Consider the following 114,436-nt stretch of genomic DNA (forward strand, 5'->3'; position numbering starts at 1 on the left):
CTATCACCGCCGTCTCGCCCACCACGATACCCATGCCGTGGTCGATAAAGACCCGCCGGCCTATGGTCGCGCCGGGGTGGATCTCGATCCCGGTGAGCCAGCGCGAGCAATGCGATACCCAGCGCCCCAGCCACTTGAAGCCGCTGCGCCATAGCCAATGGGCAATCTGGTGAAAAGTCAGGGCATGCAGGCCCGGGTAACAGGTGATGACTTCCCAGGTCGAGCGGGCGGCAGGGTCGCGGTCGAATACGACCGCTATGTTCTCACGAAGGCGCGCAAGCATGCTGGGTGGGCTCGGGGAAGCGAAAGCTGAGCATTTTACTCGACTATTGTGCGGCGCGGAAAGGCTTCTCGCCCCCATTCGACGCTTCGTGTACACCGAGGTCTGGATGCGGTGTGGCGTTTGCTTCCTCGCTTGCAAAACAACCATCCGCTGCCAATCTCGAAAGTCGCGTTGCGCCAATCTCTCACAGCCTCTCCATCGGCGTGCTTACTGCACACGGATCACACCAAGGAGACAGGAACCATGCTGCCCGCGCTTACTGCCGTACTCCCAGTATCGACCCCAGACTGGACTGGCCGATTGAAGGCGATTACCGATGCAGAGGTGCAAATGTCCATTCAGCGCTTGGCGGAGAATGATCCGACGCTGACACAGCTTAGTCTGTGGAACAAGCAGATCGACGCCAGCGGCGTGCAGGTGCTGGCCGGTGCATTGGCGCAGAACGACTACCTGAACACGCTCAAGCTGGAATGTATCCAGTTCGGCGACAGCGGGGCGCAAGCGCTGGCCAGTGCGCTGGCGCAGAATCACTGCCTGACCTTGCTCGGCGTGGGCATTGCCCCCCCTGCTTGACCACTGACCAATTGGCCGCACAGTTACTGCAACAACAAGCGATCCTATCGGCCAAGGAACAAGAGCTTGAGGATATGCGGCAATCGCTGACGCTACAACAGGCTGCCTTAAGGTCCGCCGAACAGAAATGTAACGAGCTGCAAGGACTCTCTCAAGGTGGAAAGAATAGAAAAAGATAGGGGCGTGACATGACACGCAGCCGGCAAAGCCGCGCCGAAGCCACGGGCGGAACGCATGAAGGTGCAGCCTATAACCAGTGGCTGTCTTGCGAGATTCAGGCAGCCATTAACGATCCCAGGCCCAGCGTCCCGCACGATGAAGTCATGACCGAAATGGACGCAGACATTGCCGCGTTGCCGAAGAAAAGACGCGCGTGACGTATTCGATATACCGCCATCAGCCATGAGGCTATGTATCCATAAATTCCATGGTTTTTACAGAAGTTTTTTAATCGTTTCAGGAAGAAAATTCAATTTTCAAAGAGGAAATTGCCATGAAAAAAATGCTGGCTTCGTTTGCCACCCTTGCGCTTTTATTAACAGGAGGGGTCCACGCCTCTCCGTTGAAATTCGCCAACTCGGCATGGATGTATGATGGCGACAATACCGATCCGGCAAATCCATTAAAACCCACCGTCGGCTTGATGGCCAACGATATTCTCCGCGCGGATGCCGCCATGGGGAATAAACTCGGCATGGTGTATATATACGGCTCGGATATGGAATTGGCAATCAGCGACAGCCAGCACCCCGCCGCCCATTGCGACGTCGCCACGCTGGATGAAAAATGCGGGCTGCAGGTGTATTACAACACGCCCGGCAAACGCGGTTACAACGGCATTGCAAATACGGCGAAATATAAAAATATACTCGAAAGCCGTGGCAAACATTATCTCTACAGTCCCATTATCGATGGCCGTATAGAAAAAGCGAATGCACCCGGCGAAGGCGAACCCTTGCTGGTCGAATTCCCCTACCTCAGCCAGGAAGTCGCCGAACTGTACGCCGACCGGGTCGCTTTCCAGGCTTGCAGCGACGAGAATCTCGACGGCATTCAATTCGATCTTGAACCGGCCTTCAAGGATTACGCCATTGCCAACCCCGATCCAAAACGACGCGGGGAGTATTATTTCTACAAGCGCATTGGGTGGAACTTTGCCGGCAAGAACAATGCCATCCGCACCTGCGTGGATAAGGCCCATCCGGAAGGGCGCTTTTTCTCGGTTTTCGCCTTTGCCAGGAATATCAACCAAGAGGTGAGCGACGCGCTGACCGCACACCAGAACGGTTACTTCATCGATTCACTTTACGATGTAGACCAAGCCGCACCGGGCGGCACGGTCACCACTCCCGACGCTTACAATCGCTTGGTGCAAGACGAAGTAGCACTTATGCTCGCCAAATCCCGGCAATACCATCTTCCCTTCCAATTTGGCGTACCCGCTGCAGCGTCCGTGCATGAATTCGAACGTAGCAAGTCAACCGCCACGAATGGGGAGGTCGTTACCACGTTCCGGCAAATCGACTACCTCACCCATGCCATGCGCGCCGTCAACACCGCGCTAAACGCCCCGGAAAACAAAAGCCTGCCCTTTTTGGGCGTAAGCCTCTGGTCCTTTGAAAAGGGTGGCTCGCCATGGGGTAATGAATTCTACTACCCGCCCACCCCTGGCGATGATGCGCTCGCCCACTTGAAGCAGACCTTGCCCCTGCCGCGTTGAATTTGATTGGGTGGGATCCCGCGCGACGCTAACCCGCGCGGGCCTAAGGCTTATTGGGCCGCAAATCGACCGCCAAGCCGGCCCCCAACACGCCCTCGCCGCGCAGACTCCAGCCACCCAGCTCATCATCGAGCACCAATAGCCAGCGCTGGGAAACCAGCGGCCTAGCCAGCTTGCCGTGCAGCATGCCGTCTTCGCCGGCCCGCAGAATCACAGCCTGATCCTGGCCGGGGCGGGTCGGGTGAGACAAACGCAGGCTGAGCGGGTTGGCTTTGACCGGCATCGGCACCAGCAGGATATGCGCGCCCACGCCGTCCTCGGATACGATCACCTTGGCCGTCACGCCCAGCTTGGCCGCCATACGGTCGCGGGCGATATCCTTGCCGATTTCATTGCCGCGCTTGTAGTAATCGTCGGCCACCAGGCCGTCGTTGCTCTTGACCGCCACGACGATCATCGCGATGCAGCCCACCACGGTGGTGCCAAGCAGACCAAGGAACAACCAGATTACCGGCTGCCGATACCATTTATTCGCGGATGTGTTCATCTGATTTCTATTTGCCTATGAAACTGGATTTCGCGCGCACCTTCAAGTTCAGATCGTCGACCGCCTGCACTTCGAAGTAGATCTTCCTGGAACCACGTGTCGCATATTGCGGTTCTACCTGTACCCGCACGCCGACACTGGCCGAACTGTTGGACGGCAATTCGATCAGCTCGCCCTGGTCGGTCAAGACTTTCATTTCCGGCAGTCCATCGGCACGGATAACGAAGCGGTGCGCTTTTTCATCGGTATTTTCCAGCTGAAGCTGATAGCTGTTCTCCAACAGGCCTTCGTCAGTCTCACGCATCAGCGCATTGCGGTCGCGCGACACGTTGACCGCCAAGGGCAGCTTGAACATCAGCGAGAGCGTGACCCCCACCGTCACCACCAGCAGCACCGCGCCATACATCACCACGCGCGGACGCAGGATATGGTTGACGATCTCGCGCTCAGGATACTTGTGCGCCAGGGCATTCTCGGTGGTGTAGCGCACCAGTCCCCGCGCATAACCCATCTTGTCCATCACGCTATCGCAAGCATCGATGCAGGCGCCGCAGGCGATGCACTCATACTGCAATCCATCGCGGATATCGATGCCGACCGGGCAGACCTGCACGCACAGCTTGCAGTCGATACAGTCGCCCTTGCCTTCGGCCTTGTAGTCTTCGCCCTTGCGACGGCTGCCGCGCGGTTCGCCGCGTTCGGCGTCATAGCTGATCAGCAAGGTATCGGGATCGAACATCGCCCCCTGGAAACGAGCGTAGGGGCACATATATTTGCAAACCTGCTCACGCATCCAGCCGGCATTGCCGTAGGTGGCAAAGCCGTAGAACAGGATCCAGAAGGCTTCCCACGGACCGGTCTGGAAGGCCAGCACCTTGCTGGCCAACTCCCGGATAGGGGTGAAATAGCCCACGAAGGTAAAGCCGGTCCACAGCGCAATCAGAATCCAGATCGCGTGCTTGGTGTACTTGAGGCGCAAACGGCGCCAGTTCATCGGGCCGTTATCCAGCTTGATACGGGCCAGCCTATCCCCTTCCACCCACTTTTCAACCCATAGGAATATCTCGGTGTAGACGGTTTGCGGACAGGAATAGCCGCACCATAGCCGGCCGCCTATCGAGGTCCAGACAAACAGGCCGAACGCGCTCATCGCCAGCAAGGCGGTCAGATAGATAAAGTCCTGCGGCAGGAAGATAAAGCCGAACACATAGAATTTGCGGCCCAGCAGGTCGAACAGCATCATCTGCCGGTCATGTATGTTCAACCACGGTACGCCATAGAAAAACAACTGGGTGGCGACCAGCCAGAACCAGCGCCACTGGGTAAAACGGCCGGTGATCCAGCGCGGGTAGACTTTCTTGTGCTTTTCGTACAGCACCACTTCTTCCAGCTCAACCGGTGTGTCCGCGGGTGTCGCGGGCAGGACCTTGATCGGGATGTTCTTGAAGGACTGTGACATGGCGGGCGCTCAAAGGATTTTCGATAGCCGCCGCAAGCGAGGCTATCGAAAGCCACCTGAAAGGGCGGCATGCTACCCGCCCCTTTATTGCCCTGCCTGCGACCCAAGGTCGCAGGCAGGGTGTCCGACAGTCTTATTTGGCCGCTTGTTCCTTGCTCGACAGGCCATAGACATAGGCAGCCAGCAAATGCACCTTGCCGTCGCCCAACGCCTCTTTCCAGGCCGGCATGCGGTTCTTGCGGCCATTGGTGATGGTTTCGATGAGGGTGTGCTCGCTACCGCCGTACAGCCAGATCTTGTCGGTCAGATTGGGCGCGCCGATCGCTTGGCTACCCTTGCCGTCGGCCTGGTGGCAGGCCACGCAAACCTGCTTGTAAGTCGACTCGCCGCGACCGGCACGTACCGCGTCGTACTGGCGGCTGGCCAGCTTGAGCACGTAATTGGCCACGTCCTTGACCTTTTCTTCGCCGAAAGCCGCACCGAAGGCCGGCATCTGGCCACCGCGACCGTGGTTGATGGTCTCCAGGATCTTGTCCGGCGTACCGCCGTACAGCCAATCCGCATCGGTCAGATTCGGAAAACCCTTGGCGCCGCGCGCGTCTGAACCGTGGCATTGCATGCAATAGGTCAGAAACAGGCTCTGGCCGGACTGGCGGGCTTCCTCGTTCTTGGACAGGGTAGCCACATCCACCTTGATGTACTTGTCGTACAACGGCTTGATGGCGGCCTCCTTGGCCGCCGACTCCGCCTGGTATTGGCCGCTGGACGTCCAGCCCGCCAGACCGGGGAAGGCGCCCAGGCCCGGGAACCAGACCAGGTAGGCCACCGCGATGGCGATGGTGATGTAGAACAAGCCCATCCACCAGCGCGGCAAGGGGTTGTTGTACTCCTCCAGATCCTCGTCCCACTTGTGGCCGGTCACCTGGGCTTTCTGACCCTTGGGCAGCTTGACCTTGCTCTGGGTCCACAGCACATAACCCAGCCAGATCAGGGAAAGCACGACGATGGCGGTAATGTAATAACCCCAAAAGTCGCTGACAAAATCACTCATTTTTCACTCCCGGCCTGCCCATGCGGCAGGTCGTCGTCATTGATAGGCTGCATGGCGGCTTCATCGAAGCCTTTTTGTGCCGGCTTGCCCCAAGCCCAGACAGCAATCGCGAAAAAGCTGAGCAGGCCTGCCACCGTTACGAGGATGCGGAACAGATTGATGTCCATTGGAACTCCTTTTCACAGCGCCAAGGCCGGTGCGCACCAGCGCGCCGGCACCTGTCGCCCTAACGAATACCCTTCAGCGCCAGCCCCAGGCCTTGCAGATAGGCAATGGTGGCGTCCATTTCGGTCTTGCCTTCCACCTGCTTGGGCGCGGCAGCGATTTCGGCATCGGTGTAGGGCACGCCCACCTTGCGCAGCGCGCGCATATTGGCCTGGACGGCGGCCGGATCAAGCTTGGCGCCGGCCAGCCACGGGAAGGCAGGCATGATGGATTCCGGCACGACATCGCGCGGATTGATCAGGTGAACCTCATGCCATTCGTCGGAATAGCGGCCACCGACCCGCGCCAGGTCCGGCCCGGTACGCTTGGAGCCCCACTGGAAGGGGTGGTCGTAGACCGACTCGCCAGCCACCGAATAGTGGCCATAGCGTTCGGTCTCGGCGCGGAAGGGACGGATCATCTGCGAATGGCAGTTGTAGCAGCCCTCGCGGATGTAGATATCGCGGCCCGCCACTTGCAGCGCGGTGTAAGGCTTGACGCCCGCAATCGGTTGCGTGGTCGAACGCGAGAACATCAACGGCAATATCTCGACCATCATGGCCACGCTGATGGTCAGGATCGTGAACACGATCAGATAACCGACGTGCTCCTCGATCATTCTCTGAATTTTTTCCATGTCGATTCCTAGTTACGGCTACGCATGAGCTGCTTGCTGGTGAGGTATGGGCGCATCCACCGCGCGGCCCTGCATGATGGTGCGGGCAACGTTGTAGGCCATCAGGAACATACCGCTCAGATACATGGCGCCGCCGATCATGCGCACCACGTAGTAAGGACCGGTGGCCTTGACCGAATCGATGAAGGCATAGGTCAGGGTGCCGTCTGGATTGGTGGCACGCCACATCACGCCCTGCGTCACACCGGCTACCCACATGGCGGCGATATACAGCACCACGCCCAGGGTGGCGATCCAGAAGTGCGCATCGATCAGGGCGATCGAGTACATCTTTTCGCGGCCGTACAGGCGCGGGATCATGTAATAGATGGAACCGATGGTGATCATGGCCACCCAGCCAAGCGCGCCGGAGTGCACGTGGCCAATGGTCCAGTCGGTGTAATGGCTCAGCGCATTCACCGTCTTCAGCGCCATCATCGGCCCTTCGAAGGTGGACATGCCGTAGAAGGACAAGGCGGTGATCATGAACTTCAGGATCGGGTCGGTACGCAGCTTGTCCCATGCCCCGGACAGTGTCATCACGCCATTGATCATGCCGCCCCAGCTAGGCGCCAGCAGGATGATGGAGAACACCATGCCCAAGGACTGGGTCCAGTCGGGCAAGGCGGTGTAATGCAGATGGTGGGGGCCGGCCCACATATACGTGAAGATCAGCGCCCAGAAGTGGACCACCGACAGGCGATACGAATAGACCGGACGGCCAGCTTGCTTGGGCACGAAGTAATACATCATGCCAAGGAAGGCGGCGGTCAGGAAAAAGCCCACCGCATTGTGGCCGTACCACCATTGCACCATGGCATCCACGGCACCGGAATAGATCGGGTAGGACTTCCACAGCGAAGCCGGCACGGACAGGTGGTTGACGATGTGCAGCAAGGCCACCGCCAGGATAAAGGCGCCGTAGAACCAGTTGGCGACGTAGATATGCTTGATCTTGCGCTTGGCCAGCGTGCCGAAGAACACCACGGCGTACGCTATCCACACCACCGCGATAAGGATGGCGATGGGCCACTCCATCTCGGCGTATTCCTTGCCGGCGGTGATACCCAGCGGGTAGGTGATCATCACCGACACGATGACCAGCTGCCAACCCCAGAAAGTGGCGGCAGCCAGCGTATCGGAAAACAGCCGCACACCGGAGGTGCGCTGCACGACGTAGTACGACGTGGCGAACAGGGCACAACCGCCAAAGGCGAAGATCACCAGGCTGGTGTGCAGTGGACGCAACCGCCCGAAGTGGAAATACGGACCGAGATTCAACTCGGGCCAGGCCAGCTGCGAGGCAATGATCACCCCCATCAGCATGCCGACTATCCCCCACACCACCGTCATGATGCTGAATTGCCGCACCACACGATAGTTGAAGGTCTCCGCCCCGTCATGGGGCTCAAGCGCACGAGTGGCTTGCATGGAACTCTCCGAAAACACAAAAAATCCGGTGTTAAATATAATCCCGGCCGAACACGAAATAGGCTGCGCACGGCGACAGCTGTCGTCGTGTTTTTCTCTCCGTGCCGGTCTTGGCTAATCGAGGAATGGTCCGGCGAACCGGCCTGTGCGGCGAAGCGTAAGCACTTCGACCGCATCCTCTCTTCTTGAATGTATTTGCTAGCGAACGAAAGCCCGAACAAGAGCCCGTGCGCTTGAAAGGGATGGTGTTGAGCTGATGCAATGCAGCAATTTTACAGCCATGCGGGCAGTAGGGGCAATTGAGCAATTGCTCTGAAAACCGCATGACAGCAGGACCTGGGCAAAAGGGAGGATATATTGCCTAGCCGCCGCGCCGCTATTGGCGTAAACGCTATTGCCAGCCAAGCCTGAATTTGCCCGGCCGCGCGGAGGACTTCCCTGACCATAGACGGCATAGTGCCGGTTGGAAAGCGCCGGTAACCGCCGGTAACAAGCTTCCGACGAATGCTTACGGCCCACGTTAGCAAAACACCCGGCATCGCCGGGTGTCGCACTCAAGCCAAACCGTCAGCAAGACAGCTTAGTGATGATGGCCATGCTCGCCATGCACGTGGCCGTGGTCCAGCTCTTCCTTGCTGGCCGCGCGGGCTTCCAGCACGGTGGCGACAAAGCGCAGGCGCTTGCCGGCCATCGGGTGATTGCCATCGACCACGACCTTGCCGTCGGCGATTTCGGTCACGGTGAACAGCATCACTTCGTCGCTATCGGGATCATCGGCTTCGAACATCATGCCTACTTCGAGTTCTTCCGGGAACGCATCCTGCGGCTCGATGCGTACCAGTTCGGCATCGTATTCGCCGAAGGCATCATCGGGTTCCATCGTGACATCGATCTTGTCGCCAACCTTCTTGCCATGCAGGGCTTCTTCCACGACCGGGAAGATACCGTCGTAGCCGCCGTGCAGGTAGACCATGGGCTCATCGGCCGAAGTCTGGTCGAGCAGGTTGTTTTCGGCATCGAACATTTCATAGCTCAGGGTAACAACGGTGTTCTTGGCGATTTCCATGAGGGAGCTTTCTTGGGAGACGCTAGGCGTCGAGTTGCTGGATGAGTTTGAGCACGTCTGCGGCATGACCGCGTGGTGTGACGTTGTAGAGCGCATGACGCAACGTGCCGCTGCGATCAACGATAAAGGTCGACCTGATAGTGCCGAATTTTACCACGCCATTGCGCTCGACTTGCCGCAGAGTGTGATACTGGCGCGATACTTCGGTTTCCGAATCCGACAACAATCTCACCATCAGGCCATGTTTATCGCGAAAAATTTCATGGCATAGCGGATCGTCCAGGCTGACACCCAGCACCACCGCGTTCAGCTTGCTGAAACGATCTGCCAGGTCGGAGAACTCAATGGCCTCCACCGTACAGCCGGGATCGTCGTCGCGATGATAGAAATAAAGTACGACCTGTTTGCTGCCACGATAGTCGGATAATTTGACGATATCCATGGCGGCATCGGGCAATTCGAAATCGGGTGCGGGCCAACCTGCTTCCAACATGTTACCTCCGAGAAGTGCCTCCTGCTGCGTGGCCGGGCAACGAATGCGATAATCCGGGCCATCTCACTTTTTCCCTGTATAGCTCACATGCCCATTTCGCCACTCGGGAATCTGACGGCCGAGCAGTTTCTTGCCGAATATTGGCAAAAAAAACCGCTGCTGATCCGCCAGGCCGTCACGCAATTCGACTGGTTGCCGGAACTGTCCGACCTGCTTGAACTGGCTAGCCAGGACGACGTCGAATCGCGCCTGATCGAACGAAAGAACAATCGCTGGTCCTGCGAGTCGGGTCCCTTTCGGCCCAGCCGCCTGAAGAAGCTGGCGAACAACGACTGGACCGTGCTGGTTCAGAACGTCAATCACCATGTGCCGTTTGCCGCCGAACTGCTGTACCGCTTCGATTTCATCCCGCATGTGCGGCTGGACGACCTGATGGTCAGCTACGCCCCGCCCGGCGGCGGCGTCGGCCCTCATTTCGACAGTTACGACGTATTTCTGTTGCAGGTCGCCGGCAAAAAGCGCTGGCGCATCTCGGCGCAATCGGACCTCAGCCTGGAGCCGGACTCGCCGCTAAAGATACTGCGGAATTTCCAGCCCGAACAGGAGTGGGTGCTGGAACACGGCGATATGCTCTATCTACCGCCGCACTACGCCCATGATGGTGTCGCCCTGGAGGCCGGGCAGACCTGGTCCATCGGTTTTCGCGCGCCCAGCGCGCAGGAAATGGGCGGCGCTTTCCTCGATTTCCTGCGCGACCATATCGAGCTGCCGGGCGCCTATGCCGACCCCGGCCTGCAACGCCCGCACGACCCGGCCAGCCTGCCGCCCGCCTTTGTCGAACAGGTGGCCACCATGCTGCAAGGCATTCGCTGGGATGAAGCCACCGTGCGCGAATTTATCGGCCGCTACTTCAGCGAACCGAAATCGCATGTGTTCTACGATGGTCCGGAAGATGACCTGGATGAGGAAGATTTCGACCAGGCCGTCGGTCGAAGAGGGCTTGTACTCGACCTGAAATCGGTCATGCTGTTCGACGAGAATCGTTTCTTTATCAACGGCGAACCGCTCGCCACCGACCCCGCCGCCGCGACCGCGCTGCGGCGCCTGGCCAATACCCGCCGCCTGCCCGCCGCGCGCTACGATGCCGCCGCGCTAGCCGCGCTTTACGATTGTTATCAGAACGGATACCTGCACCTTGGCTAAATACGCCTTCCCCACCGACTGCCCTTGCGGTAGCGGCAAACCCTACAAAGACTGCTGCTTCATGTACCACATGGAGAAGATCCACGCCCCCACGCCGGAAGCCCTGATGCGCTCGCGCTACGCGGCCTATGTGCTGAAAAAAGCCGACTATCTGCTGTACAGCTGGCATCCCGACACCCGCCCGGCCGAACTGGACCTGAAGGACGACAATGTGAAATGGGCCGGGCTGCAGATCATCAGCACCGAACTGGGGCCGGATGGCATCGAGGGCACGGTTGAATTCGTCGCCAAGTACAAGGTAGGCGGCCGCGCTGCCAAGATCGCCGAGAAAAGCCACTTTGTCCGCCAGGGCGCACGCTGGTACTACGTGGACGGAGAAGTGGAAGAATGAAGATCCGGCAAGCGGCGCCGGAGGATGCCGCCATGCTGGGCAGCCTGTATCGCGAACTGGTCGACAATCCGGCCGTCCAGGTGGTGCCCGCCCGGCTGGCCACACTGGCCGCCGATCCCGGCCACCAGCTGCTGGTGGTGGAAGACGGCGGCAAGCTGCTGGCAACGGCACACTTGATATTCTGCGCCGATGCGATGTTCGGTGAGCAGTTCTACGCCTTGCTGGAAAACGTCGTGGTCAGCCGGGACGCGCGCGGTCATGGCGTCGGCACCCGTTTGTTCCGGCATATCGAACTGCTTGCCCGGCAAGCCAATTGCTCCAAGGTCATGTTGCTGAGCGGGGCTGATCGCAGCGATGCGCACCGCTTCTTCGCCAGCCAGGGTTATTCCGGCGACCGCAAGCGCGGTTTCGTGAAATACCGCAGCCAATTCGCACCGGTTGCCTGAACCTCTTTTCCAGATCCGAATTTATCTCGACAATCCAGCCTTCGCCGCCGGGGATGATCCCGACCATGCCTACAGGAAGCCTTATGCCCCAGCTCACCATTTCTTCCGCCTTCGATTCCGGCGCCATCGATGTTGTCAGCCTTGCCGACCATCGCGATATCCAGCTCAAGATCAGGCCGGACAATGCCAGCGAATTCGCCCAGTGGTTCCATTTCCGCCTGCAGGGCGCCGCAGGCCTGCCGGTGAACATGCGCTTCCTGAACGCGGGCAGCAGCGCCTACCCGAAAGGCTGGGCCGGTTACCGCGTCGCCGCCAGCTATGACCGGCAACACTGGTTCCGCATCCCCACCGCCTTCGACGGCCAGGAAATGACGGCCCAGCTGACCCCGGCTGCGCAGAGCGTCTATTTTGCCTATTTCGAGCCCTACTCCTATGAACGCCACCTGGATCTGATCGGCTTCGCCACCGAGTCGGACAAAGTGGCGGTAGAACACCTGGGACTGACCCTCGACGGCCACGATATGACGCTGCTCCGTATCACCGACGAAGACAGCACCACCCCGCCCGCACAGAAAAAGCAGGTCTGGCTGACCGCACGCCAGCATCCGGGCGAAACCATGGCGGAATGGTTCGTGGAAGGCTTTCTGGAACGGTTGCTGGACAGCGACGATCCAGTCAGCCGCGTCCTGCTGAGCAAGTGCGTATTCAATGTGGTGCCGAATATGAACCCCGACGGCGCCATGCGCGGCAATCTGCGCACCAATGCAGCCGGCGCCAACCTCAATCGCGAATGGCAGGCACCCTCGCTGACGCGCTCGCCGGAAGTGTTCCTGGTCCGCCAGAAGATGCTGGAGATCGGCGTGGACCTATTCCTCGACGCCCATGGCGACGAAGCCCTGCCCTACAACTTCGTGGCCGGCTGCGAAGGCAATCCCATCTACGGCGCGCGCCTGGAAGGCTTGGAAAACGCTTTCAAGAGCGCGTGGATGGCCACCTGCCCCGACTTCCAGGACACTGAAGGCTACGATCGCGACCAGCCCGGCGAAGGCAACCTGACCATCGCGACCAACTGGGTGGGCCAGCAATTCGATTGCCTCTCCTACACCATCGAAATGCCGTTCAAGGACAACGCCCTATTGCCGGACGATGAATATGGCTGGAGCGGCGAGCGGTCGAAGAAGCTGGGTGCTTCCTTGCTGCTGCCGGTGCTGGCCGTGGCCGACAAGCTGCGCTGATTCAAAACGCCCAACCGGGTGGCGGTGCCGGCCGAGTCGATCGGCTAGCATCCCATTTGCGTCCGCAAGGCCGCACGGACCGCCGCCACCCGCGCCTCGCGCGCTCCACCCACCACGCAATAAGGAACGCCCGCGGTCTGCAGGGCTGTCTCGTAAAGCGCGAACAGGACGTCGCGGTCGTGGGGGTGTTCACGCAGCGGATCGGCTTGCCAGGCGATATCCGGCCTGGGCAGGATATGCAGCAGATAGGACATGGGTTGCCAGCACGCCGTAATGGCTGCCGGACAATAGCCATAGCGCACTTCGGCCCAGATCTTGCAGACCAGGGCATTGGTATCGCAGACCAGCCAATCGGCCCCGCCGGTGCGCTGCCAGCGCGCCGCTTCGGCCTCGCCGCTCAACTGTCCCTGGGCGATGGCAATCACGTCGGCCAGCGTATAAGCCACATCCCCCTTGGCCTGGAAGTATTCGCGCGCATATTCGGGCAGGTAACTGCCGCCCAGATCGGCTGCCAGATCTTTCGCAAGCGTGGTTTTGCCGGACGACTCCGCGCCGACGATGGCGATCTTAAGCATAAGCGCGCCTTATGCGGCATGACCAATCCCACCAGCCATAGCCGGCCAATCCCGCCAGCAGCACGTACAACAGCGCCGTCACCTGCAAGCCCTTTACCAGGTAAATGGCGGCCGACAAAAGATCGAGGATGATCCAAAGCGGCCAATTTTCCAGCTTGCGCCGCGCTTGCAGCCATTGACCCAGCACGCCGAACACGAACACGGTCGAATCCAGCCAAGGCAGGTCGGTGGGCAGAAAGTGGACCTGCATTTGGCCGACCAGCAAGGTCGCCGTCAATCCCACGCCCCACAAGACCGCATGATCGGCCGCCCCCATGCGGCTAATGGCCACCGTCGGCTTGTCGCCATGCGACGAACGCCAGTTCCAGGCACCATAGAGCGCGAGGGCAATATACAAGCCATTCAGTGCCGCTTCGCCGAATAGATTGACCTGGGCGAATAGCCAGACATACAGCAGGCCGGATAGCACTTGCAGCGGCCAGGTCAGCCAATGGTTGCGGGCGGCCAGCCAGATGGCCGCGATGGTCAGGGCAAAACCGGCGATCTCGACGCCGGTCATGGCCGATAGTTGGGACAGCAAGCTTTGCATGCGCGAGGCCTGGTAGACGGGCCGATAGTATAACCGCCGCCGCACGCCCTCTTGCTCGCCCCAATCGTTCGCCGCTTGGTAAAATCTACCGCCCAACCAGGAAACCACCATGTCCAACAGCTATTTCCGCCATACCGACGGCGGCCTCTATCGCTTTGTCGCGCACGCCCGCTCAGCCGATACCACTGGCGACGTAGTCGTCTACGAGCACCTATGGCCGTTCACACAGGGCCTGTGGGTACGCGACCGGCAGGAATTCGAATCGCGCTTTAGCCCTATCGACGCCGCTGAAGTGGAAAACGCCATGCAAGGCGACCGGCTTGCCGCCCAAGCCGCCGTCGATACGGCCAAGGCCACACGCCGCGCCAAAAAGGCAGGCTGACATCGGCATGGCCGCCCCGCTCTTCCCCGCTGTGCGTGAGGCGCTTTGCCTCACCGACCCGTACGCCAAGGCCGACGCGGCGCAAGCGATATGGGCGGCTTGGCAGGCAGGGCAGCTGGACCACACGGCGCCGCCCTGCCCACCGCCTGACCAGGCCGGCCGGCCGCCCCGGCCGCAACTGGTACCACCACAGGCGGTGCCGCGGCGCCGGCTAGGCACGCCGGCCGGCCGCGCGGCCCTGGTCCATGCCATTACCCATATCGAGTTCAACGCCATCAACCTGGCGCTGGATGCCGCCGGCCGCTTCCACGGCCTGCCGCGTGACTACTACGGTGACTGGCTGCGGGTCGCGGCCGAAGAGGCGCATCACTTCCGCCTCTTGTCCAACCATCTGAACAGCCTGGCTTATGCCTATGGCGACTTCCCTGCCCATGACGGCCTATGGGTCATGGCTGAGAAAACCGCCGGCGATGTCCTGACCCGCATGACCCTGGTGCCGCGCCTGCTGGAAGCGCGCGGCCTGGATGTCACCCCGGCCATGCAAGCACGCTTGCTGGCAGCAGGCGACCGTACCGCCGCCGGCCTGCTCGATATCATCTTTCGCGATGAAGTGGGCCATGTCGCGGTCGGCAACCGTTGGTTCCGCTGGCTTTGCGCCGAACGGGGCCTGGATCCGGCCGAGACCTTTCGCGACCATCTGGTCAAATTCGAGGTGTCGCGCAATATTGGCGAATTGAATATCGAAGCCCGCTTGCAAGCCGGATTCGAGCTGGACGAACTGGCCGTACTCCAGGCATACGCCCTATCCGCCGAGTAAACGGGTTTTCCGCTCTGCACGGCAGTCCAAGGCGGCACGCGGCCTCTGTACCGGCATCCGGTATAATCGCGGTTTCCCGACCGCAATCCCGGAGCACGACATGGCCGCCGCACGCCAAACTGAAATCCGCCAGCAGGATTTCATCGACAGCATCGCCGATGCTTTGCAATACATCTCCTACTACCATCCGAAGGACTATATCCAGAGCCTGGGCCGCGCCTATGAGCTGGAGCAGTCGCCCGCAGCCAAGGATGCCATCGCGCAGATCCTGACCAATAGCCGCATGTGCGCCGAGGGACATCGGCCGATCTGCCAAGACACCGGCATCGTCTGCGCCTTTGTCACGATCGGTATGGACGTGCGCTGGGCCGATGCCACCATGGCGGTGGAAGACATGGTCAACGAAGGTACCCGCCGCGCCTACCTGAATCCGGACAACAAGCTGCGCGCCTCGGTACTGGCCGATCCGGCCGGCGCCCGCCGCAATACCCGCGACAATACGCCGGCCATCACCCATATCGAGCTGGTACCGGGCAATACGGTGGAAGTGCATATCGCCGCCAAGGGCGGCGGTTCCGAGAACAAGTCCAAGTTCGTGATGCTCAACCCCTCCGACAGCATCGTCGATTGGGTATTGAAGACCGTGCCGCTGATGGGTGCCGGCTGGTGTCCGCCCGGCATGCTGGGCATCGGCATTGGCGGTACCGCCGAAAAGGCCATGCTGCTGGCCAAAAAGTCGCTGATGGACCCGATCGACATCCAGGAATTGATTGCCCGCGGCCCGCAAAACCGGGTTGAAGAATTGCGGCTGGAGCTATACGAGAAGGTCAATGCGCTGGGCATCGGCGCCCAGGGCCTGGGCGGCCTTGCCACCGTTCTCGACATCAAGATCCTCGACTACCCCACCCATGCCGCCAGCCTGCCGGTAGCCATGATCCCGAACTGCGCCGCCACCCGGCACGTCCATTTCGAACTGGACGGCTCCGGACCGGCCCAGCTGGAGGCCCCCAAGCTGGAAGATTGGCCGCAAGTGACCTGGACGCCGGCCGCCGATGCTACCCGCGTTGATCTGAACAGCGTGACCCGCGAGGATGTCGCCGGCTGGAAACCCGGCCAGACCTTGCTGCTGAACGGCAAGCTGCTGACCGGCCGCGATGCCGCCCACAAGCGCATGGTGGATATGCTCAATAAGGGAGAGAAGCTGCCGGTGGACTTCACCAACCGCTTTATCTACTACGTTGGCCCGGTGGACCCTGTGCGCAACGAAGTGGTCGGCCCCGCCGGCCCCACCACAGCCACGCGAATGGACAAGTTCACCGAACAGGTCTTGGCCGAAACCGGCCTGCTGGGCATGATAGGCAAGGCCGAGCGCGGCCCGGCCGGACTGGATGCCATCAAGAAGCACCAATCGGTCTACCTGATGGCCGTAGGCGGCGCTGCCTATCTGGTCTCCAAGGCGATCAAGAGTGCGCGGGTGCTGGCGTTCGAAGATATCGGCATGGAAGCCATCTACGAATTCGACGTAGTGGATATGCCCGTCACCGTGGCGGTCGATTCGCAAGGCAGTTCGGTGCACAAGACCGGCCCGGCGGAATGGCAAGCCAAGATCGGCAAGATTCCGGTCACGGCCCAGTAAGCATAGCGTTTCGGCTGCATGGTGGTCGGCGCGGTTGCCGACCACCACCCCGCACTACGCCTTGCGGATATTTTCGCCGGCAAGGCTAGGGCGCCCCCGGCTAGGCGCCCCCAGCTAGGCGCCCCCAGCTAGGCGCCCCCAGCGATAGCCACCCTTACCGGTCGCGGGTAGCCCGCTTGGATTTCGGACACGTTCCATCCGCCGAACAACCCGCCAGACGTTCCAGCAAACCTCGCTCGTCTTTATCGTCCTTCCGGTCCTGCTTTGAATCCGGCCGTTTTTCCACCACTGCCTTCTCGCGATGCTCGACGATGACCGATCGGCTGCCATCGCTAGGTGCGATGGTCTCCAAGGGCTTGGGCTTTGGCTTGGCGACTGGTTTTTTCTGCGTCGCCGTGGCGTCGCCCGCACCGGTAGGCGGGGGCACGACGGTGCCCGTCCCATCCGTGCCGACCACGGCAGGCGGCGTTTCAACCGGCAGCGGAGCTTCCTGCACGGGGGCTGGCGCTGCAACCACCTTGGGCAAGGAGCCTGGTGCGCCTGGAGGCTCCATCACCTCCGGCTGTAAAGCGACCGCCGCAGGTGGATTGGTAATCAACTTGACCTCGGGTTTGGAGCGGCTACCAACCCAGATCAGTGCCGCGATCCCGCCCAGCAAGGCCAGGCCGCCCGTCAGCAACCACGGGGCATAGCGTTGCAAGGTGGCAGCCATCTTACCGTCGGGCGCCACCGCTGTTCTTGCCTGCGCCTCAACCGGCTCGGCCGGTGCGGCCGCATGCCCGTGACCGTTGCTGCCGGTGGTCGCCTGTTCGCGCAAGGCACTGCGGGCTTCGCGAGCCGACTGGAAGCGCTTGGCGGGATCTTTCTCCAGGCAACGCATCACCAATTCGGCCAACCACTCCGGCACGTCGGGATTGAGGCTACGGATATCGCTCGGTGTCTCGTGCAGGATACGATAGGCGATGGTCGCGACGTGCTCGCCATCGAAGGGCCGGGTGCCGGTCAGCACTTCGTACAGCACGATGCCCGCCGCAAAGATATCGGCTCGGCCATCCAGCTTCTTTCCCTCGATCTGTTCCGGCGCCATATAGCGTGGCGAGCCCACCAGCGTGCCGGCGCGCGTCAGATCGCTGGCAGGCAATTGGGCGATTCCGAAATCGGTGATCTTGAGACGGCCGTCGGCAGTCAGCATCAGGTTGGCCGGCTTGATATCGCGATGCACCACCTCATGCTCGTGTGCATAAGCCAGGGCGCCGAACAACTGGCCGGCCAACTTGACCACCCGCCCGCAGGATATCTTGATGCCGCTTTCCATCAATGACTGCAGCGTCTTGCCCTCGACGAACTCGATGGCAAGGAAGGCGTGCCCGTCGATATCGCCACAATCGTAGACCGTGATGATATTGGGGTGGTTCAGCCTCGCCGCCGACTTCGCCTCTTGCTGCAAGCGCGGTGCGTACTCGGCGCGCTCCTCGGCACTGAGGTTGAGGCGCAGCACTTTGAGCGCAACGGTGCGTTCGAGCCGTTCATCGACAGCACGATACACGACGCCCATGGCGCCTTGGCCAAGCAAGGCGTGAATACGGTAATGACCGAGTATGTCCATTGTTCTATTTTAGCCCGGCTTCGATGAATCCCACGTTGCGGGAAATCGGCAACTTTTGGGCTGGCGCAAACACAAAAGAGGTAGTACGCATGCCGTGCCACTCACTGGATATTATTTTATGACATCAGCTTACTTGTCGTAACCATCTTTGAGCAAGCCGATTGCGTTATACGCAGCGCTTTATATTCGAAGCATCCTGAACGGCCGCTGTCCGAACCGGAGGCGAGCCGCCTGCAAAACAGTAATTACTTATATATATTCCATCAGTCCCGACCGAGCGACCGCTTGAAACCATCACACCGGCAGCGCTCGCATTGTCTTGCATGATGATAGCGTTACCCACGTGATTTATGCCAAGTCTCGTTGCGCCTCTTCAGTCGCCGGCGTGGCGAGCGAGATCTTCCTCCATATCGGCGAGCAGGATATTGAGCGCATCGCTGGACATGCGAATTTCGCTGATCGACAGCCCCAGCGAAACCAGCAGAAATAACAGGCTGACGCCAAATACCGCATGCGCCGCCGCGGTCAGCCCAAAATAAATCAAGAACATGCATAGCACGCACAGGAACAAGCTGCCGACCCCGACCGCCTGCATGCGCCGGATCAACACCACCCGCCGCCGCAAATTGGCGATCTGCCGGATGATCTTGGGATCGGGCGTGGTCTTGTAGTCCTCGTACAAGCTGCGGATCACGCCCGACAGGCCCAGGAAGCGATTGGTGTAAGCCAGCAACAAGAGGGAAATGGCCGGAAACAGCAAGGCCGGAACGCTGATCTCCACTTTTCAGCTTTTCCCGCTCAGCGCACGCAGATCAGCGATGATGGTCTTGGCATAGGTCTTGGTTTCCAGATCCGTGTAACGCTTCATCACCCTGCCCTGCGGATCGATCAGGAAGCTGTGCCGCCTGGAAAACTTCATCACGCCCAGATTGACCAGCGTACCGAATTTCTCCGATGTCTTGCCGTCCGGATCGGCCAACAAGGTAAAGGGCAGTTCGTGCTTGCGCCCGAACTCGCGAATGGTTGCGACGTCGTCGGTGCTGACGCCTACCACCTCGGCTCCAAGCGCGCGCAGGAGCAGGATGTCATCGCGGAAGCTGCATGCCTCCTCCGTACAACCCGGGGTCTCCGCCTTGGGATAGAAATACAGTACCAGCCATTTGCCACGGAAATCGTCGCTGGTACGGACCTTGCCTGCTTGGTCAGTCAGCGCGAACGCGGGGGCGCCTTGCCCTATCGTCACATCGGCATGGACCAATAGGCTGAACGCCATAAACAAACCGAGAAAAACAGATTTCATGCTAATTCCTGCCTGGCTTGATCGAGGTGGCGGATGGGCATCGGCAAGGATGCACGGCACGGACCACTTCGGTATTGGAATCGCGGGGCGCCTGCTTCTCCAAGCAGGGTATCCCGTGGGTACGGTTACTTCGAACACGAATAGCTTAGCAGGTTCACCACGCCGCGACCGCCACCGGCCGTCATGGACAAGCGGGCAGGTCGGACACCGGCAGCGCTGGCACGAGAAGAAAAGGTAGATTGCAGAAAAAAAAGAGGCCATCCCGAAGGACGGCCAGAGGAGGAGGAAGGTTGCATTATCATCCACATGGAGGATTTACATCCTGTGAATTTTGCCGTTCATATTATCTATAGCTTGCACTCAGCAACTTATAGACAGCATCCATAAATTGGAATTCGGATTATTTCGGGCGCGCGGCTATCACTATTGAAGGAACTAAGGCGGGCCAAATCCGTCAGTTACCGCCAATAACTGCCATCAGTCCAGTCCGCTTAATTGGCTGTGCTTATTGATGCTCTCGGCGCAATAGCCATACGCCGGGCGCGAATACGCAGCACAGTTCGACGACTGCGTAGCCGCACTGGTCTCACCCCCCGAAAGTTCTACGATGCAAATACATGCGCGCGACGGCAAGCTGGCCCGCACCTATATCAGGTATCAACAATCAAATGGCCAAGCCGTCAGAAAGCGCCGCAAGTGCATTCGCATTCACCGCCTGGCCATCCTGCTGTTCGTCGGCCTGATACTGACGAACATGGCTTTCTTTACCATCTGGCAAATCGACCGCCAACATGCGCGACTCGAAGTGGCGCAATTGCAACGCGACCATGCCGATGCCTTGCGCACGCTTACCGAGCAGAGCAACAACCAGTTGGCGATTGCTCGAGACCGAAACGACCAACTTCAAGCCAGCGCCTACGCCGAGATGGTTGCGCTGCATACCCGTTCCAATGTGCGCCTGCAAACCATCGAAAACCTGGAGCGAGAAAATGCCGCGCTTCGCCTCACCGGCGGCGTGCGTTTGACCCTGGAACATGCGCGACCGCGCCGCGCCCAAGATTCCGCCCTACCCGGCAATCGCTTGCTGACGCAAAACGAACCTGCCTTGCCAATCGCCGCCCAGACCGGCACGGAACGAACGGGAGGCGAGCCCTTACCTTGATTATTTGGGCTCCCCCCCATGGGGAGCGTTAACCGTCATACTTCGCTCCATGCACAAGCACATCACATTCCTTCACACCTCAGCCATACACATCGAAACCTTTGCGCGCCTGGTAAAGGCAATTGATCCCGATGTAAAGGTTGAGCACGTCGTGGAAGAAGCGCTTTTGACGGATGCCCAACGCGTGGGCGCGAATGATCCGGCCTTGGTCATGCGCGTACATGACGCCATGACAAAGGCAGCCTCAACCGGCGCGCCGATAGTCGTTTGCACCTGCTCGACCATTGGTGGCGCGGCGGAACGAACGCCGACAGATAGGCACTTCGTTCCCATACGGATTGACCGGGCCATGGCGGATCGGGCAGTTGCGCTCGGCCCAAGCATCCTGGTCGTCGCGGCATTGGAAAGCACACTTGGTCCGACCAGAGAACTTCTCGAAGAGTCTGCCAACTCAGCGGGAGTCGCGATCGAGATCGAATACCTCGTGGCTGAAGGCGCGTGGCCGCACTTTCTGCGTGGCGATTGGACGGCCTATTTCGAAGCCGTTGTCACGGCAGTAAACGCCATCGCTCCACATTCGGTAAGCGCTATCGTTTTGGCGCAGGCCTCCATGGCCCCTGCGGCAGAAGCCTTGAGCGGCATGGGTATTGAAGTGCTGTCCAGCCCAAGCCTGGGTGTGCAAAGTGTCGTCGAACAATTACACAATCGCAGGATAGGATTGGTACCGACTTGCTGAAGGGTGTTCACATAGGCGGGAACAAGCGGCCGGCGGAAGAAGATTGTCTTACTACTTACACCCGGTCGTGCACCATTTATTGGTTCCGTCCTTGGACGGGATAGGTATAATCCTGGCCACTTTCAGGGAGTGGTTCTCGTAGCACTTCCAGGTGTTACATAAGTGCTACTTCGTAGCCGAAAAACCCCTGAAATGCCTAGAAATACGACAGAGTCGTACAAAAGTTCAGTTTATGATGTGGCTGATTTTGTTGATTTTTATCGTAGATTTCAGTTTTGCGGCCTCTGTAGTTAAATGGATATAACGGCCCCCTCCTAAGGGGCAGTTACAGGTTCGATTCCTGTCGGAGGCGCCATTTCAAGCCGCTCCAAGCCGCCGCAAACCAAGCAAAAACAACCACTTAGCGAAAACTACAATCTAGCCCTCCGGCTTGAAATGGCTTCCGCATTCGCACGTTTGTCGCACGTGCGGCATTTTCGCCAAAACCTCTGTCGCAAGGGGGCGCCAGACTGCCCGCTCCACCGATTCGTCTCCAGCGTGACGAGTTTGAATGAGATAGATGGTTAGATAAACACCGTCTCCGCGAGTTTTGACGAAGCTGGGTACTTTTTATCTTCAACCGGGCCATTTCTGTCCCGTCTCACACTCCTTGTGTTTCGTCCATTTCAAGCCACGGCCTGGGCAAGCGCTCAATATCCCGGCTGGCATATGGTTTGCGTGGGCAATGGCATAGAACGCTTTGCCATACATATGGCTCGAGAAGGAATAAAGATGAGTCGGCGTCCAGCTTCATCCTCCAGCGGATCAACGACGAGCACTTCCTCCAGAGGTGGCGGTGGTGGTGGCGGCGGTAGAAAACCGCCGGTACTGGGCACGCCCCCTGGCTTCAGCGGTTCAGCACCGAAGAGCGGTGCGAAGCAGGCTGCATCCAGCTCCAGCGTCACGCCACCCATCAAGGGCGGCATGCCATCGATTGAAGGCCCAAAGCGCCCCAGTACGCCTACGTCCTTAACGATCCCCAGCAGCCGCTCTACGCCGTCGGTTTCTCCACCGATAACGCCGATACATGCCTCCAGCAGCAAAAGCCAAGCGTCGAGTAACGTCCCATCCACACACCCCTCACCAGGGAGGCTGGGACAAACGCCTCCCAGCGCTTTATCGAGCAGCATCGGCACCTTGACCAGCATACCGTCCTCGCAACCGCTTCCCTCGATTGGAACGCAAACGCAGGCGACTACAAGTCTTTCCCCCATGGCGCCTCTGCATGGGGGCAGCACGAGTTCCAGCAGTTCTTCATCGATCCCGGGGCTAGGTAGTACGGGCACGGACCGACCCAAACTGTCCGTTGCGTTCTCCACCCCTTTGTCCAGGAACGGTCAGAAAGCAGTGATGACGGACTTTCATGCTCGTGGCGACGACAAGCATCAGTACTATCATCCGATCAATCCCGACGGAGCAACTTATGCGGAATATCCACATTTTTCCAACAATAGCGGGGGACGGCATGTGACCGATGTAGTAGGAAAGATGATCGTCAGCGTTCCATTCAATGAAAGTACTGGCCTATTTGACGATAAACCAAGTAGACAGGACGCGCTCTCGTCGGCGACGAATCCGCCTTCGGACGCCAGCCATGGCCTGCGCTCGGATGAAGCAACCTTTCATGTGAGGGGACACGACAAGAAGAAAGATGAAAGTGGTAAGCTCAAGGGCAGGTTCTATGAACCGGTTTCCCCCCGGTCAATGAAGCGGGATTCACATAGCCTTGCGGGCCACGCGCTCCCCTCAATATTTGCTAGCTCCTCCTCCAGCCATCCTTCAGGAGTAGCCAGCTCTAGCTCTAGCTCTTCTCCTCCGTCCGGCACCAGCCGATCAACCGGCGACGGCACACATACGACTTCCACCAAGGAGTCAAAGGAGAAATAAGGCTCCCCAAAACCCGTTCCGGCGGCAGGCTATCGCTTTACGGCTCATCAGCACCCGGGTTTCCCCAAGTGCTGAATTGAACTTCCAGCCTTCACTTTTTTCAAGGCCGCTTAGCCATACGTGACACCGGCATGGCTCCCGAACCCTATTTCGCGGTCTTTAAATCCAGCGACTCCCAAACATTATTCCTATCCAATATCTGTTATATCCTCCCTGTGGTAGAGGACCTTCGCGTCATTTTCATAAAAAGTCCCTTGCACGAAGTCCTGGTCCAAAAGATGTTCTATTTCATCTTTAGGCATATCCAAAGGAGCGCTGATTTCGGTGATATTATCATCCAACCAAACCTTCGGTGTTTCGATGGGCAAAAGGTCAATCCCATCCTCCACCATTTCCAGTCCCACAGGGAAGTATTCCGTGAAGACGCCCTTCGGCTCGACCGCCTTTTGCCTTCCGGCACGGAATATTGTGTTGTGAGTCCTTTCAGTCCGGTCAGGTTTTACTTCTTTGCCGTCCTTGCCGCGAATAGCTATACGCGCCGACTCTTTCGGCTGTGAATCCAGCGGTTTAGCTTCCTTCGTTTGATTGATTTCCGGCCTGCCAATTTTTGCATCGGAACGAGAATGGAAGCAACCACATATAGCATCGGCAAAGCCCCTGTCATTCGGCTTCACATTTTTAATTATGTTTACTTGCTTTTTATCGCGTGATGGGAACTGGCCGTCAGCCTCAGTTCGACTGCAATTTACTGCGGACTTCACCGTCACAGGGTTGGAAAATTGTAGAGAACTCATTATCTAAAACCTTATAAAAAATAAATGGCAATTAATTTTCTCTCACACCAGAATATATGGCTTTCGGTTTTTACAAATTTTTTCACATTTTAAAACAAGAAGAAATACAAAAGTGTCGTGACAAAACCTAAAAACCGACAGGGTTAATTATGCCTAGCATAAATAATGAGAACTCTTGGAAAACCTTGAGGCTATTGTGCGATGTTGTCAGCCGTTGCTGCGTGTTGTAGTGCAATTTCTACTTTGTAACTGTGTTGCCCACGACCCACCGGGTCAATGTCGCGCCGAGACCCTATCGCAGGATCGCGTTTGCAATGAATGGGACGATTTTCATCCCATCCTCTTGAACCCCTTGGATTTCATGCTTACACTCGCCTGGTCAATCATCAATTATGTAGCTGACCATGACCACGCCTGCGCCTTGAGCCAATTACCGATAGCCATTTTGAAGGGCTGTCGCGCATGAATAGTGAGCCTGAAGTCATGCAATACATCACAGGCAAACCAGAAACACCGGAAGGCACCTTGGCAATGATAGCGCTTGTCAAGGCTCGCTGGATAGAATATGGGTTTTCCTGGTGGAGCTTCATGGATATCGACAACAATGAAGTCATTGGCGCTGGCTGCATACAATACCTGGGCCGAGACCCGGCCAATCCACTGGAGATAGGCTGGCGCCTGCGCAAGGATAAGTGGAATAAAGGCTATGCATCGGAAGCCGCACGCGTGATGGCTGAATTTGCTTTTGAACGCCTGAAGGCAGAATCCTTATACGCCGTTTGCCACCAGGATAATCATGCATCTGCCCATGTCATGAAAAAACTGGGCATGCAATATCGGGGAATCGAACACTGGTATGACATGGACACCGCCGTCTACAGCATGGACAGCGCAACCTGGCTGGCCGAAAAGCCGGCGACATGACGAGCTAGCCGCGAAACACCCTGAGCCCTTACTTACGCAGCACAAGCGCTTGAGCTTCGTCAGCCGCCGCAACACCGGATCCCAAACAGACGGCGTCCGGTTTTTGCGGCAGCAAATAGATTTACCAGATGCGAATGCGGTCCGCCTCAGGCTTGAACATGCCGTCGCCCGGTTTGGTATTGAACGCTTGATGAAATGCGTCACTGTTCATCGCCGCGCCAATGGCGCGAAAATCACCGGGCGAGTGCCAATCGGTGGTGAGGCGTTGTAGCAGTTCCTTATCGCGAATCTTGCCGCGGAAGACCTGGCCAAAGCCGATGAAGACGCGCTGCTCGCCGGTATAACCGTCGAGCGCTTCCGAAGGTTTGCCGTTCAAGCTCAGGCGGTAAGCCTCGAAGGCGATCTGCAAGCCCGACAGGTCGGCGATATTCTCGCCCACGGTCAACCTGCCATTGACGAATTGCTTCGGCAACGCTTCGTAGCTGTTGTACTGCGCCACTAGCCGGTCGGCCAGCTTCTCGAAGTTTTTGCGATCGGCCGGGCGCCACCAGTTACGCATATTGCCGCTCCCGTCGTACTGGCTGCCCAGGTCGTCGAAGCCGTGGCTGATTTCATGGCCGATAATGGTGCCGATAGCGCCGTAGTTCACGGCATCGTCGGCATCGGCCTGGAAGAACGGCGGTTGCAGCATGGCGGCCGGGAAGGTGATCTCGTTCAGCGGTGCGTCGTAAGAAGCATTGACCATTTGCGGTGTCATGCCCCACGCGTCGCGGTCGACCGGCTTGCCGAGGTAGGTCAGTTTGTAGCGATAATCGAATTGATTGATGCGCAGGGCGTTGCCGACCAGGTCGTCGGCGCGGATATCCAGGCCACTGTAATCGCGCCACTTATCGGGATAACCGACCTTTACCCGGTACCTGGACAGTTTGTCCTTGGCCTCGGCCTTGGTGGCCGGGCTCAACCAGTCGACCTTGTCCAGGCTCTGCATATAGGCTTTGAGCAGATTACCGGCCAGCGTTTCGATCCTTGCTTTGGATTCGGCCGGGAAGTACTTGGCGACGTAGCGCTTGCCCACGCTTTCGCCGAGCGAATCGTCCACCATTCTCACCGCGCGCTTCCAGCGCGGCGTCATTTGGCCCCTACCGCTCAAGGCCTTGCCGTGAAAGTTGAAGCGCGTCTCGGTAAACGGCTTGCTCAGGAGATGTGCGGTCCCGTCGAGTACCCGTATGCGTAGGTAATCGCGCCATGTGTCGAGCGGCCCGCTCGCCACCAGCTGACCCAAGGCCTTGGCATAGCTTGGCTCGCGAACATCGACAACCTGGACCTGCGCCATTTCGGCACCGTCGAGGAAAGCTGCCCAGTCGAACTTGGGCGCGGCCTTGGCAAGACCGGCGCGGTCGAATTTATTGTGGGACTTATGCGGATCACGCAAAGTCACATTGTCCCACTGGAACTTGGCAATCCGGGCTTCCAATGCCAAGACGGCCTTGGCGCGGCGCGCCGGCTCGGAGAGGCCGATCTGGCCCAGCAGGGTTTCCAGATAGCGCAGGTATTCTTCACTGGTGCTTTTGAAGCCGGGGTCGCGCTTGAGATAGTAGTCGCGGTCGGGCATACCGAGACCGTATTGGTCGACCATCACCACGTACTGGGAAGGGTCGTTGTCATCGACGTTGACGTATGGCCGTAGCGGCCCCTCGATGCCATGCACCGCCAAACGGCCGAATAAGCGAGTCAGCGATTTGCGGTCGGCGACGGCGTCGACCTCCGCCAGTAGCGGCTTGATCGGCTCGATGCCCAGCCGATCGGCCAGCGCTTCGTCCATATAGCTTTGATACAGCGCGGCCATTTGCATGGCCTCGGGTGTGTCGGGATGGGCGACGGCCGCTTCGACAATCTCGCGTACCCGCTGTTGCGACAAGTCGTTCACATCGTCGAAAGTGCCCCAGCTGCTTTTGTCGGCCGGGATCTCGCTGTTCTTGATCCAATTGCCGTTGACGGCCCGGTAAAGATTGTCCTGGATACGAATGCCGCGGTCGAAATGGTCGAGGTCGATGCCGGAGCGGCCAGCGGCGGCGGCAGGCAAGGCCAGCATCACGAGCAGGGCCAGGCGGCTGGGGTGAAAAATCATCCTTGTATCCTTGTAGTGGTCGGCGGAATTGCGGCTGGTCAAATACGCCGCAATTGAAGCGCGGATACGAAGGAGCCGGCCATCGCAATGCGACGGAGCATTGAGCGCTGCGACGAAAACGCTTCAAGCGGGGACGAATAGTCCGCTGGGGGCGCTAACCGGCCTGCCCTTTCGGGCAGGGATTGTTATTCATCCACAATCACCAATTGACTCGATTTTGCCTTTTCCCTCCCGAACCCTAGCGAGATGACACCGTTACTCGCCCTTACCGTAACCTGAGGGCACCATCCGCCGACTCTTACGCAAACTTCGTCCAGCGTAAACTCCGCAAAATCACTGCGCGATTTATCCATGGGTTCGAAGTGGTATATGTTTTCATACTCGTTCATGCCCATCTGTATGGATTCATCGCGTTTTTTATCGTGCCGGAAGACAATTCCACCCGCTTGAATCATTTCTATTTCGAACAAACCCTTCTTGCCGCATTCCTCGAACTGCGGGATAGCTTCACCGGCAAATTCAACCAATTTCGCCGGTATATTACGGGCCATGCCATGACTTTTTCCCACACACACCGCTACCCGCTCTGACGCGCGCTCCCGCACGTCGGCGGCAGTTGCAGTTTGCCGCGTGTTCAATGCCGACGCCCCAGCCGGGGCCTGCTCAGCTTGCCGACAGTGCGGCGTTGGCACATCCTTCATTGCAATAACCAGCTCGCCACTCCGGCTCAACTCGAACTGCATGTACGGCCCATTTTTCTCATACTTTGCCTGTATCGCCACTTGCGATGTGCTGCCCCATACCATGTGAATTTCGCCCAAGGAAAGTTGCTTCAGTGCACCTTCCGGTTGATTCAAAGGCTCAAAGTCACTGTGATTGTCATACTCGCCATGCCCTTGATATTTTGATCTTTCTGCAGTCATATCCCGCTTAAATACGACCCCACCGTATCCGATTCGCTCCACCCCGCCCAAACCCTTTTTAGCGCACTCCTTACACTGCTGCAAAGTTCGTAACAGAAAGACAGATACGTCCCTCGGAACGGAATGGTAAATCCCCCAGCTTTGGGTTTGCGGGACTTGTACGGTATCGGAATCGTTACGCCGGATAATAAGGTTACTGTCTGTCTGAGTACGATATGGTGAAGTTGCCGTTATATTCATTTCCGCCAGCAGGCGAGAAATCTCGTCGCCCTGGCTTGGACCGCTCTGGGTAGGAAAGGGAGATGGGTGTATTTCCGCTTTCCCCGCTGCTACTTTATACGCACCCAACTTGCCGGCTCCGTCAGGAGCGGTCGGATTGGCGTCTTTGCGATTGTTCGGCTTGATAGGATTGCCTGATCCGCCGGGATTTAGCAAACCGCTTGGTATGATGGGGTAATTTGATACCTTAACATTGCGTGACAAGTCCATTTAAAAATTCCTATTGAAAAATTATAAAAACAGCGCCAAAAACCATTAACAACCACTCAGACTGAATCGATCTGAGTGCGCCATAAACATTACTAATTTATATTTAAATTTTTGTATTTCGTATAACTGAGAAATTTATAGGAAATGACTGTCTTGACATATGCCTGTAAGAAGGACGCCTGAAGTTGGGGCATCGGGCCAAGAACCCACCGAGGTGGCTACACAGTCCAGCGTATAGCGATGTCGGAATCCCCCTCCTTTACGGCCTCAAAGCCAGCGAAAAGCGGGAGAGGCGGGGGAGATGTCAAGTTCCCGATTGACCCGCCCAAGGACAAGCTCTGGCCCTGGCGTTGCCTCATTTGCGGGCGCTGAGGTCAGCATCAGGCGTTCGATGCGAATTTCCTCGCATCTTCACCCATTTGGAGGATGCGCGGACCGAACCGGTACGTTAGATTTCACTAATCCAGATCAGGTTTGCCGTACGCAACAGCTCAAGGAGAAAGTGATGAGGATCTTCGGCCATTACGACCATATTGATGATGCGATTGCCGCACTCATTCACCACGGTGTCATTGCGGTTGCCGGCGCCCGATCGGAAGCGGTTCCGCAAATCGAACGGATCATGAAATGCCTTGCCGCCTATCCGAAAATCCTGCCTGTCTCCGGATATCAGATCGTTCCGAACCACGGTTACCTTTACTTTGTCCGGGATGCCAGTCGCTATCCAGTAGGGGACAGGTGGATAAAACGGCAATTGATGGATATCGATGCGAGCGATACACGCTTTCTTATGCGCGAGAAGGCTGCATAGCCTAAAAAAACGAGCGCCAATAGCCAACACTATTGGCGTTCGTTCCGCCCAGGCAACAGGAAACCAGGCAGTAAGAATAAATACTCATGCATTGAACATTATTAAGAACACGACGAATCGTGTTGGATCGCGCCAATCGCGCATGTTATCTCATTGCTGTGCAAGTAGACTGAGCATGACTGGTTGACCGCCAACTACGGCTTTCGCGTTTTTGAAAATACTATCTATTTCCTCCCAGCCCAACCCCTCACTTCCGCTCGCACTGATGCCAATCAATACCAGGGCTCCGAAGCACCCTCTGCGACGCCCGGCTAGGCGCCCCCCCCCACGTATGATGCGGGGGGCCGCGATTTCGCCAGATTTGTGTCTTTCCCGGAAATTCGCCAAGCGTTTATTTATTTGAATTGCTTGAGCTGGTTTTTATATTCAGCCGATTCCCGCACCGTTCCCACGGCATTCCAGATCTGCTGCGCAAATTCCGGATATTTGGCAACGAACTGCTTGGATAGCATCAGGAAATAAGGCTTCGACACCAGCGGCGGATCGATCCGTTCGATCTTGGCGGCGAATTCGGCTCTTTCGGCCAGATTGATATCGCCTTCAAGCGTCTGCAATGCCACACCGGAGAGACGTCCATTCACCAGCTTCTGGAGATTCTCGCCCGCGCCCCGCACACCGTCGTCCACTCTGACGCCAAGACCTTTCAACTGATCCACGATGGAGAAGCCGGATTGGGCACCGATGGCGCTCTGCGCATTCTTGATGGCCTTGCCATCCCATTCCACATTGCTGCCCTTGAGGCGATAGAGGCTATAGCTGTCGTCCAGCATCCGCTTGCTACCGTCCGGTTTATCTCCGCTCATGGGGAAATGGCCCATTTCCATCCGGTCAGGTTTGAAGCTGATCTTGAACAAGCCATCCATCTCCCCGGTACGCAGCGATTCCATGCACCGCTTCCAGGGCAGGGGTTTGATATCGATCTTGACCCCCAATTGCTTTTCCACCATGCGCATCATGATGGTGTTCAAGCCCGGCTTGTCCTTGAGTATCCAGGGATAGGACTCCTCGTTTTCCGAGCAGACGGTCAAGCTGGCGGGCTTGTCGGCAGCCAAGGCCATCAAGCTACCGCCAAGAATCGAAGCTGCAAACAAAAGGCGCAGTGGAGCGAGATGCATGACATATCTCCGTCGGGTTGCGGGTAGGTACTAACCAGCTTAGGTAGCCCACGGGCATGCGACAACCCGACAGTGCCATGCCGCGACTTCTAGTCCTCCTTGACGGCTTCCACCTGGATGCGCAGGTGGATCTTGCCGGCTTCCCCTTCGCTGTATTTGCTCATGCCGAAATCGGCGCGATTCAGGTCGCCTTCCACATCGGCCCCGCAAACTTCCTTCTTGAACATGGGATGCGGCATGCATTTGAATGAGTTGACCGTCAGTTTCACCGGCCGGGTGTTGCCCAGCAGCGTCAATTCGCCATCCACGCCGGCCAGCGCTTCACCCTGAAAGCGAAGTTTGCCGCGATAGCTCAGGGTGGGAAATTTGGCCACGTTGAGCCAATCCGCGGTCACCGCGAATTCGTTCATCTTGTCGAGGCCGAAATCAATGCTGCCAGCCTCGATCTGGATATCGACGGTACCGCTCTTGCCCGCCCGGTCCAAAAGTATCTTGCCGCTGGTCTTGTTGAACTTGCCTCGCCAGATGGAAAGGCCCATATGCGACATTTCCAGGCTGGGATAGGTATGGCTGGGATCGACGATATAGCGCTCCGGCGCCGCAACCGCACTCAGCGACGCGCAGCTGATCAGGCCGGCTAGCAGGCATTTGCCGACAGTACTCATGGTGTTGTCTCCTCTGGTGAAATCCGGCCCAGTTTAGCCCCGCATGAGGGAGGCCGGAAAGTTAAGCATTTCGCAAGCACTACGATAGCAGCCCCAGCCATTAAAAGGCACATGGCAAATTCGTCACGCCAGCTTGAAATGTTTAAAACAATCGCCCGCAACGGAAACTTCGCCAGTCACCTTTACTCAAATGCCCACTTTACGCATGCAGGTACCGCGCCTTCCAGGCATCGCGTAAGCGTCTGAACTGGCAGGCTTTTTATTATTTTATATTTATTAGAATTGATTGGCATAAATGAGACGATATGAATATACCGAAAATGATTCGGTCCACTTTTGGGAAATCGAGCAAGACGGCAGTAATTTGATAACGCGATGGGGAAAACTGGGTAGCGATGAATATAATCAGACTCAACAATTCAATCATGATAACCAGGCCCGGAAAGAACTTGATCGACTGATAGCCGAAAAGATCCGCCAGGGCTACCGCGCCAGCGGATGCATGCCGCCGTGGCTTGCCGACGGCGATCCGGTTGAATTGACCATTGCCATGCTGGCCAGCGTCTTGCCTAGCCGACGATTCCCGGCCCGTGCCAGCGAACATCCGGGCCGCGAGTATTGGGAGGGCGTGGTGTGCCATCTCACCAGCAAGGAATTCGTGCATGAGGTAAGCGAATCCGCCTACGACTGGCAGGCCCCCTATCAGGAAGCGCTGGCGCGACTGCGTGACAAGGACCAGCACGGCTCGCCGCAATCGGACGCCGTGCTGTTCGCGCTGTGCTGCTTTGCAAGCGAGCGAGGCTATATCGGCAACAACGACATGACGGACTTCCTGATCGAACAAAAAGGATTGCCTTACGCGGTAGATGTCATGCTGGCGGCGCAAGGCGTGACGGTGGAGGCATCGAGAAGCCGCAACCGCTGCAAGCTGCGCCTGAGCACCCATATTGGCGGCCAGCTATGTCCCACCTACTGGTGCGGCCCGTTTTGTCCCGCTGAATGGGCCTTTCGGCGGGCACTTTCATGGACGGACGAGGCCATCTGGAGTGAATGCGTCGGCAGAATACGCCGGGGATTACCCTTGGTGCCTCCTTGCCGCCAATCGCTACTTGCCTTGATCTTGCCGGAGTGCCCCGACATCGCCAACAAGTTGGCGCTGCAATTGGCTGGCCCGCAGGCGGACGAGTCCGTCAGCTGGCTGCAGATGGTGACCGACGACGCGGAAGCCCAGGTCGCGGCCGCCCGCGTGGCGGGCAACGCTCACTTCGGCCTGACACTCACCAGTTCACGGATGGCGGTGGCGACACTGTTGAAAGAGCGCGGCAGCGCTGCCGTGGAGGTGCTGGCCGGCGATGCCTTTCGGGAAATCAGTGCCGAAGCGCTGGCGCAAATCGGTATGCCGAAGTCGATCACGGTGCTGGCACGCTATGCCAGCCAGAGCAAGTCGGCGCTGGCCAATTTCACCCGTGCCAGCCAGCGCTGGCCGAATGCGTCCATCCCTGCCCTGGCCGAGCTGATCGTCAAAGGCGGGCGGGATACCGGGCTGCTGAGCATGTGTCTGGCCGAACTGCTGATGGAACACCGCGACAAACTTCCGACCTTGCAGTCATGGATAAGCCCGAATGGGCAAGGCTTGATCGATCGGTTGATAAAACAGCAGGAAACACCTGCCATCGTAGCCACGAGCGATGAATTGCCGCGCGTCCTGACCGATCCCCCTTGGCTTGCCCCCAAGCGCAAGATGCGAACGCCGCTAAACGTTCCGGTCTTGACGCTACCACCGCTGGAGAAATGGGACGACGGTGTTCGCGAACGTTACCTCGGCGTATCCGAATGGCAGCAAAAGCAATTACAGACGGCGCTGCAGGATTTGCGCACCATGGTGCGCATGCTGGGATTTGGACCATACCACTATTTTTTCGAGACGGAAGAGCGGGCCACCTTCCACGAAGACGCCGCCCAGGCGATCCGCGAGCGGGACGGCGCTGCCCTGGTGGCCATCTGGCGCGAATATCGCGAGGCCAATATCAGTTTTTGGTATTTTCTCGACGGCTACGTAATGGCCAATCTGCCCGACGATATGGGTTTGGTGGTATGGAATTCGTTGGCGGCCGAAAGCCATAGCAACACCGCCTATGTACTGGCCAAGTATGGCCTGCAGGCGCTACCCGGACTGTTGCTCACGGTGCTGCAGCGCCCCGGCAACGATTTGGTCCATGTGCTGAATTTCGGCACGATCGAGCTGGCGCCCATTGTCGCGCGCGCCCATCGCAAGCTCAAGATGGCGCGCGATATCGCCCGCAGCTGGCTGTTCAAGTTTCCGGAGCATGCCGCCGTGGGTCTGATTCCCGCCGCAATCGGTCCGGAAGACGAAATGCAGGTCTGCGCGGCGGTGGCCCTGCGGCTATTGGCCGAGCATGGCCACGAGGCGCTGATCATGCGGGTCGCCCAGCGATACAGCGACCCCACCGTCAGCGCCGCACTGCGCGCCGTGCTGGTGGAAGACCCGCTCGATCGCTTCCCCTGTCGCATCGGCAAGGCTCCCGAGTTCTGGCAACCCGGTCATTGGCGTCGGCCCCTACTGTCTACCGGCAATAAGGCTTTATCCGATACCGCCATGGAGCACCTGGGCACCATGCTGCGCTTTCCCTCCGAGGCAGCTATCTACCCAGGCATTCAGCACGTGAAAGACGTCTGCACGCCGGAATCCCTGGCCGACTTCGCCTGGGACTGTTTTTCCGCCTGGTTGTATGCGGCTGCGCCTCCCAAGGATGCCTGGGCGATGCGGGTACTGGGCTTGCTCGGAAACGACGAGACAGCGCGCCGTCTCACCCCCTATCTGCGCGCCTGGCCGGGCGAGTCGCAGCATGCCCGCGCGGTGGCCGGCCTTGATGTCTTGAGCATGATTGAAAGCGATACCGCTTTGATGCTGCTGAACGGCATTGCCCAAAAAGTGAAGTTCAAGGGTTTGCAGGACAAGGCACGCGAAAAGATCACCTTGATCGCGGAGGCACGCAATCTGACCACCGAAGAGTTGGAGGACCGGCTGGCACCCGACCTGGGTTTGGACGATGACGGAAACCTGTCGCTGGACTACGGGCCGCGCCGGTTTCGTATCGAATTCGACGAATCGCTTAAACCGCAGGTGCGCGATGGCGAAGGCAGAACCATGCCCGCGCTACCCCTCCCGGATCCTGATGACGACTTGGACAAGGTAGAAGCGGCCGCCGAAATCTTCGCGCAACTGAAGCAAGAAGCGGGCATCGTCGCCAGCCAGCAACTGATGCGCCTCGAAATGGCCATGTGCGTACGCCGCCGCTGGACGCCGAACCTGTTCATCCACCTGCTGGTCCAGCATCCCTTGGTACGCAATCTGGTACGGCGCTTGGTATGGGGGGTCTATATGCTGAGCGACGCAGGCAACTATGGCGGGCAACTGCGCGATTGCTTCCGGGTAACCGACAGCGGTAGCTATGTCACCGCCACCGAGGCGCCCTTCTATTTGCCGGTCGGGGAGCAAATTCGCGTGGGTCTCCCCCACACGCTCGACCTACCCCGCGATCAGGTAGCGCTATTTACCCAACGCTTCGCCGCGCTGGGAACGAAACAGCCATTTATACAACTGGGACGGGAGACTTACGCCTTGCAGACGGATGAGCGAGAGGCCGTCAAATTAACCCGTTGGGAGGGCTTGACCTTATCCAGTCCACGCGTGCTCGATCTGGTCAAATTAGGCTGGCATGCCGGCAGGGCCCTGGATGACGGATGTATTGGCTACTTCACTAAAAAGATCGCCAAGGGCCAAGTCATTCGCCTGCTACTCGATCCCGGCATCGTGATGAGCCTGATGGAACGAAATCCCGTACAAACCTTGCGGGAAATCGTCATCGGCGAAAGTGCGCACTGGCAGCAACCGGGCGCTTCCGTCAAGCTGGGTACCTTGGACGAAATCGCCAGCAGCGAGTTGATACGGGATATTGAAAGCTTGTATCGTTGACCGAGCGAGGCTGGGTATCTTTCAGGTCTCCGACCGCCATTTCGGCAAAACCGTCATGGCGGAATCGGCCACTAAGCACTGTCCCGGCTGAAAATCACCTATCATCCCCCACCGTGCCCAGCGCACGGCAAGGCCGCAAAGTAAAAATACGCCGGCCGTTTCCCACGCCTTTCTTGGATTGTCCGGTGTCGCAAGTCACCAAGCAAATACCCCTTTTGAAAATGCCTACCTACTTTCTGCGCTACCTTGCGCCGCTTTGCGCGGTCATCCTGTCCGCCTGTACCGACGATACGGCGCAAAAGCTCAATGACTTTGCCCACAGCAAGGGTGTCAAACAAATCGCCAGCCTGGGCGAACAGTTGCTGCAAGAGCAGCAGCAGACCTCTCGGCAGAAGCCGCAAGACCAAGCTGCCACGTCTAGGGAGCCGGACAGCCAGGCCGGCCGTGCCAATCTGGTCACGCGCCGAGGCCAGGTCGGCCATCGCGATTTCAATCACGCCAAGCAGGTGCTGCCGGATATCTTCAGGGGTAGCCTGAAGGACGAGTTCTATTGCGGCTGCCAATACAAGGATAAGACAGTCGATTTTGCCTCATGTGGATATACCCCGCGCAAGAATGCGGCACGCGCCAGCCGCATCGAATGGGAACATATCGTGCCGGCATGGAATCTGGGTCACCAACGCCAGTGTTGGCAAAATGGCGGCCGTAAGCAGTGCTCGGACAAAGACCCGGTATACCAGGTGGCGGAAGGCGATTTGAACAACCTGGTGCCGGCCGTCGGCGAGGTCAATGGCGATCGCAGTAATTTTCCCTACGGTGCCTGGACGCGCAATCCCACGCCGATTTACGGTCAATGCCAAACCGTGGTGGACTTCAAGCTGAAACGGGCACAACCACGTGCCGAAGTTCGTGGCCGTATCGCCCGTGTGTATTTCTATATGCATGAGCGCTACGCGCTGAACTTAAGCAAGCAGGACCGCCAGCTGATGTGCGCGTGGGCCAAGACCTATCCCATCGATGATTGGGAACGCGAGCGCAACGGCCGTATCAAGGCCGTGCAGGGCAAGGGCAACCCCTATGTGGAAAAACCGGAATCGCTGGCCAGCCAGTGCCCTAAACAGGGTTGAAGGCGGCACATCGAACTCGCCAGCGATGGAATAAGCATAAAAGCATTGGTTATAAGCCGGCTTTATGCCACAGCGCTATATGCGCCGCCCGAACCGGCCGGGATCTCAATAGCCGGACATCGAAACTATTACTGCTGCTAGGTGTGGAGCCACGCGGCAGCGTCTAAATTGGCCACGTTTTCAAGGCGGGCGCGTTGGCCGCCTTGCTGAAATACACGAGGCGATTTAGATAATTTCGATGAATACGATGAATCCGATTTGTTCCACATCCGTTAATAGCCGTACCGTAAAACCGTCGTTCTGGCAGCTCACCGTGCGCTCCAGCCGGCGTCTTCCCTGTCCTTCCGAAAATATCTCTGTTTGCTGGTTTTCCATCTCATGGTGATTAGCGATACGGTAGCGGTCCGCCCACGCATAAGCATCAGCCAATCGTGGGTGGACTCGAACTTTCGCCAGCATCTGGCCCGGTATTTTTCCAAAACCGCACTGCCGAAATTGCGCGAGCAGTTCGGCAGTGAACACTTCCTGCCCTTGCGGGGCTTTTGCCCGCCGATCCTATTTCAAGCGCTAAAGGCAGAGGCCTTGGGCTTGATCGAACGGTATGGCGTGGTGTGCGATACCGCTTTGGGGCACGGTGAGGGCGCACCAAGCCAAATAGCCACAGTGGACCAGCCTGTCATCGTGGAGCAGGGGCCGCTGATCCATGCCACCTATTTCTCGCCGGTACTCAAGGACACGCTGTCCGAAGTGGCGGGCGAGGCGCTATACACCTGTCCCCATGCCGGGGAACATTATCGGATCAGCCAGTTACGCAAATCTTGCGATACCCATGGCTGGCATTGGGACGATTACGCCTATGGCTTCGTTCTGATACTCGAAGCGCCGCATTACCGTGACGGTGGGTTGGTGCAGGGTGTCGCCCATACCAGCTGGGATAAGCGCAATCCCGATGTGCACGGCGCACTGCGTAAAAACCAGGTGTATGCCCATGCCTTGGAGCCGGGCGATGCCTATCTCGTCAAAACCGACACCACCATGCACCGCGTCTATTCCATTCGGGGCGATGCGCGGCGCACCCTCATCCATACCACCTGGGCCAACCGCCAGGATCTGCGCCTACCCAAATCCCACGAAACCAGGCACGCCGGGTTCCACGACGGGGCGGCCGGCTCGACCAGCGCTTGCGAGAGAGCTTAGGCAGAGATGCGAAAGCCGCACACCCCGCGCTACCCCATCCAATAGGAATACGACATGCAACTGTCTCGCTCAGCTGCCGCCGCCCAAATTCTGGTGGTGGACTGCACCGGTCGCGGCCATGCGATCTGTGATCTGCTTATCCGTACCGATCCCAACGCCATCGTCTTTTACGGGCCCGGCTGCGAACTGATAGACCACCCGCGTATCATCCCGGTGAGCAGCATCAGTCTGACCGACCCTCGTACCGCACTGGCCTTTCTCTCCCGGCATGCGGTGGACTTTGTCTTCGTCGCCAATATCGATGCACTCTCCAGCGGATATGTCGATACCCTGCGCCAGTACGGCTACCCGGTCATCGGCCCCAGCCGCGCCACCGCTCGGCTGGAGTCGAGCAAGGATTACGGCAAGCGCTTCTGCAATGCGCACGGACTGCCCACTGCGCCGTTCCGCACCTTTACCGATCCCTTTGAAGCCGGCGCTTATATCCGGGCATTGCCGTACCCCTGTGTGGTCAAGGCCGACGGCCTCCGTCCCGACGGCGACGGTACGGTTATCTGCGGCACGCCCGATGAAGCGCTGACGGCGGTCGCCGGCTTCGCCCGCCAGTCCGGCAGCCAGTTCCGGGTAGTGGTCGAGAAGCGTTTATATGGGGAGGAGATTTCCGTCTTTGCCCTACTCGACGGAGATAGCTACCTACTGTTCCCCACCGCCGCCGACTTCAAACGTTCCTTGGAGGAAGATGCCGGCAAGCACTGCGACGGGATGGGTTCGATCTCGCCCCACCCGCTCGAAAACGAAGCACTGCGCGAGGAAATCCACACCGCGCTGATGGAACCCTTGCTGGCAGGGCTACGCCACGACCGGCTTGATTTCAGCGGCTTCGTTTATATCAGCGCCATGCTGACCGAGGCGGGCCTACGGGTATTGGAGATCAATACCCGTTTCGGCGATTCGGAAGCCGAGGCCGTACTGCCCAGCGTGCAAAACAATTTCACCATGCTATGCCACGCCATCCTCACTCGCAGCCTGCATGGCCAACGCCTGCGTACCGATGGCCGCATACGCTGCTCGGTGGCGCTGACCCAAGGCTGCCTGGACCGCTACGACCCTGCCGCCCTGCCGGGCTGGCCTTTCGGCAACTTTGCCGTGGGCCAATTGGTACACGGGCTGGGCGCCGTGGATCACGAGGAAGCCACCCTGTTCTACGCCGGCCTGAAGAAAGATCACCTGGGCCGGCCGATCAGCAGCGGAGGCCGGGTACTGCATGTCGTGGGCTGCGGCGACACCCTGAGCGAAGCCATGCAACGGACCTACAGCCAGGTGGGACGCATTGCCTTCCGGGGCATGCGTTACCGCGTCGATATCGGCGCCCGCCTGCTGCAACTACGGCAGGCCCAGCCGGAGCTGGCCGGCGTGGCGGATTAACGTGACAGCGTTTCACATACTGAAAGCAAATATGAAAACGGCAATCATCATCTCGACGCGTGGCTATGGTGTATTTGACTTCACGCTGCTCAAGCAGCCGAACAGCGTACGTATTATCGGCATCTTCGCCGAACCGGACGCCAGCAACCTGCCCTACGAACAGTTGCCGCATTTCCATCGCATCCATGTGGTGCCCTGCGCCGTCAAAAATCCGTCCACGCTGCAAAGCGCCTTGGTGGACTTCGAGTCCGCCTACGACATCATCGCCACCACGCTGGAAACCACGGCGCTGGAAGACTTGACCATCCACTGCCACGACGAACAGAACATGCTGCTTGCCGCTAAACTGCGCAGTTCCTTCGGCATTGGCGGCCCCAACTACGAAGCCATCCTTCCCTACCGCGATAAATGCATGATGAAGGAAAAACTGCAGGCCAGGGATATTCGGGTACCCCGCTTTGGCCGCTTCCTGCCAGACCGCTTCCGGCGCGGCGCCGCCGCCTACTTCGACGTGATCGCCTCGGAAGTGGGGCTGCCTTTTATTCTCAAACCGGTCGATTCGGTTGGCGCCGAGGGCATCCACAAAATCGGCTCCTTGCGCGACTTCAAGAATCTACCGGGGGAATTGGGTCGACAGTATGCGTACGAGGAGTACATCGGCGGCACCATATTCAGCGTGAATATCGTGTCGCGAAAGGGGCATACCCTGTTCGGCGGCGTCAGCGAACACCTGGTCAACGCCTTCGATGCACAGGCGGGCAAGGTCAATGCCGATATCAATCTGCATGAAAAAGACCCCCGCGTACCGCGCATGCTGGCCTTCGCCGAACAGGCGCTGGATGCCCTGGGCCGCCTGGAGGGTGGCGCGCACCTGGAACTGTTCCTTACCGAGCGCGATGAGCTGGTCTTGCTGGAAGTGGCCGCCCATTTCAAGGGCATGGCGGGGCTGGCTGCCATGGAACGTAATTACGGCATCGCCTTGGTCAACCTGGTTTTCGAAATCGAGACCGGCATCGAAAGCCTCCCCTACCAACGCGAACAGACTTACTGTTTCGATGGCGTATTGCCCAAGAAAAGCGGCGAAATCGACGCCCTGAACACGCCGGCCCTGGAAAGCCAGGTAAAGATGAACTGGAAGGTCGCCAAGGGCGAACGACTGCGGCAATCCACCTCATTGATGGCCAATGCCGGCACCTTCCTGGTCTGGAACAAGGATTACGACGCGCTCTATCGGGATTTCAAGCGTTTGGGGAGCTATGAACCGATCAGCTACAAAGCGGAAGTCGCGCAGTCCTTGCTGTGATCGTATGCGAATCGGCCACCCTCGCCGGCCTGGCCGGCAAGGGTGGCATCTTCAGGCAGCCATCGTTACGGTTGCCGGCTCCAGGGTCAGCGTCAGCGTATCCACCTTGCCAGGGTCCAGACTGGCGAAAACCGCGGCAAAGCGGTCCGAATAGGCAAAATTATAGGCCTGCGACAGCGGCGCCAACGCGGCCGCCCACTGGTTGTAATACGTCGTGGGTTGCAGGCCGGCAAAGAAAAAGCTGCCGGGAATACCGAACCACGTTTGACTGGGGAGCGAGCCGACCATGGCTGGCGGAAACACCCCATGAACATTGCCGACCGTTGTCTGGCTACCGACCGCACCGATATTCAGGCCCGAGAAAAGATCGCCGCCCACCCAACCGTACACATCGTTTCCCGGATTCGTGCTGGAACCGGCATTGTTCAAGTAGAAAGGCGTATTACCGCCGTAGATGCCAGACGGATTACTCAGGTCAGCCCGCTTGTAGAGCATGGTCGTAGTGCCTGCGACGCCGCCGAGCGTGCCGCTCAGCGTGATATCAAGATTGCTGTCTATGCTCGCGGTCAATGCATAGGCTTGCGGGCTGAGCGGGCCGGTACTGGGCGGATTGGGGCCCACGCCGCCGAAGTTGCCGGCGATATTGGCGATCGTACCGTTGCCAAGCGTTGGGACATTCTTCCCCGCCGGGGTACCCGGACCAAACCACTCCAGCAGATTGCCCAGGTAAGCCGTCCAGATATCGTAAGGCATCACCGGCAAGGCGACCGTCGGCGCGATGGGCGGGTAGGACGAAGGACCGATGATGCGGGCAAACGCGCTTCCCGGGGCGGGGCCGCCCGGATATTGCTGGAACTGCCCCGGCACCAGGGCAGGGAGCGGTGCGCCATCGACCCCACCGGGCCCCACCACACCGGAAACCGGCGGGGTAGTAAGGGTATCGAGCGCATCGAACACATCCTGCGCCGTGGTATTGCCCAGCAGACCGGCAACGGTCTGCACCGCCTGGCCGCGCCAGGTGGTCGTCAGCGTGAGGGGAATGCTCCAATAGTCGATGCTGGTCAAGTTGGCGACGTCGGCGGCTTGTCCGGTAAAGGTCATCTCCATCTTGTCGTAGCGCAGGAAGAAATTGGGGTCGGTGACGGCCTGCGCCGGTTCGTAGGATTTGCGCTGCACCGCCCAGGCGCTGCCATAAGCCACGTAGACGCGCCCGCTGAAGGCACTGATGGTTACCCCTTCGACCAGATCGGCCAGCGAGTACCAATGGCCGGCGAATGGATAGTTCCCGTCGCCGGCAATATTCAGCGGTTTGAGTGCCGTCTGGTCCTGGTTGCTCTTGATGTCGAAGCCGTCGTTCGACGCGCCGGGCACGAACCCTATCGATACCTGCGATGGCGCGACGCCGCTTTGATTGCTGAATTGAAGCTTGAGTGATGCCATATTTCCTCCTCGACCTGCGGTGTGAAGGATGGCCGCCTCGGCCTTCGGCGTCCGCCCCATTTTCTGGGCCGATCTCCGGCTCCTGTTTCTGGCCGCTACGGTGGGCGGCATGGGCGTATCCGTTCCGGCCATGCAATGCCCTGTCGGAAGGATAGCCAAGGCGCATGCAAACTACTGCTTACTAATTCCCTATTCCTGCTTGTTCAATGTTTTAAGCCAAACAAGGCGCTGTGGGTCTGCTCACCCAGCTCGATGGTCAGTGCCACGGCATTTTCCACGCCGATGCGGATGGGCGGACCGAAACGGCTGATTTCGATGCCGGCTCGGCGCAGCATGCGTTCGATCGCGGTGGTGGTGACGGTGACATAGCGTTTGATGCCGCCTTCATCGGCAAACCTGACGATTTCGCGCATGGCATCCAGCGCCTGGTCGGCAAAGCCGAAGCTGGGCGAGCCATCGGTTTCGATGGCAAAGCGGCTCAGTTCCCATACACCCTCCTCTTCCGGTGCCGGACTGCCGTGGAGCAAGGCCGGGAATGTGTCCTTCAGCATATAAGGCCCCAGGGTGGGAAGCAGGCGCCAGCAGCCAAACACCTGCCGCTCCTGGTTGCGGATCACCATGTAGTGCGGCTCCAATGCGTCATAACCGTCTATCTCCATGCCGGCCAGGATCGGCACCTCCCACCCCATGCGATCTCGAAACACCCGGGCGCGCAGGCTGTGGATGGCATGGAGATCGCCACGGTTGAATTGCTGACGCTGTCCGATCTGGATCATTTGAATAGAGTTCTGCATTGCGTGCTCCTAAGGGCTTGCTACCCGAAACGCATAAATATATGCCGTTCAGCAATATGGGCTACTAGCTACCTTGCTAGCTGCCTCCCCGGACTAGCCATGACAGACTCGGTGGCTCATTCCTCTTAAAAGCCAGGGAAGACAGCATGTACATGCAAACAGAGAACGCGGTGGGCACCGCAGGGGCGTTGTCCACGGTGTTTTACTGCCAATATGCGCTGCGCCGAGTCCGCAAAGCGATGAAGGAAAGCCAAACGATTTTCTGGCGGCGCTTCGGCGTCAGCCAGTCGCGCGGCAGCCGTTTCGAGCAGGGACTACCCCTGCCCGCTCCGGTGCAGATCCTGTTGCATCTTTATCTCGCGGGCCGTATCAACGACCGCGACCTCAGCGAATCCTTGGCGCAAATCGACCCAAGCAACGATTGAACGCGGGCGCTACACCGACACCAAGCCGAATTGAATGGCCCGCACCACCACGTCGGTGCGCCGGCCTACATCGAATTTGCGCCGCAGGTTGGCGATATGGAAGCGCGCACCGGCAATCGACACATCCATGATCCGTGAGATCTCCCAGTCGGTCTTGCCGGCCGCCAGCCACTTCAGGTATTCCAGTTCGGTCTTGGTCAAATCCGGCGCCTGCCGCGCCGCCTCGGCCGGTTGCATGTAGCCGCGCAACACCTCGAAGGCGAGGTCCCGCAGAATGGCAAGGTGGCCGATATTGTCCTGCAGGTCGGCAACGAAGGCCTTGCCGGGCTGTTGATCCCGCACGACCGTCAACATGCCCACCTCGCCGGTCGGACCATGAAAAGGCAGCGTCACGCCCGCACGCAGGCCATAGGAACACGCTTCCTCATAAAGGGCTCGCTGTTCCTTGCCCCGGAAGCTGTCCGGCGCCCACACCAAGGGCATGGTGTGGCTGAAGCAATGTGCCACGGTGGGATCCAGCCGGCCCAAGCCGCGCCGATCGTAGATCTCGCGCCATCGCTCCGGATACGTGCTGCGCAGATAGGCTCCACCCAGCGGTGCACCGGGTTTGGGCACGGCAGCGAACATTACTTTGTCGTAGCCAAAGCGCTTGGCCACGGTCGATAGTTGAAACACGGCATCCATCTCGGTTTTCGCCTCGACGAAAGCTTGATACTTTTCCAGGTACGGCACTCTCAGGACTCCCTGATGCATTCGTACACCGTGTTTCGACGACGGCCGCCCGGCCAGGATGCCTTGCGCATCCGCCGGGACCAGCCTTCACGAAACACCCCCCCCTACAAGATTCGCATTGCCGCAGTGGTCCGGACCCATGGGTCTTCGGCCAATATTTTTTGAACAATGCAATCAGCGGCTTGTCGCAGATAAGTGTTTTTACCGTTCCCATCTTGCGCAAGCCCCGCGGCAAGAGTGTAACAAGCGCTTGCCCCAGTCGAATTCCTTAGTTGGGTTCGGCGTAAACTGAGTCATCCTGCCCACAGATTTTGTCGTATGCGACCGACACGGGCGCGGTAAACAAAGTAGGCGCGGAATTTGCCATTCATCAGATTTATGCCCTACCGCACTGCGTTGTCTGGATATTTTGCCGATATCAGGAGTAGTACTAGCACGGTGATGGAATAAATAGACCGTGCATTGCCAGGAGAGCCGCCATGAAACTTCCCAGTGTTGATGTCGCCCAGTCGGCGCCTCGCCCGATTGCGCACGTACCGACCGGCAAGATGACCGATGAGCAGAAGAAGGATCTGCAGGTGCAACAGATCCGCGCCAGTTACCGCTTTAGCGCATCGGTCAGCGAAGGCGATAATTACTACCGCTTGCTGGTGCAGGCCAACTTCGAGTCGGTCGGCAGCGCGCTGGGTATCGAGGCGCCTGAAACAGCCGTGGAGGCACTGCCGGTCGAGCAGGAAGAAGTCGACAATACCCCCCCCGCCACCGCCAAGCGCATTGTCGACCTGACCACCGGCTTTTTCGAACTGTTCCGCCAACAGTACCCCGACGAGGACCCTGACAAGGTGCTGAACCGCTTCATGGAAACCATCGGCAAGGGCATCGCCCAGGGCTTCCAGGAAGCGCGCGAGGTCCTCGACGGCCTTGGTGTACTGAAGGACGAGGTGGCCGATAATATCGACAAGACCTGGGAGTTGGTACAGCAAGGGCTCAAAGCCTTCGCGGAAGCGCATGCCAAGCCGTCGAAACCCGCCGAGGGCGAACCGCCGGCCCAGCCCATCGCGGCAAAGGCGCAGAGCAAAGCTGGTGCGAGCGCATAGAGATAGCGTATGTTGGCAATGAATCCGCCACACTTTTGCAATTGACGATCAACGGTCCCGCTTATCCGATGCCACGTAAACTCCTCCGCCGCTATCTACCCACCCGTGAATCGCTGGATCGCAACGCACTGCTGCGCCGTTGCAGCCCCTACCTGTCCCATCCCAACCTATGGCACCTCAATCGCCATTCCGTCGCCGGCGGACTCGCGGTGGGGCTGTTTTGCGGCCTGATCCCCGGCCCCTTGCAGATACTGGCCGCCACGCCCCTGGCCATCCTGTTCCGGGTCAATCTTCCGGTCGCCGTCTTCGGCACCTTCTTCAGCAATCCCTTCACCATCGTGCCGATCTATGTCGCGGCGTTTGGGCTGGGCAGGTTGCTTACCGGCGTAAGCAGCGGACCCGGCACCTTGCCTCCCCTGCCGGAGACCGACTGGGCGCACCTGGGCGATACCCTGTCGGCGTGGATAGCCTGGGGACTATCGATGGGCGCACCACTGGCCATCGGCCTGGTCGCCATGGCCGCGTTGCTGGCGGTGGCCGGCTACTTCCTGGTGCAGTGGGGGTGGCGTTTGCATGTTCTTTACGCTTTGCGGATCAGGCGGTTGCGGCGCGCGGCCTAGGTCCCCAGAGAGTTGGACCGGCAGCCTCCGGTGGGCGGGTAAGCCTATTGATATACCGCCCATCAAACCGTCCGCTGAATCGCGCGCGGCGAATAGCAAGTTCTTATCAGCTTTGTAGGGCAAGGGGTGCGCTACGAATTCGGCTTTCGCTGTAATCGCGAGCGCTTTACCGAAGCGTGATTGCTGACTTACCCGTCAGGCGGGCGTATTGTAGAGATCAATGCCGCACGGGGCCTTGCAAAATAAAATTACGACAGGCACGGGACAACTACGACAAACCATATCATTAAGTTATTCATAATGAGTAAGTCTTACATCACTTTTACAAATAGGTTAAATTACAATGTTGACGACTAAAATTTCCACAGGAAATAATATCAGCCGCAACGAAGCACATGACGCTTTGCGTAATGCGGAGGAATCAAATCCAGCGACCAATGAAAAAGCCGTACAGATTGGCGAAAAAAACTACCGCCTTAGCAACGTTAACGTCCACAGCGAACAGACCACTTCCGCTCGCCCAAGAAGTTTGTTTGAAAAAATTGGGTACTTATTTAAAAATCCTACCAGGCCCGGTATTAAAGACCGCCAGGGAATCCAGAGAGATAACCACCAATCAACCACTGGCGAACACTTGGTTTTCACCGACACCTCGGTGCACAAACCTCAGAATTGCATCGTATCCCTCGCCAGGCAGCCGGTTGAAATAGAAAACCTGGACCTCGACTGGGTAAATTCAGAATTCGAAAAATTGAAATCTTTTCAGGAAGAGCTTAAAAGCAGGTTTCCCGGCGAAGATTTAGATTTAACCGAATCCAACGCCCGGATTGCGGCTTTGGCGGAAACACCCGCCGAGAAGTTGGTCTGCCTGGCCGATCAATTGCATATTCAAACAAATGCAGCATACCAAAAGCGCAATCGTTCATATAACATCAAGCACGTTGATAATACTCGCCTCACCATAACAGCAGGAGATGATTTCCCCAAATATACCAGCCAGCTCATTGAAGACATTTCCGACGCAGTTCTTAATGTACGCCACAACAGAAAGGAGAAACTCTCCGCTGAAGATCTTGACAAAGTAAGGCTATCCTTAAGGCCAGACAGAGGCGATTACTCCCGACTTAAAACACCATACGACAGCCCCGTGACCCAGCTGGAAGTTAAATACCCACATGTGAAGGCCCATTTAGAGAGCATCGACGCTTATTATAGATCATATTGAAAACCTACACGCCCCACTAGCGCTTTCGCCGCCCTGCCCGCTGTCGTCAATCGCCCCCGTGCCAAGCCAGCTTATTCCATTTACAATGCGCTGGTTTGGCGTAGAAGCGAGGCAGTTCATATTATTCCGGCCAATACGTGCGTATAGGTGGCGCCATGAATACCGTTAAAGCTGTATCAAAACCGTTCTAGCCGCACGCAATACCTCCGCGCTAAGCGCTTCCAACTTGGGTGACTGCACCCGCCAGCAATGCCAATACAAGGCCACATCGCAGGGCTGCGAGGGCGCCAGATCGATCAATTCTCCACTTTGCAAGGCCGTGCCAAATTGCAGCTCCGGCACCATGCCATAGCCCAGGCCGAGGCGTATCGCCTGCAGGAAGGGCTCGCTGGCCGGAACGTAGTGGCAGGGATAGCTACCCGGCGGCAGGCCCAACTGGTTTTGCAGGAATTCGGCCTGCAGACCATCCTTGCGATCAAATACCATCAACGGCGCCTGCCGTGCCGCCTCACGGTCCAGGCCACGCGGCAGCCAACGGGCCACGAAAGCCGGCGTAGCCAATAAACGGTAGCGCATGATGCCCAGGGAATGTGCCAGGCAGCCTCGCATGGGTAAAGGCTCGCTGGACACACCCGCCACCGCATGTCCGCTCTGCAACCAAGTGTAAGTGTGGTCCTGGTCGTCCACGGTGATATCCACCAGCAATTGCTCCGCCACCAGGAACTCCGCCAGGGCCGGCAGGAGCCAGGTGGCAAGCGTGTCGTTGCTGACCGCCAGGGGCACACTCAAATGCCGGCCACTCGCTTCCTGCCATTGGCTGACGAACTCATCCTCCAGCAGACTGCTGCGCCGCAGGTACTGCACCAGCCGTTGACCGGCCGGGGTGGCACGGCAAGGACGGCCGCGCAGCACCAGCGGCATGCCCAGCTGCTCCTCCATGGCACGCACCCGCTGAGAAACCGCCGAGGGCGTCAGATGCAGATGGATTGCCGCCTGCTCGAAACTGCCGCTATCGATCACGGCCAGCAAGGCTTCACCCTTGCGCGCATCCAACAGCATGGTCCCTCCTTGATTAAGAATAATTCAGCTATCAGGAGAAATATTAAACCAGCTTCATTCCGGACGAGCGACTACGCACAATGCGCTATCCAACCACAGCAGGAAATTGCCATGTTTGCCTCCACCGTTTATCTCAAGGGTCTGGGCTTGGGCGCCAGCCTGATCATGGCGATAGGCGCACAGAATGCCCATGTGCTGCGCATGGGCCTGAAACGCCAGCATGTGGCGTTGAGCGTGGCAGCCTGTGTGGTGGTCGATGCCCTCTTGATCGGCCTGGGGGTAGCCGGCATGGGCGCGCTGGTGCAGGCCTCGCCGCTCTTGCTCGGATTGGCGCGCTGGGGCGGGGTGGCGTTTCTGGTGGGCTACGGTTTGCGCAGCTGGCGGGCGGTCTGGCGTAGCGAATCCTTGTCCGTCGCCGGCGAGCATGCGCCCATCAGTGCCGGCAAGGCGCTGGGGACCGTGCTGGCGCTCTCGCTGCTGAATCCGCATGTCTACCTCGACACCGTGGTATTGCTGGGCGCCGTCGGCGCCAACCAGACGCCGGCGGACCAACCCAGCTTTGCCGCCGGCGCCATGACCGCCTCGGTGCTTTGGTTCTGCCTGCTGGGGTTCGGCGCCCGCTTGCTGGCCCCCTTATTCAATCGGCCACGGGCGTGGCAGTGCATCGATGCCCTGACGGGTACCACCATGCTGGTGCTGGCGTGGCTGGTTGCCTGGGGGATGTAGGGCTGCTAGTCCAGCTTCGCCCGCACGTAGCTGCCCGGCGCATCCTCGATTGCCGCCAGGCCGCCGCCGCCCGGTTCGCGCGCCGCTATCGGTTTACCCACGAAGGGCTGCAGCCATGCTTGCCAATCGGTCCACCACGACCCTTCCTGCGCGCTGCTGCCGGCCAGCCATTCTGCCGGCGTGGCCGGCAAGGCCGGATTGATGGCGTAGCCGTATTTGTTGGCGCTGGGCGGGTTGACGATGCCGGCGATATGGCCCGATCCACCCAACACGAAGCGGACCGGCCCTTGCAGCAGCCTCGCGCCGGCATAGGTCGATTGCCAGGGCGCGATATGGTCCTCGCGCGCCGAGATAAAGTACGCGGGCGTCTTGATCCGGCGCATATCGATGGGCACCCCGCCCAGCACCACTCCGCCCGCATCCTTCAAAACGTTTTCCAGATACATCTTGCGCAGGTAGAAGCGATGCATGGCCGCCGGCATGCGGGTCGAATCGCAGTTCCAATACAGTAGGTCGAAGGGCATGGGTTCCCGGCCCAGCAGGTAGTTATTGACGACAAAACTCCAGATCAGGTCGTTTTCGCGCAGCAGATTGAATACCCCCGCCATCTGGTGCCCTTCCAGATAGCCTTTTTCCTCCATGTATCGGTCCAGGCCGCCCAATTGTTCCTCGTCGATAAACACGCCTAGTTCGCCCGGCTCGCTGAAGTCGATCATGGTGGTAAAAAACGCCGCCGACTTGATGCGGCTGGCCGGATAGCTTTTATCGTTGGCCGCCGCCATATAGGCCAGGCTGGCCGCCAGCAGGGTTCCGCCTATGCAGTAGGCAGCCGCGTTAACGCGCTGCTCGCCGGTGGCCGCGGCAATCGCATCCAGCGCCGCTAATACACCCCGCCGCATATAGTCTTCAAAACCCTGGTCCCGGTGGCGCGCATCCGGATTGACCCAGGAAATGACAAAGACGGTATGCCCCTGCTCCACCAGCCACTTGAGCAGCGAGTTCTTCGGCTTCAGGTCGAGGATATAGAACTTGTTGATCCACGGCGGCACCACCAGCAAGGGCGTGCGGTGGACCTTGCCGGTGGCGGGCGCATATTGGATCAATTGCATCAGCGCGTTCTGGAATACCACCTTGCCTGGCGTGGTGGCGATATGCTCGCCCAGGCGAAAGGCGCCCAAGTCGGTCATGCGCGGCATCAGCCGGCCATCGTTACGCTCCAGGTCTTCCAGCAGGTGGGTAAACCCTTTGAACAGGTTTTCGCCGCCGGACTCCAGCGTGGCTTTCAGCGCGGTCGGGTTGCCCGCCAGGAAGTTGGTGGGGGCCATGGCATCGACGAATTGGCGCGTGTAGAAGGCGGCCCGGCGGGACGTGCCGGGGTCCAGCCCCTCGGCGGCGTCCACGCTCGCTTGAATATGCCGGGCGGTCAATAGATAGGCCTGCTTGATAAAGCCGAACAAGGGATTGCTGTTCCACAGCTCGTCCTTGAAGCGCTTGTCGGCAGCGCCAGTCGGTACCGCTTCGCCTTGCCAGTATTGCCGCATGGCTTGTTCGGTCAGTGCCCCATAGTCGCGCCAGAAATCAGCCTGGGCTTGCAGCATGGGCGCCGGCTTTTCCAGCACAGCCCGCCAAAGTGCCTCGAAGGTATGCTGGATACTTTGCGGATCGGGCACCTGAGCACGTGGCTGGCCGCTGAGCTGCTGCTGCAATTGCGCCTGCCACAGTTTTTGCCAGCGCTGGGCCAGCTCGCCCATCTGGCTCAATCGGTCTTGCGCATCGCTCATCTCCACTCCCCGGAAAAGACAATCTACATAGCTATGCATAGCCGTGGATTGGCGCTTTGCCATGTTCAAATTAACAGAACATTGTATTGATTTATTTCCGCTATCAACGCAGATATACCAGAGCAATACTGGACATATTGCATTGAAGGAATCTGTTCATGTCACGCCTGCCCACGCTCTTTGTCTCGCACGGCTCACCCATGTTGGCCGTGAATCCCGGCCGTACCGGCGCGGCCTGGCACAGTATTGCCACCACCCTGCCCAAGCCCCGCGCCATCCTGGTCGTGTCCGCCCATTGGCTGAGCGCCGAACCTATCCTGGGCAGCGTGGGCCAGCCGGACACCATCCACGACTTTGGCGGTTTTCCGGCGGACTTGTTCCAGATCCAATATCGCCCGCCCGGCGAGCCCGATCTGGCGGCCCGGGCCGCCGCGATGCTGGCCGCTGCCGGCTTCCCGGTATCCCTGGATGCGGTGCGCGGCCTGGATCATGGCGCCTGGGTGCCACTGATGAATATGTACCCGGCGGCCGATATACCCGTGCTGCAATTATCCATCCAGCCACGGGCCAATCCCGGGCACCATTTCCGCTTGGGCAAAGCGTTGGCAGGACTGCGCGACGAAGGCGTACTGCTGCTGGCGTCGGGCAGCCTGACCCACAATCTGCGCGAGCTGAGTTTTGGCGCGCCGGAAGGCGTGGCCAATGCGCAATACGTATTGGATTTTCAGGAATGGGTGCACGAGCGATTGCAAGCCGACGACCTGGACGCGCTGCTGGACTATCGCCAACAGGCTCCCGCCGCCGCACGCGCCCATCCGAGCGACGAGCATCTGCTGCCGCTCTTTGTGGCCTTGGGCGCTGCCGGAGAGAAAAGACGGGCCAGCCGCCTGTACAGCGGCATCACCGAAGGCGGGCTGGCCATGGATACCTACGCTTTCGACCAGGATCAGGTTCGATAGCTACGCTGGTAGGCCGCCAGGGCCTCGGCCAGTTTGCCCGTGGGCTGGGCGGCATCGCCGCTACCGAATTCCGCTTGCAGCGAAGTGCGGTTATCGGCGATGTAGTGAATCGCTTTGTTCAGGTTGGCGAGTTGCTTGAGAATGAAATTGCCATCCGAATTAAGCAGCTCGGCCGAATGAACGAAATGGCCGCTGAAATCCTGCACGGTATCCACCACACCTTGCCGATTGCCCTTCAGTGCGGATGCCAGCTTGTCGGCATCCAGGCTGGCCAGCTTGGTGTCCGGGTCTATGGTCACCCCCAGATCGGCCATGCCATGCATACCGGATTTGGCGCCGTAGAAGATATTCTTGATATTTTGCTCCAACTCATAGCGCGACACTTGGGCCGCCTGCGTACCCGCCAGTACTCCGCCTGCCTGCATATCGCCGTCGAAGCGCTGGACCCAGCGGTTGTATTGCGTGGTGAATTCCTGCAGTTGCGCCTTGATGGCGTCGTCGCCGGTCGAGGTCTTGATATCGCCCAGATACTTGCCGGCCTGCTGCATACCGAGCAAATGCGTCTTCATCTCGCTCAATTCGGCGAACTGGGCTTGGTAGTTGACGTCCTTCTTATTGATCAGGCTCATCATGTCGTAGCCCGCCTGCGGGTCGAACAAGGCGGGATTCAGTCCGGTGGTGGCCGTACTGGCCCGGCTGCCGGTCAGCGCCGACAATGGATCGCTACCGCCCGCCGGCTTGCTGCCCCCCAGGGCATCGACGCTACTGGCTCCCTTATCGCTCATCAATGCGCCCATGGTCTGGGTCTTGAACTGGGCCAACTGCACGGCGAAGGAATCCGCGGCGTTCGGCAAGCTGGCGCCTCCGGCCGCGCCGGGGCGCTTGGCCTGATTGAGCTGTAAAAAGGCGGCCTCACTGATACCCTTGACTGACATATCTCCTCCTGCTGGCAATAGATGAGAGCGGCAACGCCGCACGCTCGACAGGTTTAAAGCAATATCCGGGCCGAAATGGCCATGCAAGCCGCAAGGCACGCCCCGCCTGGCTTGCGGGAGCAGCGGCAAACCGCGCGCGGGGTTTCGGCGGTGCCGCAGCCGGCAATATGATGGCCGAAATTGCCGGGGAAAACTAAGCCAGGGGTCTGCGGCGGCAATACCGGTAGGTCAATTCCCGCAAATCGGCGACGTTGGCGCCAGGGGCCGCCACCAACAATATCTCCGCGGCAAGGGCACCGAAATCGGCACGGAAATGGACCGAGCTTTTCAGCACCAACACGGACTGCTCGGAGGGCTCGATGCCGAGATGACGGAACATGGCCTGGTCGGCGGCCTGCTGTTTGCGGCTGGAAAGCAGCACGCTGACGCCGTCCCGCTCCAGCCTGGCCATGGGCCCCAATTGCATATGGCAACCGGCGTAGAAGGGTCCCGTACCGACCAGGCGGCCATCGCCCAGCGCGGCTACCCGCCAGGGCCCCGGGAGCGGCACGCCGACGCCGAAGCCGCCCGGTACGAACCCACCCGGACCAGCGGCATGCGCAGCCGCGGCGGCCTCGGCATCGCATAGCAGGCCGACACAGGCATGGGCGGATTGGCGCAGTAGTTCGTCGATCATCTCGGTACGATTGCTGTCGCCACCACCACCAGGATTGTCCTGGCTATCGGCAAGGACGATGGTCCTGCCAGGCTGGCCATGGCGAATGGCATGGGCAACGGCTGCCGCCGGCTGCCACAGTTTGCCGGCGAAGCGGTCGCGCACGGCCAGCACCGCCTCGAACAGCCGCGCAGCGATTGCATCGGTAGTCGCCGGATCGCGGCCATGGACCAGTACGGCCGGTCCGCTATCGACCGTGTCGGCCAAGGGGAATCCCGGCACGAAGGCGGCTGCCGCTATGCCCTCCCCTTCCAGGTCGGCACTGAGCGTCATCAGGCTTTGCATGGGTTCGACCAGCGTGCATTGCCAAGGCATGGGGATCAGGAAGGGCAAGGGACGCAGAACCTTGTGGAAACGTTCGCCGCCCAGCAGCGCCGGCAACAAAGCAGCAGCGCGGCCACCGGTAGCGGCCATATCAACGTGCGGGTAGGTGCGGTAGACCAGGAGCGCATCGCTCAAGGCCACCATCTCCTGGCTGATATTGGCGTGGAAATCCAGACTGGCCAGGATAGGCAGCGCCGAGCCCAGCAATTTCCGTAGCCGGGCCAGCAATTCCCCTTCGCCGTCGTGCAGGTGCTCGCACACCATGGCGCCATGCAGGTCGAGAAAGAGCGCATCGAGCGGACCGGCCTCCGCCAGCGCCCGCTGCAGCAGCCACCAGACCGCCTCGAAGGCGTCCTCGCTGACCGGGCCGGAGGGATTGGCCGAGGCCCACAGCAAGGGTACCGGCGTATGGCCCTGGGCACGGATGGCATCGACAAAGCCGGCCACCGGGATATTCACGCCGGCTACGCTGGCGAACAGTTCCTCACCCCATTGCAGGGCGGGCCAGGCGTCGGCTTCGGCAAATGTCGTGAAGCGCGCCAGGCTGGCGGCAAAGGTATTGGTCTCGTGCAGAAAGCCGGCAATGCCGATGCGTGCCATGGGAGAGGCTCCTTGCCGAGGGATGACGGCGTCTTGGGCGCACGGTGCGGTGCTGCTACAGCAAACCCACCACCGCGCGGCGTGCCAGCTCACTGTATTGCAGCGCCGTGAACGGGATGGGATTGGTGCCGGCGGAACCGTCCTGCACCGCCATCTCGCCGACCCGCTGCAATTGGCTTTCATCTATGCCTATCGCGGCCAGCGTGTGCGGGATGCCGACCGTTTCGCGCAGCCGGAGTACCCAGTCTAGAAAAGCGCCGAACGATGGGTTGGGTAGATCGAGATAGCGCGCCAGTGCGGTGATGCGCTCATCGATGACGGCTTGGTTGGCCTTCAGCACATAGGGCATCAGGATGGCGTTCAACATGCCGTGGTGGGCGTCGAACAGGGCACCCAGGGGATGGGCCAGCGCATGCATGGCGCCCAGCCCCCGCTGGAAGGCGGTCGCGCCCATGCTGCTGGCGACCAGCATCTGCATGCGCGCTTCCAGATCGTGTCCATCGCCGACCGCGCGCGGCAGGTAGTCCTTCACCAGCCGCATGCCTTCCAGGGCGATGCCGGCCGCCATCGGATGGTAGAACGGCGAACAATACGCCTCCAGGCTATGGCTCAGCGCATCCAGTCCCGTCGCGGCGGTCAGGCCGGCGGGCAGGCCGGTGCTCAATTCCGGATCGAGTATCACCACGGCCGGCAACATGCGGGCATGGAAGATGATGCGCTTGAGCTGGGCCGCTTCGTCCATGATCAGCGAGGCGCGCCCCACTTCCGAGCCGGTGCCGGCGGTAGTGGGTACCGCCACCACCGGGGCCATGCCGGCCACGTTGACCCGCAGGTAGTTGTCGCCGATATCCTCGAAATCCCATAGCGGGCGATCCTGCCCCACCATCAGCGCCACCGCCTTGGCAGCGTCCAACGCCGAACCGCCGCCGAAGGCGATCACGCCGTCATGGTCGCCCGCTCGATAGGCGGCTACCCCGTCCTCCACGTTCCGCCCGGTGGGATTGCCTTTGATTGCGCTGAAAAGACCGCAATCCAGGCCATCCTGACGGCAGCGCTCGACCGCGCTGGCGACCATGGCCAGCCCGGCCAGGCCAGGGTCGGTAATCAGCAGCGGTCGCCGCATATTCAGCGTGCGGCACCACTGCGGCAGTTCGGCGATGCGCCCGGCTCCCGCCTTGACGGCGGTTGGGTAATTCCAGTTGGCGCGCATGGCGCTGATATCGTTCATGGCATTTCTCCGTAGCAGCGTGGCCTCAGCATGATGAAAAACCACCCCAGCGGTATTAACCGGCACTCGGCAATTTCAGGTGAAAGGACTTGGGTCGGGTAAGGTGTTCGTAGCCTATGCTCGATAGCGTCGCGCCACGGCCGGTCTGCTTGACGCCGGTCCAGGCCAGGGCCGGATCGAGGTAGTCGCAGCGGTTCATGAACACCGTGCCGGTCTCCAGCCGCTCGCCCAGGGCCAGGGCGGCTTGCGCGTCCTCGGTGTAGATAGCCGCACTGAGCCCATAGGGGCTGTCGTTCATCAACCGCAAGGCCTCTTGGTCCCCGCTCACCGGCATGATGCCGACCAGCGGACCGAAACATTCTTCCTTCATCACCTGCATACCGTGATCGACATCGACCAGTATCTGCGGCGCCAGGTAGGCGCTTCCCGGTTGGTCCCATTCGAATTCGCGTGCATCGATCAAGGCTCGCGCACCCTTGGCCCGCGCCTCGGCGATCACCGCGCGCACCGCCTCGGCGGCGGCGGGACGAACCAGGGGCCCCAGTGTGACCGCCGCTTCGAGCGGGTTGCCCAGCACATATTGGCGGGTCAGCGCGACCGCCCGTTCGACGAATTCTGCGTGGCGCGACTGGTGCACATAGATCCGCTGAATGCCGCAACAGCTTTGGCCGGAATTAAAGAAAGCGCCATCCACCAAACCTTCCACCGCGGCATCCAGGCTGGCGTCGGCGCGTACATAGGCGGGGTCGTTGCCGCCCAGTTCCAGACCGACCCCGATAAATCGGCCAGCCGCCGCCTGTTCGACAGCCACCCCGCCGGCGACCGAGCCGGTGAAGCAGACGGCATCGACTTCCTCGGACCGGATCATCCGCCGGGTGCCGTCGTGATCGGTATGGATAAACTGCAATAGCCCTTCCGGCAGACCCAGGCCGGCAAAGGCCGCCACCATGCGCTCGGCCGCCAAGGGCGTTTGCGCCGAATGCTTCAGGATCACCGCGTTGCCGGCCATCAGCGCCGGCACCACCGCGTTGACGGCCGTCAACAAGGGGTAGTTCCAGGGCGCGATCACCAGCACCAGGCCGACCGGGTCACGCCGGATAAAGCGGGTGAAACCGGGCAGCGCGGTGGGTACCACCGGCTGCAAGGCTTGCTCGGCCAGCCCGATCATATGGCGGGCCCGGACTTCGAATCCGGCTACTTCGCCAGGCGTATAGCGGAGCGGGCGCCCCATCTGGCGCGTCAGTTCTTCGGCGATCTCGGCCTTTTGGGCGACAAAGGCCGCCACGCCCCGCTCCAGCAGGGCACCCCGCTCCGACAGCGCAAGCTCGCGCCAGGCCAATTGCGCGGCCTTGGCGCGGCGCAAGGCGGATTGGATCTGTTGCTCGTCGGCGTAGGGCCGGCGCACCAGCACACTGCCGTCTATGGGGCTGAGGGTAATCAGTTCTGCGGCCATGGCGTCCTCGGTTGGGGATTCAGATAATTTCGAAGTAGCGCTTCAATTCCCAATCGGTCACATGGCGGCGGAACTCGCGCTCCTCCCATTCGCGGGTGGCGGCGTAGTGTTGGACGAATTCCGCGCCGAACAGTGCGTGGGCGGCTTCGCTCTGCTTGAGCCGCTGGGCCGCCTCCCACAAGGTATTGGGTAATTTGAGGCGGTCGGGAAAGGTCTGGGTGTAGGCATTGCCCTCCACCATGGGCTCCGGCTCCATCTGCCATTCGATACCGTACAGGCCGGCGCCGAGGGCCGCCGCCAGGGCGATATAGGGATTCGCATCGGCCGAACCGATACGGACCTCGATACGCTGCGACTTGGCCGAGCCGGGGATCAACCGCAAGGCGGTGGTGCGGTTTTCCAGGCCCCAGGTGGCGTTCAGCGGGGCCCAATAACCCGGTACAAGGCGCGAATAGCTATTGACCGTCTGGCCGTACATGGCCATCAGCTCGGGCAGCAATTGCTGCACGCCCGCCATGAAGTGACGCTGCACCTTGCTCATATTGTGAGGCTGGTCAGGGTCATGGAATACCGGCAGGCGGGTCTGGCTATCCTTCAGCGAGAGATGGATATGGCCGCTCTGGCCAGGAAACTGATGCGACCACTTGGCCATGAAGGTGGCCATCAGCTGATTGCGCTGGGCCAGTACCTTGGCGAAGGTCTTGAACAGAAAGGCTTTATCGGCGGCCGCGCCGGCTTCGTCCACCGCCAAGGCAGCTTCCAGCACGCCCGGCCCGGTCTCGGTATGCAGGCCCTCGATGCTCATGTCCATGTCTTCACATAGTTTGAGCAGTTGATGGTAGTAGTCCGACTCCACCGAGCTGCGCAGCACCGAGTAGCCGAAATAGCCTGGTGTCCATGGCGTCAGGTTCTGGTAATGCTTGTCGCGTACCGACTGCGGCGTTTCGCGGAACATAAAGAATTCGTACTCCAACGCGGCAAGGGCGGAAAAGCCCATGTCGTCGGCTTTCTGCAGCACGCGCTGGAATAGGTTGCGCGGGCAGATCGCCGCCGCGCTTTCGACGAATTCGCACAGGAAGAACAGCATGCTCTGGCCGTTGACCTGTTCCATCGGCAGATCGCGGCAGGTATGCGGCAGGATGCGCACCATGGCATCCGGATAGGCGGTATGCCAGCCGGTGTACTGCACATTGTCGTACAGCTGGTCGTTCAGATCCCAGCCCAGCACCACATTGCAGAAACCGAAGCCGCCACGCAGCGCGCCGATGAATTTTTCCTTCGACAGGTATTTTCCCCGCATTACCCCGTCGATATCGGCGATACCTACCTTGACATGGCTCAAGCCGCGCAGCTCGACCAGCCGTATCGCGTCGTCGATATCCCTAACCTCGCGTGCCTCCATGTATTTCTCCCCGATCCCAGGTTTTGAGCGCCTCACGTCCGCGGCCCAGAATGTCGCGGATACCCCGCACCGCCGGCAATCAACATCGTCAACGCTAATGCTGCGTATTAGCGGATGTAATGGTTGTTGTAGCGGCCATGCGGCCAATCGCACACTCTGGCCGCTCCGCAAGGCGTCAAACGTCGTCATTGCTGCCGCCCGAAAACGGATGCCTTCCATCCACGCCGCATGCCAGGGGAAAAACAATGAATCCTGTTTTGCAAGCCGGTACCGACGACGCGCTGCACGACGACGTCAAGCTATTGAACAGCATGGGCTACGCGCAGGAGTTGTCGCGCACCATGAGCGGGTTTTCCAACTTCGCCATTTCGTTCTCCATCATCTGCATCCTGGCCGGCGGCATCACTGCCTTCCAGGGCGGCCTGGGCGCGGGCGGCGGCGCTTCCATCGGCATAGGCTGGCCACTGGGCGCACTGTTCGCGCTGATCGTCGCCGCCGCGATGGCGCAGATCTCTTCGTCCTACCCCACCTCCGGCGGGCTATACCACTGGGGCTCCATCCTGGGTGGCAAGGGCTATGGCTGGGCCACCGCCTGGTTCAATCTGCTGGGTCTGATCTTCGTGGTTGCCTCGGTCAATTTCGGCGTCTACGACCCCTTCTTCAAAACCTTGATCGCGCCCCTGCTGGGCATCACCCCGGAGATGATGGCGCCGACCCTGAAGCTGGGCGGGTGGGAGATCAATCTGTTCCAGACCGGCTTCATCGCCGCCGTTACCTGCAGCCAAGCCTATCTGAACCACCGCGGCATCAAGCTCACCAGCAAGCTCACCGATCTGTCGGGCTACCTGATCTTTATCATCGCGACAGCCTTGACCGTTTCGCTGCTGGTCTACTCGCCGGTGCCGCTGGATTTCTCCCGCCTCGTCACTTTCACCAACCTGTCCGGTAGCGAGGGTAGCTGGTGGCCGCAAAACGGCAATTCCGCCATGGTCTTCCTGTCCGGCCTGCTGCTGACCATCTATACGATTACCGGCTTCGATGCCTCTGCGCATACCGCCGAGGAAACCCACCAGGCCGCCGCCAACGTGCCCAAGGGCATTCTGCGGGCGGTGCTGTGGTCCGGCCTGTTCGGTTACATGATGATCTGCACCTTCGTGCTGGTGATGCCCGACCTGGCGGCCGGTGTCAAACAAGGCAGCGGCTTCTTCAATATACTGCTCGACTCGCTGCCGCCCGCGCTGAAGGTCACCTTGGGTATCGGCTTGTTCCTGGCCAACTACCTATGTGCCCTGGCCTGCCTGACTTCCACTTCGCGCATGATGTTCGCCTTTGCCCGCGACGGCGGCCTGCCCGCTTCCAGCCTGCTGCGGAAGGTCAATCAAACCCATCACACCCCGGGCGCGGCCATTTGGGTCAGCGCCTTTCTCGCCTTTGTCGCCACCTTGTATGGCGATGCCTTTGTGGTGCTGTCCACCGGTTGCGCGGTCTTTCTGTATATCTCCTACGTCATGCCGATTGCCGCAGGCATCTTTGCCGAAGGCCGCAGTTGGACGCGGAAAGGGCCTTTCGACCTGGGCGTCTGGTCCAAACCCATCGCGGTCCTGGCTACCCTGGGCGGTGCAACACTGGCTTTTGTCGGGATACAGCCGCCGAACGACAAGGTGCTGTACCTGATCCTTGGCTTGGGCGTGATGATGCTGGTGGGGTGGTGGGGATTGGGCGAGCGTAAGCGCTTCCAGGGCCCGCCCGCCATACAGCGGACCGACGCGGTTGTAGCGCCCACTGCGCGGCCGGTGACCGAGGGAGCCTGATCAGTCCGTCGCTTTGCCCATCCTTATCGCGTTCGCCAACCAGGGCGCGCGCTGCTGCAGGATGGGCAGATAGCGGCTGAGCAATACCTGCTTGATATCCTCCGACAATTGGTCCGGTAGGGTACCCAGTTCCTGACCATGGGCTACCAGGGTCAGATCCCGGTGGAATTCGCCCTCGGGTATCGGCAGAAAATCGACTTCATCGCTCAGCAAACCTGCCTGGAACAGGCAAAGCGGTGTGGTCAGCGTCCAACCCACGCCGGCCTTGACCATGGACAGGATGGCGTAGGAATTGTCCAGTTGCAGCCGCAGCGGCGGGGTGATGCCCCAATGCTGCAATTGCTGCTCGACCGAGCGTCCAATGACCGTGCCATGGCTATAGCGAATAAAGTCGCCGGCCCCGGCCAGGGTACGCAGGCTGCCGGTGGGCCCGGCAAAGCCCTTGGGTACCACCATCACGAAGGGTTCGCGGATGATCCGATGGCGGTAAAGCTCGGGGTGATTGGCGACCGCATCGTCGGAAATAATGATATCGACCTTGCGCGACAGCAGCGCCTCGGCATGCCGGTGCGATTGTCCGGTGACCAGCGACCAGTTTGCGCTGCGCTGCTTGACCACGTCCAACAGCTCACGTCCCACACTGGTGGCAAGCGAATCGACCAGGGCGATGCGCACTTGTTTGAGGGTCAATGCCTCCTGGCGGCGAAAGTCATGGCTGACCTGGCGGGCGGCATCCAGCAGCTTGGTGGCGCGCTGATAGAACTGCCGGCCCCAGGGCGTCAGCATCGGCGGGCGCTGCGAGCGATCGAGCAACTGGATATGCAAGGATTGCTCCAGGCCGGCCAGGCTCTGCGATACCGACGACTGGGTAATCCCCAGCCTTTGCCCGGCAGCGGTCATACCGCCGGCCTCGACGATGGCGGCGAAGATCTCCAGCGATTTCAGATCGAAACTGATTTGTGAAGCCATGGCGCCGTCTTATCCTTTCGCTTCTGCAAGCGGGACGAGGATACGACGGCGAAGCGGCCGGCCGCCCGGCTAAGTGCGAATGAGCGGCCGGAGTGTGCTTAATTTGCCGCGAAGCTCAAGGTTGCGGCAGATACTCGTGCGCACCGATGTCCCAAACCTGCCCCCACATTCTGCGGGCGCCAAAATAATCCATCGTTGGCCACAGCCGATTATCTTCGAAGGTGTAGGACGCCGCATCGCGCGCGCCGGACGCGGGCAGGATGCGGTAACTGTCCGCCTTGTCCAACCCTGGTGCGACGAACAGTGCGGCAGTCAGCGGGTAATTGATATCGCCCGGCGGCGTCTCCGCCGGTGTACCGGGATTGCCGCCGCGCCAGAGATTGGCGCGGAAAAGGAAGGCCTCTGCATCTCGCCCATCCAGGCTGCGCAAAAGGTAGCTGTCGGTCGGTTGGTAAAAAATATTGGCGTTGATATGGTTATCGGAATGGCCCGGCCCACCGCCGCTATTGCCTGGCGTACCGGGACCGCCATAGGGTGAGTGGCTGATGGCAAGAATGGCATTCTGCAAACTACCGTAGACGGTATTGTTGTAGATGCGGACATTCTGCAGGCCGCCGGGGAAGTAAAGCGGATGGGGATTCGGCGGTTGCGACATGGCGGCGGAATAGTAGTAGTTGATGCCGCCGCGGCCGCCACGGATGATATTGTTGTCCACATTCAGATTACGCAGTGGCCGGAAGTTATCGGCGTCATACGCCTGGGTGCTGACTTCGTTGGCCAGGGTGACCCCACCGGGCGGCGCGGCGCAACGATAATATGGCACCCCCTCGCTACCGTCGCTGTAGGACAGGTAATTGCGCCTCACCACACTATCGCTGCTGTTGTTCAGATAGACATTCACGCCATAGTTGTCGTACATCACGTTTTGTTCAATACGACCGCCGGTTGAACTATTGAAGGTCAGCCCTTCCCCCCAATTCCGAAACACCAGATTACCGCTCATTTGAAAACCATCGGTACGGCTGACGACAATGGCGCCGGGCCAACCGCTGCCATCGCATTGCGGCGGCTGATTGCTGTTGGCGGTGACGGTATTGCTGATGGTATTGCCCACGATGCGGATATTGCTGGACCGGTTCGGCAGCCAGCCGTCGGAAGCTTCATCCATCCGCCGGACCTGGATACCGGCGCCGGCACTGTCGCTGACGGTATTGCGCTCGATCACGACATCTTTGGAGGTGCGCAGCTTGATGCCGCTGGATTGGCGCTTCACCAAACCACGCACGGTGTTCTCCTTGATCGTCGCTCCCCTGGCCTGCACTGCAACGATACCGTCACCCTCGCGCACGCCGGTGACCTCATTGCCGTGGATGCTCAGTTGCGCTTGGAAGAGGACATAGATAGCGGTATTGCCGCCATTTCTCACCCGATTCTTCTGCACGACGATGCCCTGCCCCTCCGCGACATCCGCCGTTTTCCCCTCGAAGTGGACGCCATACCTCTGTGCATCGTCGATTTGGTTATTCAATATTCGGAGATACGAGTGACCGTTGCTGTAGATGGCGCTTTCCCTGCTTCCCACCAAACGCATATCGACGACCTGGACATTGGAGCGGCTGATCTTGATGCAGTGCGGCAAGTTCTCGCAGCGGACTTCGCTTGCTTCCGTTTTGCCTTGGGACATGAGCGGCCCGCCACGCAGGGTGATATAGGCGCTGCTTGCAGGCGCCGTCAGCGCGATTTCCTTGGCCAGTACGTATTTGCCCAGCAAATTGATGGCATCGCCCGGCTGGATGACTTTCAGGGCTTTGTCCATCGTGGCGAATGGCGTATCGGCCGACTCGCCATTATTCTTTGTGTCATTGCCGGTACGGGCAACGTAATACTCGGTCGCCTGCGCCAACGGCATGAAACACAGCGTCACCAAAAGCGCCAGGGTTGTTCGGGTCGGTTTACGTTTGTTTGCTGCGACATCACGATCACGCGAAATTTCGGGCAAATCCATAGCTAGACCTTTTGGGTGGGTGACGCTCGCCGGGAGCGAATCGACTACCCGCCTCTTATATCAAATAAAATTTCCATGTCATATGGCAAATAAGACCGCGGAGGACCGCCCAGGCACCAACGGGTCCATGCGTGTTGTGGATCTGGAGGCTAGCGCTTGGCCGGCTTACGACGTATATATAGGGTCTTGATCACCTGGGCCACCCGTTCGCCCTTTTCATTGAGCAATTCAACGGTGAATTTGGGCAGGTATTTTTCGCCGCCCTCGGTCTTGGCGCGGATATCCGCGATGATATTGTCGTCAAGGCGAAATCTGGCAGTGATCACACCACGGCTGGGAGCGATGAATTCGATCGCCGCAGCCTGGTCCCACACGTAGTAATCCTTCCCCAGCACTTCCATCAGCATCAGCATGTACCACGCGTCGGTCATGGCAAACAGGCTGCCGCCGAAGTGGGTGCCGACCGCATTGCGGTTGTACCAATGCATGGTCAGCGTGCAATCGACTTCCCGGTAGTCCGCACTGACATGGTTGGCATGGATACCTGTCAGCAGAAAAGGCGGCCAGAGATTGATCAGGCGTTTGAAGGTGCTGGCTTTCATGCCAATTTAACTCCCGTGGATGATGGCCACGAGAGTGTCAAGCAAACGCTTGTTTGTCAAATTGGCGGTACGTTGGCAGGCCAGGGACAACAGCCTGCCGCCATTTCATTCATGCGGTCCCGTACAACGACACCCACCGGTTGCAACTGGCGACGCGAAGCAGTCGATTCATCGCATTGCGCCTTACCGCCAGGCAGCCTCATCCACCATGCACGCCATCGCAACGCGTAATCAAACAGGAATGCATGATGTCCGACTTCTCCACTTCGCAGCCTTTGTCCGAATCCCGCAACACCCTTGACCTCGGCAAGCGCATCAAGCTGATCGATGAAGCCGCCCTACGGCGCGGCGCGGAACAGGTCGTCGGCGACAGGCTAGACCTCCATCTTCGTGCGATCGGTTTCCTGGCGACCAGCGCCTTGCTGTGCGCCATCAACTGGAAGACGCAGGGCCGCATCAGCTGGGCCGCCTGGCCGATGCTGGGAATGGGCTTCGTGCTGACGATGCAGACCGCCAGGTTTTACTTGAGTGGCGATGCTCAGTTCGAGAAACGGGTAGCGCAAGAGATGGCTGCTGTTCGGCACGGTAAGGACGGTAAATAAGGCGGCGCCCTCTCCCGGCAGTAAGCCGCTGCGGAATGCCGGCCTGCGCCGGTTTGCCGTATGCTGCGCGACCGGCTTTTCACACCGATCTTCCGGAGCAAGTCGAAATGAATCCAACGCCCGCCCCACCGACGATAGACCGCTGGCACCCGCTGGAACTCTTCCCCTGGTTCCGGCAATGGCCCAACAGCCCACTGCGTAACCTGCTCTATACCTTTATCTGGAATATGGGCTTGGGCTCGGTCATGGCCATGGTCAGCCTGCTTTCCGGCCGGGTGGATAAGCTGGCGGTCTTCCTATGGCAAAGCTTCGTCCTGACCAACACCATCGGCTACAGCATCCACCTGCTGTTCGATCTGGGCCGCTGGCTGGTGGGCGCTTGGCTGCAAAGCGCACCGCGCTGGGTCCGCAAGAGCTATCACATCGGCATCCCGATACTAGGCGTCTTCATCGGTTACGGTCTGGGCTTCTCCATACTGGATCTGCAAGGGGCATTGCGCTGGCTGTTCAGTGCGACAGGGGCGCTATCGGTAGCGGTGCTATCCGTTTTGACGGCAGGTGTGCTGCTTGGCGTATTTATCCTGCACGAAAGGCAGAGTCGCGCGGACGCGGCCCTGGCGGCCGCCCGGCAACAGGCATCGGATGCCGACCGGCGTGCCCTGGAAGCGCAACTGCGGATGCTGCAGGCGCAGATAGAACCCCATTTTCTCTATAACACGCTGGCCAATGCGGTCGGACTGATCGGACCTTCGCCGGACAAGGCCCGTCTGCTGCTGGAACATCTGATCGCCTATCTGCGCACCTCCCTCGATAGCAGCCGCGCTGCCCGAACCGAACTGGGCATCGAACTGGAGAGCCTGCGCGCCTATCTCGGCCTGATGGCAATACGCATGGGGCCACGCCTGACCTACCGGATCGAGTGCGACCCGGCCCTGCAACAAGTACCGCTGCCGCCCATGCTGTTGCAACCCTTGGTGGAAAACGCCATCCAGCATGGACTGGAACCGTGTGTCGAAGGGGGTGAAATTCGCATCGAAGCGCGTCGCGAGGGACCCACGCTGCATATCGTCGTGTACGATACCGGCCGCGGCTTCGACCCACTTGCCAAGCCACGCGCCGGCGGCGGCGTGGGCCTCGCCAATCTACGCGACCGCTTGAACAGCCTATATGGCGGCGCAGCGCTGTTGACGATTGCCGACCATCCGCCACGCGGCGTAAAGGTCAGTTTGCGATTGCCCCTTGAGACGGATAACTAGACCATGCCGACCGCCTTGATCGCCGACGATGAAGTCGCCCTGGCCGAATATCTGCGCACCCAGCTCGCCGAGCTGTGGCCCGAGCTGACCATTCTTCCGCTGGTCCACAATGGCTTGGACGCATTGCGCCTGATCGACGAACTGGCACCCGATATCGCCTTTCTGGATATCCGCATGCCGGGGCTGACCGGCTTGGAAGTGGCCGCCAAGCTGCGCGATACGGCGGTGGCGCCGCATATCGTGTTTGTTACCGCTTACGATCAATACGCGGTCGATGCCTTTGAAGGCGAAGCCGTGGATTACCTTCTCAAGCCACCCGGACTGGAACGCTTGCAACGCACGGTCGCCAAGCTGCAGCGCCATCTGAATACGCGGCACAGCCAGCCCGCCACGCCATCGACCGATCTTTTGGCGAAATTGGCAGGCTTGTTGCAAGTCGCCCCGGCAGCACCGCGCCTGGAATGGATCCGCGCCGCACACGGCAATGAAACACGCCTGATCGCGGTGGATGAAGTGATCTACTTCGAAGCCCGCGACAAATACGTCAGTGTCTTTACCAACGATGGCGAGTCGCTGATACGCACGCCATTGAAAGAATTGCTGGATAGCCTGGATCCCGCCCGCTTCTGGCAGGTGCATCGCGGCACCATCGTGGCGGTACGCCATATCGCCGGCACTTTGCGCGATTTTCGTGGCCGGACCCTGCTCAAGCTGAAAACACACCCACAACAATTGGTGGTAAGCCGCGCGTATTTGCACTTGTTCAAGCAGATGTAGCCGTTCTCCCCCTGCCGCTCGACGCCTTATACAGGCATCATTGCGGCCCATGCTCAGCTTTCTCCGCCCCTCATTCCGCCAGCTTCTGTTGCTGGGCTTCCTGCTGATAGCCGGACTGCTGGGCGCGGCTTCCCTGCGCGCCTTGCTGACGCTGGAAAAACTGTTGGCGCAAAGCCGCAGCAGTGCCACCCATGCGGTGGAACTCAGCGCGGCCACGCAACTGCTGGCCGAGCGCAGCGTGACCATGGAGCGGGCCGCCAGGCAATTCCTCATCCTGGACGACCCCAGCCTGCACGAACGCTTCGACGAGGCGCGGCGCGACACCGATACCGCCCTGCGGCAACTGGAAGCCGCCCTGCCGCGCAGCAATGCGGTACGCAGCTGGCGCGCGCAGCAAACCATGATCGCCGACCATCTGGCCGCCACCCATATTTCCGCGCGCAAGCGCGAGGCTGCCCTGGCGGCCAATTTCCGCGCGCTGTCGGCCATCAACGCCAAGCTGGCGGACCAGGTACGCAGCCGGATCGAACAGAGCAATACCGAGCTGCGCGATGGATTGGAAGACGGTCGCCTGCAATTGAGCGGCCAGCTACTGGTGGCACTGCTGCTGGCGGTCGGGCTAGCCTTGATCTTCGGCCTGTGGCTGGCGCGCCCGCTCAAGCGCCTGGAAGCCGCCATCATTGCCCTGGGCGAAAACCATCTGGATACCCCCATCGATATCCGCGGTCCGGCCGACCTGCGCCTGCTGGGCCAACGACTGGACTGGCTGCGGCAGCGCCTTGCCGAGCTGGATGACGACAAGACCCGTTTTCTGCGCCATATCTCGCACGAACTGAAGACCCCCCTGGCTTCGCTGCGTGAGGGTGTCGCCCTGCTGGAAGACGGTGTCGCCGGCACATTGACCGAGCAGCAGCGGGAAATCGCTGCCATCCTGGCGCAGAATGTCGTCGCGCTGCAAAGCCAGATCGAGGATCTGCTGCGCTTTCATGCCGCCGCCTTCGAGGCACGCCAGCTGCACCGCCAGCGCGTCGCCTTCCGGCCCTTGCTGGACCGGGTAATCGATTTGCAGCGCCTGCAGTGGCAAGCCAAGGATCTGCACATGGCCATCGAGGGCGAGCCATTATTCGCCCAGGCCGATCCGGACAAACTGGCCGTTGTCCTGGGCAATTTATTGTCCAATGCCATCCGCTTCAGTCCCGTCGGCGGCACCATCGTTTTCACCCTTGCCAATCCGCCCGGCTTGGCGCGCATAGATATCCGCGACCAGGGACCGGGCATCGCGCCCGAGGACCGCAATCGGGTCTTCGAACCTTTCTATCAAGGCCAGCGCCAGGCTCCCGGTGCCCGCCGCGGCAGCGGTATCGGTCTTTCCATCGTGCAGGAATACGTGGCCGCCCACGGCGGCCGGGTAAGCCTGCTGGACGACGAACCCGGCAGTCGTTTTCGTATCGAAATTCCCCATGAAAATTAAAAAATCATTTTATTGCCTACTGTGCGCTGCCCTCATGGCCGGCTGCGCCCTGCCCGTCCGCGAGGTACGTATTCCGGTACGCGAGATCGACCCGCTTGGCCCAGCCTTACGGGCCGCCATGCAATACCAGGAGCAGTTACGCCAGCTCAGCCCGGCCGAACTGGGACGGGAAGCGAGTCGCCTGGCGGAGACGCCGGCCAACCCGAAGACCATGTTGGAAATGGCCTTCGTGCATCTACAGAATCGCGCGCCCGGCGATTTGGCCCGTGCGGCTGCCCAATTGGAAAACCTGGGTCGCGACAGCAGCACCGAAGCACAGCTTTATCAGCCGCTGGCACGGCTGCTGCTTGGCATGCTGAATGAACAACGCAAGCTGGAGGACCAGATCGAACACTTGGCACAGCAACAACGGGATCAGCAGCGCGAGCAGCAAAAAGAGCAGCAGAAGAAGCTCGATCAGCTGACCGAGAAACTTGAAGCGCTCAAAGCCATCGAGCGCAGCCTTACCAGCCGGCCGGTCGCGCCGACGGCCGGGAGTAAGCCATGAGTGCGCATATCCTGCTGGTGGACGACGACCCGGACCTGCTCAAGCTCCTCGCCATGCGCCTGACCGCAGCCGGCTATCGCGTCAGCAGCGTGTCCAGCGCCGAAGCGGCGCTGACCCGGCTGGCCATCGAACTGCCGCAGCTGGTATTGAGCGACGTCCGCCTGCCCGACCATGACGGCCTGTGGCTGTTTGGCGAGATCCACGCCCACCACCCCACCCTGCCGGTCATCCTGCTCACGGCCCACGGCACCATCCCCGACGCCGTGGCGGCCACGGCAAAAGGCGTGTTCGGCTATCTGACCAAACCATTCGACGGCAAGGTACTGCTGGAAAAGATCGCCCAGGCGCTGGCGATTGGTGCGCCGGCCAGTACCGGCAAGAACGACGATGACAGCTGGCGTGCCCAGATCGTCAGCCGTTCCAGCCATATGGCCGAACTGCTGGCGGAAGCCAGGCTGGTGGCCGGCTCGGACGCCAGCGTACTGATCCGCGGCGATAGCGGCAGCGGCAAGGAATTGCTGGCACAGGCGATCCACAAGGCCAGCCCACGGGCAACCAAGCCCTTTGTGGCGGTCAATTGCGGGGCCATTCCCGAGCAGTTGCTGGAATCCGAATTGTTCGGCCATGTAAAGGGATCGTTTACCGGGGCGGTGGCCAACCATCGCGGGCTATTCCAGACCGCCGACGGCGGCAGCCTGTTCCTCGACGAAATCGGCGATATGCCGCTGGCCCTGCAAGTGAAGCTATTGCGGGTGCTGCAAGAGCGTTCGGTGCGCCCGGTCGGCGCCAGCCAGCCCATTCCCATCGATGTACGCCTGCTGTCGGCCACCCATCGTGACCTCGAAGCGGCCATGTCGGAGGGCCAGTTCCGCGAAGATCTCTACTATCGCCTGAACGTCGTCACGCTCTACCTGCCGCCGCTATCCGAGCGGCGCGAGGATGTGCCGCTACTCGCCCACCACTTCCTGGCCAAGCTGGCCGCCAAATACCAGAAGCAGCTGAACGGCTTTGCCCCCGATGCGCTGGAAGCACTGGCGACCGCGCCCTGGCCCGGCAATATCCGGCAGTTGTATAACGTCGTGGAACAGGTCAGTGCGCTGGCCACCGCCCCCTTGATCCCGCTCTCCCTGGTTCAACGGGCCCTGCGCGCCGCGGCGGTGGAGGTGCTCAGCTATACCGAGGCGAAACAGCGTTTCGAGCTGGACTACCTGGTGCGTTTGCTCAAGCTCACCGACGGTAATGTAGCCGATGCCGCGCGCCTGGCCGAACGCAATCGGACCGAGTTCTATCGATTGCTGCAAAAACATGACCTTAGCCCCGGATTATTCCGCAGCGAGCCACCAGTCGCGGATTAGCGACAGCATATTTCCGTTTAATATCAGATACTTAACAAACACACTCCACAATGCGTCGCTACCAGGCGACAAGAACCATGAGAAAGCCGCCTCATCAGCGCGGCAACCTTCCCCCCTCCTCTACCGACACGCTCCATCTCGTTGAATCCATTGGGAAAAAAATACCTGGCACGGCTATTGCTCAACTAGCTTTGTAACGCAGTTTCCGCGTTGCCTTTCCGAACTACATTGAAAGGATTCCACCATGCAAAACCGTCATCTGATTCCAGGTCTGCTCGCCGCCCTGTTCATCGCCGCTCCAGCCATGGCCGCCGAAGCCGGCGCCACCGGTGCCGGCCCAGCCGCGAGCGCCGGACAAGCACTGGATGACACCGCCATCACCGCCAAGGTGAAGGCTGCCTTGATGGCCGACAAGCAAGTCTCCGCCCTGGATGTGAAGGTGAAGACCGAACAAGGTGTGGTGACTCTGACCGGCACCGTGGACAAGGCAGAAGCCAACGACCGCGCCCAACAATTGGCCGCAGCGGTATCTGGCGTGAAGAGCGTGAACAGCCAGCTGCAACTGAAGACCGCGGTCAACTAAACGACTGCTGCAGCATGCATTACCCCGGGCGTTGGTTCCCCTTCCCGCCCGGGATCTCTCCCTGGAGGTTGTAAGCGCCCGTTTACAGCCTACTTCGATGGATCGGCCGAGGCCGGTCCATTTTTTTTATGCAAACGATTCATGCCTGGGCAGTCTTTTGCACCAGCACCGCGGCCAGGCCCAGGGCACGCCAATATTCTTGGCATACTTGCAGCCCCGCCTGGCGCAACAGGGCATCCCGGCGCGCAGGCGCCAGGGGATGGACATTGCGGGCCAGGTGGCTGAAATCCAATTCGACCTGCTCCGGCCTATCCCGGCTGCTATCCTGCTGCCGGCGCCAGCAACGGAACAGTTGCTCATAACCCGGCTCATTGCGCTGCCCACCCAGGTCCGCCAGCAGCAGCCAGCCGCCAGGTTTCAGCACCGCCGCCAATGCCCGCAGAAAAGCTGCCTTGGCGCTATCGTCGGGCAGGAAATGCATGACCAGCAGGGCGGTAACGGCATCGAAGGCAGCGTGCCCGGCAGGCGGTTCGATCACCACGTCCCCCGGCCGCCCTTCAATCAGCTGGATGCGTCCGCCCAGACCGGCGGCGACATACTTGTCGGCAGCCAATCGGTTCATCTCGGCGGAGGGTTCGATACCACTCAATTGCCAATTCGGCATGGCGGTGGCGAACCGCAGCAGTTCCTCACCGGTACCGCTGCCCGCCACCAGTACGGCGGCCTCGTTTGGCAGCAGCTCAGCCAGCAGGCTGGTGCTCAGTTCATGCAAGGTGTCGTAGCCCGGTATCAGCTGGCGAATCTTGCGATCGTAGGCGGCGGCGTGCTTGGCGTCGTAACGAACGCCCTGGTCTAGGGTATCTGTGCTCATGCGCCCTAGTCTAGCGCAGGCGGCCCGCTTTCCTAACCGAGTTCAAACAGATTGCCTGTATCGGCGAAAGGCGCCTTTGCGCCATTGTCCAATTGCTGCCGGGCCAGTTCACCCAAACGCTTGAGTTTGGCTTCGGTCGCCTCGCACCAAGGCTCGCCGACGCATAGACGCAAATAGTTGCGGTAGGCATTGCGGGCCGAGAATAGCGGCCCCGGGGCGAAGCTGATGCCCTCCTCGACCGATGTTTCCAACAGGCGCGTGCTATCTACGCCAGCCGGCAACTTGACCCAGCACATATATCCGCCTTTGGGCCGGGTCCAGCGGGTGCCTTCCGGAAAGTACCGCGCCAAACCGTCGTTGAGCCTTGCCATCTGGTCGGTGCAAAGCCGCCGCATGCGGCGCATATGATGATCGTGCCCGCCGCTTTCCAGAAAGCGCGCCAGCGTCAGCTGCATCACGGCAGGGGTGGAGAAGGTATTGATGTATTTGAGGATCTCGACTTGCGAGCGATAGCGGCCGGGAATGATGTGGCCCACCCGCATACCGGGGGCAACCAGCTTGGTATAACTGGCCACATACAGCACATTGCCCGTCTCATCGAACGCCTTGGCTGGACGAGGCCGTTCGCGTCCCTGGTAGAACTCGCCGTAGATATCGTCCTCGATCAGCGGCACGGAATGTTCGTCCAGCAGCTTGACCAAGCGCTGTTTCGCCTCGTCGCTCATCAGGCTGCCGGTGGGATTGCTGAAATTCGGCATCAGCACGCAGGCCGCCACGGCGCCGTCGCGAACAGCCAGGTCCAGCGCGGTCAGGGAAACACCCTGCTCCGGGTCCGTCGGTATTTCCAGTGCCTTCAGGCCCATCGACTCGAACAGCTGCAACAAGCCGAAATAGGTCGGCGACTCCACCGCCACCACATCGCCCGGCTGAGTCACCGCCCGCAGGGCCAGGTTGAGCGCTTCGATGCCACCGGCGGTGATCTGCACATCGTCGGCGTTGAAGCGTCCGCCCCACTCCATCGCATGGCGCGCGATCTGCCGCCTCAGTACTTCCAAGCCTCGGGTGCCGCCATATTTCGACAAAAGCGTGGGCGAGTCGCGCAAGGCCTCATTCATCAGCTTCTGCAGCTGCACATTGGGAAAACATTGCGGCGCCATGACCGCGTAGCAGAAGCCCTGTTGCCGGCCACGGGTCAGTTGCAGGTAGTCCCACAAGCGCCGGTTTACCGTTACCGCCGCGGGCGTGGTGGAGGGGCGCGAACGTGGCGGCGGTTCCGACAGTTTCTGCCTGACAAAAAAGCCCGATTGCGGGCGGGCTTCGATCAGACCGCGATCCTCCAGCATGCGAAAGGCCTCGGTCACGGTGGAAAGGCTGACGCCACGCCGGTCGCGCAACTCGCGCAAGCTCGGCAGTTTGTCGCCCGATCGCAAGGTCCCGGCACTGATCATGCCGGCGATCTCATCGGCTAGCGCGGCATAGAGCGTAGAACGGCGATCACTTTTCATGGGTTTTGACCGGCAAGGGAGGCGGGCCGTTATCTTGCGCCGGCTTCGGACCATGGCAAAGAAACAGTTGGTATTGAAATGGACCATGACAGTTGCCGGAAACCGCCAGCTGTTACGCCTGCAAAGGTAACAGTCTGGGTCTGAAAATCGATCTGTCCTTCGCGTAGCCTTAGGGTCAGTCACCACCCTGGAGAGCAGCCATGAAAAGCCCGTATCAACTGCACAAGAACGCCCTGCTGAACTTACCTGCCGAAATGGGCGCCACCATCGAGGTGGAAAGCGGCGTCATCTGGCTGACCGCAGCGGGAAACGACGTGATACTGGGCCGTGGCCACCAATTCTGCCTGCCCGTTAGCGAAGTGCTCCTGGTTCAGGCGCTGGCCGATAGCCGCTTCAAGCTTCGCCGGCCCGTCGGCAAACCCGACTGGGCCAGCCGGCTTAGCCAATGGCTACCTCGCAGCATGCAGACCGGTAGCTGAATCCGCAAGAAAAAAACGGCCACCCCGAAGGGTGGCCAGAGGAGGAGGAATGGTTCATTCTCTCCTCAAATCTACATTAGCGCAAGCTAATTTACATTGAAAGCCATAGATACAGCATCTCCACCCGCGAGGTAGACCGCCTCTATACTGGTCCTACCCATCCTTCAAAGCCATTGCCCACTATGAAAACAGCGCTGATCATCATCGACGTCCAGCAAGGCCTGTTCGACCCCTCCCCCCGTCCGTACGAAGCCGATGCGGTGATCCAACGCATCAACGCACTGAGCGAACAAGCGCGCGCAGCGCATATCGCGGTCGCATTTGTTCAGCATCAGCGCCCGAATGGACCCTTGGCCTTTCAGTCGCCGGGCTGGGAATTGGCAAAGCAGCTGGTGGTACAGGACGGCGACAAGATCATTGCCAAGACGACCCCGGACTCCTTCCTGAATACCGAGCTGTCGGCCTGGCTGACCGAGCAGGCCGTCGGCCGCCTGGTCATCTGCGGCTACGCCACCGAGTTCTGCGTCGACACCAGCACTAGGCGCGCGGCGGCGTTGGGTTACGAGATCGTGCTGGCGGCCGATGCCCATACGACTCACGATAAGCAGCACGCCGATGCCCAGCTGATTCGGGCGCACCACAATGCCACCCTGCCGAATATGACCAGCTTCGGCGTCAAGATTACGGCACTGGCTAGCGAAAAGATCGACTTCCGGGTGTTCGCCTAACACCTGGCCGCATTTCCCCTGCATACATGGCGAAAACGTCACCCTTTTTCGGTTTTCACACACTGGATGCCTAAGACTCCGCCTTGGCGGATTATCCTAGAGACCGTCGCCATGTACGGGGAAATGCATGTTTAAAATATATTTGCGCGATGAAAATCAGCTGATCACCGAGAAGACCACCACCTTCGATCCACAAACCGCCTTTGCCGCGTTCGAGGCCCTGGTCAATCGAACCGATCTCGATGAGCAGCAAGTCAGGGCAATCCTGTTGAAAGAAGGTGTGCCCCTCGCGCACCATAAGTTCGACGCGCCCCCCTCCGATCCGATCTTCTTCTGGCGGGGACGTATCGACAAGCTGAGACGCGGGGGAAGCGTGCATGGGCTGGGTACGGTCGTGTTGGATACCTAGCGTAGCGGTACCAAAGTTTGTCATACGCACTCGCTTGCCTTAGAACCGTCATCGACGCCATTTAGCGTTTTAGTATTAACTCGGCAAATAACAGGGGCATTATAATATAATGCCCGCATGGCCTAGACTCACGAAAACTCAGCCCCGACGCCCAGCAGGAAAAGCGGCGTAACGCCTTGCGAATGTGGGAGCAGGGTTACACACAGCAAGCGATCGCGGACGCGGTAGGTGTGCATACCCGCAGCGTCGCCGAAAAGACCAAGATCGCACAAGCCAAAGGCATTGATGCCGCTATCGAGGGCGGACGCCGAACGGGCGCAAGCCGTAGTCTGAAGGCAGAGCAGGCGGTTTTGATTTAACGATTGATCGTCGACAAGATACCCGATCAATTGAAGCTCATATTTGCGCTATGGACCCGCGATGCCATTCGGGAACTGATCCGAGTGAAATGCGGTTTCGAGATGCCGAACCGCACGGTCGGCGAATACCTGACCGGTGGGGCTACACCCCACAGCGCCCCTTGAAGCGGGCCTACCAGCAATACCCGGAGCGGGTCGAACGCTGGCTCCAGGAGGAGTATCCCGAAATTGCACGCCGTGCCAAAGCAGAAAGGGCGGAAATTCAATGGGGAGACGAGACTGGCTTGCGTAGCGACAGCCACGCTGGCCGTAGTTTCAGTCCAGCAGGACAAACACCAATCAAGACCATATCGGGCAGCCGCTTTTCGATCAACATGATTTCCAGCGTCACCAACCGCGGCAAACTGCGCTTCATGCTGTACGAAGAGACGCTGACGGCCAAGGTGTTGCTGACCTTTCTCAAGCGACTAGTGCGGGAGACCGGCAGCAAGGTGTTTCTGATCCTGGGCAATCTGCGGGTGCACCATGCCAAGCTGGTTCGAGCGTGGCTGAAGGAGAATAAAGAAGCCATTGAAGTGTTCTACCTGCCAGCCTACGCCCCCGAGTTGAACCCCGACGAATATCTGAACGGCGATTTGAAGCAGCAAGTCCGTAGCGGCCGTGCAGCTCGCAGACTTGCGGAACTGAAGACGCGAGTCCGCTCGGTGATGAAGCGGCTGCAACTACGGCCAAAGTGCATTCAGTCGTATTCCCGACATCCCCAAATCGCCTATGCCGCCAATTTGGGGTATTAAATTGCCGGGTTAATATTTCAAACAGTGCAGCCAAGTAATTTATTCGCCTTGCTAATGGAAGGGAAGTAGGTTCCTTAACTTTATCTTGGGGTGCAAAACACTCCAGGAATCCTGAGCTATCGATCTAATCTGAAGTTCAAATCCAACATCTTTGCATGACTGATATTCGAATAAATCACTTCGGCGATCGTTTAGCTTTAAATCCAGATGAATCCCTTTGTACTCCAATACATCGCCATTTTCAGGGGCTGCATCTTCAACTTGCCTGGCTTTATCAAAATGCTCCTGCACAAGAGCAGATATTTTTTCGACATCCTCGTCATCAAGACAAACTATCCGAAGCCCGACCAAGTCTGTAATGTGATCACGTATTTCATAGTCTATGTTATTCCTCTCAAGATCAGGCAGGTATTTTTCTGAGAATTTGGCAATACACTCACCCTCTTCTTTTATTCTGCCCTCTACCTTTGAAATGCGAATATCTGGTTTTTGACGCAGAAGCGCCGTAATAAGCGCAATAAATGAGTTCCTCGCCTCTTTTAAAATGCCCAGATTTTTCTCGTAATATGAATTGAAATTTATCTTTTCCTGTGAAAAATCAGATGATGGCACACTATCCTCCGTTGCATTTATAAGTTTCGATTTAACAACAATAGATTGTGATCGCCCGATATCCAAGCTGGGACCGCCAATATCTTCGGAACAGGAGGCATTGTTTCCGATGCTGGCACAACTTCGGATCAATGTCCGCACGCGCGCGGCAAGATGGTTCATCCCCTTCCTTGCCCACGCCATGAGCCAATCGAATCTACAAGGGCAAGTCATCCTCTCCGCCGTCGAGCGGGTCACGGCACCGCTGCGCCGCGTCCGCACCAAAAGCAGCGCCACCACTGCCCAAGTCAAAGCCCTGCGCGAGCGCGTCAGACCTTTTAAAACAAGCTCGCCTGGTGGACCGGATCACCGGCATTGCGGATCGTAGTTTCGGAGATTGGTGCACCAACTATCGTGAAATTATCGGCGAAAGACTATTGGCGCCGAAAACCCTTGCCTTGCGTGAAGTGGTGCTACGTATAGGATTAGCACTGTGGGAATCATGGCCAATTGGCAACATACAAGTAAAAGACGTAGCGGATTTACTAAAAGCAAAATCCAAGGAAGGGAAACTTCGTATGGCAAACTTGACTAGCAGCATTTTAACCGACGTATTCCGTGAAGCCATGTCTGCCGGATGGATTAATGAAAATTTCAAAGCAGAGACGATTTTGCAGCAAACTCGGCATAACGGTCCGTCGTTGCCGGGAGACTCTTTACACCCCGATTCGATCTCCCGAGGCTTCGCAGATCAACGAGACGAGCTTGGTCTAGGTGTAAACCCGCCAACGCTGCACGAAATTCGTAGCTTGGCGGCCAGGCTGTACGCGAAGGCATACAGCCCGGCATTTGCTCAACTGGTTCTAGGCCACAAAAGTGCGGACATGACCGCCGTGTATCTAGACAACAGAGGGTCGGAATGGACGGTTGCAGAGGCCCCGTTTCGGAAAAGTTTCGAATGAATATTGAGTAAAGTTAAAAAGCTTTTGTTTTTATTGACTATTTTACCCGTGCCGCTTCTCCATTTTGCAGTCATAAGTCAATATCACCCGCCCTTCCCCATCGCAGCTTTCCAGCTTGACCGAGAATCCCCACAGCCGTGAGATATGCTTCAACACCTCATGCACGGTATTGGCCAGCGGCCGCCGATTGTGCTGGATATGGCGCAGGGTCAGCGAGCGGTCGCCGCGGGTATTGACCTCCCAGACCTGGATATTGGGTTCGCGGTTGCCCAGATTGTATTGATCGGCCAATTTGCGCCGAATCTCGCGATAGCCGTCTTCGTTGTGGATGACGCTGACCTCCAGCTTGGCTTCGTGGTCGTCATCGCGCACCGCGAACAAGCGGAAATCGCGGATCAGCTTGGGCGACAGGTACTGGGCGATAAAGCTCTCGTCCTTGAAGTTCTTCATGGCGAACTCCAGGGCAGGCCGCCATTCGGTGCCGGCCAGGTCGGGGAACCAGCGGCGGTCCTCCTCGGTGGGATGTTCACAGATTCGGCGGATATCCGAATACATGGCAAAGCCAAGCGCATAGGGATTGATACCGGAATACCAGCGGCTACTGACCGGGGGCTGGTAGACGACATTGGTATGCGAGTGGAGAAACTCCATGATCGCGCCATCGGTGATCAGCCCCTCGTCATACAGGCGATTCATGATGGTGTAGTGCCAAAAGGTGGCCCAGCCTTCGTTCATCACCTGGGTTTGGCGTTGCGGATAGAAATACTGCGCTACCTTGCGCACGATGCGCACGAGCTCACGCTGCCAGGGCTCCAGCAAGGGCGCGTATTTCTCGATGAAGTAGAGCAAGTTCTCCTGCGGCTCGGGTGGAAAGCGGGCTGCCTCGGTCTTTTCCGCTTCTTCTGCCCGGCGCGGCAGGGTGCGCCACAGGTCATTGACCTGGCTTTGCAGATAAGCCTCCCTATCCGCCTGCTTGGCTTGTTCCTCGGCCACCGAGAGCTTGGGCGGACGCTTATAACGGTCGACGCCATAGTTCATCAGCGCATGGCAGGAATCGAGCAACTCCTCGACCGTGTCCACCCCATGGCGCTCCTCGCACTGACGGATGTACTGCCGGGCGAACACCAGGTAATCGATGATGGCGCTGGCATCGGTCCAGGAACGGAACAGGTAGTTACCCTTGAAGAAACTATTGTGGCCAAAAGCGGCATGCGCGATGACCAGGGCCTGCATGGTGATGGAGTTTTCTTCCATCAGATACGAGATACAAGGATTGGAGTTGATCACGATTTCGTAGGCCAGCCCCATCTGGCCCCGCTTGTAGCCTCTCTCGGTGCTGAGGAAATGTTTACCGTAGCTCCAATGGTGGTACATGACCGGCATACCAACCGAGGCATAAGCGTCCATCATCTGCTCGGCAGTGATGATTTCCAGCTGATTGGGATAGGTATCCAGCTGGAACTCGCCTGCTACCCGGCTGATTTCCTTGTAGTAGCGGTCGATCAGTTCGAAGGTCCATTCCGAACCGATCGAAAGCGGCCCAGTGGTCTTCTTGGCCCGTTTACGCTTGGCACTGCTGGGAGAAATGATCAGATCGCTCATACGTTCGCCGTATTCTTTTTGAACAGGTCGCGGAAGACAGGGTAGATATCCGCGGGAGACTGGATCTTGCGCATGGCGAACTGCTTGCAGGCATCCCGCACTTTTTCATACTCCATCCACAGGTTTTGCGGCTCGCCATCGGTGATTTCGATATAGGCGTAGTACTGCACCATGGGCAGGATGTTCTTGAGCAATAGATCCTTGCAAACCAGCGAATCGCTATCCCAGTTGTCGCCGTCGGATGCCTGGGCAATGTAGATGTTCCAGTCGCTGGTGGGAAAGCGCTCGCCGATGACCTGGTCTACCAGCTTGAGCGCCGAACTCACCACCGTCCCGCCGGTATCGCGTGCATGGAAGAAGTCGTGTTCATTCACTTCCTGCGCCTGCGTGTGATGGCGGATGAATACCACCTCGATCTTTTCATAGGCCCTGGTAAGGAACAGGTAGAGCAAGATAAAGAAGCGCTTGGCGGTATCCTTCTTTTGTTCGTCCATCGAGCCCGACACATCCATCACGCAGAACATCACCGCCTGGGTATGAGGCCGTGGTTGCCGTACGCGGTTGCTGTAGCGAAGGTCGAACGGGTCGATAAACGGGATGCCGATAATGCGCGTCTTGAGCGAATGGATTTCCGCACGCAAGGCATTCAAGCGAGGATCGTCCTCCTCGCATTTTTCCAGCAGCTCGTCGAGCTCCTCGCGCGCCTCGTTCAGGCGCGCCATTGGCCCGGCGGTCAAGGCGATACGGCGGCCCAGCGCGCCTTTGAGCGAACGCATCACATCGATATTCGATGGCGTGCCGTCGGTGCTGTAACCGGCCCGGACCTGCTTGAAGGCCTGGGTAGCGGTGAGCTGGGTCTTCACCAGGTTGGGAAGCTCCAGATCCTCGAAGAAGAAATTGAGAAATTCCTCGCGACTCAGCTGAAATACGAAATCGTCCTCGCCCTCACCATCCTGCGAGGCCTTGCCCGAGCCGCTACCGCCACCGCCTTCCTCGGGCCGGTCGATCTGATCGCCTTTCTGGTATTCCTTGTTGCCGGGATGGACGGTTTCCCAAACACCGCCGCGAGCGTGCCCAAACACCGGTTCGGAAACATCCTTCACCGGAATGGAGACATTCTCGCCGCTATCGATGTCGGTGATGGAGCGCCCTTTTACCGCCCGCGTCACCGCCTCTTTGATCTGTCCCTTGAAACGACGCAAAAACCGTTCGCGATTGATGGCGGACTTGTTCTTGCCGTTCAACCGTCGGTCAATTAAGTGAGCCATCTTGTACTCCGCCGCAGGCCCCAAGGATGCATGGGCCTGTCCAGCATGGATGCTTCATGCACGCAGGTGCCGAATTAGGAAGACTTCCGCACGCGTAGATACCAGTCGCATAGCAGCCTGACCTGCTTGGCGGTGTAGCCCTTGGCAACCATGCGATTGACGAAATCCTCGTGCTTGCGGGCGTCCTCATTGCTTGCCTTGGCATTGAAGGAAATAACCGGCAGCAGCTCCTCGGTATTGGAGAACATCTTTTTCTCGATCACCGCGCGCAGCTTCTCGTAACTGGTCCAGGTCGGGTTTTTGCCACCATTGTTGGCCCGTGCCCGCAGGACAAAGTTCACGATCTCATTGCGAAAGTCCTTCGGATTGCTGATACCGGCCGGCTTTTCGATCTTTTCCAGTTCATTGTTGAGCGCGTTGCGGTCGAAGCTTTCACCGGTGTCCTGGTCGCGGTATTCCTGATCCTGTATCCAGAAATCGGCAAAGGTGACATAGCGATCGAATATGTTCTGGCCATATTCGGAATAGCTTTCGAGGTAAGCGGTCTGGATCTCCTTGCCGATAAATTCAACGTAGCGGCTGGCCAGGTATTCCTTGATATAGGCGAGGTATTTCTGTTCGGTCTCGGGCGCGAACTGCTCGCGCTCCACCTGCTGTTCCAGCACATAGAGCAAGTGGACCGGGTTGGCGGCCACTTCCGAATGGTCGAAGTTGAATACCTTGGAAAGTATCTTGAAGGCCCACCGGGTGGAGAGACCATCCATCCCCTCATCAACACCGGCAAAATCGCGATACTCCTGGATGGACTTCGCCTTGGGATCGGTATCCTTCAGGTTTTCGCCATCGTAGACCAGCATCTTGGAATAGACGCTGGAGTTCTCGGGGTCCTTCAGGCGCGACAGGATGGAAAACTGCGACATCATCTTCAATGTGCCCGGCGCGCAGGGTGTGTTGTTGAGCGACGAGTTGCGCACCAGCTTCTCGTAGATCTTTACTTCCTCGCCGACCCGCAGGCAGTAAGGCACCTTCACGATATAGATACGGTCGAGGAAGGCTTCGTTGTTCTTGTTGCCCTTGAATTGCTTCCACTCCGACTCGTTGGAGTGGGCCAGGACGATACCGTCGAAGGGAATGGCCCCGAAGCCTTCGGTCCCCTTGAAGTTGCCCTCCTGGGTGGCCGTCAGCAGTGGATGCAGCACCTTGATGGGCGCCTTGAACATTTCCACGAATTCCAGCAGGCCCTGGTTGGCCAGGCACAAGCCACCCGAATAGCTGTAGGCATCGGGATCGTCCTGGGCGTATTTCTCCAGCTTGCGGATATCGACCTTGCCGGTCAGCGAGGAAATATCCTGGTTGTTCTCGTCGCCAGGCTCCGTCTTGGCCACCGCCACCTGCTTCAACACCGACGGATAACGACGCACCACCCGGAACTGATCGATATCCCCATTGAACTCCTGCAGACGCTTGACCGCCCAAGGGCTGGGAATGCACTTCAGATAGCGTCGAGGGATGCCGTACTGCTCTTCCAGGATGGGACCATCCTCGCCATCGTTGAAAAGGCCCAGCGGTGATTCATTTACCGGACTGCCCTTGATGCAATAGAAGGGGACGTGCTCCATCAGCTCCTTGAGCTTTTCCGCGATGGACGATTTACCGCCGCCTACCGGTCCCAGCAGGTAAAGAATCTGCTTGCGCTCTTCCAGGCCCTGCGCCGCATGCCGAAAGTAGGCCACTACCTGCTCGATGACCTCCTCCATGCCGTAGAACTCGCGGAAAGCGGGATAGACGCGAATCATCTTGTTGGCAAAAACCCGCGAAAGCCGCGAATCGTTGCGCGTATCGACGATTTCCGGATCTCCGATTGCCATCAGCATGCGCTCGGCTGCGGTGGCATACGCCAGCGGCTCGCGTTTGCATAGATCCAGGTACTCGCGCAGACTGATTTCCTCTTCGCGAGTGCGGTCATAGCGGCTGCTGAAGTTGGCAAAAATATCCATGGCGATCCCTCTCGTTCAGGCTTGTCGAACACCGACAAATTGGTTGGAGCGCTGCGCGGGCAAAAGTTCGCGCGAGCAGTCGGCGCCGGTTCGATTTCGGTATAGCACATGCCGGCGAGGTATTCGCGAGGCAGCCCGGGGCATTTCCGCAACGTCCAGCATCCAACTTACGTAGGACTTGCCAAGAGAACGATCGTTCACTAGAGTGTGCCATCGGAACTCTATCCATACACACCATGAGCGAATTTGAGCGAGACCTCGACTATCTGGGTCGATTGCAGGATTACTACGCCGATGAGCGCTGCCTGCCGTCCTATGCCCGCCTGATGAGCCTGTTCGGCTTCGCCAGCAAATCGGCTGTTTCCAAACTGCTGGCCCGCTTGCAGCTGCAAGGCTTTCTGTCCCGTAGCAGCGACGGCGACTGGGCACCAACCGATCGTTTCTTCGAACGCATCATGGCCAGCGAGCCGGTACCCGCCGGCATGCCGGTGGCGGCACGGGATGTGGCCAATGACACTTTTGCCATCGACCAGTACCTGGTCAATCGTCCCTCGCACACCATCATGATCCCGGTGAAAGGCGATTCGATGATCGATGCCGGTATACATTCCGGCGATTTGGCCGTGGTCGAGCGGCGCGCCATCGCCAATGTGGGCGATATTGTCGTCGCCATCGTCGATGATGAATTCACCCTCAAGACGCTAGGCAAGGAAGCAGGCAAATTTGTCCTACTCCCTGCCAATCCGGCCTACCCGGTGATACGTCCCAAAGGGGCGCTGGAGATTTTTGGGGTGATGGTGGGCTTGGTACGTAAGTATCGCTAGACCAGCGAGAAAGACCGTCGCCACAGCGCCTGCCCCGACTGTGGCGATTCCACCATGCATGCAGGCAATTCAGGCAATGGCATTGACCACTGCATCCCCTGCCGCAAAGGCACGGATATTCTCCAGCGTGGTTTCTGCAATATTGTCCAAGGCTTCCTCGGTCAAAAAACCTTGGTGTGAAGTGATCAGCACATTCGGGAATGTCATCAGCCGGGCCAAGTGGTCATCGGCTATGCCGGATTCGGAGAGATTCTCGAAAAACACGCCTTCTTCCAATTCGTAGACGTCGAGTGCGACACCACCCAAGCGCTTGGACTTAAGTGCATCAATCAATGCGCTGGTATGTATCAATCCCCCTCGGCTGGTATTAACCAGCAACGCGTTCGATTTGCATTGGGAAAATGCTTGGCTATCAAATAGATGCTGGGTGTCTGATGTTAATGGCAAATGCAATGAAATGATGTCGGCCCTGCTCAATAGGTTGGAAAAATCAACTTTTTCGCTGCACAAAATTCGCGCGTCTTCCGCCGATAGTTGTGGATCACAGATCAGCACGCGGCAACCGAATCCCACAGCGATCTTCGCCGCAACCCTGCCTATTCGCCCCGCACCGACAAGGCCAAATGTCTTGCCATGCAGATCGAATCCCACTAGACCATCCAGCGAGAAATTTGCATCGCGGACACGGTTATAGGCTCGGTGGGTCTTGCGTACCAAACTGAGCAGCAATGCGAAGGCATGCTCCGCCACCGCGTGCGGCGAATAGGCTGGTACCCTAGCCACCACCATGCCAAGTTGGCGGGCGGCGGGGAGATCGATACCGTTGAAACCGGCCGCACGCAATGCCACCATGCGCGTGCCACCCTTGTTCAACACGCCGAGCGTCGCCGCATCCAGCCGACAGTTGACGAATGGGCAAACCACTTCGAATCCATGTGCCAAAGGCGCCGTACTGAGATTCAAGCGGGGCTCGAAGAATTGCAAGCAATGATCGAAGCGTCGATTGGCCCGCGTCAGCGCGGCTTGGTCATAGCGGTGACTATCGAAGACGGCGACTTGCATAAGCGGCTCCCTGCGGATGGTCGATCAATCCTACAGTAAAGCATTCGTACACTGTACTTATCGGATGGACCGCTTATCGTTCAACTGCATTGTCTTCAGGTCGATTAACGCGCTGACGATGCAAAAGCAAAAACCCCGAACTCATCGAGTTCGGGGTTTTCTATGGGGAGCCTGGCGGTGACCTACTTTCACACGGGTAGTCCGCACTATCATCGGCGCAACGTCGTTTCACGGTCCTGTTCGAGATGGGAAGGCGTGGGTCCAACGCGCTATTGCCGCCAAGCAAAACTGGGGCGAACAATGTGTTTGCACATCGTTCTAGCATTTCTGTGGCTCGCTTCGCACTTAAGCGTCGCAAACCATTCGATAGAAGAAGTAATCTTTTGGGTTGGTTGTACCCGCAAACCCGATGCTCAGGCATCTTGGGTTATAGGATCAAGCCTCACGGGCAATTAGTATCAGTTAGCTTAACGCATTACTGCGCTTCCACACCTGACCTATCAACGTCCTGGTCTTGAACGACCCTTCAGAGGAATCAAGTTCCTAGGGAAGTCTCATCTTAAGGCAAGTTTCCCGCTTAGATGCTTTCAGCGGTTATCTCTTCCGAACTTAGCTACCCGGCGATACGACTGGCGTCATAACCGGTACACCAGAGGTTCGTCCACTCCGGTCCTCTCGTACTAGGAGCAGCCCCCTTCAAACTTCCAACGCCCACTGCAGATAGGGACCAAACTGTCTCACGACGTTTTAAACCCAGCTCACGTACCACTTTAAATGGCGAACAGCCATACCCTTGGGACCGGCTACAGCCCCAGGATGTGATGAGCCGACATCGAGGTGCCAAACTCCCCCGTCGATGTGAACTCTTGGGAGGAATCAGCCTGTTATCCCCGGCGTACCTTTTATCCGTTGAGCGATGGCCCTTCCATACAGAACCACCGGATCACTATGTCCTGCTTTCGCACCTGCTCGACTTGTCAGTCTCGCAGTCAAGCATCCTTATGCCATTGCACTATCAGTACGATTTCCGACCGTACCTAGGATACCTTCGAGCTCCTCCGTTACACTTTGGGAGGAGACCGCCCCAGTCAAACTGCCTACCATGCACGGTCCCCGATCCCGATTAGGGACCTAGGTTAGAACCTCAAACACACCAGGCTGGTATTTCAACGTCGGCTCCACGAGAACTAGCGTCCCCGCTTCAAAGCCTCCCAGCTATCCTACACAAGTCTGTTCAAAGTCCAATGCAAAGCTACAGTAAAGGTGCACGGGGTCTTTCCGTCTAGCAGCGGGGAGATTGCATCTTCACAAACATTTCAACTTCGCTGAGTCTCGGGTGGAGACAGTGTGGCCATCGTTACGCCATTCGTGCGGGTCGGAACTTACCCGACAAGGAATTTCGCTACCTTAGGACCGTTATAGTTACGGCCGCCGTTTACCGGGGCTTCGATCAAGAGCTTGCACCCCATCAATTAACCTTCCGGCACCGGGCAGGCGTCACACCGTATACGTCCACTTTCGTGTTGGCACAGTGCTGTGTTTTTAATAAACAGTCGCAGCCACCTTTTCACTGCAACCCCATCGTGCTTCGCGAGCAAGTCGCTACACACTACCGGGGCACACCTTCTCCCGAAGTTACGGTGTCAATTTGCCGAGTTCCTTCACCCGAGTTCTCTCAAGCACCTTAGAATTCTCATCCTACCCACCTGTGTCGGTTTGCGGTACGGTCTTATTGCAACTGAAGCTTAGCGGCTTTTCCTGGAAGCAGAGCATCAACCACTTCGCGAATAAATTCGCTCGTCATCACGCCTCAGCTAATCTCTCCGGATTTGCCTAGAGAGTACGCCTACACGCTTAAACCGGGACATCCAACACCCGGCTGGCCTAGCTTTCTCCGTCCCCGCATCGCATTGCAATAAGGTACGGTAATATTAAACCGTTTCCCATCGACTACGCATTTCTGCCTCGCCTTAGGGGCCGACTCACCCTGCGCCGATGAACGTTGCGCAGGAAACCTTGGGTTTTCGGTGACAAGGAATTTCACCCTGTTTATCGCTACTCATGTCAGCATTCGCACTTCCGATATCTCCAGCAGCCTTCACAAGCCACCTTCACAGACCTACGGAACGCTCCTCTACCATATGTACAAAGTACATATCCCTAGCTTCGGTTATCAGTTTGAGCCCCGTTACATCTTCCGCGCAGGACGACTCGACCAGTGAGCTATTACGCTTTCTTTAAATGATGGCTGCTTCTAAGCCAACATCCTGGCTGTCTATGCCTTCCCACTTCGTTTTCCACTTAACTGATCATTTGGGACCTTAGCTGAGGGTCTGGGTTGTTTCCCTTTCGACACCGGACGTTAGCACCCGATGTCTGTCTCCCATGCTCGCACTTGACGGTATTCGGAGTTTGCCATGGTTTGGTAAGTCTCGATGACCCCCTAGCCATAACAGTGCTCTACCCCCGTCAGTGATACATGAGGCACTACCTAAATAGTTTTCGAGGAGAACCAGCTATTTCCAAGTTTGTTTAGCCTTTCACCCCTATCCACAGCTCATCCCCTAGTTTTGCAACACTAGTGGGTTCGGTCCTCCAGTGCGTGTTACCGCACCTTCAACCTGGCCATGGATAGATCACTTGGTTTCGGGTCTACACCCAGCAACTGAACGCCCTATTCGGACTCGCTTTCGCTACGCCTCCCCTACTCGGTTAAGCTCGCTACTGAATGTAAGTCGCTGACCCATTATACAAAAGGTACGCAGTCACGGAACAAGTCCGCTCCCACTGTTTGTATGCATCCGGTTTCAGGATCTATTTCACTCCCCTCCCGGGGTTCTTTTCGCCTTTCCCTCACGGTACTGGTTCACTATCGGTCGATGATGAGTATTTAGCCTTGGAGGATGGTCCCCCCATCTTCAGACAGGATTTCTCGTGTCCCGCCCTACTTGTCGTACGCTTAGTACCACCCAGTGCTTTTCGTATACGGGGCTATCACCCACTATGGCCGGACTTTCCATTCCGTTCTACTAAGCATTGAATTATCACGTACAGGCTCTTCCGCGTTCGCTCGCCACTACTTACGGAATCTCGGTTGATTTCTTTTCCTTCGGCTACTTAGATGTTTCAGTTCGCCGAGTTCGCCTCCACAGCCCTATGTATTCAGGCTGGGATACCCTTGCGGGTGGGTTTCCCCATTCGGACATCTCCGGATCAAAGCTCAATTGCCAGCTCCCCGAAGCTTTTCGCAGGCTTACACGTCCTTCATCGCCTATCATCGCCAAGGCATCCACCAGATGCACTTATTCGCTTGATCCTATAACCAAAAATGCCTGGTTATCGGTCTTTTGCGTTTGCCCGGATCCATGCGACTAGTCATGAATCCAGTTTCGATACAATCAACCCATTGCAGTTCTTTACTAGAACTACATTGATTACTTCTTCTATCTTGTTAAAGAGCAAAGTACAGATTGGCTAAAGAAGCCAAGCAACAAGAAACTCAAACCCTCCTCTACCTACCCAGGATGCTCGAATTCGCTGTTGTTTGTTTCCTTACCTTCAAAAAGAATGGTGGAGGTTGACGGGATCGAACCGACGACCCCCTGCTTGCAAAGCAGGTGCTCTCCCAGCTGAGCTAAACCCCCTATAACGACTGGTGGGTCAGATAGGAATCGAACCTATGACCCCCGCCTTATCAAGACGGTGCTCTAACCGACTGAGCTACTGACCCAGCTTTCTCTTTGAAGTCTCTGTCCGGTTCCCCGAACAGCACTCCGTACTTCTCAACACACAACCGATAAGTGTAGACACTTGGCCTGTCGGCCTTTCTCTAGAAAGGAGGTGATCCAGCCGCAGGTTCCCCTACGGCTACCTTGTTACGACTTCACCCCAGTCATGAACCCTACCGTGGTAACCGGCCTCCCGAAGGTTAGCCTAGCAACTTCTGGTAGAACCCACTCCCATGGTGTGACGGGCGGTGTGTACAAGGCCCGGGAACGTATTCACCGCGACATGCTGATCCGCGATTACTAGCGATTCCGACTTCATGTAGTCGAGTTGCAGACTACAATCCGGACTACGATCGGCTTTCTGAGATTGGCACCCCCTCGCGGGTTAGCGACCCTCTGTACCGACCATTGTATGACGTGTGAAGCCCTACCCATAAGGGCCATGAGGACTTGACGTCATCCCCACCTTCCTCCGGTTTGTCACCGGCAGTCTCCTTAAAGTGCTCAACTGAATGGTAGCAACTAAGGACAAGGGTTGCGCTCGTTGCGGGACTTAACCCAACATCTCACGACACGAGCTGACGACAGCCATGCAGCACCTGTGTTAACGCTCCCTTTCGGGCACCCTCACGTCTCTGCGAGGTTCGTTACATGTCAAGGGTAGGTAAGGTTTTTCGCGTTGCATCGAATTAATCCACATCATCCACCGCTTGTGCGGGCCCCGTCAATTCCTTTGAGTTTTAATCTTGCGATCGTACTCCCCAGGCGGTCTACTTCACGCGTTAGCTGCGTTACTAAAGCATTGCTGCTCCAACAACTAGTAGACATCGTTTAGGGCGTGGACTACCAGGGTATCTAATCCTGTTTGCTCCCCACGCTTTCGTGCATGAGTGTCAGTGTTAACCCAGGGGGTTGCCTTCGCCATTGGTGTTCCTCCGCATCTCTACGCATTTCACTGCTACACGCGGAATTCCACCCCCCTCTGCCACACTCTAGCCGTGCAGTCCCAAATGCAGTTCCCAGGTTAAGCCCGGGGATTTCACATCTGGCTTGCACAACCACCTGCGCACCCTTTACGCCCAGTAATTCCGATTAACGCTTGGACCCTACGTATTACCGCGGCTGCTGGCACGTAGTTAGCCGGTCCTTATTCTTCCGGTACTCTCATCCCCACCTAGTATTAGCAGGCAGGATTTGCTCCCGGACAAAAGAGCTTTACAACCCGAAGGCCTTCTTCACTCACGCGGCATGGCTGGATCAGACTTTCGTCCATTGTCCAAAATTCCCCACTGCTGCCTCCCGTAGGAGTCTGGGCCGTGTCTCAGTCCCAGTGTGGCGGATCATCCTCTCAGACCCGCTACGGATCGTTGCCTTGGTGAGCCTTTACCCCACCAACTAGCTAATCCGACATCGGCCGCTCGTATAGCGCGAGGTCTTGCGAGCCCCCGCTTTCATCCGTAGATCGTATGCGGTATTAGCTATCCTTTCGGATAGTTATCCCCCACTACACGGTACGTTCCGATGCATTACTCACCCGTTCGCCACTAACTTGAGGAGCAAGCCCCTCAAATCCGTTCGACTTGCATGTGTAAAGCATGCCGCCAGCGTTCAATCTGAGCCAGGATCAAACTCTTGAGTTCAATCTCTGTTTTTGAAACAAAACTGGCATTGCTTGATTCAACAGCCTAAGCCGTCAAATCTCGTAAGCCTTTAGCCTAAAGCCAAGTGCCTACGCTTATCGGTTGTATCTTGTTAAAGAGCGTTTGCTTGTTCAGACTAACTCGGCTAACATCGTGTGTTTCGCTTCGTTTTTGTCTGCGTCAGCAGCAGAGAAGCGAACTATACGCACCACCCCGCCGGCCGTCAACACCCTTCTGTAAAACTTACCGGGGAACGGCGCGAGAATTCAATAAGTCATTGATCCGTAATATACCCGTCATGAATACTTTTTTCATGGCGGCCGGTGACTACGCAGAACGGCAGGTTCAGGCCCCACTGCAAATCCCGCACCAAACAAGCAAAGCGCCCCGTAAAACGGGGCGCTTTGCTTGATGCGAAGAAAATTTGCTATATAGGTTTAGTGTGCTCACGCAAGGCTTGTCGCGCCTGCCATTGCGCCAGCAAGAGACGGTGCTGCTGCACCTCCTCGCTGTAGAAATCGAAAATACAGGGGTCACAACCGCTCCCGCAGCATGCTTCGGGTGGCGGCGCGATAGGTGGCTCGGGCGGCGGATCATCTGCCGGCCAGGCACTTGGCGAATCGGACATCACGGTATCTACTCTCCTTTGTACTGCATATTGGCAATCAGCCAATTCGTTCTACTGTGGTGGCGCTCGGCACAATGTCCGCGAGTGCTTCTGCTAGAATCGCCGACATGACCTATCAAGTACTGGCCCGTAAGTGGCGACCGAGATCCTTTGCAACCCTGGTAGGGCAGGAGCATGTAGTCAAGGCCTTGAGCAACGCACTGGAAAACCAGCGCTTGCACCATGCCTACCTGCTTACCGGCACCAGAGGGGTGGGCAAGACCACTATTGCCCGCATTCTGGCGAAATCGCTCAACTGCGAAACAGGCCTGACCGCCACGCCTTGTGGCGTATGCGATGCATGCAAGCAGATCGATGCGGGTCGCTTCGTCGATCTGCTGGAGATCGACGCTGCCTCCAACACCGGTATCGACAATATCCGCGAGGTGCTGGATAACGCCCAGTACTCGCCCACGCAAGGCCGCTTCAAGGTTTACATCATCGACGAAGTGCACATGCTGTCCAAGAGTGCCTTCAACGCCATGCTGAAAACGCTGGAAGAGCCGCCCAGCCATGTGAAGTTTATCCTGGCCACCACCGATCCGCAGAAGGTGCCGGTCACCGTATTGTCGCGCTGCCTGCAGTTCTCGTTAAGGCAAATGCTGCCAGCCCAGATCAGCGGTCACCTGCGGCACGTGCTGGAAGCCGAGTCGGTGGGCTACGAAGCCGGCGCCCTGACCTTGCTGGGTCACGCTGCAGCCGGAAGTATGCGGGATGCCTTATCCCTGCTGGACCAGGCCATCGCATATGGCGCGGGCACGGTAGAGGAAGCCGGCGTAAGAGCCATGCTGGGCGCGGTGGATCAATCCTATCTGTTTGAGTTGCTGACCAGGCTGGCGGCTCAAGATGGCGCAGGCTTGATGGCGGCGGCGGAAGATTTGGTGACGCGCGGGGTCGGCAGCGACGCAGCCCTGCAGGAACTGGCTTCCCTGCTGCATCAATTGGCGCTGCTGCAAGCCGTGCCCAGCACCATCTCGACCGACCACCCACAGTATGGTGAGCTGAATCGGCTAGTTCCGCTGTTCAGCGCCGAAGATCTACAGCTCTATTATCAGATCGCCCTGCAGGGCCGGCGCGATCTTTCCTTGGCGCCCGACGAGTTCGCCGGAATGAGTATGACGCTGCTGCGCATGCTGGCTTTCGCCCCTGCACGCAAACAGTACGTGGCCACAGGGCCGGATTCCTCTCCCCCCCCTGCCCGCGAAGCGCTTCCCCTCCCCTCCCCGGGCGATACCGGGGTGAAGACTGCGCAAACCTCCTCCGCAGGGAGTGATGCGATGGCGGCTGCGCCTTTGGCAATACCCTCCCCGGAACCGGAACCGGAACCGGTACCGGCGCCCGCGCCGATCGCCGAGACCAGGCCTACCCCACCCTGGGAAGAACTGCCGGACGCGCTAGAAACCCCTCCCGTGCCATTTGTCGCGCCGGTAGCCGAAGTGGCGCAGGAGATGCCGGAAGAGGCGCCTCCCGAAGCACCGGCCGAGTTCACCGGAGACTGGGCTGCCTTGGTGGGTCGCCTGAAGCTGGGTGGCCTGGCGGTCATGCTGGCACAGCATGCCGAATTGCAAAGCCACGAGGGCCTCAGCTTCCAGTTGGCCGTGCCCGATGCGCACAAAGTGGTCGCGGGGCCGGATTATCGTGAAAAGCTGGAACAGGCCTTGAGCCAGCATTTTGGCCAACGGGCCCATGTCACGATCTCGGTCGGCGGTGTCAGCCACGCCACGCCGGCCGCACAGCAACAGCGCGAGCGGCAAGCGCGCCTGGCCGATGCGGCCGATGCGCTCAATAGCGATCCCTTCGTGCAGTCGCTGATCGCCGATTTTGGCGCCACAGTGCTGCCCGACACGATACAAACGCGCACAGACCCTGTTTGAGCGCGATTTTCTTCCATCCCTTCCCATTCAAGTTTCAAGGAGCAAGCATGTTTAACAAGGGCGGACTGGGCAATCTGATGAAGCAAGCCCAGCAGATGCAGGAAAATATGAAGAAGGCCCAGGAGCAACTGGCCGAGGTCGACGTGGAGGGCCAGTCCGGCGGCGGTATGGTCAAGATCGTCATGAATTGCCACCACCTGGTGCGCCGCATTCAGATCGACCCCAGCGTGATGGACGACAAGGAAATGCTGGAGGACCTGATTGCCGCGGCCTTCAACGACGCCTTGCGTAAAGCCGAGCAGACTTCGCAGGACAAGATGGCCGGCTTCAGCGCCGGCCTGAACCTGCCGCCAGGCATGAAGCTGCCTTTTTGATTGATTTCACGCTAGGCGCCACCCCCGGCCTCTCCTGACGAGGGCCGAGCCCGTCACGCGGTGTAAACCGATTTGACGGGCTTGCGGGGCGTCCATCGATGGACCTGACCCCATTCCCAAAGCACCGCCTGGCATCCCATGAAAATCCCCTCTTCGCTTGACCAGCTGATCGATGCGCTGCGCATTCTTCCCGGCGTGGGTCCGAAATCGGCGCAACGCATGGCTTATCACCTGCTGCAGCGCAATCAGTCGGGCGCGGCCGCCTTGGCCCACGCCCTGGCCGATGCCTTGACCAAGCTGCGCCATTGCCAGCGCTGCAATACCTTTACCGAATTCGATCTTTGCGAGCTATGCGCCGATCCGGCCCGCGACAAACGCCAGCTTTGCGTGGTGGAGATGCCTACCGATTTGCTGCGTATTGAACAGACCTTGGCATTCAAGGGCTGCTATTTCGTGCTGATGGGCAAACTTTCACCGTTGGATGGGGTAGGCCCCGACGATATTCATTTCGACAAGTTGCTTGCGCGCGCCCAGGATGGTGAAGTGGAGGAGGTGATTCTTTCCACCAACTTCACAGTGGAGGGTGAAGCAACTGCCCATTATCTGGCCGAATTACTACGCGCACAGGGCTTGCGGGTCAGCCGGATTGCCCGTGGCCTGCCCTCGGGCGGTGAACTCGAGCATGTGGATAGCAGTACACTGGCGCAAGCTTTATTGGAGCGGCGCAGTTTGTGATCGGTACATACAGAAGTACTTATCCACTTTTCCCCCACCTGCCGGCACTGTATTGCCTCAGCAACACGCTGGCCTGCAAGGATCTGCTTTGCAAGTTCAATTCCTTGATTTATATGAAAATATTAAAATCCTTGCTTTACTTCACCCCAAGCAGTATGGGGCATTCAAGTAATCACTCTGATTTTGCCGCGAGTCTGTCCACAAAGTTACCCACAGCACCTTCTGTTGAAGCTTGCGCCGTGAACCTAGTAAACTCGGCAACAATTTTGTCAACCGCCGCCGAGCGCATTCGATGACTGCTTCCATCAAGCCGGCCCCCGCCCGTAGTACCGCCTTGTTTGAAATCAAGAGCGCTGCGCTCAATCTGATCGCCTTTGCTCCCAAGACTGCCGATCTTGCCGGCCTCGAAGCGGCACTCAGCCAGAAACTGGGTGGCAGGGCCGATTTTTTCGGCGGAGATGCCGTGGTCCTGGAGCTGGCTGATTGGCCACCCCATGCCACCGCGCTTGATTTGAGCGGCTTGATCAGCATTCTGCGTAAATCCGGCTTGCAAGCAGTAGCAGCGCGCGGGGTCGGCGCGGCGGCTCGCGAGGCGGTGATCAGGGCCGGCCTGGCGCTATTGCCCGACACGCCCCTGCGCGACACGGCCGTGGATAGCCGAACCTGCGAGGCGAAACCCGCACCGGTGGCCGCGGTCAATCAGACGCTGATCATCGATAAACCCGTGCGCAGCGGCCAACAGGTCTACGCGCGCGGCGGCGACCTGATCGTGCTGGCCCTGGTGAGCCATGGCGCCGAGGTCATCGCCGACGGCAATATCCATGTCTACGCACCCTTGCGCGGTCGCGCCCTGGCCGGTGCGCGCGGCGATACCGGCGTCCGTATCTTTACCCATTGCATGCAAGCCGAACTGCTCTCCATCGCCGGCATCTATCGCTCCCTGGATGAGCCGTTGCCGCAGAGCATTAAGGCCCAAGCCGCCCAGGTAAGGCTGGACGGCAACAAACTCGTGATCGAAGCGCTGGCGCTCGATTGATTCGTTGAATATTTCAGGGAAAAAACGTGGCAAAAATCATCGTCGTGACCTCCGGCAAGGGTGGCGTAGGCAAGACCACCACCAGTGCCAGCTTCGCATCCGGCCTCGCGCTACGCGGCAATAAAGTCGCCGTCATCGACTTCGATGTGGGTCTGCGCAATCTCGACCTCATCATGGGCTGCGAGCGCCGCGTGGTATATGACTTCGTCAATGTGATCCAGGGTGAAGCCAAGCTGAGCCAGGCGCTGATCAAGGATAAGCATTGCGACAATTTGTTCGTCCTGCCCGCTTCGCAAACGCGGGATAAGGAAGCACTGACCCGCGAAGGCGTGGAAAAAGTGTTGAACGAGCTGGCGGCGGACGGCTTCGACTACATTATCTGCGACTCTCCGGCCGGCATCGAAACCGGCGCCCTGCTGGCGCTCTATTTCGCCGACGAAGCCCTGGTGGTGACCAATCCGGAAGTCTCTTCGGTACGCGATTCGGACCGTATCCTGGGTATTCTGGATGCGAAATCGCGCAAGGCCGAGCAGGGGCAATCCCTCAAGGCCCACCTGCTGATTACCCGCTATGCTCCCAAGCGGGTAGATGCCGGCGAAATGCTGTCGCTGGACGATATCAAGCATCTGCTGCGCATTCCACTGATCGGCGTCATTCCGGAATCGGAATCCGTCCTGCAGGCTTCCAATAGCGGCACACCGGCCGTTCACCTGGAAGGCTCGGAAGTATCCGAAGCCTACAAGGATGTGGTGGCACGTTTCCTGGGCGAAGATCGCCCATTGCGCTTTATCGAGACGCCCAAGCAAGGCTGGCTCAAGCGCCTGTTCGGAGGGTAAGCCATGTCTTTTCTCGATTATTTGCTTGGCAGCAAGAAGAAGTCGGCGTCGGTGGCGCGCGAAAGGCTGCAGATCATCCTGGCGCATGAACGGGCCGGGCGTGGCGGACCCGATTACCTGCCTGCCTTGCAGCAGGAGTTGATCGCCGTCATCTCCAAATATGTCTCGGTGGGCCAGGACGACATCAAGGTGTCGCTGGAACGCCAGGATGACTACGATGTGCTGGAGGTCAATATCGTCCTGCCGGAAACGGTAAAACGGTAGGTTGAAATCCAAAGGTAGCGTCGAGTTGCATTTCCGGCGGACATAGGCACCCCCTCGTGAAGGCGGGGGGATGGGCGCCAAACGTCGCGTAAATGCAAATAGCGAGGGTCCGTCTTATCAAGCCGGGCATCACCCGGCTTTTTTGCTGCCATACTCGCCGCCAAAGCCAGCCAGAGAGCGGGATATCACACTGAACACCATGACCGACGAAGCAGAAGTCAATACACACCCCGAGCGCCCGATCCAGCTCGAAAAATTCCTCAGTCAGCGCGCCACCGAACGCTGGTGCAAACGCCTGTCCGCCGACTATCCAGCCGCCGAATATTGGCTTTGCCATGAGGCTCGGATTCTGCAGGGTTTCCAACGTGATCCGCGTTACGCGGCCCGCTTTATCGGGGTGGACCTGGACCGCAATGTATTGATTTCGGAAGCGGCCGGCCATCCGCTCACGCATTGGCTGGCTACGCCGGTGGGTCAGTTGGAACACCCCTTCCAGCGTTCCAGTGATCTGGTCCGGCTGATCTTGGCGGCCCTGCGCGCTTTAGCGCATCTCAGCCGGGCCGGCCTGGTACACGGCGGCTTGCGTCCCGACCTGATCGTGCTGCGGCAAAACGATAAATACCAGATCGACTTCGATAGCCTCGCGCTAATCGATTTCGGGGTAGCCCGCAACAGCCAGCAGCGGATCGAGAAACCCCTGTTCATCGATCTTGCCAGCCCGGACGCCGCCTACCTGGCGCCCAGCATGCGCGAGGCCATCCAGCGCGACTGGCAGACCTACGCCAAGCTGGTGGGTGAATCGGGCAAGTCCAGCTGGTATGAACTCTCCGAAACGGCCCGCCAGCAATACGGCAGCGTGCTGTTGCCCGACCTGGCCATCAATAACCTCGATTGGCGAGTGGACCTGTATGCGCTTGGGCATTGGTTCAAGCAGATTTCCCTGCATCGCATCGATTATTTCAAGGATGCCCATCAGGAGATCCTGCCGGCCCTGGTCAAGAAGATGCAAAAACCGGTGCTGCAAGGCGGCTTTACCAGCCTGGATGCCTGTATCAAGGCATTCGAGGTATTGGAAGTCGATGATCGCCTGCTCACCATCACCGAAGCTCCGCAGACCAGCGGGGTGTTCACCATGCAACCGACTCCGGTGCTACACCCTACTTTGGGACTGCGGCCGACGGCCACGGCGCGCGGCGAAGAGGAATTCGCGCCCAGCTCCCTGGGTATGACCCGGCGGGAAGCCAAGCAGGAAGCACCCAGCGGTCGCGGCCGCTTGCTGGGCATGGGCATAGGCTTGATCGTCGTCGCGGCGGTAGGCGCGGCGCTGCTCAGCTCCAAGGAGCAGCATGCCAGCCCGGACCAGCCGGCGAGCACAGCGGCCTTGCCTATCGATCCCACCTCGACGGCGCTGGCCGGCTCGACGGCAAGCAATGAACAGAACAGCGGCGAGCCCCCCGCCATCGCGCCGGAAAGCAGCGCCATGGCCGGCTTGCAACTGGCCGATCTACGCAAGGCCGCCGAAGGCGGAGACCCCGCCGCGCAAACCCAACTGGGCTTGCGCTATCGCAAGGGCCAAGGCGTGACGGCGGATAATGTGCAGGCCGTCGCCTGGTATCGGCAGGCGGCCGAGCAAAACCATGCGGAAGCCCAGGCCTATCTGGGATTTATGTATATGACCGGCCGCGGCGTGAAAAAGGACTTCGCCGAGGCGGTACGCTATTCGCGGCTGTCCGCCGAACAGGGCAATGGCACCGGCCAGTACAACCTGGCCCTGCTCTACCTGGCTGGGCGCGGCGTCGCCTTGGACAAGCTCGAAGCCTACCGTTGGATGAAGAAAGCGGCGGAGCAGGACAACAGCGCCCGCGCGCGCTTGGCGGAGCTGAGGCAGATGCTGAGTCCGACGCAGTTGGCGGCGGTGGATAAATCCTAGCGGGCGTAAACTGCAAGTACGCACACCGATGGAGTAGGAGCGAAGCGGTTATGGGTTTTGACATGGCGTAGCGGCCGCCCCCAGGAGCAAACCCTGCCTGATGCGTTGGGTCCAGCCAGCGGCCCAGGCAGGCAATTCACTTGCCGGCATCGGCGGCGAGATGAAGTAGCCTTGCGCCAGATCGCATCCGGTCTGCCTGAGAAAATCCCAATCATCCCGGCTCTCCACTCCCTCGGCTACCACCTCCATGCGCAGCTGCTTTGCCAGGCTTACGCTGGCGAGATAAATCGCGCGAATCGTCTCATTGGCATGCACGCCATTCACAAAACTCTTGTCGATCTTGAGCTCGTCGAATGGGATGTCGCGCAGCTGCGCCAAGGAGGAATGGCCGGTCCCGAAGTCATCGATCGAGAGCCGGAAGCGCTTCAGGCGCAGCCGGGTCAGGATTTCGAGCGAGGCCCGCTGATCTTTCATCAACTTGCTTTCCGTCACCTCCAGCACCACGTCTTGTGGCCTGACGATGGCCAGCATCGCTTGCTCCGACACGAAAGACGGGAAGTCGAGCGAGGTCAGATTATCCATCGAGACATTGATGGCGATTTTCAGCCGCAGTCCTATCTCCTGCCACCGTTTGGCTTGTGTCAGCGCAGCCTGGAGCACCACTCGCGTCAGCTCGTCTATCAAGCCGTGCTCCTCGGCAACGCCGACAAACTGATCGGGGAATACCATGCCGTCGACGGGGTGGCGCCAGCGCACCAAGGTCTCTACGCCAACCAGTTCACCGATCGAAAGGCTCACCTTGGGCTGGTAGTAGTTGATCAATTCATCCTTCGATAGGGCAACACGCAACTCGTCCGCACTATAAATCTTGGCGGCCGGCACGTGCTGAGTGCCGACGCGGTGGAGTTGCTTATCCAGCAACATGGCCAGCGCTTGAGGAAAAACCGGCTTGTGCAAGCAGCCCAACACCGAAATACCGTGTGAGTGCACCAGCATCTCGACCGATTGCAGTACTCGCTCATCCTCCTTGCTGACCAGGACCAGGCTGCCGGCATAGCCGTGCTCGACCAGTTTGCGCACAAACTCGATCCCATCCATGTGCGGCATATTCAGGTCGCACAGGATCACATCGGGCCGACCTTTATCGCTGTCCACCCAAGCCAGGGCCGACTCCCCATCGCCACAAGTGACGACCTGCGTAAAACCCTGGTTGGTCAGTACGCGCGCCAGCAATTTAAGGGTAAATGGCTCGTCGTCGAGCACAAGTACTTTGATGTCTGATTTCTGCTTCATGCTTTCAACGCTCCAACGGTCGGCTAGCCTGGTCCGGTAGCCAACAAAGACGGATGATTGCCGACATGAACTCAGTAGCCGGATAGCTACACCGGTTGCGACGGCGGTATTGCTCGTGCGGCTGCATTGCCGTCAGTAGAGGTGCTGCACCGGATGCAAAGCAGGACCGGCGTCCAGGTAGGCATATACCTTTTCGAGCTCAAGCTCGAACAGCGGCAATAACACCGCCACCGCTTCGGTACTGCCGGCATCGCAGGCTACCTCGATCTGTACGCATAGCTCTCCGAGCACCACCGCACCGACACTTCGGGCGGCAGCCTTCAATTTGTGGGCTTGCTCACTGGCCTGTGCCAAGTGTTGCTTGGCACAGGCTATCTTTAATGCCTGCGCAATGACAATGGCAGCGGCCCTGAAATCCGTCAGGAATTCCAGGAGCACGGCCGGATCGTCGCCGACCAGGCTGGCCAGTACCCGCACATCCGCCGCCGGGGCTTCGGCGGCAATGGGGGGGGGCTGTAGCAAGGGGACAACCGGGACAGCGGGTAGCCACGTGGCAAGGATTGCCTGCAAATCCGTCAACCGCACCGGCTTGCTCAGATAATCGTCCATACCGGCAGCCCGGCAGCGATCGGCTTCATCCTTAAGCGCATTGGCGGTGAGTGCCACAATGGGGCGGCGACAGGTGTCATCGTCCAGCGCCCGAATCTTGGTAGCGAGTTCGTAGCCATCCATTTCAGGCATATGCAAGTCGGTCAGCAAAAGCGCGTAATTCCTGCTTTGCCAACATTCGAGCGCGATGCGTCCCGTAGCGGCAACATCCGCAGCAAAGCCGAGCAAGGCCAACTGGCGCAAGATCACCTTCTGATTGGTCTCATTGTCCTCAGCCACCAGGATAAGCCGGCCCTGGCGAAGCGCGTCGCCATGCGCAGGGGGGCTGAATGCCTCCTCCTTCTGGCAGGGCGGCTTCGCCTGCTGCGACACTGCCTTTTCGGCAACCCTGCCCGCCACCGATGCCACGGCATGCAGCAATCGGCGGTAGGTAAGGACATTGCCGTCCAACCGTACCTGGTCCGGGAACTGGTCCGGCAGGGCATGATGTGCGCCACGCGCAATGGTGATCCTACGAATGTCCTGCGCCGGATTCTGCAAGCGCATGGCGGCATGATCGTGTTGCGACGAAGGGATATCCGCATCATCGACGACCCATATCCAGCACCCGGCCGGCAGCCGTGCCTGCAAGCGCTGTGCCTCGACCAGCGTGGCGGACCGTTCTACGCGCGCGCCGCCATGGGATAGATAGGTAGCGATATGCGCGGCTTGGCTGCTCGCACCGCCCACCACCAGGCAGGCCAGCCCTGCCACTTCAGAGACCGGGTTGCTTGCATTCGCCTCGTCGGCCGGTATCTCGAACCGCAGGTTCACCGTGAAGGCGGCACCCTGCCCCGCCCTGCTATGCAGGGTTAAGTCGCCCTTCATCAGCTCCACCAAGCGGCGTGAAATCACCAGTCCCAGTCCGGTCCCGCCAAGACGCCGGGTCGTCGAGGTATCGGCCTGGCTGAATGCGGAGACCAGGCGTGCCTGCGTCTCCTCATCCATCCCTATCCCGTTGTCGCGCACCTGCACGGTGAGCGCCAGGTGTGTCGCGCTCCGCTCGGTGGGCACCATGCTGACTTCCACCTGTCCGCATTGTTCGCGGCCGCTGGAGAATTTGATGGCATTCCCGACCAGGTTCAACAACACCTGGCGCAAGCGCAAGCCATCGCCCAGGACGGTGGCGGGCAGCGTGGGATCGACAAACAATGCCAATTCCACGCTCTTTCTGGCTGCCAAGGGCGCCAGCATGGCGCAGGCCTTCTCAACCACCTCGGTCACCGAGATGGGGCTGGACTCAATTTCCAGGCGGCCGGCTTCTATCTTGGAAAAATCGAGAATGTCGTCGATGATCGTTAGCAGGGAATAGGCCGAATCGCGGATCAGATCGACCATCTCCGTTTGGTAGTCTTGCAGGCAGGTCTGCTGCAAGATATCCACCATGCCGATCACCCCATTCATCGGCGTGCGAATCTCATGGCTCATGGTGGCCAGAAAGCTGGACTTGGCCTGGCTGGCCAAATTTGCCTCATTGCGGGCCTGTTCCAGATCAGCGGTACGATCGAGGACCCGTTGCTCCAATTTGACGGTGAGATCCAGAATTTCCAGTTCGGCCCGCTTTTGCTCGGTGATGTCCTCACCGATGCTGGCCGTACCGATCACGTCGCCCACGCCTGAGCGGAGTACCGAACTGTTCCAGCGTATCAGACGCCGCTCCCCGGCCCGGGTGAGTATCTCGTTCTCGTGATGCGATGCCTCAGGCAGATTGGCGAGCAGCGTCATGAAGACCTGCCTCATGTCGCCAAGCGCCGATGGCGCGAACAGCTCGAACCAGTCGGCGCCGATCACCTCCTCCCGCTGCCAGCCCGTTACGCGTAGCAAGTAGTCGTTGCAATAGGTAATCCGGGACTCGAGATCCAGCATCACGGAAACGAGTTGCACACTACCGAGCAGGTCGCGGAAGCGGCGCTCGCTCTCACGCAGCGCCTGCGAGGCCAACATCTGTTCGGTAACATCTTCGGCCACGCCGCAGATGCGTATCATCTTGCCGGCATCGTCGCGAACCGGATAACCCTTGGTTTTTACCCAGCGAATGGAGCCGTCCGGCCTTACTACCCTGTATTCGAATTCATAGGATCCGGCCGCCATGCCTTGCTTATACTTCTCGTAGGTCGCTGCCCGGTCATCGGGATGGAGTGCTTCGATCCACGACCCAGGGCAGGCGTACAGGCTTTCGCAGCTGCGGCCCCAGATATCCTGGTAGGCGGGGCTGACATACAGCACGCTGTTGCTGTCCGCTTCAATCAGATAAAACACATCGCGGATGTTTTCGGCCATTTGGCGGAAGCGCAATTCGCTGGCTTCCAGACTTTCCTTGGCCTGCCGCTCTGCCGTCACATCCAGGTACATGACCACCGCGCCATTCGAACCATCGTCCGCCAGCGGGGATACCATCAACAGGAACCAACGCCGTTCGCTGGGTAAGTGACTAGGATATTCAATGGCGAAGTGCTTGACCTCTCCCGCCAGCACCGAACGAATACCGGCCGCCACCTTTTGCGCCACAGCGGCTTCATTGCCTTTTGCGCTGTCGCAACTAGCCAGGTAGTTCAGCCCGATCCCGTAGGTCTGGCCTTGCAGCAGGTTTGTGCTGGCAACCCGGCGCCATGCCTCGTTCACCGAGACGATGGTCCCTTGCGTATCGAGCAAGGCAATATTGGCGGGTAGCGCATTGAGAATGGCGACCTGGGTGGCTGCCTCGCTCAGGCGCAGTTGGGTCAGGCGATAGAGTTGCTGTTCAGCGGCTTTGCGCTCGGTGATATCGCGCAATACGCCGACGATGATCAATTGCGTGCCAAAGCGTTGCGCCTGGCACCGCAACTCCACTTCCAGGCGGGAACCATCCTTGCGCCGTATTTCGATTTCGGTCAGATCGTTGCCAAGGTTATCCGCGATGATCGAGTCATACACACGCTCCAGCTCTTCCAGCGTGGCAAAACCTATTTGTTCCGGGCCTTGCCTGAGCAATTCTTCGCGCGTATAGCCGAGCATATTGCAGGCGGTGGCGTTGGCCTCGATAAAGCGCATGGTGCCGCGATCGATCAGAAAGATGGCATCCGCCGTGGTATCCAGCGCGGAACGGAAGCGCTGCAAATCGGCGGTACGCGCCAGTACCTGCTGCTCCAGGATGACGTTATGGTTCTGCAAGAAATCGTTGTATGACTTCAATCGCAGTAGATTGCGGACCCTGAGCCGCAACTCGGCCCGGTCGATGGGCTTGGTCAAGAATTCTTCCGCACCGGCATCCAGACCCGCCATGTGGGCGCGGCGATCGATTTGCGCGGTCACCATGATGATGGGGATGCTGGCGGTGGCCGGATTGGCCTTGAGCAGGCCGGCCAACTGGTAACCATCCATGCCTGGCATCACGATGTCGAGCAGGATCAAATCCGGTGGGCACTGCTTGATTTCCGCCAATGCGGCTTCACCGCTGGTGGCGCAGCTGGTCACATAGCCTTCCGATCGCAGCATCGCTTCAACCAACCTGCAATTGCGGACTTCATCGTCAACGACCAGGATGATGGCTGGGCTAGTCATGGTGGCGGGATGTCCGTTTTAAGGAGGAGGGCATCGATCACCGCGTACAGATCGGCGTACCGCAGTGGTTTGGCCAGGTAGGCATCACAGCCAGCCAACCTGGTTTTCTCCCTATCTTCCTTCATCGCCATGGCAGTCAGTGCCACGACGGGTATACCGGCCGTGACCGGATCGTGTTTCAACTCGGCGGTTGCGGCCAGCCCATCCATACCGGGCAATTGGATGTCCAGCAGGATCAGGTCGGGCAGTTCCCTGCGCGCTTGGACCAAACCTTCTTCGGCATCCGTCGCGCATAGCACCGTATGGCCGGCGGTTTTCAATAGCAGACAGGCCAGCTTCATATTCGCCGGGTTGTCTTCAATCACTAATACTTTGGTCATATGTGGTTCTTTCGGCATGAGGCAGCAATGCGCGCCTCACTTCCCTGATAAAGCGGGCATGACTGAACCCGGCCTTTTCGACGATTTGAATGGCTTTGCCCGGATGGCAATTGAGCGCGATGCGGTCTGCCTCGGTAATCTGCTTGGCGGTGATCACCAGGATAGGAATACCCATCGTATTGGGACTGCTCTGGAGCGCGTCGACTACCTCAAAGCCGCTTACATCCGGCATGACCAGATCCAGCAGAATCAAGTCAGGTCTCAATCGCTGCGCCAGCGTGATCGCTTCGTCGCCGCCGTAGGCGCGTACGACCGCATAGGCCGGTCCGGGCAGGAAAGCAGCAATCAGTTCGACTTCCTTGGGATCGTCGTCGACCACCAGCACCGTGTGGGTGCGCGCCGGGATGGGGTGCAGGCCCAGATCGGCCAGGGCCGCTTTCAATTGGGCTCGGCTGATCGGCTTTTGCAGTACTGCCGCGGCACCGCCGGCGAGGGCCATATTGCTATCGGACGAACCGGTCATGATCACCACCGGTACATGCGCCAGCACACTGCTCTCCCGGATTTGGCGGAGAAACTCCCAGCCATTGATGCCGGGCAATTGAAGGTCCAGCGTGATCAGGCTGAGGGCTTGTTGCGGCACCAAACGCAGGGCCGCCTCGGCGCTCGATGCCCGTAGCACGGTAAAGTCTTCGGCTTCGAGCAGGAGCCGCACCAGATCGGCCGTCTGATCGTGGTCCTCGATGACCAGGGCGAAGCGCTCCGTGGCATGGACGGTCGCTATGACCGCGGCTTCGGCAGAGGAAGCCGCGGTATGCGCCAGCGTGCGCAAAGGCAACCAGACGGCAAAGCGGGCGCCCTCGCCTTGCGCGCTGGTCACCGCGACCGTACCGCCGTGTAGTTCGGCCAGTTGCTTGACCATCGCCAAACCCAGTCCGGTACCTTCGAATCGACGCGACAAGCCGCTGTCGATCTGGCTGAAAGCCTGGAACAGTTTCGCCATGTCTTCCGACGAGATGCCGATACCGTTATCGCTGACGCATATTTCCAGGAAATCCTGGTAAGTATTTTCGGCTAAGGGAAAGTTATGCACCGGCCAAACACCGGTCAGCGTACCGACCGCGCTTCGCGCAACACGGCGCGCATACAAGGTCACTCGCCCCCCGCGCGCGCTGAATTTGACGGCATTGGACAGCAGGTTGTAGACAATCTGCTTGGTCTTGCGCATATCCATCTGGGGCATGCCCAGATCTTCGCCCGCTTCCAGCTCGAGATGGATACGTTGGCCCGCCGCCCTTTCCCGGACGATGGACAAGCTGTTCAGCAACAGGCTATTCAAGTCGACTGCCTCGAGATCCAGCGTCATCATGCCCGCCTCGACCTTGGATAAGTCCAGGATGTCATTGATCAGCGAGAGCAAATGCTGGCCGCTGCTGAATATGTCGCCTATGTATTCCTGCTGGACGTCGCTCATCTGACCGATCAAGCCGTCCTTGAGCACCTCCGAAAAGCCGATGATGGCATTCAGGGGCGTCCGCAGTTCGTGCGACATGGTGGCCAGGAACTCCGATTTCATGCGGCTGGCGTGTTCCCAGCCATTCTTCTCTTGCAGCGCCAGCTCAAAGCGCTTGCGCTCGGTCACATCGCGCGCGGCCGCGAAGACGCCTTGCAGCTTGCGGTTGCGGTCGTAGAAAGTCGCGGCGTTATAGGACACCGCCGTTTCCGCACCATCCAGGGCCTGGACGGTCAGTTCATAGTTGCTTACCTTGTTCTCGGTCAGGACGCGTTTGATGGCGGCGTCGGCGCGGATCGGATCGGTAAAGAAATTACTGCAGGGCGCGCCGATCAGCTCGTCGCGGGTCCGCCCGGTCAGCGTCATCATTTGCTGGTTTACATCGCTGATGATGCCTTGCGGATCGGTCGTCATCAGCGCGTCGATATTCGATTCGATCAGCGAGCGCGTATAGAACTGTTGGTCGCGCAGCCGCTGGTCAAGCAGCGTGCGGTCCAATTCGACTTGTTTGCGAGCCGTATTGTCGGTACCGATCAAAAGGTAGCCGATGATGTTGTCGGCCACGTCCCGCAGCGCCGTCACTGAAATCATGGCGGAGAAACGGCTGCCATCCCGACGAACCTTCGTCAGCTCGTAAATGTCCTCAATCCCACGCGCGGCCTTGTACACCAGCGCCTCGAAACCGGGCGTGATCAGCCGGTCGAATTCCACGCTGAGCGCCGCGGCGCGCGTGACCAATTCTTGTGGGTCGGAGAATTCCGCAGGGGTAATGAGGTTGATGACATCGGCGGCCGCGTACCCCAGCATGCGCTCGGCACCGATATTGAAAATCTGGATGACGCCTTTTTCATCCGTCGCGATACAGGAGAAGTAAGCACTGTTGAAGATGGCGTCCTGCAAGGCACCGGTCTTGACTAGCGTGGCTTGGCGCTGGAAATCGGCTACACCTTCCTTGCCGGCCGGCTTTTCGCCCAGGTCGGTAACACCATCAGCCACATCGGCAGCGATTGTCAGCATGGACCCATCCGTAGTAAGAGCCACGCGTTCGTTCAATAGCGCGGATGGCCGGGGCCTGGAACAGAATTTTCGTCCCTATGCTCTTATCGCCTGATTGGGCGTGACTGTATGTGCGACAGCGAACATTGCCCGGGGTAATTTCTTCGATCTGCCGTGTAGGCTCTTGCGGTCATGTGCCTTGGGCGGGTACGGTATCGCCACACTAAAACCAAGCATTTATTAGCACTGTTAACAGGTAACCAATAGGGTTTAATCAACCTGACTCAGTCAGCATCCTCCATTACACGATAACTTTTGTTGTTTTTCGAAAGCATGTAAAGATTTTCACAATTTAAATAAAACTCTTCAGAGAACCTAAATATCCACAACGACTTCTGGCCGGGATATACCGCATACAAGGACAAGGGCATCAAGTTAATACGTACTATCAAGAAGAGCCCTGCGGCAGGGCAGCTGTTTTCCAAAATATTTATGGGTATTTGTGGGATCTCTTGCAACCAGAGGCGATTCATGGCCCAATCCAGTCGGTCCAAAAAGTGCTCACGTAGTTGCCTTTAAGTGCAGACAGGGTTAAAATTTGAATAAGGGCTGAGTGAGTCCACTGGAGATACCGGATGGTTAGGTGAATATCTAGCTGTCCTAAGCGCGGTGTAAACGCGCGGCCTACTTGGCGTAGCCCCCCTCAAATTCTGTGAAATGGCCTCTTGGGAGGCCATTTTCATGAGTAAAAAGACTGCTTTTGCCTATCTCGATGAAAGCGGAGACTTAGGCTGGAAGCTCAAGGCACCATATGGAAATGGCGGATCGAGCCGTCATTTCGCTATAGCGATCGCCATTGGTCAACAGAACGCGTTTCGTAGATTTGGTAAAATAATTACTCAACTACATAAAGTGCAAAATTGGTCGTCTCCAAAAGAGAAAAAATGGGGGGCCGTTGGCTCGCAAGCTAGAACTACATTCTGCCAGCTAGCTGCAGTGGAGCTGGCACGAAACGCGGAACTTAAGGTTCTTGTCGGTGTTTACCATAAGAAAATGGCGCCTGATTTTGTAAGGATACGCGATGTACGGGCAGAATATCCAGACCTCGCTGAAACCGACCTTCTCAAGCTGGAAGCGAAATACAAAGGTCGCACCCACCTCGTGTACGCCATGATGGTTGCGGAGTTGCTCGCCACTTATCTTCCAAGGGAATTGAACTATTTGAGTTACTGCCCCGATGATTTGAACGAGGGACAGCGTACACTCGAACAAATTCTCATCTACCGGTTACTCGCATTGGACCGTCGTTCGTTGGAATTAAGCCATGTGAATCGTGAATCAGCCATGCAGGGAGGGCTTGACTTCGCAGACATGGTTGCCGGTGCGGTATGGGAAAGCTTCGAGAGAAAGGACCGGACCTATATTGATATCCTGGAGCAGCAAATTGTTGTGCATGAATTCAATGCACCCCCCGCTGATCTTGCTGCCATCAAGTACACCGAACCTTTCAACCAATCCACGGTGCGAATTCCTGCTGTCCATGTCCCCTGAGCAGGTACGGCATTACTACGCCGAGACCAAGCGGTCTTTAGCCCTGATAATAGGGCCGCAACATGGTCAGTGAAGCTCGCTGACCTATATGCTGGGAGTAGAACAGCTAATCCCCCTGCACCATCCACCGCGCCTGCAACAGCACCAAGCGGGTCTGGCCATCGCGCCGTTGCCGCTCATAAGACTCTCGCTCGCGGCGTAGCTTCTTGCGGTTATCGTCGTTGGTTTCCTTGCCCATCAGTTCGCTGAGCCGGTCGATCTCGCGTCCCCAGCGGACCATTTCGTTTTCCAGGTTGTTGATCTCGCGCTTGAGCTCGTAGCGCGCCCTGCCGCGTTCATATTCGCGGAGAAACGCGCCCTGCAACTCGGGGGCACAGACATTCCCATAGCTTTGCCCCTCACGGCCGGCGCGATAGCCGCTCTCCGGCGTGCAATAGGCCCGTAGACCGCGTTCCCGGCCATTTGAATACTCGGCCGTATTGGGTAGCACGCCGGCCTTCTCGCAGGCCTTGGCGTAGTCCCCCAGGCGGCTTTCCCGCCCTTCGCGGCCGTCGCGCTCACCTACTCCATACCAGTCGCCGGTACGGCACTCTGCTTCGCTCATCGCGGCGCAGCCGCCCAGCCAAAGGCCGCTCAGCAACAACAGCATCCGTTTCATCTTCTTCTCCCTGGTTTTCGGCTGCTTTAGTCTAGTCGGCACCGCTGAATTCCTACTGAACGCGTGGGTCGGTGCACCGAAAGCGGCGCCGAAAAACAAAAAACCCGGCAAGCCGGGCTTTTGTTCTTTTCTTCGCTTCAACCGCGCTTGCTGGCTGCAATCCGCATACGCAGGGCATTGAGCTTGATAAAGCCTTCGGCGTCCTTCTGGTTATAAGCGCCGCCGTCATCGTCGAAGGTCGCAATGGTCTGGTCGAACAAGCTGTCCTTGGAGTCACGGGCCACCACGGTGACGCCGCCTTTGTACAGCTTGACCCGTACCCAACCATTGACGCGCTGCTGGGTCTGGTCGATCAAGGCCTGGATCGCGCGGCGTTCCGGGCTCCACCAGTAGCCGTTGTAGATGATTTCGGCGTAGCGCGGCATCAGGTTGTCCTTCAGATGCGCGACCTCGCGGTCCAGCGTGATCGATTCGATGCCGCGGTGGGCGCGCAGCAGGATGGTGCCGCCAGGGGTTTCGTAGCAGCCGCGCGACTTCATGCCGACGTAGCGGTTTTCCACCAGATCCAGCCGACCGATGCCATGCTTGCCGCCCAGTTCGTTGAGGCGGGCGAGCAGTTCGTGCGGCTTCATCCGGATACCGTCGATGGCCACCAGATCGCCCTGTTCAAACTCCAGGTCCAGGTACTGCGCCTGGTCGGGCGCGGCCTCGGGCGATACGGTCCAGCGCCACATGCTTTCTTCGGCTTCGGCCTTGGGGTCTTCCAGATGGCGGCCTTCGAAGCTGATATGCAGCAGATTGGCGTCCATGGAATAGGGCGCGCCGCCGGCCTTATGCTTCATTTCGATGGGAATACCGGCCTTTTCGGCATAGCTCAGCAGCTTTTCGCGGCTGAGCAGGTCCCATTCACGCCAAGGCGCGATCACCTTGACGCCGGGCTTGAGCGCGTAATAACCCAGCTCGAACCGTACCTGGTCATTGCCCTTGCCGGTGGCGCCGTGGCTGACCGCTTCGGCACCGGTGGCGTTGGCGATCTCGATCTGGCGCTTGGCGATCAGCGGCCGGGCGATGGAGGTACCCAACAGGTATTCGCCTTCGTAGACGGTGTTGGCGCGAAACATGGGGAACACGAAATCGCGCACGAACTCTTCGCGCAGATCGTCGATATAGATGTTCTCGGGTTTGATCCCCATCTTGATCGCCTTGGCGCGGGCTGGTTCCAGCTCCTCGCCCTGGCCGATATCGGCGGTAAAGGTCACGACTTCGGTCTGGTAGGTGTCTTGCAACCACTTGAGGATCACGGAGGTATCGAGGCCCCCGGAGTAGGCGAGGACAACTTTCTTGATATCGGACATGGCGCTTCCTGCGGATCAATAGGAAAGAGAGGGAGAAACGATCTTGGCGTAGCAGTCGCGACGGATATCGATCACTTCAAAACAGAGTTGGCACGCCTGCTCGGCCAGCGAGCGGGCAAAATAGGCGGCGACGATGAGCTGCAGCGCAGCCGATAATCGTCGCTTGTATTCGGTGTCGCGCGTGTCGGATTCGAGCAAATAGGCCTTGAGATGGACAAAGGCATGGCTGGCATCGCCGTCACCCAGGCGCCAGTCGCTCAGGCCGATGGCGCGGCTTTTGATATCGATAAGGCGAATATCGCCCATTTCCACCATTGCGCTGTGCAATTCGGCGAACAGACCTTGGAAATCAACCGGCTGCGGCAACGGTTGGCTGTACTCAAGCACGATATGCGGCACGATCAACGCTCCTTAACAATTGGGCCGGACATTATTCCACCACCTTGCCCAGCAGCAGGAATTCGATCAGCGCCTTTTGGGTATGCATGCGGTTCTCTGCTTCGTCCCAAACAATGGACTGCGGACCGTCCAATACCTCCGGATCGACTTCTTCGCCACGGTGGGCCGGCAGGCAATGCATAAAGACCGCATCCTTGGAGGCCAGCTTCATCAGGTCGGCACTTACCTTGTAGGCCAGGAAATCCACCCGTCGCTGCAAGCTTTCACGCTCATACCCCATGGAGACGCAGACGTCGGTGGCGACGATATCGGCGCCTTCCACCGCCTCGCGCGGGTCGTGGGTCTGCTCGAAGTGCGCGGAACCGTAGTCGATGCCGTCCAGCACCTTCATTTCATAACCCTTGGGGCAAGCCAACCTGAGCTTGAAATCGAAAATCCGGGCGGCTTGCAGCCAGGTACGCGAGATATTGTTGGAATCGCCCACCCAGGCCACGGTACGGCCCTCGATGGATCCGCGCTGCTCGATAAAGGTGAAGATATCCGCCAGGGTCTGGCAGGGGTGGTATTCATTGGTCAGTCCGTTGATGACCGGCGCCTGCGAATAGGCGGCGAAGGTATCGGCAATGGTCTGCTCGTACGTGCGCAGCATCACGATATCGCACATGCGGCCGATCACCCGCGCGACATCCTCGATGGGTTCGCCGCGGCCCAGCTGGGTATCCTTGGAGGCCAGGAACATGGCGTGGCCGCCCAGCTGGTTCATACCTGCTTCGAACGACACCCGGGTGCGGGTGGAGCTTTTCTCGAAGATCATCGCCAGCGTCTTGCCCACCAGCGGCTGGTATACCTCCCCTCGGCGCAGGCGTTCCTTCAGCACGCGGCTACGTGCGAACAGATGTTCGTATTCTTCGCGGGTGAAGTCGGTGAACTGCAGGAAATGCCTGGCCATCGTGCTGCCTCTTGTGCGTCGCGGAAAGGTTCGAGCTTCTCCGAGCGCTAGGGGTATGGTCAAGCAGGATTTTCGCCAATGCGACGTCTATTTATATCCAGGCGACATTTTTCAGCCGCTACTCGGCCGAAAAGATCCGGTCGCGGCCACCCGCCTTGGCCCGGTAGAGGGCGGCATCGGCCGCGGCCAACAAGGCCTCCGGGCTATTTCCGTGAGCAGGATACTCGGCGACACCGGCGGAGAAACTGAGGCAATCCAGGCGGCGGCCGGCCATTTCGATCACCAGCAGGTGAAAACGCTCCAGCAGCTCGCGTACCCGGCTCAGGGCCAGCTCGATGCCGATATCGGACAGCACCAGGCAAAATTCCTCGCCCCCGAAGCGGCAGGCGAAATCGGAACCGCGGATATTGCTACCCAGCATGCCGGCCAATTCGATCAGTACCCGGTCACCCATGGGATGGCCAAACCGGTCGTTCACCGCCTTGAAATGATCCAGGTCGATCAGCACCACGCAGACCGGGTAGTGCCGACGCTCGGCAAGCTTGATCTCGTTGCCCAGTTCTTCCTGCAGGTAGCGCCGGTTGTAAAGATCGGTCAAGGGATCGCGGATGGCTTGCTCGCGCAGCTTGGTTTGGAGGTGCTCGATCTCATCCATCTTGGCGGCAAGTTGGCGATTCAACAGCTCCAGCTCGGATCGCGCCCGCTCGGCCTCGGCCTGTTTCAGCAGTGCGAAGTCGCGCTCGCGCTCGGCCTCGGCCAATTCGCTTTGGATGCGGGTGATCTGGGTACGCGCACGGGCGGCGCTGCCCAGAGACCGCTCGTAGAGCTGCTGATGTTGCTCCAGGTGTTGATATGCCTCGTTCCACTGGCCTAGGTCGGCATGGGCGCGGGCCAGCTCCCGGGCGATCTGCACCGGATAGTAGGGGTCCTGCAGATTGCCCAGCCGCGCCGAGGCCTCCTGCAAGGCCTGCAGCGATTCGATCGGCTTGCCGAGACCGCGCTCGACCAAGCCGCGTACCCAGTGGCAGTGGGCCACTACCCGCAACTCACCCGACGCTTCGGCTGCCAGCAAGGCACGGTCGCACATATCGCGGGCGGCATCCCATTGGCCGTGGGCGGTATAGGTATGCGCGGCGATGGCCTGGAAAAAGGCTGCATCGGCCTTGCCTATGCGCACTTCCCCGCGCTCCAGTTCGAGATAGGGCTGGATGGTCTCGTAGGCCGCTTCATGCGCACCGATGGCCAGCTGACACATGGCCAGGTTGCTGGCCACCAGCGGCGCCAAGGCAGCGAGGCGGGATTTCGCCACCATGGCGTCGGCTTCGATCAGGAAGCGGATGGCATCCTCGTAATTGCCTGCCCCGTGCTGGGTATCGCCCAGATTGGACAGCACCAGGGCCAGGTGGTCGGGCGAGTCGAGTTGCCGGGCGGCCGCCAGCGCCTGGTAGAAGTGGCGCATGCCCTCATCCAGCATACCGGCTTCGGCACTGGCGGCGCCCAGGGCGTTGCGGACCACGAAGACATCAACCTGCTCGGCCTCCTCCAGCTGCGGGACAAAGCCGATCAGCTCTGCATAGGCTTCGCTGGAATGCCCGGTCCAGGACAGGATCACCGATACGCCGAATCCGGCCCGCAACTGCCCCCGGCTGTCGTTTCTGGCGGCGAAGAATTTCTTCAGGACCTGAAATTCATCGCGCGCGAATTCCTGATCGCCATGGCGCATCTCGAAGCAGGCAATGGAGACCCGCGCATAGGCTTCGCCCAGCGTATCCCCCTGCTCGCGGGCCAGGGCCGCGGCCCGTTCCGCCAGCGCACGCGCGCCGGCCGGATCGCCGTATTGGAGATGCCAGGCATCGGCATTCAGTGTCGCCACATTCATGCCTGCCATGCTTTCTCCCAGCAGGGGAGCTTGTGCATCAGGAGTCATAAGGAATCAGCATGCGCGCATCATTCCGCGCCGTCCAGCGGGCGCAAACTGGCGGTGTCGGCATCGGTCAGCACGCGGATGCAGGGCAGCCAGCCGTCGAATACCACGCCATGCAGCTCGACCTGTTTCTGGCTGCGCAACAGGTTGACCAGATAGGACACGATATCGGGCGTGATCACCTGACCGGGCACCAGCACCGGAATGCCTGGAGGGTAAGGCACGATCTGGTCGGCGCTGACCCGGCCGGCCAATTTTTGGTTCACCTGGTCGGCCTCGTCCAGCAGCGGCGTCAGTTCACCCGCGCAGTAGAAGGCATCGCGCGGCAGATAGCGCAGGCTGGTGAAGTGCGGAATGGCCGGTGTGCGATAGAGCCGGCGCGGTGCGCGGGTTTCCCGGCTGATGCGCATCAAGGCGTCGTATAGACGCGACACCTTGCTCTTGGTGGTGCCGATGGTAAGCAGGAGCGTGATGGTGTTGAAAGTGGATTTCTCGATCTGGATATTGAAGCGCTCGAACAGCAGCTTCTGCAGATCGTCCACGGTATAGCCCGATTCGGAGATATCGACCGTGATCTTGGTGGGGTCCAGCCGCACGCCATCCTGCTTCACTTCTTCCGGCAACAGGTCGTCCAGCTCCAGTACGCGGAACACCCCGGTGGAGTTGATCAGTTCCTTCAGCTCGCCGGCCAGGGCCAGGGTCCGGCTCAACAGCTTGTAGCCTTCCATGCTCATCTGCCGGCGCGCCACATCCAGGCTGGCGATCATGCTGTACTGCGGACTGGTCGAGGTATGCATATTGTAGTTCTCGCGGAACACATGCTCGTCGAAGTCGGGGCTGTTCACATGGATCATCGAGGCCTGCGAAAAGGCGCTCATCACCTTGTGGGTGGACTGGGTGGCGAAGTCGGCGCCGGCCTCCAGGGCGGTGGGGCGGAACTCGGGGTGGAAGCGGCCGTGGCCATACCAGGCTTCATCGATAATGACCTTGATCCCGTGCTGGTGGGCCGCATCGATAATGGGTTTCAGGTCGTAGCGCAGGCCGTCGTAGGTACACGAGGTCAGTATCATCGCCGTCGCATCGGTATTTTCCGCGATGGTCTTGAAGATCACCGCCTTCGGTACCGGCCCGAACAGGCCGTATTCCAGATTGGTGCTCGAATCCAGGTAAACCGGCAGGGCCCCGGAAATCACCACGCCGTGGTGTACCGACTTGTGGCAGTTGCGATCCAGCAATAGCTTGTCGCCGGGGGCCAGCAAGGTCTGCAGGATCACCTTGTTGGCGGTCGAGGTGCCGTTGGTAGCGAAGAACGTGCGTTTGGCGCCGAATGCCTTGGCCGCCATCTGCTGGGCTTCCTCGATGATGCCGGTGGGATGCAGCAGCGAGTCGAGCATGGGGACGGAACAGGACAGGTCGCCCTTGAAAATATGCTCGCCCATGAAATCGTAGAAGTCCTCGGCCCAGGGACTGCCGCGCAGGCTGTCGCCGGAACTGTGGCCGGGCGTGTGCCAGGCGTCCTTGGCCATGAAGACATATTGCTTGAGCTTGTCGTAGAACGGCGTATGGGCGCGTTCCAGCAATTGGGTACTGAGAATGCGGTACCAACCCAGGTAGTCGGGATCGTCGCGGTAAAAATACCCATCGACGGCTTCGCACAGCAGCGTGTTGACGACTTCGTCCTCGTCCTGCTGGGCAATCAGCACATAAACATCTACTTCGGGCCGCATTTCATGGATGGCGTGGATCAATTCCAGCGCCGACATCGGCATTTTCTTGCCGCGCGCCTTGCCCGCCTCGCCCATGCGATGCAATTGATCGTCGATGACAACGGCCTGGATATCGCCATCTTCACTGATGGCTGCCAGGGCCTGCTCGGCAGTCTCGACGCCGCTGAAAGCGGTTCCCAGCGGGTTATCCAGCTGGCGGGCGGCAGCATTCAAGCCCTTTACCAGTGCTTTGAGCACCAGCTTCTCGTCGTTTACCAGTAAAATGCGGCTTATCGGTTTTGGCACGGTATCTCCCCTATTCTTTGAATTCCTGGGTGGGATAACCACCCAAGCCCGCAAGAATAATCTAAAGCCTAAGCCCAAGCACACTACGATGATTTGCAACCCTTACGAAGTCATCATCCAAGGCCTTACCCGCAACGGCCGAGAATTCCGTCCCTCAGACTGGGCGGAACGGTTGGCCGGCATACTTTCGAGCTTCGGCACGGACCAGAAACTATCCTACGCACCGTATGTGCGGCCGATGGTGATGGAGAACGTACGCTGTGTCGCCATCGACAAGCAGCTCGAAAAGATCGACCCGCGCGTGTACAGTTTTTTGATGAGTTTTGCCCGTGACAACGACCTGCGCGTTGTCGACTGCCGCCAATTGCTTGAAGAGCACTATCCCAGCCAGTTTCTTGGCTAAGGCGCCAGGCGTTCCCACCGGGCCAGCGCCCGGCGCGGAACGCATGGCTGGATAGGCGGCGGATTTCCCTCACCCGCAAGCACCCTCTTCCCGAAATGGGGTGGCGGGTGCTTTGGCACGCCCTCATCCCGACGGTAGCCGGAATGAGCCGCAATTAGATATCCAACGTATCCCAAAGCGCATCGATGCGCGCTTTCACGGCAGCATCCTGGGTGATCGGCACGCCCCATTCCCGCGTCGTCTCGCCCGGCCATTTATTGGTGGCATCCAAACCCATCTTGGAGCCCAGGCCGGATACCGGCGAGGCGAAATCCAGGTAGTC

100 protein-coding genes, 3 tRNA genes, 3 rRNA genes and 3 pseudogenes (2 of these 109 only partly in view) are annotated in these 114,436 nt (G+C 58.9%); 51 read left to right on the forward strand and 58 right to left on the reverse strand.

Features of this window, described 5'->3' with window-relative positions; translation table 11 throughout:
• Window positions 1-283: the start of a serine O-acetyltransferase gene (gene cysE, locus FNU76_RS05035; protein ID WP_143856689.1), read on the reverse strand. The gene continues 470 nt to the left of window position 1, outside the view; only the first 283 of its 753 coding nucleotides appear in the window; its start codon is at window positions 281-283; its stop codon lies beyond the left edge, outside the window.
• Window positions 284-613: 330 nt separating this feature from the next.
• Here cysE and FNU76_RS05040 point away from each other — a divergent pair, with 330 nt between their 5' ends.
• From FNU76_RS05040 to FNU76_RS05050, 3 genes are all read left to right on the forward strand, one after another.
• Complete coding sequence (locus FNU76_RS05040; protein ID WP_143856690.1) at window positions 614-856, forward strand: hypothetical protein; 243 nt, start codon at window positions 614-616, stop codon at window positions 854-856.
• A gap of 188 nt (window positions 857-1,044) precedes the next feature.
• Window positions 1,045-1,233 carry a type II toxin-antitoxin system RelB family antitoxin gene (gene relB / locus FNU76_RS05045; RefSeq protein ID WP_143856691.1) on the forward strand — a complete coding sequence of 63 codons (189 nt, stop codon included), beginning with the start codon at window positions 1,045-1,047 and terminating at the stop codon, window positions 1,231-1,233.
• Between the two features lie 116 nt (window positions 1,234-1,349).
• Window positions 1,350-2,576 carry a hypothetical protein gene (locus FNU76_RS05050; protein ID WP_143856692.1) on the forward strand — a complete coding sequence of 409 codons (1,227 nt, stop codon included), beginning with the start codon at window positions 1,350-1,352 and terminating at the stop codon, window positions 2,574-2,576.
• 43 nt (window positions 2,577-2,619) lie between these two features.
• Here FNU76_RS05050 and FNU76_RS05055 read toward each other — a convergent pair whose 3' ends face one another.
• From FNU76_RS05055 to FNU76_RS05090, 8 genes are all read right to left on the reverse strand, one after another.
• Window positions 2,620-3,123: a FixH family protein gene (locus FNU76_RS05055; protein WP_143856693.1), complete on the reverse strand. Its 504-nt coding sequence runs from the start codon at window positions 3,121-3,123 to the stop codon at window positions 2,620-2,622.
• 7 nt (window positions 3,124-3,130) lie between these two features.
• Window positions 3,131-4,582: a cytochrome c oxidase accessory protein CcoG gene (gene ccoG, locus FNU76_RS05060; RefSeq protein WP_143856694.1), complete on the reverse strand. Its 1,452-nt coding sequence runs from the start codon at window positions 4,580-4,582 to the stop codon at window positions 3,131-3,133.
• A 133-nt stretch (window positions 4,583-4,715) separates the two neighbouring features.
• Window positions 4,716-5,633, reverse strand: a complete 918-nt coding sequence (gene ccoP, locus FNU76_RS05065; protein ID WP_143856695.1) for a cytochrome-c oxidase, cbb3-type subunit III — start codon at window positions 5,631-5,633, stop codon at window positions 4,716-4,718.
• Window positions 5,630-5,800: a cbb3-type cytochrome oxidase subunit 3 gene (locus tag FNU76_RS05070; RefSeq protein ID WP_143856696.1), complete on the reverse strand. Its 171-nt coding sequence runs from the start codon at window positions 5,798-5,800 to the stop codon at window positions 5,630-5,632. The genes ccoP and FNU76_RS05070 overlap by 4 nt, the downstream gene beginning before the upstream one ends.
• 59 nt (window positions 5,801-5,859) lie before the next feature.
• The gene (ccoO, locus tag FNU76_RS05075; protein ID WP_143856697.1) at window positions 5,860-6,474 is read right to left on the reverse strand and encodes a cytochrome-c oxidase, cbb3-type subunit II; all 615 of its coding nucleotides are present in this window, start codon (window positions 6,472-6,474) and stop codon (window positions 5,860-5,862) included.
• Window positions 6,475-6,492: 18 nt separating this feature from the next.
• Entirely contained in the window at window positions 6,493-7,944 is a 1,452-nt protein-coding gene (gene ccoN, locus FNU76_RS05080; RefSeq protein ID WP_143856698.1) for a cytochrome-c oxidase, cbb3-type subunit I, read from the reverse strand.
• A 580-nt stretch (window positions 7,945-8,524) separates the two neighbouring features.
• Complete coding sequence (locus tag FNU76_RS05085) at window positions 8,525-9,010, reverse strand: FKBP-type peptidyl-prolyl cis-trans isomerase (protein ID WP_143856699.1); 486 nt, start codon at window positions 9,008-9,010, stop codon at window positions 8,525-8,527.
• A gap of 22 nt (window positions 9,011-9,032) precedes the next feature.
• A complete protein-coding gene (locus tag FNU76_RS05090) occupies window positions 9,033-9,503 on the reverse strand; it encodes a peroxiredoxin (RefSeq protein ID WP_143856700.1) in 471 nt (156 codons plus the stop codon).
• Between the two features lie 87 nt (window positions 9,504-9,590).
• Between FNU76_RS05090 and FNU76_RS05095 the strand changes: the two genes are divergently transcribed.
• The 4 genes from FNU76_RS05095 to FNU76_RS05110 all read left to right on the forward strand — a co-directional run bounded on the left by FNU76_RS05095 (window position 9,591) and on the right by FNU76_RS05110 (window position 12,778).
• On the forward strand, window positions 9,591-10,706 hold the full coding sequence (locus tag FNU76_RS05095; RefSeq protein WP_143856701.1) for a cupin domain-containing protein: 1,116 nt from the start codon (window positions 9,591-9,593) through the stop codon (window positions 10,704-10,706).
• Complete coding sequence (locus FNU76_RS05100) at window positions 10,699-11,097, forward strand: YchJ family protein (RefSeq protein ID WP_223879230.1); 399 nt, start codon at window positions 10,699-10,701, stop codon at window positions 11,095-11,097. The genes FNU76_RS05095 and FNU76_RS05100 overlap by 8 nt, the downstream gene beginning before the upstream one ends.
• Window positions 11,094-11,543: a GNAT family N-acetyltransferase gene (locus FNU76_RS05105; protein ID WP_143856702.1), complete on the forward strand. Its 450-nt coding sequence runs from the start codon at window positions 11,094-11,096 to the stop codon at window positions 11,541-11,543. Before FNU76_RS05100 ends, FNU76_RS05105 begins: the two co-directional genes overlap by 4 nt.
• Before the next feature lie 83 nt (window positions 11,544-11,626).
• Window positions 11,627-12,778 carry a M14 family metallopeptidase gene (locus tag FNU76_RS05110; protein WP_143856703.1) on the forward strand — a complete coding sequence of 384 codons (1,152 nt, stop codon included), beginning with the start codon at window positions 11,627-11,629 and terminating at the stop codon, window positions 12,776-12,778.
• A 44-nt stretch (window positions 12,779-12,822) separates the two neighbouring features.
• Here the strand turns inward: FNU76_RS05110 and FNU76_RS05115 are convergent, their stop codons facing one another.
• Together FNU76_RS05115 and pnuC are read right to left on the reverse strand one after the other, a co-directional pair.
• On the reverse strand, window positions 12,823-13,353 hold the full coding sequence (locus FNU76_RS05115) for an AAA family ATPase (protein WP_143856704.1): 531 nt from the start codon (window positions 13,351-13,353) through the stop codon (window positions 12,823-12,825).
• A complete protein-coding gene (pnuC, locus tag FNU76_RS05120) occupies window positions 13,346-13,942 on the reverse strand; it encodes a nicotinamide riboside transporter PnuC (RefSeq protein WP_179958355.1) in 597 nt (198 codons plus the stop codon). Before pnuC ends, FNU76_RS05115 begins: the two co-directional genes overlap by 8 nt.
• A 109-nt stretch (window positions 13,943-14,051) precedes the next feature.
• Here pnuC and FNU76_RS05125 point away from each other — a divergent pair, with 109 nt between their 5' ends.
• From FNU76_RS05125 to FNU76_RS05135, 3 genes are all read left to right on the forward strand, one after another.
• A complete protein-coding gene (locus FNU76_RS05125; RefSeq protein ID WP_143856706.1) occupies window positions 14,052-14,324 on the forward strand; it encodes a DUF1653 domain-containing protein in 273 nt (90 codons plus the stop codon).
• Window positions 14,325-14,331: 7 nt separating this feature from the next.
• A complete protein-coding gene (locus tag FNU76_RS05130) occupies window positions 14,332-15,141 on the forward strand; it encodes a ferritin-like domain-containing protein (RefSeq protein WP_143856707.1) in 810 nt (269 codons plus the stop codon).
• Between the two features lie 100 nt (window positions 15,142-15,241).
• A complete protein-coding gene (locus FNU76_RS05135) occupies window positions 15,242-16,777 on the forward strand; it encodes a fumarate hydratase (RefSeq protein ID WP_143856708.1) in 1,536 nt (511 codons plus the stop codon).
• Window positions 16,778-16,931: 154 nt separating this feature from the next.
• Here the strand turns inward: FNU76_RS05135 and FNU76_RS05140 are convergent, their stop codons facing one another.
• From FNU76_RS05140 to FNU76_RS05150, 3 genes are all read right to left on the reverse strand, one after another.
• Window positions 16,932-18,383, reverse strand: a complete 1,452-nt coding sequence (locus FNU76_RS05140; RefSeq protein WP_143856709.1) for a serine/threonine-protein kinase — start codon at window positions 18,381-18,383, stop codon at window positions 16,932-16,934.
• Between the two features lie 373 nt (window positions 18,384-18,756).
• On the reverse strand, window positions 18,757-19,164 hold the full coding sequence (locus FNU76_RS05145; protein WP_143856710.1) for a DUF2721 domain-containing protein: 408 nt from the start codon (window positions 19,162-19,164) through the stop codon (window positions 18,757-18,759).
• A gap of 3 nt (window positions 19,165-19,167) precedes the next feature.
• Window positions 19,168-19,683, reverse strand: coding sequence for a peroxiredoxin (locus FNU76_RS05150; RefSeq protein WP_143856711.1), 516 nt, complete (start codon window positions 19,681-19,683; stop codon window positions 19,168-19,170).
• Between the two features lie 607 nt (window positions 19,684-20,290).
• Here FNU76_RS05150 and FNU76_RS05155 point away from each other — a divergent pair.
• The 3 genes from FNU76_RS05155 to FNU76_RS05165 all read left to right on the forward strand — a co-directional run bounded on the left by FNU76_RS05155 (window position 20,291) and on the right by FNU76_RS05165 (window position 21,936).
• Window positions 20,291-20,845 carry a hypothetical protein gene (locus FNU76_RS05155; RefSeq protein ID WP_143856712.1) on the forward strand — a complete coding sequence of 185 codons (555 nt, stop codon included), beginning with the start codon at window positions 20,291-20,293 and terminating at the stop codon, window positions 20,843-20,845.
• A 49-nt stretch (window positions 20,846-20,894) separates the two neighbouring features.
• Complete coding sequence (locus tag FNU76_RS05160; protein ID WP_143856713.1) at window positions 20,895-21,581, forward strand: aspartate/glutamate racemase family protein; 687 nt, start codon at window positions 20,895-20,897, stop codon at window positions 21,579-21,581.
• A 280-nt stretch (window positions 21,582-21,861) separates the two neighbouring features.
• Window positions 21,862-21,936 (forward strand) — tRNA-Arg (locus FNU76_RS05165).
• Between the two features lie 334 nt (window positions 21,937-22,270).
• On the opposite strand, the gene FNU76_RS05170 is transcribed toward FNU76_RS05165, so the two are convergent.
• Window positions 22,271-22,768, reverse strand: coding sequence for a hypothetical protein (locus FNU76_RS05170; RefSeq protein ID WP_143856714.1), 498 nt, complete (start codon window positions 22,766-22,768; stop codon window positions 22,271-22,273).
• A 202-nt stretch (window positions 22,769-22,970) separates the two neighbouring features.
• On the opposite strand from FNU76_RS05170, the gene FNU76_RS05175 reads away from it, so the two are divergent.
• Window positions 22,971-23,507: a hypothetical protein gene (locus tag FNU76_RS05175; protein ID WP_143856715.1), complete on the forward strand. Its 537-nt coding sequence runs from the start codon at window positions 22,971-22,973 to the stop codon at window positions 23,505-23,507.
• A gap of 188 nt (window positions 23,508-23,695) precedes the next feature.
• Here the strand turns inward: FNU76_RS05175 and FNU76_RS05180 are convergent, their stop codons facing one another.
• Window positions 23,696-24,301: a hypothetical protein gene (locus tag FNU76_RS05180; RefSeq protein WP_143856716.1), complete on the reverse strand. Its 606-nt coding sequence runs from the start codon at window positions 24,299-24,301 to the stop codon at window positions 23,696-23,698.
• Between the two features lie 414 nt (window positions 24,302-24,715).
• On the opposite strand from FNU76_RS05180, the gene FNU76_RS05185 reads away from it, so the two are divergent.
• Window positions 24,716-25,225, forward strand: a complete 510-nt coding sequence (locus FNU76_RS05185) for a GNAT family N-acetyltransferase (RefSeq protein ID WP_143856717.1) — start codon at window positions 24,716-24,718, stop codon at window positions 25,223-25,225.
• A gap of 121 nt (window positions 25,226-25,346) precedes the next feature.
• Here the strand turns inward: FNU76_RS05185 and FNU76_RS05190 are convergent, their stop codons facing one another.
• Window positions 25,347-27,353: a M13 family metallopeptidase gene (locus tag FNU76_RS05190; protein WP_143856718.1), complete on the reverse strand. Its 2,007-nt coding sequence runs from the start codon at window positions 27,351-27,353 to the stop codon at window positions 25,347-25,349.
• A gap of 185 nt (window positions 27,354-27,538) precedes the next feature.
• Window positions 27,539-28,765, reverse strand: coding sequence for a hypothetical protein (locus FNU76_RS05195; protein WP_143856719.1), 1,227 nt, complete (start codon window positions 28,763-28,765; stop codon window positions 27,539-27,541).
• Between the two features lie 505 nt (window positions 28,766-29,270).
• On the opposite strand from FNU76_RS05195, the gene FNU76_RS05200 reads away from it, so the two are divergent.
• Window positions 29,271-29,576: a hypothetical protein gene (locus FNU76_RS05200; RefSeq protein ID WP_143856720.1), complete on the forward strand. Its 306-nt coding sequence runs from the start codon at window positions 29,271-29,273 to the stop codon at window positions 29,574-29,576.
• 395 nt (window positions 29,577-29,971) lie between these two features.
• On the opposite strand, the gene FNU76_RS05205 is transcribed toward FNU76_RS05200, so the two are convergent.
• Window positions 29,972-30,751: a substrate-binding periplasmic protein gene (locus FNU76_RS05205; RefSeq protein ID WP_143856721.1), complete on the reverse strand. Its 780-nt coding sequence runs from the start codon at window positions 30,749-30,751 to the stop codon at window positions 29,972-29,974.
• 89 nt (window positions 30,752-30,840) lie between these two features.
• A complete protein-coding gene (locus tag FNU76_RS05210) occupies window positions 30,841-31,416 on the reverse strand; it encodes a YceI family protein (protein WP_143856722.1) in 576 nt (191 codons plus the stop codon).
• Between the two features lie 295 nt (window positions 31,417-31,711).
• On the opposite strand from FNU76_RS05210, the pseudogene FNU76_RS25180 reads away from it, so the two are divergent.
• From FNU76_RS25180 to FNU76_RS05235, 6 genes and pseudogenes are all read left to right on the forward strand, one after another.
• Window positions 31,712-31,897: pseudogene (locus tag FNU76_RS25180) on the forward strand (WGR domain-containing protein); the annotation flags it as partial.
• A 21-nt stretch (window positions 31,898-31,918) separates the two neighbouring features.
• Window positions 31,919-35,413, forward strand: coding sequence for a DUF4132 domain-containing protein (locus FNU76_RS05215; RefSeq protein ID WP_223879334.1), 3,495 nt, complete (start codon window positions 31,919-31,921; stop codon window positions 35,411-35,413).
• A gap of 221 nt (window positions 35,414-35,634) precedes the next feature.
• The gene (locus tag FNU76_RS05220) at window positions 35,635-36,540 is read left to right on the forward strand and encodes an endonuclease (RefSeq protein WP_143856724.1); all 906 of its coding nucleotides are present in this window, start codon (window positions 35,635-35,637) and stop codon (window positions 36,538-36,540) included.
• Window positions 36,541-36,918: 378 nt separating this feature from the next.
• Window positions 36,919-37,737: a HalD/BesD family halogenase gene (locus FNU76_RS05225; RefSeq protein ID WP_143856725.1), complete on the forward strand. Its 819-nt coding sequence runs from the start codon at window positions 36,919-36,921 to the stop codon at window positions 37,735-37,737.
• Between the two features lie 54 nt (window positions 37,738-37,791).
• On the forward strand, window positions 37,792-39,162 hold the full coding sequence (purD, locus tag FNU76_RS05230) for a phosphoribosylamine--glycine ligase (protein WP_143856726.1): 1,371 nt from the start codon (window positions 37,792-37,794) through the stop codon (window positions 39,160-39,162).
• 31 nt (window positions 39,163-39,193) lie between these two features.
• The gene (locus FNU76_RS05235; protein ID WP_143856727.1) at window positions 39,194-40,465 is read left to right on the forward strand and encodes an ATP-grasp domain-containing protein; all 1,272 of its coding nucleotides are present in this window, start codon (window positions 39,194-39,196) and stop codon (window positions 40,463-40,465) included.
• Window positions 40,466-40,516: 51 nt separating this feature from the next.
• On the opposite strand, the gene FNU76_RS05240 is transcribed toward FNU76_RS05235, so the two are convergent.
• Both FNU76_RS05240 and FNU76_RS05245 read right to left on the reverse strand, forming a co-directional pair.
• Complete coding sequence (locus tag FNU76_RS05240; RefSeq protein WP_179958356.1) at window positions 40,517-41,905, reverse strand: beta-1,3-glucanase family protein; 1,389 nt, start codon at window positions 41,903-41,905, stop codon at window positions 40,517-40,519.
• 203 nt (window positions 41,906-42,108) lie between these two features.
• Window positions 42,109-42,699 carry an acyl-homoserine-lactone synthase gene (locus FNU76_RS05245; protein WP_143856729.1) on the reverse strand — a complete coding sequence of 197 codons (591 nt, stop codon included), beginning with the start codon at window positions 42,697-42,699 and terminating at the stop codon, window positions 42,109-42,111.
• A gap of 146 nt (window positions 42,700-42,845) precedes the next feature.
• Here FNU76_RS05245 and FNU76_RS05250 point away from each other — a divergent pair, with 146 nt between their 5' ends.
• The gene (locus FNU76_RS05250) at window positions 42,846-43,124 is read left to right on the forward strand and encodes a helix-turn-helix domain-containing protein (protein ID WP_223879232.1); all 279 of its coding nucleotides are present in this window, start codon (window positions 42,846-42,848) and stop codon (window positions 43,122-43,124) included.
• 9 nt (window positions 43,125-43,133) lie between these two features.
• On the opposite strand, the gene FNU76_RS05255 is transcribed toward FNU76_RS05250, so the two are convergent.
• Window positions 43,134-43,856 carry a helix-turn-helix transcriptional regulator gene (locus tag FNU76_RS05255; protein WP_179958357.1) on the reverse strand — a complete coding sequence of 241 codons (723 nt, stop codon included), beginning with the start codon at window positions 43,854-43,856 and terminating at the stop codon, window positions 43,134-43,136.
• 479 nt (window positions 43,857-44,335) lie between these two features.
• Here FNU76_RS05255 and FNU76_RS05260 point away from each other — a divergent pair, with 479 nt between their 5' ends.
• From FNU76_RS05260 to FNU76_RS05270, 3 genes are all read left to right on the forward strand, one after another.
• A complete protein-coding gene (locus FNU76_RS05260; RefSeq protein ID WP_143856731.1) occupies window positions 44,336-44,953 on the forward strand; it encodes a DUF5610 domain-containing protein in 618 nt (205 codons plus the stop codon).
• Between the two features lie 68 nt (window positions 44,954-45,021).
• Entirely contained in the window at window positions 45,022-45,573 is a 552-nt protein-coding gene (locus FNU76_RS05265; RefSeq protein WP_143856732.1) for a DUF2062 domain-containing protein, read from the forward strand.
• A gap of 343 nt (window positions 45,574-45,916) precedes the next feature.
• Window positions 45,917-46,798: a hypothetical protein gene (locus FNU76_RS05270; protein WP_143856733.1), complete on the forward strand. Its 882-nt coding sequence runs from the start codon at window positions 45,917-45,919 to the stop codon at window positions 46,796-46,798.
• Between the two features lie 165 nt (window positions 46,799-46,963).
• Here the strand turns inward: FNU76_RS05270 and FNU76_RS05275 are convergent, their stop codons facing one another.
• Window positions 46,964-47,857, reverse strand: a complete 894-nt coding sequence (locus FNU76_RS05275; protein ID WP_143856734.1) for a LysR family transcriptional regulator ArgP — start codon at window positions 47,855-47,857, stop codon at window positions 46,964-46,966.
• 111 nt (window positions 47,858-47,968) lie between these two features.
• Here FNU76_RS05275 and FNU76_RS05280 point away from each other — a divergent pair, with 111 nt between their 5' ends.
• Window positions 47,969-48,583 (forward strand): LysE/ArgO family amino acid transporter, encoded by a 615-nt coding sequence (locus tag FNU76_RS05280; protein WP_143856735.1) that lies wholly within the window; start codon window positions 47,969-47,971, stop codon window positions 48,581-48,583.
• 5 nt (window positions 48,584-48,588) lie between these two features.
• On the opposite strand, the gene phaC is transcribed toward FNU76_RS05280, so the two are convergent.
• On the reverse strand, window positions 48,589-50,364 hold the full coding sequence (phaC, locus tag FNU76_RS05285) for a class I poly(R)-hydroxyalkanoic acid synthase (RefSeq protein WP_223879233.1): 1,776 nt from the start codon (window positions 50,362-50,364) through the stop codon (window positions 48,589-48,591).
• Between the two features lie 158 nt (window positions 50,365-50,522).
• On the opposite strand from phaC, the gene FNU76_RS05290 reads away from it, so the two are divergent.
• Window positions 50,523-51,323, forward strand: coding sequence for a dioxygenase family protein (locus FNU76_RS05290; RefSeq protein ID WP_143856736.1), 801 nt, complete (start codon window positions 50,523-50,525; stop codon window positions 51,321-51,323).
• Here the strand turns inward: FNU76_RS05290 and fliD are convergent.
• The 5 genes from fliD to FNU76_RS05315 all read right to left on the reverse strand — a co-directional run bounded on the left by fliD (window position 51,311) and on the right by FNU76_RS05315 (window position 57,980).
• On the reverse strand, window positions 51,311-52,258 hold the full coding sequence (gene fliD, locus FNU76_RS05295; RefSeq protein ID WP_143856737.1) for a flagellar filament capping protein FliD: 948 nt from the start codon (window positions 52,256-52,258) through the stop codon (window positions 51,311-51,313). The two genes, FNU76_RS05290 and fliD, sit on opposite strands and share 13 nt — an antisense overlap.
• A 193-nt stretch (window positions 52,259-52,451) precedes the next feature.
• On the reverse strand, window positions 52,452-53,897 hold the full coding sequence (locus FNU76_RS05300) for a M81 family metallopeptidase (RefSeq protein WP_143856738.1): 1,446 nt from the start codon (window positions 53,895-53,897) through the stop codon (window positions 52,452-52,454).
• Window positions 53,898-53,952: 55 nt separating this feature from the next.
• Window positions 53,953-55,125, reverse strand: a complete 1,173-nt coding sequence (locus tag FNU76_RS05305; RefSeq protein ID WP_143856739.1) for an iron-containing alcohol dehydrogenase — start codon at window positions 55,123-55,125, stop codon at window positions 53,953-53,955.
• A gap of 55 nt (window positions 55,126-55,180) precedes the next feature.
• The gene (locus FNU76_RS05310; RefSeq protein ID WP_143856740.1) at window positions 55,181-56,578 is read right to left on the reverse strand and encodes an aldehyde dehydrogenase family protein; all 1,398 of its coding nucleotides are present in this window, start codon (window positions 56,576-56,578) and stop codon (window positions 55,181-55,183) included.
• 19 nt (window positions 56,579-56,597) lie between these two features.
• A complete protein-coding gene (locus FNU76_RS05315) occupies window positions 56,598-57,980 on the reverse strand; it encodes a glutamine synthetase family protein (protein WP_143856741.1) in 1,383 nt (460 codons plus the stop codon).
• A 245-nt stretch (window positions 57,981-58,225) separates the two neighbouring features.
• Here FNU76_RS05315 and FNU76_RS05320 point away from each other — a divergent pair, with 245 nt between their 5' ends.
• Window positions 58,226-59,791, forward strand: coding sequence for an amino acid permease (locus FNU76_RS05320; RefSeq protein WP_143856742.1), 1,566 nt, complete (start codon window positions 58,226-58,228; stop codon window positions 59,789-59,791).
• On the opposite strand, the gene FNU76_RS05325 is transcribed toward FNU76_RS05320, so the two are convergent.
• The 3 genes from FNU76_RS05325 to FNU76_RS05335 form a co-directional block, all read right to left on the reverse strand.
• The gene (locus FNU76_RS05325) at window positions 59,792-60,760 is read right to left on the reverse strand and encodes a LysR family transcriptional regulator (RefSeq protein ID WP_143856743.1); all 969 of its coding nucleotides are present in this window, start codon (window positions 60,758-60,760) and stop codon (window positions 59,792-59,794) included.
• 115 nt (window positions 60,761-60,875) lie between these two features.
• Entirely contained in the window at window positions 60,876-62,684 is a 1,809-nt protein-coding gene (locus FNU76_RS05330; protein ID WP_179958358.1) for a right-handed parallel beta-helix repeat-containing protein, read from the reverse strand.
• A gap of 230 nt (window positions 62,685-62,914) precedes the next feature.
• On the reverse strand, window positions 62,915-63,367 hold the full coding sequence (locus FNU76_RS05335) for a DUF4442 domain-containing protein (RefSeq protein WP_143856745.1): 453 nt from the start codon (window positions 63,365-63,367) through the stop codon (window positions 62,915-62,917).
• 245 nt (window positions 63,368-63,612) lie between these two features.
• Here FNU76_RS05335 and FNU76_RS05340 point away from each other — a divergent pair, with 245 nt between their 5' ends.
• The 7 genes from FNU76_RS05340 to FNU76_RS05370 all read left to right on the forward strand — a co-directional run bounded on the left by FNU76_RS05340 (window position 63,613) and on the right by FNU76_RS05370 (window position 69,958).
• Window positions 63,613-63,969, forward strand: coding sequence for a 2TM domain-containing protein (locus FNU76_RS05340; protein WP_143856746.1), 357 nt, complete (start codon window positions 63,613-63,615; stop codon window positions 63,967-63,969).
• A gap of 107 nt (window positions 63,970-64,076) precedes the next feature.
• Window positions 64,077-65,225 (forward strand): sensor histidine kinase, encoded by a 1,149-nt coding sequence (locus FNU76_RS05345; RefSeq protein ID WP_179958359.1) that lies wholly within the window; start codon window positions 64,077-64,079, stop codon window positions 65,223-65,225.
• A 3-nt stretch (window positions 65,226-65,228) separates the two neighbouring features.
• On the forward strand, window positions 65,229-66,002 hold the full coding sequence (locus tag FNU76_RS05350; protein ID WP_143856748.1) for a LytR/AlgR family response regulator transcription factor: 774 nt from the start codon (window positions 65,229-65,231) through the stop codon (window positions 66,000-66,002).
• 49 nt (window positions 66,003-66,051) lie between these two features.
• Window positions 66,052-67,473, forward strand: coding sequence for a sensor histidine kinase (locus FNU76_RS05355; protein WP_143856749.1), 1,422 nt, complete (start codon window positions 66,052-66,054; stop codon window positions 67,471-67,473).
• The gene (locus tag FNU76_RS05360; protein WP_143856750.1) at window positions 67,463-68,020 is read left to right on the forward strand and encodes a hypothetical protein; all 558 of its coding nucleotides are present in this window, start codon (window positions 67,463-67,465) and stop codon (window positions 68,018-68,020) included. Before FNU76_RS05355 ends, FNU76_RS05360 begins: the two co-directional genes overlap by 11 nt.
• Entirely contained in the window at window positions 68,017-69,375 is a 1,359-nt protein-coding gene (locus FNU76_RS05365) for a sigma 54-interacting transcriptional regulator (protein WP_143856751.1), read from the forward strand. The genes FNU76_RS05360 and FNU76_RS05365 overlap by 4 nt, the downstream gene beginning before the upstream one ends.
• 244 nt (window positions 69,376-69,619) lie before the next feature.
• The gene (locus FNU76_RS05370; RefSeq protein ID WP_143856752.1) at window positions 69,620-69,958 is read left to right on the forward strand and encodes a BON domain-containing protein; all 339 of its coding nucleotides are present in this window, start codon (window positions 69,620-69,622) and stop codon (window positions 69,956-69,958) included.
• 139 nt (window positions 69,959-70,097) lie between these two features.
• Here the strand turns inward: FNU76_RS05370 and FNU76_RS05375 are convergent, their stop codons facing one another.
• Both FNU76_RS05375 and FNU76_RS05380 read right to left on the reverse strand, forming a co-directional pair.
• The gene (locus FNU76_RS05375) at window positions 70,098-70,829 is read right to left on the reverse strand and encodes a class I SAM-dependent methyltransferase (RefSeq protein WP_143856753.1); all 732 of its coding nucleotides are present in this window, start codon (window positions 70,827-70,829) and stop codon (window positions 70,098-70,100) included.
• 32 nt (window positions 70,830-70,861) lie between these two features.
• The gene (locus FNU76_RS05380) at window positions 70,862-72,334 is read right to left on the reverse strand and encodes an aminotransferase-like domain-containing protein (protein ID WP_179958360.1); all 1,473 of its coding nucleotides are present in this window, start codon (window positions 72,332-72,334) and stop codon (window positions 70,862-70,864) included.
• Between the two features lie 200 nt (window positions 72,335-72,534).
• Between FNU76_RS05380 and FNU76_RS05385 the strand changes: the two genes are divergently transcribed.
• The 4 genes and pseudogenes from FNU76_RS05385 to FNU76_RS05400 all read left to right on the forward strand — a co-directional run bounded on the left by FNU76_RS05385 (window position 72,535) and on the right by FNU76_RS05400 (window position 75,103).
• A complete protein-coding gene (locus FNU76_RS05385; RefSeq protein WP_143856755.1) occupies window positions 72,535-72,813 on the forward strand; it encodes a DUF2917 domain-containing protein in 279 nt (92 codons plus the stop codon).
• 182 nt (window positions 72,814-72,995) lie between these two features.
• The gene (locus FNU76_RS05390) at window positions 72,996-73,541 is read left to right on the forward strand and encodes a cysteine hydrolase family protein (protein ID WP_143856756.1); all 546 of its coding nucleotides are present in this window, start codon (window positions 72,996-72,998) and stop codon (window positions 73,539-73,541) included.
• A gap of 127 nt (window positions 73,542-73,668) precedes the next feature.
• On the forward strand, window positions 73,669-73,950 hold the full coding sequence (locus FNU76_RS05395; protein WP_143856757.1) for a hypothetical protein: 282 nt from the start codon (window positions 73,669-73,671) through the stop codon (window positions 73,948-73,950).
• A 176-nt stretch (window positions 73,951-74,126) separates the two neighbouring features.
• A pseudogene (locus FNU76_RS05400) lies at window positions 74,127-75,103 on the forward strand (IS630 family transposase).
• A 51-nt stretch (window positions 75,104-75,154) separates the two neighbouring features.
• On the opposite strand, the gene FNU76_RS05405 reads toward FNU76_RS05400, so the two are convergent.
• Entirely contained in the window at window positions 75,155-75,877 is a 723-nt protein-coding gene (locus tag FNU76_RS05405; protein ID WP_179958361.1) for a GTP pyrophosphokinase, read from the reverse strand.
• Window positions 75,878-76,050: 173 nt separating this feature from the next.
• Between FNU76_RS05405 and FNU76_RS24400 the strand changes: the two genes are divergently transcribed.
• The gene (locus FNU76_RS24400) at window positions 76,051-76,656 is read left to right on the forward strand and encodes a tyrosine-type recombinase/integrase (protein WP_223879234.1); all 606 of its coding nucleotides are present in this window, start codon (window positions 76,051-76,053) and stop codon (window positions 76,654-76,656) included.
• 42 nt (window positions 76,657-76,698) lie between these two features.
• Here FNU76_RS24400 and FNU76_RS05415 read toward each other — a convergent pair whose 3' ends face one another.
• From FNU76_RS05415 to FNU76_RS05425, 3 genes are all read right to left on the reverse strand, one after another.
• Window positions 76,699-78,258 (reverse strand): SpoVR family protein, encoded by a 1,560-nt coding sequence (locus FNU76_RS05415; protein ID WP_143856759.1) that lies wholly within the window; start codon window positions 78,256-78,258, stop codon window positions 76,699-76,701.
• Window positions 78,255-79,526, reverse strand: coding sequence for a YeaH/YhbH family protein (locus tag FNU76_RS05420; RefSeq protein ID WP_143856760.1), 1,272 nt, complete (start codon window positions 79,524-79,526; stop codon window positions 78,255-78,257). Before FNU76_RS05420 ends, FNU76_RS05415 begins: the two co-directional genes overlap by 4 nt.
• Before the next feature lie 74 nt (window positions 79,527-79,600).
• The gene (locus FNU76_RS05425) at window positions 79,601-81,523 is read right to left on the reverse strand and encodes a PrkA family serine protein kinase (RefSeq protein WP_143856761.1); all 1,923 of its coding nucleotides are present in this window, start codon (window positions 81,521-81,523) and stop codon (window positions 79,601-79,603) included.
• 236 nt (window positions 81,524-81,759) lie between these two features.
• On the opposite strand from FNU76_RS05425, the gene FNU76_RS05430 reads away from it, so the two are divergent.
• Window positions 81,760-82,347 carry a LexA family protein gene (locus FNU76_RS05430; RefSeq protein ID WP_143856762.1) on the forward strand — a complete coding sequence of 196 codons (588 nt, stop codon included), beginning with the start codon at window positions 81,760-81,762 and terminating at the stop codon, window positions 82,345-82,347.
• Between the two features lie 69 nt (window positions 82,348-82,416).
• Here FNU76_RS05430 and FNU76_RS05435 read toward each other — a convergent pair whose 3' ends face one another.
• The 7 genes from FNU76_RS05435 to FNU76_RS05465 all read right to left on the reverse strand — a co-directional run bounded on the left by FNU76_RS05435 (window position 82,417) and on the right by FNU76_RS05465 (window position 89,405).
• Complete coding sequence (locus tag FNU76_RS05435; RefSeq protein WP_143856763.1) at window positions 82,417-83,409, reverse strand: 2-hydroxyacid dehydrogenase; 993 nt, start codon at window positions 83,407-83,409, stop codon at window positions 82,417-82,419.
• A 169-nt stretch (window positions 83,410-83,578) separates the two neighbouring features.
• Window positions 83,579-83,692 (reverse strand): 5S ribosomal RNA (gene rrf / locus FNU76_RS05440).
• A gap of 148 nt (window positions 83,693-83,840) precedes the next feature.
• A 23S ribosomal RNA gene (locus FNU76_RS05445) occupies window positions 83,841-86,725 on the reverse strand.
• A 252-nt stretch (window positions 86,726-86,977) separates the two neighbouring features.
• Window positions 86,978-87,053 (reverse strand) — tRNA-Ala (locus tag FNU76_RS05450).
• 9 nt (window positions 87,054-87,062) lie between these two features.
• Window positions 87,063-87,139, reverse strand: a tRNA-Ile gene (locus FNU76_RS05455).
• Window positions 87,140-87,242: 103 nt separating this feature from the next.
• Window positions 87,243-88,777, reverse strand: a 16S ribosomal RNA gene (locus tag FNU76_RS05460).
• Together the 16S, 23S and 5S rRNA genes with 2 tRNA genes alongside form the textbook arrangement of a ribosomal RNA operon.
• A gap of 427 nt (window positions 88,778-89,204) precedes the next feature.
• Window positions 89,205-89,405 carry an oxidoreductase-like domain-containing protein gene (locus FNU76_RS05465; RefSeq protein ID WP_143856764.1) on the reverse strand — a complete coding sequence of 67 codons (201 nt, stop codon included), beginning with the start codon at window positions 89,403-89,405 and terminating at the stop codon, window positions 89,205-89,207.
• A gap of 107 nt (window positions 89,406-89,512) precedes the next feature.
• On the opposite strand from FNU76_RS05465, the gene dnaX reads away from it, so the two are divergent.
• The 7 genes from dnaX (at window position 89,513) to FNU76_RS05500 (ending at window position 96,493) form a co-directional block, all read left to right on the forward strand.
• A complete protein-coding gene (gene dnaX / locus FNU76_RS05470) occupies window positions 89,513-91,318 on the forward strand; it encodes a DNA polymerase III subunit gamma/tau (protein WP_143856765.1) in 1,806 nt (601 codons plus the stop codon).
• 47 nt (window positions 91,319-91,365) lie between these two features.
• Window positions 91,366-91,692, forward strand: coding sequence for a YbaB/EbfC family nucleoid-associated protein (locus FNU76_RS05475; RefSeq protein WP_143856766.1), 327 nt, complete (start codon window positions 91,366-91,368; stop codon window positions 91,690-91,692).
• A gap of 138 nt (window positions 91,693-91,830) precedes the next feature.
• Window positions 91,831-92,427: a recombination mediator RecR gene (recR, locus tag FNU76_RS05480; protein WP_143856767.1), complete on the forward strand. Its 597-nt coding sequence runs from the start codon at window positions 91,831-91,833 to the stop codon at window positions 92,425-92,427.
• 292 nt (window positions 92,428-92,719) lie between these two features.
• Entirely contained in the window at window positions 92,720-93,463 is a 744-nt protein-coding gene (minC, locus tag FNU76_RS05485) for a septum site-determining protein MinC (protein WP_143856768.1), read from the forward strand.
• A gap of 26 nt (window positions 93,464-93,489) precedes the next feature.
• Window positions 93,490-94,299, forward strand: a complete 810-nt coding sequence (minD, locus tag FNU76_RS05490) for a septum site-determining protein MinD (protein WP_143856769.1) — start codon at window positions 93,490-93,492, stop codon at window positions 94,297-94,299.
• 3 nt (window positions 94,300-94,302) lie between these two features.
• The gene (gene minE / locus FNU76_RS05495) at window positions 94,303-94,563 is read left to right on the forward strand and encodes a cell division topological specificity factor MinE (RefSeq protein ID WP_143856770.1); all 261 of its coding nucleotides are present in this window, start codon (window positions 94,303-94,305) and stop codon (window positions 94,561-94,563) included.
• Window positions 94,564-94,762: 199 nt separating this feature from the next.
• Complete coding sequence (locus FNU76_RS05500) at window positions 94,763-96,493, forward strand: SEL1-like repeat protein (RefSeq protein WP_179958362.1); 1,731 nt, start codon at window positions 94,763-94,765, stop codon at window positions 96,491-96,493.
• A gap of 48 nt (window positions 96,494-96,541) precedes the next feature.
• On the opposite strand, the gene FNU76_RS05505 is transcribed toward FNU76_RS05500, so the two are convergent.
• The 5 genes from FNU76_RS05505 to FNU76_RS05525 all read right to left on the reverse strand — a co-directional run bounded on the left by FNU76_RS05505 (window position 96,542) and on the right by FNU76_RS05525 (window position 105,396).
• Window positions 96,542-97,786 carry an EAL domain-containing response regulator gene (locus FNU76_RS05505; protein WP_143856772.1) on the reverse strand — a complete coding sequence of 415 codons (1,245 nt, stop codon included), beginning with the start codon at window positions 97,784-97,786 and terminating at the stop codon, window positions 96,542-96,544.
• A gap of 132 nt (window positions 97,787-97,918) precedes the next feature.
• A complete protein-coding gene (locus tag FNU76_RS05510; protein ID WP_143856773.1) occupies window positions 97,919-101,974 on the reverse strand; it encodes a PAS domain S-box protein in 4,056 nt (1,351 codons plus the stop codon).
• Window positions 101,971-102,354: a response regulator gene (locus FNU76_RS05515; protein WP_143856571.1), complete on the reverse strand. Its 384-nt coding sequence runs from the start codon at window positions 102,352-102,354 to the stop codon at window positions 101,971-101,973. The genes FNU76_RS05510 and FNU76_RS05515 overlap by 4 nt, the downstream gene beginning before the upstream one ends.
• Window positions 102,332-104,884: a response regulator gene (locus FNU76_RS05520; RefSeq protein WP_143856572.1), complete on the reverse strand. Its 2,553-nt coding sequence runs from the start codon at window positions 104,882-104,884 to the stop codon at window positions 102,332-102,334. Before FNU76_RS05520 ends, FNU76_RS05515 begins: the two co-directional genes overlap by 23 nt.
• Window positions 104,885-105,147: 263 nt before the next feature.
• The gene (locus FNU76_RS05525) at window positions 105,148-105,396 is read right to left on the reverse strand and encodes a hypothetical protein (RefSeq protein ID WP_143856774.1); all 249 of its coding nucleotides are present in this window, start codon (window positions 105,394-105,396) and stop codon (window positions 105,148-105,150) included.
• A gap of 208 nt (window positions 105,397-105,604) precedes the next feature.
• On the opposite strand from FNU76_RS05525, the gene FNU76_RS05530 reads away from it, so the two are divergent.
• A complete protein-coding gene (locus tag FNU76_RS05530; protein WP_143856775.1) occupies window positions 105,605-106,414 on the forward strand; it encodes a DUF3800 domain-containing protein in 810 nt (269 codons plus the stop codon).
• A 106-nt stretch (window positions 106,415-106,520) separates the two neighbouring features.
• Here the strand turns inward: FNU76_RS05530 and FNU76_RS05535 are convergent, their stop codons facing one another.
• From FNU76_RS05535 to FNU76_RS05560, 6 genes are all read right to left on the reverse strand, one after another.
• Window positions 106,521-107,072 (reverse strand): DUF2799 domain-containing protein, encoded by a 552-nt coding sequence (locus FNU76_RS05535; RefSeq protein WP_143856776.1) that lies wholly within the window; start codon window positions 107,070-107,072, stop codon window positions 106,521-106,523.
• Between the two features lie 137 nt (window positions 107,073-107,209).
• On the reverse strand, window positions 107,210-108,427 hold the full coding sequence (locus tag FNU76_RS05540; RefSeq protein WP_143856777.1) for an argininosuccinate synthase: 1,218 nt from the start codon (window positions 108,425-108,427) through the stop codon (window positions 107,210-107,212).
• 15 nt (window positions 108,428-108,442) lie between these two features.
• Window positions 108,443-108,826 carry a 5-carboxymethyl-2-hydroxymuconate Delta-isomerase gene (locus FNU76_RS05545; RefSeq protein WP_179958363.1) on the reverse strand — a complete coding sequence of 128 codons (384 nt, stop codon included), beginning with the start codon at window positions 108,824-108,826 and terminating at the stop codon, window positions 108,443-108,445.
• A 31-nt stretch (window positions 108,827-108,857) separates the two neighbouring features.
• On the reverse strand, window positions 108,858-109,775 hold the full coding sequence (argF, locus tag FNU76_RS05550; protein WP_143856779.1) for an ornithine carbamoyltransferase: 918 nt from the start codon (window positions 109,773-109,775) through the stop codon (window positions 108,858-108,860).
• Between the two features lie 118 nt (window positions 109,776-109,893).
• Complete coding sequence (locus FNU76_RS05555) at window positions 109,894-111,663, reverse strand: tetratricopeptide repeat-containing diguanylate cyclase (protein ID WP_179958364.1); 1,770 nt, start codon at window positions 111,661-111,663, stop codon at window positions 109,894-109,896.
• Window positions 111,664-111,722: 59 nt separating this feature from the next.
• The gene (locus FNU76_RS05560) at window positions 111,723-113,663 is read right to left on the reverse strand and encodes an aminotransferase class I/II-fold pyridoxal phosphate-dependent enzyme (RefSeq protein WP_223879235.1); all 1,941 of its coding nucleotides are present in this window, start codon (window positions 113,661-113,663) and stop codon (window positions 111,723-111,725) included.
• 136 nt (window positions 113,664-113,799) lie between these two features.
• Here FNU76_RS05560 and FNU76_RS25005 point away from each other — a divergent pair.
• Window positions 113,800-114,087 (forward strand): annotated as a pseudogene (locus tag FNU76_RS25005) (DUF3579 domain-containing protein); the annotation flags it as partial.
• A 181-nt stretch (window positions 114,088-114,268) separates the two neighbouring features.
• On the opposite strand, the gene ubiD reads toward FNU76_RS25005, so the two are convergent.
• Window positions 114,269-114,436: the 3' end of a 4-hydroxy-3-polyprenylbenzoate decarboxylase gene (gene ubiD, locus FNU76_RS05570; RefSeq protein WP_143856783.1), read on the reverse strand. 1,356 nt of this gene lie beyond the right edge of the window; 168 of the gene's 1,524 nt are visible here — the last part of the coding sequence; its start codon lies beyond the right edge, outside the window; its stop codon occupies window positions 114,269-114,271.

The sequence above is a fragment of the Chitinimonas arctica genome, assembly GCF_007431345.1.
Lineage (GTDB): Bacteria > Pseudomonadota > Gammaproteobacteria > Burkholderiales > Chitinimonadaceae > Chitinimonas > Chitinimonas arctica.

What these genes read in the sequence shown, in the direction of transcription:
- FNU76_RS05040 (WP_143856690.1), top strand. Translation starts at nt 614, where the DNA reads ATGTCCATTCAGCGCTTGGCGGAGAATGATCCGACGCTGACACAGCTT.
- relB (WP_143856691.1), top strand. Translation starts at nt 1,045, where the DNA reads ATGACACGCAGCCGGCAAAGCCGCGCCGAAGCCACGGGCGGAACGCAT.
- FNU76_RS05050 (WP_143856692.1), top strand. Translation starts at nt 1,350, where the DNA reads ATGAAAAAAATGCTGGCTTCGTTTGCCACCCTTGCGCTTTTATTAACA.
- FNU76_RS05055 (WP_143856693.1), bottom strand. Translation starts at nt 3,123, where the DNA reads ATGAACACATCCGCGAATAAATGGTATCGGCAGCCGGTAATCTGGTTG.
- ccoG (WP_143856694.1), bottom strand. Translation starts at nt 4,582, where the DNA reads ATGTCACAGTCCTTCAAGAACATCCCGATCAAGGTCCTGCCCGCGACA.
- ccoP (WP_143856695.1), bottom strand. Translation starts at nt 5,633, where the DNA reads ATGAGTGATTTTGTCAGCGACTTTTGGGGTTATTACATTACCGCCATC.
- FNU76_RS05070 (WP_143856696.1), bottom strand. Translation starts at nt 5,800, where the DNA reads ATGGACATCAATCTGTTCCGCATCCTCGTAACGGTGGCAGGCCTGCTC.
- ccoO (WP_143856697.1), bottom strand. Translation starts at nt 6,474, where the DNA reads ATGGAAAAAATTCAGAGAATGATCGAGGAGCACGTCGGTTATCTGATC.
- ccoN (WP_143856698.1), bottom strand. Translation starts at nt 7,944, where the DNA reads ATGCAAGCCACTCGTGCGCTTGAGCCCCATGACGGGGCGGAGACCTTC.
- FNU76_RS05085 (WP_143856699.1), bottom strand. Translation starts at nt 9,010, where the DNA reads ATGGAAATCGCCAAGAACACCGTTGTTACCCTGAGCTATGAAATGTTC.
- FNU76_RS05090 (WP_143856700.1), bottom strand. Translation starts at nt 9,503, where the DNA reads ATGTTGGAAGCAGGTTGGCCCGCACCCGATTTCGAATTGCCCGATGCC.
- FNU76_RS05095 (WP_143856701.1), top strand. Translation starts at nt 9,591, where the DNA reads ATGCCCATTTCGCCACTCGGGAATCTGACGGCCGAGCAGTTTCTTGCC.
- FNU76_RS05105 (WP_143856702.1), top strand. Translation starts at nt 11,094, where the DNA reads ATGAAGATCCGGCAAGCGGCGCCGGAGGATGCCGCCATGCTGGGCAGC.
- FNU76_RS05110 (WP_143856703.1), top strand. Translation starts at nt 11,627, where the DNA reads ATGCCCCAGCTCACCATTTCTTCCGCCTTCGATTCCGGCGCCATCGAT.
- FNU76_RS05115 (WP_143856704.1), bottom strand. Translation starts at nt 13,353, where the DNA reads ATGCTTAAGATCGCCATCGTCGGCGCGGAGTCGTCCGGCAAAACCACG.
- pnuC (WP_179958355.1), bottom strand. Translation starts at nt 13,942, where the DNA reads ATGCAAAGCTTGCTGTCCCAACTATCGGCCATGACCGGCGTCGAGATC.
- FNU76_RS05125 (WP_143856706.1), top strand. Translation starts at nt 14,052, where the DNA reads ATGTCCAACAGCTATTTCCGCCATACCGACGGCGGCCTCTATCGCTTT.
- FNU76_RS05130 (WP_143856707.1), top strand. Translation starts at nt 14,332, where the DNA reads ATGGCCGCCCCGCTCTTCCCCGCTGTGCGTGAGGCGCTTTGCCTCACC.
- FNU76_RS05135 (WP_143856708.1), top strand. Translation starts at nt 15,242, where the DNA reads ATGGCCGCCGCACGCCAAACTGAAATCCGCCAGCAGGATTTCATCGAC.
- FNU76_RS05140 (WP_143856709.1), bottom strand. Translation starts at nt 18,383, where the DNA reads ATGGACATACTCGGTCATTACCGTATTCACGCCTTGCTTGGCCAAGGC.
- FNU76_RS05150 (WP_143856711.1), bottom strand. Translation starts at nt 19,683, where the DNA reads ATGAAATCTGTTTTTCTCGGTTTGTTTATGGCGTTCAGCCTATTGGTC.
- FNU76_RS05155 (WP_143856712.1), top strand. Translation starts at nt 20,291, where the DNA reads ATGCAAATACATGCGCGCGACGGCAAGCTGGCCCGCACCTATATCAGG.
- FNU76_RS05160 (WP_143856713.1), top strand. Translation starts at nt 20,895, where the DNA reads ATGCACAAGCACATCACATTCCTTCACACCTCAGCCATACACATCGAA.
- FNU76_RS05170 (WP_143856714.1), bottom strand. Translation starts at nt 22,768, where the DNA reads ATGCTGGTCAAGGTGCCGATGCTGCTCGATAAAGCGCTGGGAGGCGTT.
- FNU76_RS05175 (WP_143856715.1), top strand. Translation starts at nt 22,971, where the DNA reads ATGACGGACTTTCATGCTCGTGGCGACGACAAGCATCAGTACTATCAT.
- FNU76_RS05180 (WP_143856716.1), bottom strand. Translation starts at nt 24,301, where the DNA reads ATGAGTTCTCTACAATTTTCCAACCCTGTGACGGTGAAGTCCGCAGTA.
- FNU76_RS05190 (WP_143856718.1), bottom strand. Translation starts at nt 27,353, where the DNA reads ATGATTTTTCACCCCAGCCGCCTGGCCCTGCTCGTGATGCTGGCCTTG.
- FNU76_RS05195 (WP_143856719.1), bottom strand. Translation starts at nt 28,765, where the DNA reads ATGGACTTGTCACGCAATGTTAAGGTATCAAATTACCCCATCATACCA.
- FNU76_RS05200 (WP_143856720.1), top strand. Translation starts at nt 29,271, where the DNA reads ATGAGGATCTTCGGCCATTACGACCATATTGATGATGCGATTGCCGCA.
- FNU76_RS05205 (WP_143856721.1), bottom strand. Translation starts at nt 30,751, where the DNA reads ATGCATCTCGCTCCACTGCGCCTTTTGTTTGCAGCTTCGATTCTTGGC.
- FNU76_RS05210 (WP_143856722.1), bottom strand. Translation starts at nt 31,416, where the DNA reads ATGAGTACTGTCGGCAAATGCCTGCTAGCCGGCCTGATCAGCTGCGCG.
- FNU76_RS05215 (WP_223879334.1), top strand. Translation starts at nt 31,919, where the DNA reads ATGCCGCCGTGGCTTGCCGACGGCGATCCGGTTGAATTGACCATTGCC.
- FNU76_RS05220 (WP_143856724.1), top strand. Translation starts at nt 35,635, where the DNA reads ATGCCTACCTACTTTCTGCGCTACCTTGCGCCGCTTTGCGCGGTCATC.
- FNU76_RS05225 (WP_143856725.1), top strand. Translation starts at nt 36,919, where the DNA reads ATGGTGATTAGCGATACGGTAGCGGTCCGCCCACGCATAAGCATCAGC.
- purD (WP_143856726.1), top strand. Translation starts at nt 37,792, where the DNA reads ATGCAACTGTCTCGCTCAGCTGCCGCCGCCCAAATTCTGGTGGTGGAC.
- FNU76_RS05235 (WP_143856727.1), top strand. Translation starts at nt 39,194, where the DNA reads ATGAAAACGGCAATCATCATCTCGACGCGTGGCTATGGTGTATTTGAC.
- FNU76_RS05240 (WP_179958356.1), bottom strand. Translation starts at nt 41,905, where the DNA reads ATGGCATCACTCAAGCTTCAATTCAGCAATCAAAGCGGCGTCGCGCCA.
- FNU76_RS05245 (WP_143856729.1), bottom strand. Translation starts at nt 42,699, where the DNA reads ATGCAGAACTCTATTCAAATGATCCAGATCGGACAGCGTCAGCAATTC.
- FNU76_RS05250 (WP_223879232.1), top strand. Translation starts at nt 42,846, where the DNA reads ATGTACATGCAAACAGAGAACGCGGTGGGCACCGCAGGGGCGTTGTCC.
- FNU76_RS05260 (WP_143856731.1), top strand. Translation starts at nt 44,336, where the DNA reads ATGAAACTTCCCAGTGTTGATGTCGCCCAGTCGGCGCCTCGCCCGATT.
- FNU76_RS05265 (WP_143856732.1), top strand. Translation starts at nt 45,022, where the DNA reads ATGCCACGTAAACTCCTCCGCCGCTATCTACCCACCCGTGAATCGCTG.
- FNU76_RS05270 (WP_143856733.1), top strand. Translation starts at nt 45,917, where the DNA reads ATGTTGACGACTAAAATTTCCACAGGAAATAATATCAGCCGCAACGAA.
- FNU76_RS05275 (WP_143856734.1), bottom strand. Translation starts at nt 47,857, where the DNA reads ATGCTGTTGGATGCGCGCAAGGGTGAAGCCTTGCTGGCCGTGATCGAT.
- FNU76_RS05280 (WP_143856735.1), top strand. Translation starts at nt 47,969, where the DNA reads ATGTTTGCCTCCACCGTTTATCTCAAGGGTCTGGGCTTGGGCGCCAGC.
- phaC (WP_223879233.1), bottom strand. Translation starts at nt 50,364, where the DNA reads ATGAGCGATGCGCAAGACCGATTGAGCCAGATGGGCGAGCTGGCCCAG.
- FNU76_RS05290 (WP_143856736.1), top strand. Translation starts at nt 50,523, where the DNA reads ATGTCACGCCTGCCCACGCTCTTTGTCTCGCACGGCTCACCCATGTTG.
- fliD (WP_143856737.1), bottom strand. Translation starts at nt 52,258, where the DNA reads ATGTCAGTCAAGGGTATCAGTGAGGCCGCCTTTTTACAGCTCAATCAG.
- FNU76_RS05300 (WP_143856738.1), bottom strand. Translation starts at nt 53,897, where the DNA reads ATGGCACGCATCGGCATTGCCGGCTTTCTGCACGAGACCAATACCTTT.
- FNU76_RS05305 (WP_143856739.1), bottom strand. Translation starts at nt 55,125, where the DNA reads ATGAACGATATCAGCGCCATGCGCGCCAACTGGAATTACCCAACCGCC.
- FNU76_RS05310 (WP_143856740.1), bottom strand. Translation starts at nt 56,578, where the DNA reads ATGGCCGCAGAACTGATTACCCTCAGCCCCATAGACGGCAGTGTGCTG.
- FNU76_RS05315 (WP_143856741.1), bottom strand. Translation starts at nt 57,980, where the DNA reads ATGGAGGCACGCGAGGTTAGGGATATCGACGACGCGATACGGCTGGTC.
- FNU76_RS05320 (WP_143856742.1), top strand. Translation starts at nt 58,226, where the DNA reads ATGAATCCTGTTTTGCAAGCCGGTACCGACGACGCGCTGCACGACGAC.
- FNU76_RS05325 (WP_143856743.1), bottom strand. Translation starts at nt 60,760, where the DNA reads ATGGCTTCACAAATCAGTTTCGATCTGAAATCGCTGGAGATCTTCGCC.
- FNU76_RS05335 (WP_143856745.1), bottom strand. Translation starts at nt 63,367, where the DNA reads ATGAAAGCCAGCACCTTCAAACGCCTGATCAATCTCTGGCCGCCTTTT.
- FNU76_RS05340 (WP_143856746.1), top strand. Translation starts at nt 63,613, where the DNA reads ATGATGTCCGACTTCTCCACTTCGCAGCCTTTGTCCGAATCCCGCAAC.
- FNU76_RS05345 (WP_179958359.1), top strand. Translation starts at nt 64,077, where the DNA reads ATGAATCCAACGCCCGCCCCACCGACGATAGACCGCTGGCACCCGCTG.
- FNU76_RS05350 (WP_143856748.1), top strand. Translation starts at nt 65,229, where the DNA reads ATGCCGACCGCCTTGATCGCCGACGATGAAGTCGCCCTGGCCGAATAT.
- FNU76_RS05355 (WP_143856749.1), top strand. Translation starts at nt 66,052, where the DNA reads ATGCTCAGCTTTCTCCGCCCCTCATTCCGCCAGCTTCTGTTGCTGGGC.
- FNU76_RS05360 (WP_143856750.1), top strand. Translation starts at nt 67,463, where the DNA reads ATGAAAATTAAAAAATCATTTTATTGCCTACTGTGCGCTGCCCTCATG.
- FNU76_RS05365 (WP_143856751.1), top strand. Translation starts at nt 68,017, where the DNA reads ATGAGTGCGCATATCCTGCTGGTGGACGACGACCCGGACCTGCTCAAG.
- FNU76_RS05370 (WP_143856752.1), top strand. Translation starts at nt 69,620, where the DNA reads ATGCAAAACCGTCATCTGATTCCAGGTCTGCTCGCCGCCCTGTTCATC.
- FNU76_RS05375 (WP_143856753.1), bottom strand. Translation starts at nt 70,829, where the DNA reads ATGAGCACAGATACCCTAGACCAGGGCGTTCGTTACGACGCCAAGCAC.
- FNU76_RS05380 (WP_179958360.1), bottom strand. Translation starts at nt 72,334, where the DNA reads ATGAAAAGTGATCGCCGTTCTACGCTCTATGCCGCGCTAGCCGATGAG.
- FNU76_RS05385 (WP_143856755.1), top strand. Translation starts at nt 72,535, where the DNA reads ATGAAAAGCCCGTATCAACTGCACAAGAACGCCCTGCTGAACTTACCT.
- FNU76_RS05390 (WP_143856756.1), top strand. Translation starts at nt 72,996, where the DNA reads ATGAAAACAGCGCTGATCATCATCGACGTCCAGCAAGGCCTGTTCGAC.
- FNU76_RS05395 (WP_143856757.1), top strand. Translation starts at nt 73,669, where the DNA reads ATGTTTAAAATATATTTGCGCGATGAAAATCAGCTGATCACCGAGAAG.
- FNU76_RS05405 (WP_179958361.1), bottom strand. Translation starts at nt 75,877, where the DNA reads ATGAACCATCTTGCCGCGCGCGTGCGGACATTGATCCGAAGTTGTGCC.
- FNU76_RS05415 (WP_143856759.1), bottom strand. Translation starts at nt 78,258, where the DNA reads ATGAGCGATCTGATCATTTCTCCCAGCAGTGCCAAGCGTAAACGGGCC.
- FNU76_RS05420 (WP_143856760.1), bottom strand. Translation starts at nt 79,526, where the DNA reads ATGGCTCACTTAATTGACCGACGGTTGAACGGCAAGAACAAGTCCGCC.
- FNU76_RS05425 (WP_143856761.1), bottom strand. Translation starts at nt 81,523, where the DNA reads ATGGATATTTTTGCCAACTTCAGCAGCCGCTATGACCGCACTCGCGAA.
- FNU76_RS05430 (WP_143856762.1), top strand. Translation starts at nt 81,760, where the DNA reads ATGAGCGAATTTGAGCGAGACCTCGACTATCTGGGTCGATTGCAGGAT.
- FNU76_RS05435 (WP_143856763.1), bottom strand. Translation starts at nt 83,409, where the DNA reads ATGCAAGTCGCCGTCTTCGATAGTCACCGCTATGACCAAGCCGCGCTG.
- FNU76_RS05465 (WP_143856764.1), bottom strand. Translation starts at nt 89,405, where the DNA reads ATGTCCGATTCGCCAAGTGCCTGGCCGGCAGATGATCCGCCGCCCGAG.
- dnaX (WP_143856765.1), top strand. Translation starts at nt 89,513, where the DNA reads ATGACCTATCAAGTACTGGCCCGTAAGTGGCGACCGAGATCCTTTGCA.
- FNU76_RS05475 (WP_143856766.1), top strand. Translation starts at nt 91,366, where the DNA reads ATGTTTAACAAGGGCGGACTGGGCAATCTGATGAAGCAAGCCCAGCAG.
- recR (WP_143856767.1), top strand. Translation starts at nt 91,831, where the DNA reads ATGAAAATCCCCTCTTCGCTTGACCAGCTGATCGATGCGCTGCGCATT.
- minC (WP_143856768.1), top strand. Translation starts at nt 92,720, where the DNA reads ATGACTGCTTCCATCAAGCCGGCCCCCGCCCGTAGTACCGCCTTGTTT.
- minE (WP_143856770.1), top strand. Translation starts at nt 94,303, where the DNA reads ATGTCTTTTCTCGATTATTTGCTTGGCAGCAAGAAGAAGTCGGCGTCG.
- FNU76_RS05500 (WP_179958362.1), top strand. Translation starts at nt 94,763, where the DNA reads ATGACCGACGAAGCAGAAGTCAATACACACCCCGAGCGCCCGATCCAG.
- FNU76_RS05505 (WP_143856772.1), bottom strand. Translation starts at nt 97,786, where the DNA reads ATGAAGCAGAAATCAGACATCAAAGTACTTGTGCTCGACGACGAGCCA.
- FNU76_RS05510 (WP_143856773.1), bottom strand. Translation starts at nt 101,974, where the DNA reads ATGACTAGCCCAGCCATCATCCTGGTCGTTGACGATGAAGTCCGCAAT.
- FNU76_RS05515 (WP_143856571.1), bottom strand. Translation starts at nt 102,354, where the DNA reads ATGACCAAAGTATTAGTGATTGAAGACAACCCGGCGAATATGAAGCTG.
- FNU76_RS05520 (WP_143856572.1), bottom strand. Translation starts at nt 104,884, where the DNA reads ATGCTGACAATCGCTGCCGATGTGGCTGATGGTGTTACCGACCTGGGC.
- FNU76_RS05525 (WP_143856774.1), bottom strand. Translation starts at nt 105,396, where the DNA reads ATGAATCGCCTCTGGTTGCAAGAGATCCCACAAATACCCATAAATATT.
- FNU76_RS05530 (WP_143856775.1), top strand. Translation starts at nt 105,605, where the DNA reads ATGAGTAAAAAGACTGCTTTTGCCTATCTCGATGAAAGCGGAGACTTA.
- FNU76_RS05535 (WP_143856776.1), bottom strand. Translation starts at nt 107,072, where the DNA reads ATGAAACGGATGCTGTTGTTGCTGAGCGGCCTTTGGCTGGGCGGCTGC.
- FNU76_RS05540 (WP_143856777.1), bottom strand. Translation starts at nt 108,427, where the DNA reads ATGTCCGATATCAAGAAAGTTGTCCTCGCCTACTCCGGGGGCCTCGAT.
- argF (WP_143856779.1), bottom strand. Translation starts at nt 109,775, where the DNA reads ATGGCCAGGCATTTCCTGCAGTTCACCGACTTCACCCGCGAAGAATAC.
- FNU76_RS05555 (WP_179958364.1), bottom strand. Translation starts at nt 111,663, where the DNA reads ATGGCAGGCATGAATGTGGCGACACTGAATGCCGATGCCTGGCATCTC.